General features: G+C 60.1%; 113 protein-coding genes and 1 riboswitch (2 of these 114 only partly in view). Of the genes, 29 read left to right on the top strand and 84 right to left on the bottom strand.

Annotation, left to right across the window (positions count from 1 at the left end; genetic code table 11):
- From cobU to cobO, 7 genes are all read right to left on the bottom strand, one after another.
- Positions 1 to 138, bottom strand: the start of a protein-coding gene (gene cobU / locus ND528_RS03990; protein ID WP_263469746.1) for a bifunctional adenosylcobinamide kinase/adenosylcobinamide-phosphate guanylyltransferase. Its footprint begins 384 nt before the window's first position; the window shows 138 of its 522 coding nt (coding positions 1-138); it begins with the start codon at positions 136 to 138; its stop codon lies beyond the left edge, outside the window.
- A gap of 121 nt (positions 139 to 259) precedes the next feature.
- On the bottom strand, positions 260 to 1711 hold the full coding sequence (locus ND528_RS03995; protein WP_263469747.1) for a cobyric acid synthase: 1452 nt from the start codon (positions 1709 to 1711) through the stop codon (positions 260 to 262).
- Positions 1708 to 2700, bottom strand: coding sequence for a threonine-phosphate decarboxylase CobD (cobD, locus tag ND528_RS04000; protein WP_263469748.1), 993 nt, complete (start codon positions 2698 to 2700; stop codon positions 1708 to 1710). The genes ND528_RS03995 and cobD overlap by 4 nt, the downstream gene beginning before the upstream one ends.
- Positions 2693 to 3601 carry an adenosylcobinamide-phosphate synthase CbiB gene (gene cbiB / locus ND528_RS04005; RefSeq protein ID WP_122505966.1) on the bottom strand — a complete coding sequence of 303 codons (909 nt, stop codon included), beginning with the start codon at positions 3599 to 3601 and terminating at the stop codon, positions 2693 to 2695. Before cbiB ends, cobD begins: the two co-directional genes overlap by 8 nt.
- The gene (bluB, locus tag ND528_RS04010) at positions 3598 to 4248 is read right to left on the bottom strand and encodes a 5,6-dimethylbenzimidazole synthase (RefSeq protein WP_130912555.1); all 651 of its coding nucleotides are present in this window, start codon (positions 4246 to 4248) and stop codon (positions 3598 to 3600) included. The genes cbiB and bluB overlap by 4 nt, the downstream gene beginning before the upstream one ends.
- Positions 4245 to 5627: a cobyrinate a,c-diamide synthase gene (locus ND528_RS04015; RefSeq protein ID WP_130912556.1), complete on the bottom strand. Its 1383-nt coding sequence runs from the start codon at positions 5625 to 5627 to the stop codon at positions 4245 to 4247. Before ND528_RS04015 ends, bluB begins: the two co-directional genes overlap by 4 nt.
- Positions 5624 to 6235 (bottom strand): cob(I)yrinic acid a,c-diamide adenosyltransferase, encoded by a 612-nt coding sequence (gene cobO, locus ND528_RS04020; RefSeq protein ID WP_016773703.1) that lies wholly within the window; start codon positions 6233 to 6235, stop codon positions 5624 to 5626. The genes ND528_RS04015 and cobO overlap by 4 nt, the downstream gene beginning before the upstream one ends.
- Before the next feature lie 82 nt (positions 6236 to 6317).
- A riboswitch (cobalamin riboswitch) is annotated at positions 6318 to 6547 on the bottom strand.
- Between the two features lie 162 nt (positions 6548 to 6709).
- Here cobO and ND528_RS04025 point away from each other — a divergent pair.
- On the top strand, positions 6710 to 7294 hold the full coding sequence (locus tag ND528_RS04025) for a hypothetical protein (RefSeq protein WP_263469749.1): 585 nt from the start codon (positions 6710 to 6712) through the stop codon (positions 7292 to 7294).
- A gap of 66 nt (positions 7295 to 7360) precedes the next feature.
- A complete protein-coding gene (locus ND528_RS04030; RefSeq protein WP_263469750.1) occupies positions 7361 to 8674 on the top strand; it encodes a PQQ-dependent sugar dehydrogenase in 1314 nt (437 codons plus the stop codon).
- Between the two features lie 128 nt (positions 8675 to 8802).
- Here ND528_RS04030 and ND528_RS04035 read toward each other — a convergent pair whose 3' ends face one another.
- From ND528_RS04035 to ND528_RS04055, 5 genes are all read right to left on the bottom strand, one after another.
- Positions 8803 to 9339 carry a C40 family peptidase gene (locus ND528_RS04035; RefSeq protein ID WP_041479547.1) on the bottom strand — a complete coding sequence of 179 codons (537 nt, stop codon included), beginning with the start codon at positions 9337 to 9339 and terminating at the stop codon, positions 8803 to 8805.
- Between the two features lie 215 nt (positions 9340 to 9554).
- Positions 9555 to 10172 (bottom strand): C40 family peptidase, encoded by a 618-nt coding sequence (locus ND528_RS04040; RefSeq protein ID WP_016773699.1) that lies wholly within the window; start codon positions 10170 to 10172, stop codon positions 9555 to 9557.
- A 191-nt stretch (positions 10173 to 10363) separates the two neighbouring features.
- A complete protein-coding gene (gene hda, locus ND528_RS04045) occupies positions 10364 to 11068 on the bottom strand; it encodes a DnaA regulatory inactivator Hda (RefSeq protein ID WP_007919828.1) in 705 nt (234 codons plus the stop codon).
- 206 nt (positions 11069 to 11274) lie between these two features.
- Positions 11275 to 12348, bottom strand: a complete 1074-nt coding sequence (locus tag ND528_RS04050; RefSeq protein ID WP_095180755.1) for an AI-2E family transporter — start codon at positions 12346 to 12348, stop codon at positions 11275 to 11277.
- 34 nt (positions 12349 to 12382) lie between these two features.
- Entirely contained in the window at positions 12383 to 13441 is a 1059-nt protein-coding gene (locus ND528_RS04055) for a DUF2066 domain-containing protein (protein WP_263469751.1), read from the bottom strand.
- Between the two features lie 373 nt (positions 13442 to 13814).
- On the opposite strand from ND528_RS04055, the gene purM reads away from it, so the two are divergent.
- Genes purM through ND528_RS04070 form a run of 3 tightly spaced genes read left to right on the top strand, consistent with a single transcriptional unit; the run spans position 13815 to position 16245 of the window.
- Positions 13815 to 14873, top strand: a complete 1059-nt coding sequence (purM, locus tag ND528_RS04060; RefSeq protein WP_016773695.1) for a phosphoribosylformylglycinamidine cyclo-ligase — start codon at positions 13815 to 13817, stop codon at positions 14871 to 14873.
- A complete protein-coding gene (purN, locus tag ND528_RS04065; protein ID WP_212615610.1) occupies positions 14873 to 15523 on the top strand; it encodes a phosphoribosylglycinamide formyltransferase in 651 nt (216 codons plus the stop codon). The genes purM and purN overlap by 1 nt, the downstream gene beginning before the upstream one ends.
- 8 nt (positions 15524 to 15531) lie before the next feature.
- Positions 15532 to 16245, top strand: coding sequence for a DUF3108 domain-containing protein (locus ND528_RS04070; protein WP_056783915.1), 714 nt, complete (start codon positions 15532 to 15534; stop codon positions 16243 to 16245).
- Between the two features lie 238 nt (positions 16246 to 16483).
- On the opposite strand, the gene ND528_RS04075 is transcribed toward ND528_RS04070, so the two are convergent.
- Both ND528_RS04075 and ND528_RS04080 read right to left on the bottom strand, forming a co-directional pair.
- Positions 16484 to 18109 carry a methyl-accepting chemotaxis protein gene (locus ND528_RS04075; protein ID WP_263469752.1) on the bottom strand — a complete coding sequence of 542 codons (1626 nt, stop codon included), beginning with the start codon at positions 18107 to 18109 and terminating at the stop codon, positions 16484 to 16486.
- A gap of 138 nt (positions 18110 to 18247) precedes the next feature.
- Complete coding sequence (locus tag ND528_RS04080) at positions 18248 to 19294, bottom strand: amidohydrolase family protein (RefSeq protein WP_269076911.1); 1047 nt, start codon at positions 19292 to 19294, stop codon at positions 18248 to 18250.
- A 129-nt stretch (positions 19295 to 19423) separates the two neighbouring features.
- Between ND528_RS04080 and ND528_RS04085 the strand changes: the two genes are divergently transcribed.
- Positions 19424 to 19840 carry an OsmC family protein gene (locus ND528_RS04085; RefSeq protein WP_016773690.1) on the top strand — a complete coding sequence of 139 codons (417 nt, stop codon included), beginning with the start codon at positions 19424 to 19426 and terminating at the stop codon, positions 19838 to 19840.
- A 61-nt stretch (positions 19841 to 19901) separates the two neighbouring features.
- Entirely contained in the window at positions 19902 to 20765 is an 864-nt protein-coding gene (locus ND528_RS04090) for a pirin family protein (protein WP_263469754.1), read from the top strand.
- A 137-nt stretch (positions 20766 to 20902) separates the two neighbouring features.
- On the opposite strand, the gene ND528_RS04095 is transcribed toward ND528_RS04090, so the two are convergent.
- From ND528_RS04095 to ND528_RS04110, 4 genes are all read right to left on the bottom strand, one after another.
- Entirely contained in the window at positions 20903 to 21631 is a 729-nt protein-coding gene (locus ND528_RS04095; protein WP_137215964.1) for a dienelactone hydrolase family protein, read from the bottom strand.
- A gap of 69 nt (positions 21632 to 21700) precedes the next feature.
- Positions 21701 to 23608, bottom strand: coding sequence for a molecular chaperone HtpG (gene htpG / locus ND528_RS04100; RefSeq protein WP_263469755.1), 1908 nt, complete (start codon positions 23606 to 23608; stop codon positions 21701 to 21703).
- An 81-nt stretch (positions 23609 to 23689) separates the two neighbouring features.
- Positions 23690 to 24142, bottom strand: a complete 453-nt coding sequence (locus tag ND528_RS04105) for a PaaI family thioesterase (RefSeq protein ID WP_130912566.1) — start codon at positions 24140 to 24142, stop codon at positions 23690 to 23692.
- Positions 24139 to 24615: a PaaI family thioesterase gene (locus ND528_RS04110; RefSeq protein WP_130912567.1), complete on the bottom strand. Its 477-nt coding sequence runs from the start codon at positions 24613 to 24615 to the stop codon at positions 24139 to 24141. The genes ND528_RS04105 and ND528_RS04110 overlap by 4 nt, the downstream gene beginning before the upstream one ends.
- 158 nt (positions 24616 to 24773) lie before the next feature.
- On the opposite strand from ND528_RS04110, the gene ND528_RS04115 reads away from it, so the two are divergent.
- A complete protein-coding gene (locus ND528_RS04115; RefSeq protein ID WP_007959016.1) occupies positions 24774 to 25010 on the top strand; it encodes a hypothetical protein in 237 nt (78 codons plus the stop codon).
- Between the two features lie 62 nt (positions 25011 to 25072).
- On the opposite strand, the gene ND528_RS04120 is transcribed toward ND528_RS04115, so the two are convergent.
- The 12 genes from ND528_RS04120 to sdhC all read right to left on the bottom strand — a co-directional run bounded on the left by ND528_RS04120 (position 25073) and on the right by sdhC (position 39514).
- A complete protein-coding gene (locus ND528_RS04120) occupies positions 25073 to 25474 on the bottom strand; it encodes an MAPEG family protein (protein ID WP_016773683.1) in 402 nt (133 codons plus the stop codon).
- The gene (locus tag ND528_RS04125; RefSeq protein ID WP_263469756.1) at positions 25474 to 26211 is read right to left on the bottom strand and encodes a DUF599 domain-containing protein; all 738 of its coding nucleotides are present in this window, start codon (positions 26209 to 26211) and stop codon (positions 25474 to 25476) included. Before ND528_RS04125 ends, ND528_RS04120 begins: the two co-directional genes overlap by 1 nt.
- A 267-nt stretch (positions 26212 to 26478) precedes the next feature.
- Positions 26479 to 27792 carry a branched-chain amino acid transport system II carrier protein gene (gene brnQ / locus ND528_RS04130; protein WP_016773681.1) on the bottom strand — a complete coding sequence of 438 codons (1314 nt, stop codon included), beginning with the start codon at positions 27790 to 27792 and terminating at the stop codon, positions 26479 to 26481.
- A 361-nt stretch (positions 27793 to 28153) separates the two neighbouring features.
- Positions 28154 to 29038, bottom strand: coding sequence for a succinate--CoA ligase subunit alpha (gene sucD / locus ND528_RS04135; RefSeq protein ID WP_016773680.1), 885 nt, complete (start codon positions 29036 to 29038; stop codon positions 28154 to 28156).
- Positions 29038 to 30204 carry an ADP-forming succinate--CoA ligase subunit beta gene (gene sucC, locus ND528_RS04140; protein ID WP_016773679.1) on the bottom strand — a complete coding sequence of 389 codons (1167 nt, stop codon included), beginning with the start codon at positions 30202 to 30204 and terminating at the stop codon, positions 29038 to 29040. The genes sucD and sucC overlap by 1 nt, the downstream gene beginning before the upstream one ends.
- A gap of 182 nt (positions 30205 to 30386) precedes the next feature.
- Positions 30387 to 31823, bottom strand: a complete 1437-nt coding sequence (gene lpdA, locus ND528_RS04145; protein WP_016773678.1) for a dihydrolipoyl dehydrogenase — start codon at positions 31821 to 31823, stop codon at positions 30387 to 30389.
- 108 nt (positions 31824 to 31931) lie between these two features.
- Positions 31932 to 33158 (bottom strand): 2-oxoglutarate dehydrogenase complex dihydrolipoyllysine-residue succinyltransferase, encoded by a 1227-nt coding sequence (gene odhB, locus ND528_RS04150; RefSeq protein WP_024012151.1) that lies wholly within the window; start codon positions 33156 to 33158, stop codon positions 31932 to 31934.
- A 44-nt stretch (positions 33159 to 33202) separates the two neighbouring features.
- Positions 33203 to 36034, bottom strand: coding sequence for a 2-oxoglutarate dehydrogenase E1 component (locus ND528_RS04155; protein WP_042607586.1), 2832 nt, complete (start codon positions 36032 to 36034; stop codon positions 33203 to 33205).
- A 251-nt stretch (positions 36035 to 36285) separates the two neighbouring features.
- Positions 36286 to 36990 (bottom strand): succinate dehydrogenase iron-sulfur subunit, encoded by a 705-nt coding sequence (locus ND528_RS04160; protein ID WP_016773675.1) that lies wholly within the window; start codon positions 36988 to 36990, stop codon positions 36286 to 36288.
- Between the two features lie 11 nt (positions 36991 to 37001).
- Positions 37002 to 38774 carry a succinate dehydrogenase flavoprotein subunit gene (gene sdhA / locus ND528_RS04165; RefSeq protein ID WP_024012149.1) on the bottom strand — a complete coding sequence of 591 codons (1773 nt, stop codon included), beginning with the start codon at positions 38772 to 38774 and terminating at the stop codon, positions 37002 to 37004.
- Between the two features lie 3 nt (positions 38775 to 38777).
- A complete protein-coding gene (sdhD, locus tag ND528_RS04170) occupies positions 38778 to 39146 on the bottom strand; it encodes a succinate dehydrogenase, hydrophobic membrane anchor protein (RefSeq protein ID WP_008049683.1) in 369 nt (122 codons plus the stop codon).
- Positions 39140 to 39514, bottom strand: coding sequence for a succinate dehydrogenase, cytochrome b556 subunit (gene sdhC, locus ND528_RS04175; protein WP_016773673.1), 375 nt, complete (start codon positions 39512 to 39514; stop codon positions 39140 to 39142). The genes sdhD and sdhC overlap by 7 nt, the downstream gene beginning before the upstream one ends.
- A 363-nt stretch (positions 39515 to 39877) precedes the next feature.
- On the opposite strand from sdhC, the gene gltA reads away from it, so the two are divergent.
- Positions 39878 to 41167: a citrate synthase gene (gene gltA, locus ND528_RS04180; protein WP_101158686.1), complete on the top strand. Its 1290-nt coding sequence runs from the start codon at positions 39878 to 39880 to the stop codon at positions 41165 to 41167.
- Positions 41168 to 42119: 952 nt separating this feature from the next.
- Here gltA and ND528_RS04185 read toward each other — a convergent pair.
- The 3 genes from ND528_RS04185 to ND528_RS04195 form a co-directional block, all read right to left on the bottom strand.
- Positions 42120 to 43778, bottom strand: a complete 1659-nt coding sequence (locus ND528_RS04185; protein ID WP_016771015.1) for a cation acetate symporter — start codon at positions 43776 to 43778, stop codon at positions 42120 to 42122.
- A complete protein-coding gene (locus ND528_RS04190) occupies positions 43775 to 44086 on the bottom strand; it encodes a DUF485 domain-containing protein (protein ID WP_016771016.1) in 312 nt (103 codons plus the stop codon). Before ND528_RS04190 ends, ND528_RS04185 begins: the two co-directional genes overlap by 4 nt.
- 240 nt (positions 44087 to 44326) lie before the next feature.
- Positions 44327 to 45178, bottom strand: a complete 852-nt coding sequence (locus ND528_RS04195; RefSeq protein ID WP_041479599.1) for a glycine betaine ABC transporter substrate-binding protein — start codon at positions 45176 to 45178, stop codon at positions 44327 to 44329.
- Positions 45179 to 45475: 297 nt separating this feature from the next.
- On the opposite strand from ND528_RS04195, the gene ND528_RS04200 reads away from it, so the two are divergent.
- Entirely contained in the window at positions 45476 to 47071 is a 1596-nt protein-coding gene (locus ND528_RS04200) for a glycoside hydrolase family 17 protein (RefSeq protein WP_263469757.1), read from the top strand.
- A 106-nt stretch (positions 47072 to 47177) separates the two neighbouring features.
- Here ND528_RS04200 and ND528_RS04205 read toward each other — a convergent pair whose 3' ends face one another.
- Positions 47178 to 47546 carry a hypothetical protein gene (locus ND528_RS04205; RefSeq protein ID WP_263469758.1) on the bottom strand — a complete coding sequence of 123 codons (369 nt, stop codon included), beginning with the start codon at positions 47544 to 47546 and terminating at the stop codon, positions 47178 to 47180.
- A 224-nt stretch (positions 47547 to 47770) separates the two neighbouring features.
- On the opposite strand from ND528_RS04205, the gene ND528_RS04210 reads away from it, so the two are divergent.
- Both ND528_RS04210 and ND528_RS04215 read left to right on the top strand, forming a co-directional pair.
- Positions 47771 to 49069, top strand: a complete 1299-nt coding sequence (locus tag ND528_RS04210) for a serine protein kinase PrkA (protein ID WP_016771020.1) — start codon at positions 47771 to 47773, stop codon at positions 49067 to 49069.
- Positions 49062 to 49850: an MlaA family lipoprotein gene (locus tag ND528_RS04215; RefSeq protein WP_024012144.1), complete on the top strand. Its 789-nt coding sequence runs from the start codon at positions 49062 to 49064 to the stop codon at positions 49848 to 49850. Before ND528_RS04210 ends, ND528_RS04215 begins: the two co-directional genes overlap by 8 nt.
- 127 nt (positions 49851 to 49977) lie before the next feature.
- Here the strand turns inward: ND528_RS04215 and ND528_RS04220 are convergent, their stop codons facing one another.
- Positions 49978 to 50892, bottom strand: a complete 915-nt coding sequence (locus tag ND528_RS04220) for a DUF808 domain-containing protein (protein ID WP_263469759.1) — start codon at positions 50890 to 50892, stop codon at positions 49978 to 49980.
- Positions 50893 to 51027: 135 nt separating this feature from the next.
- On the opposite strand from ND528_RS04220, the gene ND528_RS04225 reads away from it, so the two are divergent.
- Positions 51028 to 51636, top strand: a complete 609-nt coding sequence (locus tag ND528_RS04225; RefSeq protein ID WP_016771023.1) for a TetR/AcrR family transcriptional regulator — start codon at positions 51028 to 51030, stop codon at positions 51634 to 51636.
- Between the two features lie 102 nt (positions 51637 to 51738).
- Here the strand turns inward: ND528_RS04225 and ND528_RS04230 are convergent, their stop codons facing one another.
- Positions 51739 to 52197, bottom strand: a complete 459-nt coding sequence (locus ND528_RS04230) for an REP-associated tyrosine transposase (RefSeq protein ID WP_263469760.1) — start codon at positions 52195 to 52197, stop codon at positions 51739 to 51741.
- A 212-nt stretch (positions 52198 to 52409) separates the two neighbouring features.
- Positions 52410 to 52850, bottom strand: a complete 441-nt coding sequence (locus tag ND528_RS04235) for a GlcG/HbpS family heme-binding protein (RefSeq protein ID WP_137215978.1) — start codon at positions 52848 to 52850, stop codon at positions 52410 to 52412.
- A gap of 268 nt (positions 52851 to 53118) precedes the next feature.
- On the opposite strand from ND528_RS04235, the gene gcl reads away from it, so the two are divergent.
- The 9 genes from gcl (at position 53119) to ND528_RS04280 (ending at position 64392) form a co-directional block, all read left to right on the top strand.
- A complete protein-coding gene (gene gcl, locus ND528_RS04240; protein WP_130912775.1) occupies positions 53119 to 54894 on the top strand; it encodes a glyoxylate carboligase in 1776 nt (591 codons plus the stop codon).
- Positions 54895 to 55072: 178 nt separating this feature from the next.
- Positions 55073 to 55855, top strand: a complete 783-nt coding sequence (gene hyi, locus ND528_RS04245) for a hydroxypyruvate isomerase (RefSeq protein WP_056783872.1) — start codon at positions 55073 to 55075, stop codon at positions 55853 to 55855.
- A gap of 162 nt (positions 55856 to 56017) precedes the next feature.
- Positions 56018 to 56911 carry a 2-hydroxy-3-oxopropionate reductase gene (locus tag ND528_RS04250; RefSeq protein ID WP_016771028.1) on the top strand — a complete coding sequence of 298 codons (894 nt, stop codon included), beginning with the start codon at positions 56018 to 56020 and terminating at the stop codon, positions 56909 to 56911.
- 153 nt (positions 56912 to 57064) lie between these two features.
- A complete protein-coding gene (locus tag ND528_RS04255; RefSeq protein ID WP_263469761.1) occupies positions 57065 to 58339 on the top strand; it encodes a glycerate kinase type-2 family protein in 1275 nt (424 codons plus the stop codon).
- Complete coding sequence (gene pyk, locus ND528_RS04260) at positions 58336 to 59751, top strand: pyruvate kinase (protein WP_073472724.1); 1416 nt, start codon at positions 58336 to 58338, stop codon at positions 59749 to 59751. The genes ND528_RS04255 and pyk overlap by 4 nt, the downstream gene beginning before the upstream one ends.
- 147 nt (positions 59752 to 59898) lie before the next feature.
- Entirely contained in the window at positions 59899 to 60813 is a 915-nt protein-coding gene (locus ND528_RS04265; RefSeq protein WP_130911960.1) for an urea transporter, read from the top strand.
- Positions 60814 to 60834: 21 nt separating this feature from the next.
- On the top strand, positions 60835 to 61659 hold the full coding sequence (locus ND528_RS04270) for an ion transporter (protein ID WP_263469762.1): 825 nt from the start codon (positions 60835 to 60837) through the stop codon (positions 61657 to 61659).
- A gap of 103 nt (positions 61660 to 61762) precedes the next feature.
- Positions 61763 to 62761 carry a sulfate ABC transporter substrate-binding protein gene (locus ND528_RS04275; RefSeq protein WP_263469763.1) on the top strand — a complete coding sequence of 333 codons (999 nt, stop codon included), beginning with the start codon at positions 61763 to 61765 and terminating at the stop codon, positions 62759 to 62761.
- 443 nt (positions 62762 to 63204) lie between these two features.
- Positions 63205 to 64392: an MFS transporter gene (locus ND528_RS04280; protein WP_263469764.1), complete on the top strand. Its 1188-nt coding sequence runs from the start codon at positions 63205 to 63207 to the stop codon at positions 64390 to 64392.
- A 178-nt stretch (positions 64393 to 64570) separates the two neighbouring features.
- Here ND528_RS04280 and ND528_RS04285 read toward each other — a convergent pair whose 3' ends face one another.
- Both ND528_RS04285 and ND528_RS04290 read right to left on the bottom strand, forming a co-directional pair.
- Complete coding sequence (locus ND528_RS04285; RefSeq protein ID WP_263469765.1) at positions 64571 to 64975, bottom strand: type II toxin-antitoxin system HicB family antitoxin; 405 nt, start codon at positions 64973 to 64975, stop codon at positions 64571 to 64573.
- Positions 64975 to 65187 (bottom strand): type II toxin-antitoxin system HicA family toxin, encoded by a 213-nt coding sequence (locus ND528_RS04290; protein ID WP_076566640.1) that lies wholly within the window; start codon positions 65185 to 65187, stop codon positions 64975 to 64977. The genes ND528_RS04285 and ND528_RS04290 overlap by 1 nt, the downstream gene beginning before the upstream one ends.
- Before the next feature lie 183 nt (positions 65188 to 65370).
- On the opposite strand from ND528_RS04290, the gene ND528_RS04295 reads away from it, so the two are divergent.
- Positions 65371 to 65838, top strand: a complete 468-nt coding sequence (locus tag ND528_RS04295) for a helix-turn-helix domain-containing protein (RefSeq protein WP_130911976.1) — start codon at positions 65371 to 65373, stop codon at positions 65836 to 65838.
- Positions 65835 to 66410 carry a PIN domain-containing protein gene (locus ND528_RS04300; RefSeq protein ID WP_130911964.1) on the top strand — a complete coding sequence of 192 codons (576 nt, stop codon included), beginning with the start codon at positions 65835 to 65837 and terminating at the stop codon, positions 66408 to 66410. Before ND528_RS04295 ends, ND528_RS04300 begins: the two co-directional genes overlap by 4 nt.
- 45 nt (positions 66411 to 66455) lie before the next feature.
- Here ND528_RS04300 and ND528_RS04305 read toward each other — a convergent pair whose 3' ends face one another.
- The 10 genes from ND528_RS04305 to ccmA form a co-directional block, all read right to left on the bottom strand.
- Positions 66456 to 66860: a hypothetical protein gene (locus tag ND528_RS04305; RefSeq protein WP_073472737.1), complete on the bottom strand. Its 405-nt coding sequence runs from the start codon at positions 66858 to 66860 to the stop codon at positions 66456 to 66458.
- Between the two features lie 25 nt (positions 66861 to 66885).
- Positions 66886 to 68085 carry a c-type cytochrome biogenesis protein CcmI gene (gene ccmI, locus ND528_RS04310; protein ID WP_212615594.1) on the bottom strand — a complete coding sequence of 400 codons (1200 nt, stop codon included), beginning with the start codon at positions 68083 to 68085 and terminating at the stop codon, positions 66886 to 66888.
- Entirely contained in the window at positions 68082 to 68552 is a 471-nt protein-coding gene (locus tag ND528_RS04315) for a cytochrome c-type biogenesis protein (RefSeq protein ID WP_016771041.1), read from the bottom strand. Before ND528_RS04315 ends, ccmI begins: the two co-directional genes overlap by 4 nt.
- On the bottom strand, positions 68549 to 69085 hold the full coding sequence (locus ND528_RS04320; RefSeq protein WP_016771042.1) for a DsbE family thiol:disulfide interchange protein: 537 nt from the start codon (positions 69083 to 69085) through the stop codon (positions 68549 to 68551). The genes ND528_RS04315 and ND528_RS04320 overlap by 4 nt, the downstream gene beginning before the upstream one ends.
- Positions 69082 to 71070 (bottom strand): heme lyase CcmF/NrfE family subunit, encoded by a 1989-nt coding sequence (locus tag ND528_RS04325; RefSeq protein WP_263469766.1) that lies wholly within the window; start codon positions 71068 to 71070, stop codon positions 69082 to 69084. Before ND528_RS04325 ends, ND528_RS04320 begins: the two co-directional genes overlap by 4 nt.
- A 3-nt stretch (positions 71071 to 71073) precedes the next feature.
- Positions 71074 to 71529 carry a cytochrome c maturation protein CcmE gene (gene ccmE, locus ND528_RS04330; RefSeq protein WP_016771044.1) on the bottom strand — a complete coding sequence of 152 codons (456 nt, stop codon included), beginning with the start codon at positions 71527 to 71529 and terminating at the stop codon, positions 71074 to 71076.
- Positions 71526 to 71702 carry a heme exporter protein CcmD gene (gene ccmD / locus ND528_RS04335; protein WP_016771045.1) on the bottom strand — a complete coding sequence of 59 codons (177 nt, stop codon included), beginning with the start codon at positions 71700 to 71702 and terminating at the stop codon, positions 71526 to 71528. The genes ccmE and ccmD overlap by 4 nt, the downstream gene beginning before the upstream one ends.
- Complete coding sequence (locus ND528_RS04340) at positions 71699 to 72454, bottom strand: heme ABC transporter permease (protein WP_130911969.1); 756 nt, start codon at positions 72452 to 72454, stop codon at positions 71699 to 71701. The genes ccmD and ND528_RS04340 overlap by 4 nt, the downstream gene beginning before the upstream one ends.
- Positions 72455 to 72551: 97 nt before the next feature.
- Positions 72552 to 73220, bottom strand: coding sequence for a heme exporter protein CcmB (gene ccmB, locus ND528_RS04345; protein WP_263469767.1), 669 nt, complete (start codon positions 73218 to 73220; stop codon positions 72552 to 72554).
- Positions 73217 to 73852 (bottom strand): cytochrome c biogenesis heme-transporting ATPase CcmA, encoded by a 636-nt coding sequence (gene ccmA / locus ND528_RS04350; protein ID WP_073472746.1) that lies wholly within the window; start codon positions 73850 to 73852, stop codon positions 73217 to 73219. Before ccmA ends, ccmB begins: the two co-directional genes overlap by 4 nt.
- Positions 73853 to 74049: 197 nt before the next feature.
- Here ccmA and fliK point away from each other — a divergent pair, with 197 nt between their 5' ends.
- Entirely contained in the window at positions 74050 to 75624 is a 1575-nt protein-coding gene (gene fliK, locus ND528_RS04355) for a flagellar hook-length control protein FliK (protein WP_123442834.1), read from the top strand.
- A complete protein-coding gene (locus ND528_RS04360) occupies positions 75621 to 75950 on the top strand; it encodes an EscU/YscU/HrcU family type III secretion system export apparatus switch protein (RefSeq protein WP_041479625.1) in 330 nt (109 codons plus the stop codon). The genes fliK and ND528_RS04360 overlap by 4 nt, the downstream gene beginning before the upstream one ends.
- Before the next feature lie 170 nt (positions 75951 to 76120).
- On the opposite strand, the gene ND528_RS04365 is transcribed toward ND528_RS04360, so the two are convergent.
- The 14 genes from ND528_RS04365 to flhA form a co-directional block, all read right to left on the bottom strand.
- Positions 76121 to 76516, bottom strand: a complete 396-nt coding sequence (locus tag ND528_RS04365) for a DUF2802 domain-containing protein (RefSeq protein ID WP_263469768.1) — start codon at positions 76514 to 76516, stop codon at positions 76121 to 76123.
- Position 76517: 1 nt separating this feature from the next.
- Positions 76518 to 77003 carry a chemotaxis protein CheW gene (locus ND528_RS04370; RefSeq protein ID WP_016771050.1) on the bottom strand — a complete coding sequence of 162 codons (486 nt, stop codon included), beginning with the start codon at positions 77001 to 77003 and terminating at the stop codon, positions 76518 to 76520.
- Positions 77004 to 77095: 92 nt separating this feature from the next.
- The gene (locus tag ND528_RS04375; RefSeq protein ID WP_263469769.1) at positions 77096 to 78049 is read right to left on the bottom strand and encodes a CheW domain-containing protein; all 954 of its coding nucleotides are present in this window, start codon (positions 78047 to 78049) and stop codon (positions 77096 to 77098) included.
- 118 nt (positions 78050 to 78167) lie between these two features.
- Positions 78168 to 78956, bottom strand: coding sequence for a ParA family protein (locus tag ND528_RS04380; protein WP_039763606.1), 789 nt, complete (start codon positions 78954 to 78956; stop codon positions 78168 to 78170).
- Positions 78957 to 78999: 43 nt separating this feature from the next.
- Complete coding sequence (gene motD, locus ND528_RS04385) at positions 79000 to 79890, bottom strand: flagellar motor protein MotD (RefSeq protein ID WP_016771054.1); 891 nt, start codon at positions 79888 to 79890, stop codon at positions 79000 to 79002.
- A 12-nt stretch (positions 79891 to 79902) separates the two neighbouring features.
- On the bottom strand, positions 79903 to 80643 hold the full coding sequence (locus tag ND528_RS04390; RefSeq protein WP_016771055.1) for a flagellar motor protein: 741 nt from the start codon (positions 80641 to 80643) through the stop codon (positions 79903 to 79905).
- Positions 80643 to 81788 (bottom strand): protein-glutamate methylesterase/protein-glutamine glutaminase, encoded by a 1146-nt coding sequence (locus ND528_RS04395; protein ID WP_137216008.1) that lies wholly within the window; start codon positions 81786 to 81788, stop codon positions 80643 to 80645. Before ND528_RS04395 ends, ND528_RS04390 begins: the two co-directional genes overlap by 1 nt.
- 49 nt (positions 81789 to 81837) lie before the next feature.
- Positions 81838 to 84120, bottom strand: a complete 2283-nt coding sequence (locus ND528_RS04400; RefSeq protein ID WP_263469770.1) for a chemotaxis protein CheA — start codon at positions 84118 to 84120, stop codon at positions 81838 to 81840.
- 53 nt (positions 84121 to 84173) lie between these two features.
- A complete protein-coding gene (locus ND528_RS04405; protein WP_042607546.1) occupies positions 84174 to 84962 on the bottom strand; it encodes a protein phosphatase CheZ in 789 nt (262 codons plus the stop codon).
- 18 nt (positions 84963 to 84980) lie between these two features.
- Positions 84981 to 85352 carry a chemotaxis response regulator CheY gene (locus tag ND528_RS04410; protein WP_024012118.1) on the bottom strand — a complete coding sequence of 124 codons (372 nt, stop codon included), beginning with the start codon at positions 85350 to 85352 and terminating at the stop codon, positions 84981 to 84983.
- A 167-nt stretch (positions 85353 to 85519) separates the two neighbouring features.
- Positions 85520 to 86260, bottom strand: coding sequence for an RNA polymerase sigma factor FliA (gene fliA / locus ND528_RS04415; protein ID WP_016771059.1), 741 nt, complete (start codon positions 86258 to 86260; stop codon positions 85520 to 85522).
- The gene (gene fleN, locus ND528_RS04420) at positions 86257 to 87087 is read right to left on the bottom strand and encodes a flagellar synthesis regulator FleN (protein ID WP_016771060.1); all 831 of its coding nucleotides are present in this window, start codon (positions 87085 to 87087) and stop codon (positions 86257 to 86259) included. The genes fliA and fleN overlap by 4 nt, the downstream gene beginning before the upstream one ends.
- A 116-nt stretch (positions 87088 to 87203) precedes the next feature.
- Positions 87204 to 88544: a flagellar biosynthesis protein FlhF gene (flhF, locus tag ND528_RS04425; protein ID WP_217863999.1), complete on the bottom strand. Its 1341-nt coding sequence runs from the start codon at positions 88542 to 88544 to the stop codon at positions 87204 to 87206.
- 11 nt (positions 88545 to 88555) lie between these two features.
- The gene (gene flhA, locus ND528_RS04430) at positions 88556 to 90685 is read right to left on the bottom strand and encodes a flagellar biosynthesis protein FlhA (protein WP_016771062.1); all 2130 of its coding nucleotides are present in this window, start codon (positions 90683 to 90685) and stop codon (positions 88556 to 88558) included.
- A gap of 621 nt (positions 90686 to 91306) precedes the next feature.
- Between flhA and ND528_RS04435 the strand changes: the two genes are divergently transcribed.
- The 3 genes from ND528_RS04435 (at position 91307) to ND528_RS04445 (ending at position 94783) form a co-directional block, all read left to right on the top strand.
- Positions 91307 to 91666 carry a DUF6124 family protein gene (locus ND528_RS04435; protein ID WP_024012116.1) on the top strand — a complete coding sequence of 120 codons (360 nt, stop codon included), beginning with the start codon at positions 91307 to 91309 and terminating at the stop codon, positions 91664 to 91666.
- Positions 91667 to 91938: 272 nt separating this feature from the next.
- Positions 91939 to 94272: a hypothetical protein gene (locus tag ND528_RS04440; RefSeq protein ID WP_263469771.1), complete on the top strand. Its 2334-nt coding sequence runs from the start codon at positions 91939 to 91941 to the stop codon at positions 94270 to 94272.
- A 208-nt stretch (positions 94273 to 94480) separates the two neighbouring features.
- The gene (locus tag ND528_RS04445; RefSeq protein WP_408005027.1) at positions 94481 to 94783 is read left to right on the top strand and encodes a DUF6124 family protein; all 303 of its coding nucleotides are present in this window, start codon (positions 94481 to 94483) and stop codon (positions 94781 to 94783) included.
- 140 nt (positions 94784 to 94923) lie between these two features.
- On the opposite strand, the gene ND528_RS04450 is transcribed toward ND528_RS04445, so the two are convergent.
- The 21 genes from ND528_RS04450 to ND528_RS04550 all read right to left on the bottom strand — a co-directional run.
- The gene (locus ND528_RS04450; RefSeq protein ID WP_263469772.1) at positions 94924 to 95589 is read right to left on the bottom strand and encodes a hypothetical protein; all 666 of its coding nucleotides are present in this window, start codon (positions 95587 to 95589) and stop codon (positions 94924 to 94926) included.
- Positions 95590 to 95703: 114 nt separating this feature from the next.
- The gene (gene flhB, locus ND528_RS04455) at positions 95704 to 96843 is read right to left on the bottom strand and encodes a flagellar biosynthesis protein FlhB (protein ID WP_263469773.1); all 1140 of its coding nucleotides are present in this window, start codon (positions 96841 to 96843) and stop codon (positions 95704 to 95706) included.
- 3 nt (positions 96844 to 96846) lie between these two features.
- Complete coding sequence (gene fliR, locus ND528_RS04460; protein ID WP_039761194.1) at positions 96847 to 97632, bottom strand: flagellar biosynthetic protein FliR; 786 nt, start codon at positions 97630 to 97632, stop codon at positions 96847 to 96849.
- Between the two features lie 3 nt (positions 97633 to 97635).
- On the bottom strand, positions 97636 to 97905 hold the full coding sequence (gene fliQ / locus ND528_RS04465) for a flagellar biosynthesis protein FliQ (protein WP_016771067.1): 270 nt from the start codon (positions 97903 to 97905) through the stop codon (positions 97636 to 97638).
- A complete protein-coding gene (gene fliP, locus ND528_RS04470) occupies positions 97902 to 98660 on the bottom strand; it encodes a flagellar type III secretion system pore protein FliP (protein WP_016771068.1) in 759 nt (252 codons plus the stop codon). The genes fliQ and fliP overlap by 4 nt, the downstream gene beginning before the upstream one ends.
- Positions 98660 to 99112: a flagellar biosynthetic protein FliO gene (gene fliO / locus ND528_RS04475; protein WP_130912802.1), complete on the bottom strand. Its 453-nt coding sequence runs from the start codon at positions 99110 to 99112 to the stop codon at positions 98660 to 98662. The genes fliP and fliO overlap by 1 nt, the downstream gene beginning before the upstream one ends.
- A complete protein-coding gene (gene fliN / locus ND528_RS04480) occupies positions 99113 to 99571 on the bottom strand; it encodes a flagellar motor switch protein FliN (RefSeq protein WP_016771070.1) in 459 nt (152 codons plus the stop codon). It abuts the gene before it with no gap.
- Between the two features lie 55 nt (positions 99572 to 99626).
- On the bottom strand, positions 99627 to 100595 hold the full coding sequence (gene fliM, locus ND528_RS04485; RefSeq protein WP_003222890.1) for a flagellar motor switch protein FliM: 969 nt from the start codon (positions 100593 to 100595) through the stop codon (positions 99627 to 99629).
- A gap of 9 nt (positions 100596 to 100604) precedes the next feature.
- Positions 100605 to 101108: a flagellar basal body-associated protein FliL gene (fliL, locus tag ND528_RS04490; protein ID WP_016771071.1), complete on the bottom strand. Its 504-nt coding sequence runs from the start codon at positions 101106 to 101108 to the stop codon at positions 100605 to 100607.
- A 313-nt stretch (positions 101109 to 101421) separates the two neighbouring features.
- Complete coding sequence (locus ND528_RS04495) at positions 101422 to 102789, bottom strand: flagellar hook-length control protein FliK (RefSeq protein ID WP_212615584.1); 1368 nt, start codon at positions 102787 to 102789, stop codon at positions 101422 to 101424.
- A gap of 105 nt (positions 102790 to 102894) precedes the next feature.
- A complete protein-coding gene (locus ND528_RS04500) occupies positions 102895 to 103242 on the bottom strand; it encodes an Hpt domain-containing protein (RefSeq protein WP_016771073.1) in 348 nt (115 codons plus the stop codon).
- A 30-nt stretch (positions 103243 to 103272) separates the two neighbouring features.
- Positions 103273 to 104976 carry an ATP-binding SpoIIE family protein phosphatase gene (locus tag ND528_RS04505; RefSeq protein WP_263469774.1) on the bottom strand — a complete coding sequence of 568 codons (1704 nt, stop codon included), beginning with the start codon at positions 104974 to 104976 and terminating at the stop codon, positions 103273 to 103275.
- 5 nt (positions 104977 to 104981) lie between these two features.
- Positions 104982 to 105287 (bottom strand): STAS domain-containing protein, encoded by a 306-nt coding sequence (locus tag ND528_RS04510; RefSeq protein ID WP_137216031.1) that lies wholly within the window; start codon positions 105285 to 105287, stop codon positions 104982 to 104984.
- A 160-nt stretch (positions 105288 to 105447) separates the two neighbouring features.
- Positions 105448 to 105897, bottom strand: coding sequence for a flagellar export protein FliJ (fliJ, locus tag ND528_RS04515; RefSeq protein ID WP_016771076.1), 450 nt, complete (start codon positions 105895 to 105897; stop codon positions 105448 to 105450).
- A 6-nt stretch (positions 105898 to 105903) separates the two neighbouring features.
- The gene (fliI, locus tag ND528_RS04520) at positions 105904 to 107262 is read right to left on the bottom strand and encodes a flagellar protein export ATPase FliI (protein ID WP_016771077.1); all 1359 of its coding nucleotides are present in this window, start codon (positions 107260 to 107262) and stop codon (positions 105904 to 105906) included.
- On the bottom strand, positions 107252 to 108058 hold the full coding sequence (gene fliH, locus ND528_RS04525; protein ID WP_041479018.1) for a flagellar assembly protein FliH: 807 nt from the start codon (positions 108056 to 108058) through the stop codon (positions 107252 to 107254). The genes fliI and fliH overlap by 11 nt, the downstream gene beginning before the upstream one ends.
- Positions 108059 to 108062: 4 nt before the next feature.
- The gene (fliG, locus tag ND528_RS04530) at positions 108063 to 109082 is read right to left on the bottom strand and encodes a flagellar motor switch protein FliG (RefSeq protein WP_039761172.1); all 1020 of its coding nucleotides are present in this window, start codon (positions 109080 to 109082) and stop codon (positions 108063 to 108065) included.
- Positions 109075 to 110862, bottom strand: a complete 1788-nt coding sequence (fliF, locus tag ND528_RS04535) for a flagellar basal-body MS-ring/collar protein FliF (RefSeq protein WP_071171439.1) — start codon at positions 110860 to 110862, stop codon at positions 109075 to 109077. The genes fliG and fliF overlap by 8 nt, the downstream gene beginning before the upstream one ends.
- 14 nt (positions 110863 to 110876) lie before the next feature.
- The gene (gene fliE / locus ND528_RS04540; protein WP_263469775.1) at positions 110877 to 111206 is read right to left on the bottom strand and encodes a flagellar hook-basal body complex protein FliE; all 330 of its coding nucleotides are present in this window, start codon (positions 111204 to 111206) and stop codon (positions 110877 to 110879) included.
- A gap of 128 nt (positions 111207 to 111334) precedes the next feature.
- Positions 111335 to 112717, bottom strand: coding sequence for a sigma-54-dependent transcriptional regulator (locus tag ND528_RS04545; RefSeq protein WP_263469776.1), 1383 nt, complete (start codon positions 112715 to 112717; stop codon positions 111335 to 111337).
- Between the two features lie 5 nt (positions 112718 to 112722).
- Positions 112723 to 113833 carry the 3' portion of a sensor histidine kinase gene (locus tag ND528_RS04550; protein WP_263469777.1) on the bottom strand. 101 nt of this gene lie beyond the right edge of the window, so the window shows 1111 of its 1212 coding nt (coding positions 102-1212); its start codon lies beyond the right edge, outside the window; its stop codon occupies positions 112723 to 112725.

A 113833-nucleotide genomic window follows, 5' to 3' on the forward strand; every position in this document is an offset into this window, starting at 1 on the left:
GGCGACGCGCTGGTTCATTTCGCCGTCCAGCGGTTGGCTAGTGGCGACGTACGTCACCGCCAGATGGCTGTCGCTGGCGAGTTTTTCCGCCAGACGACTCTTGCCGGAGCGGGCGCCGCCGAGGATCAGTTGGAGCATGGGTTCATCCAAAAATGTGTGTTGAGGCAACCGGCCTTTTCGCGGGCAAGCCCGCTCCCACCGTTGATCGCATTTCCCTGTGGGGAGCGAGCCTGCTCGCGAAGAGGCCAGCCCGGACAACTCAAATCCCACAGAGCTGACGCAACAGCCCGGTATCCAGATGCTTCGCCACCAGATCCGCCAGCCGTTCGATGTCGCGTTCGCGCAAGCCGTGGTAATCGACTTCCTGAACATCACTCAACCCGGCCCAGCGCAGCAACGCCGCGCTCGCCTCGGGGGATTCGAACAAGCCATGCAGATAGGTGCCGAATACCTGACCATCGGCACTCTGCGCACCATCGCAGCGACCGTCGTCCAGATGCACCGCCGGGTTTTCCAATGCCGGCCCGGTGGTCACGCCAGCATGGATTTCATAACCGATGACTGCGGCGTTTTCCAGCGCCAGCCGCCCGCGCACGTTGCGCAGTTGCTTGTCGGCTTCGAGCTGCGTTTCGAACGCCAGCAGCCCCAGACCGGCGCTGGAGCCGGCAGCGCCCTCGAGCCCAAGCGGATCGTGCACCTGCTCGCCGAGCATCTGCAGACCGCCGCAAATCCCCAGCACCTTGCCGCCGTAGCGCAGATGCCGATTGATCGCCGCGTCCCAACCGTTGGCGCGCAGATAAGCCAGATCACTGCGCACGCTTTTCGAGCCCGGCAGGATGATCAGGTCGGCGGCGGGAATCGCCTGGCCCGGGCCGACAAATTGCAGATCCACCTGCGGATGCAGACGCAGCGGGTCGAAGTCGGTGTGATTGCTGATGCGCGGCAGCACCGGCACCACCACTTTCAACACCTGCTCGGCCTTGTCGGTCTGGCGTTGGTCGATACCGTCTTCGGCCTCGAGGTGCAGATCCATCACGTAGGGCAACACGCCGACCACCGGTTTGCCGGTGCGCTGTTCCAGCCAGTCGAGGCCCGGTTGCAGCAAGGCGATATCGCCGCGAAAGCGGTTGATGATGAAGCCTTTGACCCGCGCCTGTTCACTCGGTGAAAGCAATTCCAGGGTACCGACCAAATGCGCAAACACGCCGCCGCGATTGATGTCGGCGATCAGCAAAACCGGGCAATCCACCGCTTCGGCAAAGCCCATGTTGGCAATATCGCCGGCGCGCAGATTGATCTCCGCCGGCGAACCGGCGCCTTCGACCATTACCAGCGGATACGCAGCGCTGAGTCTCTCGTGCGAGGCGAGCACCGCTTGCATCGCGATGGCCTTGTAATCGTGATAGGCGACGGCGTTCATCGTCGTCACCGCGCGGCCATGAATGATCACTTGCGCGCCAGTGTCGCTGTTGGGTTTGAGCAGCACCGGGTTCATGTCGGTGTGCGGCTCGAGACCGGCCGCTTGCGCCTGCACTGCCTGCGCGCGGCCGATCTCGCCGCCGTCAGCGGTGACTGCGCTGTTGAGCGCCATGTTCTGCGGTTTGAACGGCACCACCGCCACGCCCTGGCGGGTGGCCCAGCGGCACAACGCCGTCACCAAAGTGCTTTTACCGGCATCGGACGTGGTGCCTTGCACCATCAGAGTGGTCATGGATTGTCCTTGGCGAAAGCTTGCAAAGCCTGTTCGAGACGCAGCGCTTGCGCGGCATCGGCCGGCAGGCCGAAACGTACACTGCTGTTGTGGCTGAACAGGCGCAGGAGGATGCCGCGCCGGGCGAGGAATTCGTGCAGCGCTTCGGCGTGCTCGGTGATCAGCCACTGAAACAGCGCGCAGCCACCCTGCGGTGCAAAACCGCAACGGGTCAGCAGCGCCGCCAACCGTTCGCTCGCTTTGTCGCTGCGAATCCGCTGACGGGTATGGCCCTCGGTGTCTTGCAGGCACGCCGTACCGAGCACTCGCGTCGGCCCGCTCACCGCCCACGGCCCGACCTGTTCGGCGAGCAGTTTGAGCAACTTGCGTTCGGCCAGAACGAAACCGAGGCGCACCCCGGCCAGACCGAAAAACTTACCGAACGAACGCAACACCACCAGCCCGACCTGATGCGCATAGGGCGCCAGGCTCAGTTGCGGCGTGTTGTCCATGAACGCTTCGTCGACCACCAGCCAGCCGCCGCGTTGCGCCAGCCGCGCATGCCAGTCGAGCAGGCGTGCCGGGGTCAGGCTGAGTCCGGTCGGATTGTTCGGATTGACCACCACCAGCACATCAAGACTGTCGAGAAAGAATTCGACTTCCTGCTCGAGCACTTCGCGGACGATGTAACCGCTGCGCCGCCAGGCTTCGGCATGCTCGGCATAGCACGGCGACAACACGCCGACTTTGCCGGCCCGGCGCAGACGCGGCAGCAACTGGATGGCCATTTGCGAGCCGGCTACCGGCAGCACCTGGGCGGTGCCGTAGTAATCGCAGGCGGCCTGTTCCAGACCGTCATCGGTTTCCGGCAAGCGCGCCCAGGCGCGTAGCGGGATCTCCGGGATCGGGAACGGCCACGGCGCGAGGCCGCTGGACAGGTCAAGCCAGTCGCCCTCGGCAATCCCGTAATCGAGTGCAGCCTTGCGCAGCCGGCCACCGTGCTCAAGCATAAAATTCCGCCCCCAGGCAAAGCATCAGCAGCCACAACCATACGCCGCGCTGGACCAATTGCCAGCCACGGTCGATGGAATCGGCATCGGCCGGCGCACCCTCGCCCAATTGCGGGCGCTCGTGCAGTTCGCCGTGATAGATCGCCGGGCCACCCAACTCGACGCCCAGCGCACCGGCACCAGCCGCCATCACCGGGCCGGCGTTGGGGCTGTCCCACTGCGGCGCCTGGGTGCGCCAGCATTTGAGCGCGAGTCGGGTTTTGCCGAGCAGCGCGTAGGTCAACGCCACCAGACGCGCAGGAATGTAGTTCAACACGTCGTCGATTTTCGCCGCCGCCCAGCCGAAACGCTCGAAGCGTTCGTTGCGATAACCCCACATCGCATCAAGGGTATTGCTCAAGCGATACAGGACCACGCCCGGAGCGCCGGCGACGACAAACCAGAACAGCGCAGCGAACACTGCATCGCTGCCGTTCTCCAGTACCGACTCGGTCGCGGCGCGGGCCACGGCGTTGCTGTCCAGTTCATTGGTCTGGCGGCTGACCAGATAACCGACGCGCTTGCGTGCTTCATCCAGATCATCGGCGCGCAACGCCGCCGCAACCGGCGCGACATGTTCGCCGAGGCTGCGCATGCCGAGGGCGCAATACAGCGCGAGAATCTCGACGATCCAGCCCACATAGGGCGCCCAGGAAAATGCTGTGGCAAGCAAGGTCAGCGGCAGTACCGCGATAACCCACGCGGTCACGCCATGGCTGCGCCAGCCACGACCGCCGGCGTTGAAGCGTTGCTCGATGCGCCCGGCAAAATTGCCGAACGCCACCAGCGGATGCCAGCGTTTCGGTTCGCCGAGCAGCGCATCCAGCGCTACTGCGGCGACACTCAGCAACGCGACACTCATTGACTCACTCCCCAATAATTTTCGTAAAGCAACTCGTTCAGCGGCCGCGCCTGCGCCCAGCCTTCGAGCACCAGCATCGGCGCCGGATAGAACTCCCTGACCGGGCCCAGACACAACACCGCCAGCGGTTTCGCACCGGCCGGCAACTTGAGCAAATCCGCCAAGGCTTGCGGTTCGAACAGCGAGACCCAGCCCATGCCCAGGCCTTCAGCGCGGGAGGCCAGCCACAGATTCTGGATCGCGCAGGACAACGAGGCCATGTCCATTTCCGGCAACGTGCGCCGACCGAAGATGTGCTTTTCGCGATCATCCATCAGCGCCGCGACCAGCACTTCTGCGCAATCGTTGATGCCTTCGACCTTGAGCTGCATGAACTCATCGCTGCGCTCGCCAAGGGCCTCGGCGGTGCGGATGCGCTCTTCTTCCACCAGATCGCGGATCTGCCCGCGCAAAGCGCGATCGCTGATACGAATGAAGCGCCAAGGCTGCATCAGGCCGACGCTCGGCGCTTGATGAGCGGCCTCGAGCAGACGACGCAGCAACTGCGGCTCGACGCTGCCACCGGTGAAGTGGCGCATGTCGCGGCGTTCGGCGATGGCCTTGTAGACCGCTGCGCGTTCGGCTTCGGAGAATGTGTTGTCGGTCATGGCCCTTTCGCGAGCAGGCTCGCTCCCACAGGGTTCAGGTCATCCATTGTGGGAGCGAGCCCGCTCGCGAAGGCGGCCTCACGATCTGGCGCAAACAATGCCGCAATCGCAGTCGGATTCGATGGGAAATAAAAGTGCACGTACGACGCCGTCATCCGTCCCTCGCGATAAACCGCCTCGGCCCCACGCCCGCCATTGGGACTCAGCCCACGGGCAATCGGCGTCAGCTCGGTGGTGGTCAGGGAATGATGATAGGTATGCCCACGCAACTCCCCTTCCGGCAGCTCAACTGCCTGCAACGCCAGCGCCGCCAGACGCTTCTGCATCACCGCATCGCCCTTGAGCAAACCGACCAGCTCAGCACGAGTACCTTCGACATCAGTCAGCGAATCCAGCAGATAAAGCATGCCGCCACATTCGGCGAGCAACGGCTTGCCCGCCGCGTGGTGCGCGCGGATTGCTGCAAGCATTGAGGCGTTTTGCGCCAGCGCGACGTGATGCAGCTCTGGATAGCCGCCCGGCAGATACAGGCTGTCCGCCTCGGGCAATTGCGTGTCGCGGATCGGCGAGAAAAATTGCAGCTCGGCGCCCATCGCCCGCAGCAGATCGAGACTGGCGCCATAGGTGAAGGCAAAGGCTTCATCGCGGGCAACAGCGATGCGCACACCTTTTAATAGAGGCTCGGCGGCAATGACGTCAGGCGCGGCGAATTCAACGGCCGGTGGCAGCGCGACTTGGCAACTGCTGGCCAGCGCATCGGCGGCCGCGTCGAGACGCAGATCCAGATCATTCAATTCGCTGGCCTGAACCAGGCCGAGGTGGCGGCTCGGCAATTCGATGCCGGTCTCGCGGGACAGCGCGCCGTACCAGCGCAGACCTTCAGTGAGGCTGCCTTCGAGCAATTGCGCATGGCGCAAGGTGCCGACGCGGTTGGCCAGCACGCCAGCGAACGGCAAGTCCGGCTGATACTTCGCCAGGCCCAGCGCCAAGGCGCCAAAAGTCTGCGCCATGGCGGTGCCATCGATCACGCCGAGCACCGGCACACCGAAGTGGCGCGCCAGATCAGCGCTGGATGGCGTGCCGTCGAACAGGCCCATTACCCCCTCGATCAGAATCAGGTCGGCTTCGGCGGCGGCTTCCCACAACAGCCGGCGACTTTCCTGCTCGCCGACCATCCACATGTCCAGTTGATACACCGGCGCACCGCTGGCGCGTTCGAGGATCATCGGGTCGAGAAAATCCGGCCCGCATTTGAACACGCGGACCTTGCGCCCCTGATTGCGATGCAAACGGGCGAGTGCGGCGGTGACGGTGGTCTTGCCCTGACCGGAGGCCGGCGCGGCGATCAATACCGCCGGGCAGTGACGTGGTTGCTTCAAAGTTCGACGCCTTTCTGCGCTTTGATCCCGGCCTGGAAGGCATGTTTGAGCATGCCCATCTCGGTGACCGTGTCGCCCATCTCGATCATTTCCGGCTTGGCGCCGCGACCGGTGACCACCACGTGCTGCATCGGCGGACGCGCCTGCAAATCGCTGAGCACCTGATCGAGATCGAGGTAGCCGTGCTTGAGGGCGATGTTCAATTCATCGAGCACCACCAGGCCGATCGAAGGGTCGCGCAACAATTCGCGGGAGACTTCCCAAGCGGCGGTCGCAGCGGCGATGTCGCGCTGACGATCCTGGGTTTCCCAGGTGAAGCCTTCGCCCATGACGTGGAAACGCACCTGCTCGGGAAAGCGACGGAAAAACAATTCTTCGCCCGTGCTGTTGCGGCCCTTGATGAACTGCACCACGCCGCACTGCATGCCGTGGCCCATGGCGCGGGCGAGCATGCCGAACGCCGAGCTGCTCTTGCCTTTGCCGTTGCCGGTCAGCACCAGCACCAGGCCACATTCGTCGGGCGAGTTGGCAATGCGTTCGTCGATCACGGCTTTCTTGCGCTGCATGCGCGCCAGATGGCGTTCGTCACGCTCGGGGGAATCAGTCATGGGGGAGCTCTCCGTTGAGGCTGGATAACGGCGGGCAGGCACAAGAATAGACGGCAAAAAGCCTGGCATCGCCCACCGTGATGCCGCTGAGATGGATCAGGCCGGTCTCCGGGCTCATGAGCGGCGTTTCGCCTGACTGCGCGCCTTCCCGCTTCTTTCGAAGCAGTGGCTCAAGGCGCAGTTTTCACTCATTTACCGTTGCGGGGGCAGCGCCGGGATCGTCGTGGCTTCGCTTGCGGACCACACTCACCGGCTTCCCTGTTTCACTCTGTCGACGCGGGGCCACAGAGCACCTGAAACAAGCGGCGAAGGTTAGAGGGTTGGGGGTGGAGCGTCAATTGAAGAGGCGCTTTGCGCGCGAATAACTGCCGCTGATCAAATGTGCAGCGGCAATCTTGTGCCAGACTGTGACAAGTGATATCAAAGAGCCATGCTTTTTCCAAAAAGCCCACTACAACAATAAGGATGACGACGATGCAAGGCATGATCATCAGCAACCCGCGCCTGGAATTCCTGCGCCCGGTGCTGGAACGCTGGTTTGACTGTATCGATCGCTACAACACCGTTCGCGGCGACAACGACACGCCATATTGGCACGACGAAAAAGCCAATCTCGGCCTGCTCGCGGCAGCGGCGTGGATGGCTGAAATGGTCACGCTGAACGACACGGCCACGCGCAAACAGAACGAAGAAGGCGAACGCAATGCGCGCGCCGATCTGTTGATTGCCGGCAGCGAAGACCGGGCATTCATTCAGGCCACGCAACGCTGGCCACGGGTCAACAACCTCAACCTGACCCAGGCCCTGCTCGACATCACCCATGATGCCAAGCGCATCAGCTACGCCAGCGATCTCAAGCTCGGCTGCCTGTTCGTTGCTCCGCAAAAAGCCCAGCACAGCGCCAGCCCTGAAGAACTGCAGGACATGGTCGACGACCTGCAAAAGGAACACACCTGCGCAGTCGCCTGGTATTTCCCCTACGCCTATCGCAAATTGCGCAGCGACGCGGGCAACTATCATCCGGGCATCGCCGTGCTGTTCAAGGAAGCCCGCGGTTGAGCAGTTGAACCATCGGGCCTGCGCCCTCCTCTATGTTTAGGAATGCATTCATAGGGAAGATCAGCAATGCGCAAGGCCCAACTCGCTCTTATCATCGCCGTCGCTGGCGGGCTCGCCGCCTGCGGTGAAACCTCCAGCCTGCAAGTCTCCGACGGCACCGGCCCGTCACCGAAACTGCCCGAACCGAACAAGACGCTGATCCCGACAGTGAACATCGCCCCGGCGGTGGGCTGGCCGGAAGGTGCGAAACCGACCGCTGCGGCCGGCACCCAGGTCGCCGCGTTTGCCGAAGGCCTCGATCACCCACGCTGGCTCTATGTGTTGCCCAACGGCGATGTGCTGGTGGCGGAAACCAATGCGCCGCCCAAGCCCGATGACAGCAAAGGCATTCGTGGCTGGGTGATGAAGAAAGTCATGGGCAAGGCCGGTGCCGGTGTACCCAGCCCGAACCGCATCACCCTGTTGCGTGATGCCGACCACGATGGCGTCGCAGAAACCCGCACGGTATTTCTGCAGAACCTCAACTCGCCGTTTGGCATGACGCTCGTCGGCAACGATTTGTACGTAGCCGACACCGACCGCCTGCTGCGCTTCAACTACGAGCCGGGCGCCACCGAGATCAAGACCCAACCGATCAAAGTCGTCGACTTGCCCGGCGGCACGCTGAATCACCACTGGACGAAAAACGTCATCGCCAGCAAGGACGGCAACAAGCTCTACGTCACCGTCGGCTCGAACAGTAACGTTGGCGAAAACGGCCTGGATCAGGAAGAAGGCCGCGCGGCGATCTGGGAAGTCGATCGCGCGACCGGCAATCACCGCATCTTCGCATCCGGCATTCGCAACCCCAACGGCCTCGCCTGGGAGCCTAGCAGCGGCGCATTGTGGACAGCGGTCAACGAGCGTGACGAAATCGGCAGCGATCTGGTGCCGGACTACATCACCTCGGTCAAGGACGGCGGCTTCTATGGCTGGCCGTTCAGCTACTACGGGCAACACGTCGATGTGCGGGTCAAACCGCAGAATCCTGATCTGGTGGCCAAGGCCATCGCTCCGGATTACGCGGTCGGTCCGCACACCGCTTCGCTGGGCCTGACCTTCGCCGAGGGCAACAGCCTGCCGGCGCAATTCAAGGAAGGCGCATTCATTGGCCAGCACGGCTCGTGGAACCGCAAACCGCACAGCGGCTACAAGGTGATTTTCGTGCCGTTTACTGGCGGCAAGCCGACCGGGCAGCCGGTGGATGTGCTGACCGGTTTCCTCGACAAGGACGAGAATGCGCTGGGCCGCCCGGTGGGCGTGGTGATCGATCAGCAAGGTGGCTTGCTGGTGGCGGATGATGTCGGGAACAAGGTGTGGCGCGTGTCGGCCAGCAAATAAGCTGAGCACGACGTAAAAAAATGTGGGAGCGAGCCTGCTCGCGAAAGAGGTTTATCAGTCAAATCATTGTCGACTGACACTCCGCCTTCGCGAGCAGGCTCGCTCCCACAGTTCGTTATGTATTCGAGCTAGGGGTTATGCGCCAACTGCCCCGGCTGCAACACCCGCTTGGCGCTCAAATACGCCTTCTGCCAATAGGCCTTCGATAGGCTATCGAGCTTGACCGTGCCGCCCGTGGCCGGTGCGTGCACGAAGCGCCCCTCACCGACGTAAATTCCCGCGTGACTGACCTGCGAGCCGCCATTGGTGGCGAAGAAAATCAGGTCGCCGGTCTGCAAGCCTTCCTTGCCGACATTCGGCGCCTGCATGACGATCATTTCGCGGGTCGAGCGTGGCAGCGAAATTCCCGCCGCGTCGCGGTAGACGAAACCGATCAGACCACTGCAATCGAAACCGGAATCTGGCGTGTTGCCGCCCCAGCGATACGGCGTGCCGACCAGGCCGAGGGCGCGGAACAGCACGTCTTCAGCAACGGGGGAAAAAGCCTGGGAAGGAGCGAACACGATTGGCGCGCGAACCACGGGGGCTGGCGGCGGTGTACGGCTGGCGCAGGCGCTGAGCAGCGCGGCGCAAAGGATCAAGGTGAGGCGGGCCGACATCGTCATAAGCAGAACATCCTGATCTGGCTGCGGCTTTCTCTGCCGAATGGACAGAAACAAAACCGCCTGCGTCATCACGCAGGCGGTTTGCCATCAATATAGATTCAGGATTCTAGCGGCTACGCGGCAAACTTCAAGTAAGACTTTAACTTCACCTTGTAAAGTTTACGTCTACTCCATTGCCGTGCCGTTGTGTCGCCGCGAACGCAGCGACATCGGGCTTACTTGCGAGCGGTGACCACGGTCGGCGCCATGGCGAGTGCACGCTTGGCTTCGATGAAAGTCTTGCTCCAGTAGCTGTCACCCAGGCTGTCGATGCGAACACCGCCGCTGCGACGACTGCTGGAGTGAATGAACTGGTTGTCACCCAGGTAGATACCGGCGTGACTGACACGACCGCGACGACCATTGGTGGCGAAGAACAGCAGATCACCCGGCTCAAGGTTGCTGCGCGAAACCAGCGGCGCATCAACGTTGATCATTTCGCGAGTGGAGCGCGGCAGGTTCATGCCCGCCTCTTCGCGGAACAGGTAACCGATGAAACCGCTGCAATCGAAGCCGGCTTCAGAGGTACCGCCGAAACGGTAACGGGTACCGATCAGGGACATGCCGCGTTCGAGGATGCTGTCAGCCAGTACAGGAAGCTGATAAGGCTTGCTGCCGTTGAACTGGTTGAGTTCTTTTTCGGTGTCCAGCTCTTCCTGGTAAATAACGGAAGACTGGGCGGTAGCAGAATTCTTGACCTGTTGCGGCGGCTCTTGAACCGGAGAATGAGCAGCACAACCGAATAACAGGGTAACGAGTGCGAGAGGCACGAGGGGTGCGAAGCGCTTTAGCATGGGCACGACCGTGGCTGATAGTTGTAAAGAAGCCGAGACTATGCCCGCTATCGTCCTCATTTGCAAATTCAATCGAACTTTATGTGACTTCCCGGTTTCGCGTTTACATCTAAGCGCGTAACTCGCCTGGCCCGTGGATCGCCGCAAATAAGCGGGTTTTCTGGCGCCTGAAAGCTGGCAAAAGCCCACTACTACCAGCCCAGGGTTTCCTTGAGAAAGGGGATAGTCAGCTTGCGTTGCGCCTGCAAAGAAGCCTGATCGAGCTGCTCGAGCAGATCGAATAGCGCGCTCATGCTGCGCGTGCCGCGAGTGAGAATGAAGTGCCCGACTTCATCGGTCAGGTGCAGGCCGCGACGCGAGGCGCGCAATTGCAGCGCACGCAATTTGTCTTCATCGGAGAGTGGGCGCATCTGGAAGATCAGCGCCAGGGTCAGACGGGATTTCAGGTCAGCCAGCTTCACAGGCAGTTCGCGCGGTGAAGTGGACGCGGCGATCAGCAGGCGCCGGCCGCTGTCACGCAGACGGTTGAACAGATGAAACATAGCCTCTTCCCAGTCGGCCTTGCCGGCAATCACCTGCAAGTCATCCAGGCAGACCAGTTCGTACTGCTCAAGGTTGTCGAGGATTTCCACGCCGCGATCCATCAACTCGGCCAGCGGCAGATACACCGCCGGTTCGCCCATCTGCTCGAAGCGCAGGCACGCGGCCTGCAATAGATGTGTGCGCCCGACGCCGTGTTTGCCCCACAGGTAGATCAGGCTCTCCGTCCACCCGGCGTCGGCTTCGCAGAGACGCTCGACATAGCCGAGTGCAGCGGCATTGGCGCCTGGGTAGTAGTTGATGAAGGTGGCGTCGTCACGCAGACGCACACCTAGGGGCAGCTGAATCGGTTTCATGCTGACTGAACAGTTCTCAAAGGAACCGTTAGTGGCCTCTGTGTAAAGTTGGCGAAGTTTATACCCGTGAGGCTGAGCGCACAATGCGACAGACTCCAAGCAAAATCAAAGGTTTGCGTTAACGCACTGCTTTTGTGACAGTTTCTCTGACGCCCTCGCCCGCAAGACACGCGGCAGCCCGGCCAAGCGCCGGGCCTCTCGCAACATTACAGCTCAGGTTCGTCGACGCCGCTGTAGATCCCGGAATCCTTGTACAAGTCGTGGACATGACGCACCAGCACCATGATCACCGCCGCCACCGGCAGCGCCAGCAACACCCCGGTAAAACCGAACAGCTCGCCGCCAGCCAGAATAGCGAAAATCACCGCCACCGGGTGCAGGCCGATGCGGTCCCCGACCAGTAGAGGCGTCAGCACCATGCCTTCCAGTGCCTGACCGACCATGAACACTGCGACGATCCCGACCATCGGGTACAGATCGCCACCGAACTGGAACAACCCGGCGATCAATGCCGCGCCGATGCCGATGACAAAACCCATGTACGGCACGATCGCCGCGAGACCGGCAATCAGGCCGATCAACAGCCCCAGCTCCAGACCGACGATCATCAGGCCAGCCGCGTAGATCACCCCCAACGCAACCATCACCAGCAACTGCCCGCGCACAAACGCGCCGAGCACTTCGTGGCACTCACCCGCCAGCGCAACCACGCGCTCTTCGCGATCACGGGGCAGCAGGCTGCGGATCTTGCCCATCATCACGTCCCAGTCGCGCAACAGATAGAAGCTCACCACCGGAATCAGCACCAGGTTTGCCAGCCAGCCGATCAGCGCCAGGCTCGAGGCCGTCGCCTGACTCAGCACCACGCCGACGATGTCGGTGGTCTGGCCCATGTGCTCGCTGATCGCAGCTTTGACCTTATCGAATTTCCAGAAGCCGTCCGACAGCCCCAGTTTCGCTTGCGCCCACGGCACAGCGGTGTGCTGCAACCAGTCGAGCATCTGCGGCGCCAGCTCGTACAGACGCAGCAACTGCTTGGCGAGCATCGGTACCAGCACCAGCATCAACGCCGTGACGATCAAGGTGAACAAGGCAAACACGGCAATCACGCCCCAGGTTCGCGACAGCCCGAGCCGCTCCAGACGATCAACCAGCGGATCGAACAGATAAGCCAGCAACAACGCGACCAGAAACGGCGTGAGGATCGGGTGCAGCAACCATACAAACGCGCAAAGCAGGACTACCCCACCGAGCCAGAACCAACGCCGCGTATCGGCCATTTACCACTCCTGATGCTTCTATATAAGGAAAGACTTACCAGCGAAACCGCAACGACGGTGTCGCCGCTGCCGGGGTCGGCGCTGCGACCGCAGGCGTACCATCCGCCGCTGGCTGGGCAGGCGCCACCGGGGCCGGCACTTCGGCCGGCAGTTCCTGCAACTTCGCCAGCGACAATTGCGCGCGCAATTGATCGACGCTGCCATTGACCCGGTAGACGATCCGATCACCCTGCACGCTTTGCAGACGCACGCCGAACGGTTCGAGTAACCGCAGCAGCGCCGCATAATGCTCCAGATTCATGCCCTGCACTTCCAGGGTCTGCTGACCCGATGCGCCGGGTTTGGCGACAAATCGCGGCGCCAGACGCTCGGCCACCGCCAGCATCACCGCATCGGCAACCGCAGCCTGATCGGCGCCCTGCACACTGCCAGCCTCTTTCTGATCACCGAGCCACAAGCGCCATTTTGCCTGCCACTGCCCGCCCTCTTCGCGGGCATGCACCGCCAGCAAGGCGTCAGCGCTGTAGCGTTCCGAAGCACTGCGCAGGGGCGCCGGATCAGCGCTTTCCAGCGCAGGTGCGGTGGCGACCAGTTGCTCGCTGAGATCAGCCAGTGGCAAACGCAGCGGCAAACCGCGATGTTGCGCGGCCGTGCGCAACGGTGAGGCTGCGGCCTGACCGTCACCGACCAGACTTGAACCTTCGGTTGAGTCGTTCAGCCACCAGCCGAGAATCGACGGCCGACTCGCGCCCCACACCGGCAAGCCGGCCCGGCGCAACGCCTGCTCGGTGGTTGCCGGATCGAAATCGACTTTCAGCACTTCCGGTGGCCCGGCGTCGAAACCGAACTGGCTGATGATCTGCTGCGGATCCTTGCGAATCGGCGCCAACCCCGGGTTCTGCGCGGCTTTCGGGTCGCCGGTCAGGCGCAGCACCAAGGTATCGAGCGCCGCCTGCGTGGCGCGATCGCGCTCTTCCGGCGCCTGGCCGTTGACCGGTTGACGCACCTGATACAGGCCTTTGAGGTTTTCGGCATGGCTCGCCAGGCTGACCAGCGTCAGGCAGCCTACAAACAATAATTTACAAAAACGCATGGAAAATTCCCGTCGACAGGAGCGGCTGGAACACGCCGCGTGAACCGTTTGAGCAAGGCTGTGACCCCCACCCCTGGCGAAACATTCACACGGTGGCGGTAAGTTTTTGCACAGTCCTAACGATAGACGGTTAATCGCCACACCTTATACAGGCAGTCATAGCCTGCGATTGCAAAAAATTTCCGCCGATATGGCCCTGCCCGTCGGTGCGAGGATGGCCGCTGCCCCTCAAGCCTGATAAAATCGCGCGCCTTCGCAGACCGGCAACAGCCGGGCCCCTCGAAACTCGCGTGAGGCGATCGCCCATCGAGTTCGATGTTCCCGCTGAACTCGGTCGTTACCCCCTGAATCCCCTCCCCTAAAGGCCTGGATCATGAGCAAGCAACCCTCCCTGAGCTACAAGGACGCCGGTGTAGACATCGACGCCGGTGAAGCATTGGTCGAACGCATCAAGAGCGTCGCCAAGCGCACTGCGCGCCCGGAAGTCATGGGCGGCCTGGGCGGTTTCGGCGCCCTCTGCGAAATCCCGGCCGGTTACAAGCAGCCGGTGCTGGTGTCCGGCACCGACGGCGTCGGCACCAAGCTGCGTCTGGCGCTGAACCTGAACAAGCACGACAGCATCGGCATCGACCTGGTCGCCATGTGCGTCAACGATCTGGTGGTGTGCGGCGCCGAGCCGCTGTTCTTCCTCGACTACTACGCCACCGGCAAACTGAATGTCGACACCGCTGCCCAAGTGGTTACCGGCATCGGCGCTGGCTGCGAACTGTCGGGTTGCTCGCTGGTTGGCGGCGAAACCGCTGAAATGCCAGGCATGTACGAAGGCGAAGACTACGACCTGGCCGGGTTCTGCGTCGGCGTCGTGGAAAAAGCGGAAATCATCGACGGCTCGAAAGTCGCCACCGGTGACGCCCTGATCGCCCTGCCATCGTCCGGCCCGCACTCCAACGGCTACTCGCTGATCCGCAAGATCATCGAAGTCTCCGGTGCCGACATCGAGAACACCCAGCTCGACGGCAAACCGCTGACCGACCTGCTGATGGCCCCGACCCGCATCTACGTCAAGCCACTGCTCAAGCTGATCAAGGACACTGGCGCGGTCAAGGCCATGGCCCACATCACCGGTGGCGGCCTGCTCGACAATATCCCGCGCGTGTTGCCAAAAGGCGCGCAAGCAGTGGTTGACGTGGCCAGCTGGACTCGCCCGGCCGTATTCGACTGGCTGCAGGAGAAAGGCAACGTTGATGAAACCGAGATGCACCGCGTGTTGAACTGCGGTGTCGGCATGGTCATCTGCGTGGCTCAGGAGCACGTCGAAGTGGCCCTGAACACTCTGCGTGACGCTGGCGAGCAGCCTTGGGTCATCGGTCAGATCGCCGTGGCCGCCGAGGGCGCTGCGCAGGTCGAGCTGAAGAACCTCAAGGCTCACTGATGCCAAAGCCCTGTGATGTCGTGGTGCTGTTGTCCGGCACCGGCAGTAACTTGCAGGCTCTGATCGACAGCACGCGGACCGGCGACAGCCCGGTCCGCGTCGCTGCGGTGATTTCCAACCGCGCCGACGCCTACGGCCTGCAACGCGCCCGCGACGCGGGTATCGCCACCCGCTCGCTGGATCACAAGGCATTCGAGGGCCGCGAGGCCTTCGATGCCGCGTTGATCGAACTGATCGACCAATTCAATCCCAAGCTCGTGGTACTGGCCGGCTTCATGCGCATTCTCAGCGCTGATTTCGTGCGTCACTACCAGGGTCGCCTGCTCAACATCCACCCGTCGCTGCTACCCAAATACAAAGGGTTACACACTCATCAGCGGGCGCTGGAGGCCGGCGACACGGAACATGGCTGCTCCGTGCACTTCGTCACCGAGGAACTCGATGGCGGACCACTGGTCGTACAAGCAGTATTACCGGTAGAGTTGCACGACACGCCGCAGAGTCTGGCGCAACGAGTCCACGCTCAGGAACACCTGATCTACCCGATGGCAGTACGCTGGTTTGCCGAAGGCAGGCTGACACTCGGTGACCAGGGTGCTTTACTCGACGGCCAATTACTCGCCGCCAGCGGCCACTTGATTCGAAACTAGGAGATATTATGCGTCGCGCCCTGCTCTTCGCTTGCGCTCTGCTCGCCCTGCCCTTCGCGCAGGCAGCGGACCTTCAACCGTTCTCCGCCAGCTACACCGCCGACTGGAAGCAGCTGCCCATGAGCGGCACCGCCGAACGCAGCCTGACCAAGGAAGCCGACGGTGTCTGGAAACTCAGTTTCAAGGCGTCGATGATGATCGCCAGCCTGACTGAAGAAAGCACACTGAAGCTGGACAAGGACACCCTGCTGCCACAGTCCTACCACTTTGAACGCGGTGGTCTGGGCAAAGCGAAAAAAGCGGATCTGGACTTCGACTGGGCCAACAAACTGGTGACCGGCACCGACCGTGGCGACGCAGTGAAGATCCCGCTGAACCGTGGCATGGTCGACAAGTCGACCTATCAACTGGCGCTGCAGCACGACGTTGCCGCCGGCAAGAAAAGCATGAGCTATCAGGTGGTTGATGATGGCGAAGTCGATACCTATGATTTCCGCGTGCTGGGTTCGGAAAAGGTCGACACCAAGGCCGGCCAGATCGACGCGATCAAGGTCGAACGCGTGCGCGATCCGACACAAAGCAAGCGCATCACCGTGCTGTGGTTCGCCAAGGACTGGGATTACCTGCTGGTGCGCCTGCAACAGGTCGAGACTGACGGCAAGGAGTACAACATCATGCTCCAGGACGGCACGGTTAACGGCAAAACCGTTAAAGGCAGCTGATCCATAGCAGAACAAAGGGCCCCGCGAACGCGGGGCTTTTGTTTATCTGTTCGATGATACTGCGCGGCGGCCTACCCCTCACCCCAGCCCTCTCCCGAGGGAGAGGGAGCCGACCGAGGTGTCTGCCGCTAACCATCGAGCTGAGAAACCGAGTCGAATATGGATTCCAAAGCATCGCAGGATTAGTCCCCTCTCCCTCCGGGAGAGGGTTAGGGTGAGGGGCTTTTGAAGGTCAAACTCACACCGAAAACCGCGCCACCATCCCGTTCAGATCCACCGCCAACTTCGACAACTCCTGACTCGCCGCACTGGTCTGATTGGCCCCTGCCGATGTCTGCATTGCCAGATCACGAATATTCATCAGGTTGCGATCCACCTCGCGCGCCACCGCCGCCTGCTGTTCCGAGGCGCTGGCGATGACCAGATTGCGCTCGTTGATCAAGGTAAACGCCGAGGCAATTTCCTCCAAAGCCGAGCCTGCGCTCTTCGCCAGCTCGAGGGTCGAACGCGCCCTTGAGTTGCTCTGCTGCATCGAACTGACCGCCGAATCGGTGCCCTGCTGAATCCCGCCGATCATCTGCTCGATTTCCTGGGTCGACTGCTGGGTGCGATGAGCCAGCGCCCGCACTTCATCAGCCACCACCGCAAAGCCACGCCCGGCATCGCCGGCGCGCGCCGCTTCGATCGCGGCGTTGAGGGCAAGCAGGTTGGTCTGTTCGGCAATCGAGCGAATCACGTCCAGCACTTTGCTGATGCCATGAACCTTTTGCGCCAGCGCCTCGACCTGCGCTGCGTTGTTGGTGACGTCGCCGGCAAGAAACTCGATCGACGTCACTGTCTGCTGCACTTGCTCGCGCCCTTGGCGGGCGATGCGGTCGGATTCGCGGGAAGCTTCAGACGTGGCCACGGCGTTGTTCGCCACCTCTTCCACCGCTGCTGTCATCTGGTTGACCGCAGTGGCGGCCTGTTCGATTTCCTGACTTTGCTGATGCAAGCCGCGAGTGGCGTCTTCAGTGACGCTGCTGAGTTCTTCGGCAGCCGAGGCCAATTGCGTGGACGACTCGGAGATTCGGCGGATTGTGTCGCGCAGATTGTGCTGCATGCTTTTCAGCGCTTGCAGCAGGCGCGCCGGCTCGTCTTTGCCAACGATGTGAATGTCGCCGGTCAAATCCCCACCGGCCACTACTTCGGCCACGCTGAGCGATTGCGACAACGGCACGACAATGCTGCGCGTCAGCAGCAATGCCAGGCCGACGGTAATCAGCGCGGCCATGGCGATCATTACTGCGACCCACAGCCGCGATTGCTTAAACACCAGCCGCGCGGCCTCAGTGGCCAGACCGGCATTCTGTTTATTCAACTCGACCAGCTCACGCAAAGTGGCGGCGATTTCATCGGCCAGCGGGCTCATCTGATCATTGAGAATAGTCGAAGCCTCAGCAACCCGATTCTGCGCCGACAGCTGTAGGACTTGTGCCTGGAGCTCAAGGTATTTGTGCTCGGTGCCCTTGAAGCGTTCGAACAATACGCGCTCTTCAGGCAGCACGATCAAAGAGTCATAACGCTGCTGCGCTTCGCTCAAGCCACTGCGCAGCTCGTCGAGCTTGGCGACATTCTGCTCCAGTGCCTTGGGGACACGGTTGAGCAACAGGCGCATGGTCAAGGCACGCAGGCGCAGCATGTCCTGGCTCATCTCACCCACCGCCATCACGCTTGGCAGCCAGTTGTTGTCGACTTCATCGGACTGCGCACGCATGTTCGACATTTGCAGCAAGGCGAACGCGCCGAGGGCAAACACCATCAAGGCGAGCAGGCCAAAACCGAGACCGGCACGCGGGGCAATATTGAGACTACGGATATTCATCACTCTGGCTCCTTCCAAAAGCGCTGCATCAGCCTGCAGCGGGTTGCTTTAGAAGGTATCGGCATTGCCCTGAAATTGCGTAAGACGAAAAAGCGATAGGCAGACGAGCGGCTAGTCCGAACCCATGGCTTTGACGTTTCAGCGCGGAGCAGCGGGTTTACCTGTATTGCGCGGCAAGATTGCCAGGAAGTTATCCCGCGCGACTTTGCGCGCCACCGCTTCCGGCAGCGCATCGAGAAATGGCTTGTAGCTGTGCATTTCCTGACCGAGCTTGTTGAACCGTCCTACCACGTCAGAGCCGAGCATGAAGCGCTCGGGATACTTTTCCACCAGCGCCAGCCATTCGGCGCGGGGCTTGCCCTGCTCGTCCAGCAGATACGGCGTGAGCATGCTCCACGACAGGTCGATAAACAGATTCGGATAAGCCTCCAGCATGCGCGTCAGGGTTGGCAGGAGAAACGGCAACTGGGTCTGATGCCGATGGATCTCGGCGCTGGTGCCGGCATGCGCCCAGATGAATCGCGTATGCGGATGATTGCGCAGCGGCTCTTCGACTTCTTTCAGGTACAACGGATTTTTCTCACGCTTGGAGGTGATGTTGGAATGCAGCATCACCGGCAGGTCGTTTTCCGCGGCGAGGTGATAGATCCTGGTCATCGCCTCGTTGTTGGCCCGGGGTGTGTCGCCGGAGGTCAGCGCGGTCAGGTCATCGTGCCGGGTGAACACCTCGCCGATGCCCTGCCACAAACCCGGATACAGGTCGAGCATGCGCTGAATGTGCGCGGCGGAATTCTTGTCATTGGGATTGAAGCCGGACAGGAACGGATGAAAGTACTGGCGCTGCTCCGGCGCAAGTTTTTCCACCGCGTCGGCAATGATCACATCGGTGGCGCTGTACCAATAGGCATCGGCGTCATCACCGGCGTAATAGCGCGGGCGCTTGGGTTCGTCTTCATGCCATTTCTTCGCCACGGGAATCCCGGAAATCATCACGTGCTCGATGGAATTGTCCTTCATGGCCGTGAGCAGTTTCTGCATGCCGGCGCTTTCCTGGAAAAAATCCACGTAATGCAGGTGCGCATCGCTGTAGGTGTATTCGCGGGCACTGGCGCTGCCAGCGAACAGCAGCAGACAGGCAAGACTCAGACGAGACAAGGACACAAGTAATCTCCGGCAGATGGGCATAGCCTAGACCGCGCCCGAACGACAAGGGTTCATCCCTGCGGAAAAGCGGAACGCCCACTGCCGGGAATGCTCTATAACTGCAAGGTCTGCTTTGATCGAACGATTTTTCCTGCCGCCTGTGAGGTTTCCATGACTGTTACCGTCAATACCGTCTCCGCCGAAGGTTTTCGTCACACCGTCCAGATCGACGACCACGAATTGTTTGCCGATGTACCGAAAACCGCCGGGGGTGAAGGCACCGCGCCAGAGCCACACGATTACTTCGACGCTGCGCTGGGCGCCTGCAAAGCGCTGACTGTGAAAATGTATGCGAAGAAAAAAGACATCCCGCTGACCGGCGTAGGAGTCGAGGTAAAGCGCGACAACAGCCAGGAACAGAAAGGCAAATACGCCCTGCATGTCACCCTGACGCTCAAAGGCGTGCTGACTGACGCCCAGCGCGAGGAACTGCTGCGTGTGGCCGATCGCTGCCCGATTCACAAATTGATGACCACCAGCGAAGTCAGCATCGAAACTCACGCACCACAAGGCTTCGACAGCCAATAATCCTCCTGATGCCAGCGGCGGGTTATGCTTCTGGCATCACCCGCTCAGCCTGGAATGCACCATGGACACGCCACTCCTGATCATCCGCCCGCGCGCCGAAGACGTCGAAGGCCAGCCGATTCTGCGCCCGCTGCCGTCAGCCAAATGCCGCAACGTCGGGCCTTTCGTGTTTTTCGACCACATGCTCGAAACGATTTATCCGACGGGCAAAGGTATGGACATCCGACAGCATCCGCACATTGGCCTGTCGACACTTACCTATCTGTTCGAAGGGCAATTGCAGCACAAGGACAGTCTGGGCTCCGATCAAGTGGTCGGTGCCGGCGATGTCAGCTGGATGACCGCTGGCAGCGCCATTGCCCACGTCGAGCGCACGCCTGCGCCACTGCTTGCCGAGACCTTCACCCTGCACGGCCTGCAAGTCTGGCTGGCCTCGCCCAAGGACCACGAACAAGGCCCGGGGCATTACAGTCATCACCCGGCAGCGACGTTGCCGGTCAGCGATAACCTTGGCGTGCAGATTCGCATGATTGCCGGGTCAGGCTTTTGCCTGGAATCGCCGGTGCCGGTGCTTTCTCCTACGTTGTATGCGGAAGTGAAGATGCAGACCGCGACCACACTGCTGATTCCCACCGAGCATGAAGAACGCGCGGTGTATGTGTTGAGCGGTGATGCGCAATTGAATGGCGAGGCGATCGAGCCGCATGCGCTGGTGGTGTTGCCAGCCGGAGAAGAGATGAGCCTGTTTGCCGAAAGCGATGTGCACGCGGTGGTGTTCGGCGGCGCGGCGCTGGACGGTCCGAGGCGGATCAACTGGAATTTTGTTGCAAGCGATCCGGCGGCGATTGATGAGGCACGGCGCAAATGGGCGGCCAAGGATTGGCCGACGGTGCCGGGGGAAGTCGAGCGGATCGAATTACCCTGAGATTTGTAGAGGGCCTCAGTCAGTCTTCGCGAGCAGGCTCGCTCCCACAGTGGTTAGTGATGCATTTTCTGTGGGAGCGAGCCTGCTCGCGAAGAGGCCAGATCAGACACCGATCAAGTCAGCGCCTGAAAACTGACTCAGCCGTTGAACACTTCATCCAGCAGATCATGCATCGACTTGAACGCGCGCTTGGCGGTCTTTTCGTCGTACATCATCTTGCCCGGCACATTGGCGTGCGGATCGGTAAACGAGTGCACCGCGCCGCCGTAGCTGAGCAGTTGCCAGTCGACCTTCGCTGCGTTCATTTCCTCTTCGAACGCCGGCAATTGCTCCTTCGGCACTAACGGATCGGACGCGCCGTGCAGCACCAGCACCGAGCCCTTGATGTTCTGCGCATCCGCCGGGTTTGGCGAATCCAGCGTGCCGTGGAACGACACCGCCGCTTTTACCGGCGCGCCAGTGCGGGCCAGGTCCAGCGCACAGCAACCACCGAAGCAGAAACCGAACACTGCCAGTTTCGACGTATCGACCGCTGCTTCGCCCTGGCTCTGCAATTGCTCGAAAGCCACTTGCAGACGTTTGCGCAACAGCGCGCGGTCGTCCTTGAGCGGCATCATTGCTGCCAGCGCCTCATCAGCGTTCTGCGGACGTACGCTCTGGCCGTAGACATCCGCGATCAGCACCACGTAACCCTTGGCCGCTACCGCTTTGGCGATGTCTTCGGCACCGGCGCTGACGCCCATCCAGTTCGGCGCCATCAGCAAACCCGGGCGCGCAGCCTTATGCTCGGCGTCGAACGCCAGGCGGCCTTCATAGGCTTGGTCGTCAATCTGATAGACCACGGAACGTACAGTGACTTGGCTCATTTCTGACTCCTGATTGTGTAAACACCAGAACGAAAAAACCCGCCGAAGCGGGTTTTTCCTACAACGTGATCAAACCGACAGTTCAACCAGCAGCTTGTTCAGACGGCGCACGTATGCGGCCGGATCCTTCAAGCTGTCGCCCGCCGCCAGAGCGGCCTGATCGAAGAGGATGTGCGACAGGTCGCCAAAACGCTCTTCGCTCTGCTCGCCATCGAGTTTCTCGATCAGCGGGTGGCTCGGGTTGAATTCGAAGATCGGCTTCGAATCCGGGACTTTCTGCCCGCTGGCTTCGAGGATCTGGCGCATTTGCAGGCCGAGGTCCTGTTCGCCGATGGCAAGAATGGCCGGCGAATCGGTCAGACGATGGGATACGCGGACTTCAGCCACGGAATCACCCAGCGCAGTTTTCAGACGCTCGACCAGGCCTTCTTTGGACTTGGCGACTTCTTCTGCGGCCTTCTTGTCCTCTTCCGAGTCCAGGTTGCCCAGATCGAGGTCACCGCGCGCCACGTCGACAAACGTCTTGCCGTCGAATTCGCTGAGGTAGCTCATCAGCCACTCGTCGATGCGATCGGTCAGCAGCAGCAGCACTTCGATGCCTTTCTTGCGGAAGACTTCCAGGTGCGGGCTGTTCTTGACCTGCGCGTAGGTTTCGCCGGTGAGGTAGTAGATCTTGTCCTGACCTTCCTTGGCGCGAGCCAGGTAGTCAGCCAGACCGACAACCTGCTCGCCGTCGTCGCCCTGGGTCGATGCGAAACGCAGCAGACCGGCAATTTTCTCTTTGTTGGCGAAGTCTTCTGCCGGGCCTTCTTTCATGACCTGACCAAAGTTCTTCCAGAAGCCCTTGTATTGCTCAGGCTCGTTCTTCGCCAGTTTTTCCAGCATGTCGAGCACACGCTTGGTCAGCGCGGTTTTCATCGAATCGATGATCGGATCTTTCTGCAGGATCTCACGCGACACGTTCAGCGACAGGTCGTTGGAATCGACCACGCCTTTGATGAAGCGCAGGTACAGCGGCAGGAACGACTCGGCCTGATCCATGACAAACACACGCTGCACGTACAGCTTAAGGCCTTTCGGCGCTTCACGCTGGTACAGGTCAAACGGCGCGCGGGCCGGCACGTACAGCAGCGAGCTGTACTCGAGCTTGCCCTCAACCTTGTTGTGGCTCCACGACAGCGGATTCTCGAAGTCGTGAGCGATGTGTTTGTAGAACTCCTGGTATTCCTCGTCTTTGACTTCAGTGCGCGGACGGGTCCACAGGGCGCTGGCGCGGTTGACGGTTTCCCATTCAACGGCGGGGGCCTCTTCGCCTTCGGCCGGAGTGACTTCCTTCGGCAGTTCGATCGGCAAAGCGATGTGGTCGGAGTACTTCTTGATGATGTTGCGCAGACGCCAGCCATCCGCGAATTCGTCTTCACCGGACTTCAGGTGCAGGACGATGCGGGTGCCGCGCTCTGGCTTGTCGATAGTGGCGACTTCGAACTCGCCCTCGCCTTTCGACGACCAGTGCACGCCTTCGCTGGCATCGGTGCCGGCGCGACGGCTGTAGACATCAACCTTGTCGGCAACGATGAAGGCCGAGTAGAAGCCGACACCGAACTGGCCGATCAGGTGCGAATCTTTCTTCTGATCGCCGGACAGGTTTTTCATGAAATCGGCGGTGCCGGATTTGGCGATGGTCCCCAGGTGGGTGATCACATCGTCACGGTTCATGCCGATACCGTTGTCTTCGAGGGTGACGGTCTTGGCGTCCTTGTCGAAGCTCACTCGGATTTTCAGCTCAGCGCCACCTTCGAGCAACTCCGGCTTGGCCAGGGCTTCGAAGCGCAGCTTGTCGACAGCGTCAGAGGCGTTCGAGATCAATTCGCGAAGGAAAATTTCCTTATTCGAATACAGCGAATGGATCATGAGGTGCAGCAGCTGCTTTACCTCGGTCTGGAAGCCCAGGGTTTCCTTTTGAGTTTCCACACTCATGGTCATCAAACTCCAATCAGATGGCATTGGCCGCGACCCGAATGGTCTGCGGCGGGTTGTCATCTGAGTTGGGGGCGCTGTTCAGGATTTCAAGGGCTCATCAATTTTGAAGTGCGCGCGGGCCGTGGCGATCGGTTCGGCCTCGGTACTCTGCCACGCAGTGACCGCAACGTTGGCGACGCGACGGCCCTGGCGGCACACCTGACACCTGGCCCAAGTGTCGCGAAACTGCCCGGCGCGCAGGTAATCGAGGGAAAAATCGATGATCTTCGGCACACCCGGCGTGCCGGTGAAAATCAGCAGATGCAGGGCTGCGGCCAGCTCCATGAACCCGGCAATCACCCCGCCATGGATCGCCGGCAATAAAGGGTTACCAATGTTGTCCTTGTTCGCCGGCAGCTTGAACAAGAGCTCATCGCCGACTCGCGAGCACTCGATACCGATCAGCCCGGCATAAGGAATCAATGCCAGCAGCGGCGCGTAATCGCCCAGCGCGTGAGCCTGTTGCAGCTGCTCCCTGAGATCGTTGCTCATTGGCCGGCTCCCTTGATCGCGCCCGCGAAACCTTTGCTGCCCTTCAGACCGATGCCCATGCGCATGAATGTGCCGACGACGTGGGCAATCGGTTGCTCGGGATCGTCCTGGTAGGCAAAACCACGGGCAAAGATCACGTCGGTGGTGACGCGATAGCACTGGGCAAAGCCGTACACGGCTTTGTTCGGTTCGGCGGCGTGCATGTAGTCGATGCGCAGATCGAGGGTCGGACAGACTTCGAACTCCGGCAGCACGCACAGGGTCGACATGCCGCATGCAGTGTCCATCAATGAAGTGATGGCACCGCCGTGGATGACTCCGGTTTCGGGATTGCCGACGATTTTTTCGCTGTACGGCAGGATCACCGTCAGCCCTTCGCTGGAAGCACTGTGCACTTGCAGACCCAAGACCTGACAGTGGCGCAATGCCGATAAAAAGCGCGTCGCGCGCTCAAAAACGGGGTTTTCGGCCATGTGATAATTACTCGCGTTTGGGCCTTGTGCCAGTATTGAGAAAAGCGGCAAAAGTTCCGTGATAAAACAAACTTATATATCTGAAACAATTGAGGAACTTAACCCGTAGCGCCGAGTTCTTAAGGCCAGTAGTTATTTTCCATAAGGAGATACACCCCATGCGTAAGACTTTAGCTATTGCCTTGATGTTGACCGCTTCCCTCGGTCTCGCTGCCTGCGATAAAAAATCCGAGGACAAAGCTCAAGATGCCAACCAACATGCTGAGCAAGCTCAGCAAGACATGAACAAAGCTCAGGATAAAGTGAACGACGCAGCAAAAGAAAACGCCGAAGCTGCCAAAGCTCAGGCTGAATCGAACGCCGCTGCTCAAGAAGAAGCCGCCAAAAAGCAATAAGCTTTGTGGTGTGAAAGGAAAACCCGCCAAGTGCGGGTTTTCTTTTGCCTGCGATTTACCGGTTAGAGCAACACGGTTCTAAAAGTCGGACTAATCATCAGCAACAACGAACAGATGAAGCCAACTAGCCACATCAGGCTGCGCAACTTCGCAAGATCGGCCAGATAGAACCACAGATAGAACACTCGCGAGATCACGAAGATGATCGCCAGCGCATCGATCAGCCAACCCGCAGTTTGCGTGGTGTGCGCCATCAGCACACCGACCGCGAACAGAATGAAGGCTTCGATGCTGTTCTGATGGGCCGCCAGCGCCCTCGCACCGAAGCCGGTCAACTGCGCCTGTTGCTGCCGCGGCAGGTGATTGTCATAGCCGCCCTGCTCTTTCATGGCCTTGGCCACCGGCATGCGCGCCACGTAGATCAATAAAGCACTGATAAACACACACCAGAACGGAATACTCATCAAACAGCCTCTTTGTTCGCCTCAGGGACGGGCGCCTCTGTAGGGGTATAGACCATGACATCGAGAACGTCGGAATGAAACTCGCGGCGATACAACACCACCACCACGCCCGCGCTCATGATCATGAACAGCCACGGGCTGACGAACCACGCCAGCATGCTCATGCCGAAGTAATAAGAGCGCAGGCCGAAGTTGAACTGGTTGGCCGCCATCGAAATCACCCGCGCCGCCCGCGAAGCGAAGGCCTTGCGTTCCTGCTCGGTCACTTGGCGCTCACCGATCATCGGCGCTGAACCGACCAGAATCGCAGCGAAGTTGTATTGGCGCATGCACCAACTGAAAGTAAAGAACGCATAGATGAACACCAGTGCCAGGCACAGCAACTTGATCTCCGACATGCCCTGCGACGCCTGCTGCACCATCGGAATATCCGCCAACAACGACACGGCTCGGTCGGACGCGCCGAGCACGGTGAGAATACCGGCGAGGATGATCAGCGTGCTGGAGGCGAAAAAAGAGGCGTTGCGCTCCAGATTGCCGATCACGCTGGCATCGGCGATGCGGTTGTCACGCAGCAGCATGCGGCGCATCCAGTCTTCGCGGTACAGGTGCAACACGCTGGCCAGACACGCTGTATCGCGAGCCTTCCAGGTGGCATAACGGGTATACCCGCCCCAGCAGATGACAAACCAGACGGCGGCAAGCAGGTGGATCAGATTGGCTTGGATGAACGACATGCAATTCCTTGTGAAATGTGATCACGGTATGAATGACCTGTGGGAGCGAGCCTGCTCGCGAAAGCGGCGTACCACGCAACACTCATGGCGGCTGACATAACGCATTCGCGAGCAGGCTCGCTCCCACATAACGATTTCGGCAACCCTTCGACGTTAGCTCAGCAAAAAAGACACTGCCTCCCGCGCATAAAAAATGCCCCGTATCGATTGATACGGGGCATTTCTGTTTAACCGTGCTCGACCCGCTTGTGGCGGGTCCAAACTACGTCAGGCAGTGACTTCGCTGCGTTTGCCCAGCAGGCGATCACAGACCACGGCGACTACCAGGGTCATCACGCACGGGACCAGCCACGCCAGACCCTGCTCGCTCAGCGGCAGATGGGTCAGCTGAGTTGGCATCCAATCGGCCAGACCAGCGCCTTTCAGGGCGTCGATGGTGCCGAAAACGAAGGAAACCAGCATCACCGGGCCGAGAATGCGCCCGTGCTCATGCCAGAAATCCTTGCAGAAGCTCAGCGCGACCAGAACGATGCACGGCGGGTAGATCGCGGTGAGTACCGGAATCGAGAAGGCGATCAGTTTGGTCAGACCGAGGTTGGAGACCAGCAGCGAGAACGCTGCGAGGATAATCACCAGCGTCTTGTAGGACAGTGGCAGCACACGGCTGAAGTATTCAGCACAGGCACAGGTCAGGCCGACCGCCGTGACCAGACACGCCAGCGAGATCAGCACCGCAAGGAAACCGCTGCCCAGCGAACCGAAGGTGTGCTGTACGTAAGCATGCAACACCGCCGCGCCGTTGGTCGCGCCGACGGCAACTTCATGGCTGCCGGACCCGAGGCGGAACAGGCTGACGTAGACCAGTGCCAGACCCACGCCGGCAATCAGCCCGGCGATGATCGCGTAACGGGTGATCAGCGCCGGCGACTCGACGCCACGAGAGCGAATCGCGTTGACGATAACGATGCCGAATACCAGTGCGCCGAGGGTATCCATGGTCAGGTAACCATTGATGAAGCCTTGGGAAAACGGTGCCGCCACATACTCTGGAGTGCCGTGACCGATGTCACCCGCCGGCAAGGCGAACGCGGCGATGCCCAGTACTGCCAGCGCAATGATTTTCAGCGGCGCGAGGAAGCGGCCCACGGTATCCAGCAAACGCCCAGGGTAGAGCGAAATGAAGAACACCAAGAGGAAGTACACCGAACTGTAAAGGAACAGCGCCAGCGGGCTCTCGCCGGTCAATGGCGCCAGACCCACTTCGAAGGATACGGTTGCGGTACGCGGAGTGGCGAACAGCGGTCCCACAGCCAGATAGCATGCCGCCGCGAGGATACCACCGGCGATCTTGCCGATCGGGCTGCTCAACGCATCCATCGCGCCGCCAACCTTGGCCAGCGCCACCACGGTAACCACCGGCAAACCTACGGCGGTGATCAGAAAGCCCAGCGCGGCCATCCAGACATGAGGCCCGGCCTGCAAGCCGACGATCGGCGGGAAGATGATGTTACCGGCCCCGACAAACAGGGCAAACGTCATAAAACCAAGTGCCAGGATGTCCTGACCTTTCAAAACTTTCATTAAGGTAATACCACACTACTGAAATCGGAATTTAGAGGGGGATTGCCCTGTTGGATTAGGGAAATGCTGTCGATCCGTATGGGACTGACCCTTAAAGCGCGTGGCTGCCTTGTGGGCGGCGGACGCAAAAATGGCTGCCAGCCTAACGAATTTGCCTGACAAACGCACTGTTGGAGGGCGAACTATCCGATACGCGACGTTTCCGTGTCGCGTTTACATAAGAAAAGCAGCTGCAAGCTACAAGTTTCAAGCTGCAAGCTTCTATCTTGCAGCTAGCCGCTTGAAGCTTGCCGCTGCTCTGAAACGACAAAGGCCACCCGAAGGTGGCCTTTGTTGCTGGAGCTAAAAAGTCAGCCCAAGCTTACTTCTTCACTTCCCAGCCAGTCAGCTCGGCCAGGGCCTTGCCGATGTCTGCCAGCGAACGCACGGTTTTAACGCCTGCGTCTTGCAGCGCAGCGAATTTCTCGTCTGCAGTGCCTTTGCCGCCAGAGATGATTGCGCCAGCATGGCCCATGCGCTTGCCCGGAGGAGCAGTCACACCAGCGATGTAGGAAACAACCGGCTTGGTCACGTTAGCCTTGATGTAGGCAGCCGCTTCTTCTTCAGCCGAACCGCCGATCTCGCCGATCATCACGATCGCCTCGGTCTTCGGGTCTTCCTGGAACAGCTTCAGGATGTCGATGAAGTTCGAACCCGGGATCGGGTCACCGCCGATGCCGACGCAAGTCGACTGACCGAAACCGGCGTCAGTGGTCTGCTTCACAGCTTCGTAGGTCAGGGTGCCGGAACGCGAAACGATACCGACCTTGCCTGGCAAGTGAATGTGACCTGGCATGATGCCGATCTTGCATTCGCCTGGGGTGATCACGCCTGGGCAGTTAGGGCCGATAAGGACTACGCCCAGCTCGTCGCACTTAACCTTGGCGTCCAGCATGTCCAGGGTAGGAATGCCTTCGGTGATGCAAACGATCAGCTTGATGCCGCCGAATGCCGCTTCCAGGATCGAGTCCTTGCAGAACGGAGCCGGAACGTAGATCACGCTGGCGGTAGCGCCGGTGGCAGCTACTGCGTCTTTGACAGTGTTGAACACTGGCAGACCCAGGTGCTCGGTGCCGCCCTTGCCCGGAGTTACGCCGCCAACCATCTTGGTGCCGTATTCGATGGCTTGCTGGGTGTGGAAACTACCTTGCGAACCGGTAATACCCTGGCAGATAACTTTGGTGTCTTTATTGATCAGGACGCTCATTATTTGCCCTCCGCAGCTTTGACAACTTGTTGAGCAGCGTCGGTCAGGCTGGTAGCAGCGATGATGTTCAAACCGCTTTCTGCCAGTACTTTAGCGCCCAGCTCAGCGTTGTTGCCTTCAAGGCGAACAACAACCGGGATTTTCACGCCGACTTCTTTCACAGCGCCGATGATGCCTTCGGCAATCATGTCGCAACGAACGATGCCGCCGAAGATGTTGACCAGTACTGCCGCGACGTTCTGGTCGGACAGGATGATCTTGAACGCTTCAGTAACGCGTTCCTTGGTAGCGCCACCACCTACGTCGAGGAAGTTGGCTGGCTTGCCGCCATGCAGGTTGACGATGTCCATGGTACCCATGGCCAGACCGGCACCGTTGACCATGCAGCCGATGTTGCCTTCCAGGGCTACGTAGTTCAGTTCGAACTTGGCAGCGTGCGCTTCGCGCGGATCGTCCTGCGACGGATCGTGGAAAGCCTTCAGCTTAGGCTGACGGTACATGGCGTTGGCGTCGATGTTGATCTTCGCGTCGAGGCAGTGCAGATCGCCGTCAGCCTTGATCACCAGCGGGTTCACTTCCAGCAGAGCCAGGTCGTGGTCTTTGAACAGCTTGGCCAGACCGACGAAGATCTTGGCGAACTGAGTGACCTGCTTGCCTTCCAGACCCAGCTGGAATGCCAGCTCGCGACCCTGGGATGGCTGAGCGCCAACCAGTGGATCGATAGTGGCCTTGAGAATTTTTTCTGGAGTGTCGTGAGCGATTTTCTCGATGTCCACGCCACCTTCGGTGGAAGCCATGAACACGATGCGACGGCTCGAACGGTCAACGACAGCGCCCAGGTACAGCTCTTTAGCGATATCAGTGCACGATTCAACCAGGATCTTGGTGACTGGCTGGCCATTGGCGTCAGTCTGGTAAGTCACCAGACGCTTGCCCAGCCACTGCTGTGCGAAGGCTTTGGCGTCTTCTTTGCTGCGAACCAGCTTTACGCCGCCCGCTTTACCGCGACCACCGGCGTGAACCTGGGCTTTGACGACCCACTCGTTGCCGCCGATCTTGTCGCAAGCTTCTGCTGCTGCTTCCGGGGTGTCTACTGCATAACCAGTGGAAACTGGCAGGCCGTATTCAGCGAACAGCTGCTTACCCTGATACTCGTGAAGATTCATGCTTTTTACCGTCTTCGTTAGGTACTGCGCATTCGGCGCTGCGCTCGTTTGAGTGCCGCGCCACCTGTGACTGCTGCTTGCGTAGCTGGGCTACGCAAGACTGCGTCCGGCGGACATTCCGCGGTGAGTCTTGCTCGCAAGGCTCACGACGGGCCGCTACCGCCGTGGTTTCTTATTATGTCTTAACGCTTCTTGCGGTTGGCAATGTGAATGGCGCCGCCATTCACTGCCAGAGCAGCTTCGTGCAAGGCTTCGGACAGGGTCGGATGAGAGAAAACCATCATGCCCAGGTCTTCAGCGCTGGTGCCGAATTCCATACCGATCGCGCCCTGCTGAACCAGTTCTGCAGCGCTCGGGCCAATCACGTGCACGCCCAATACGCGGTCGGTCTTGGCATCGGCGATGACCTTGACGAAACCACCTGTATCGTTGGCAGCCATGGCACGGCCGGAAGCGGCGAACGGGAAGGTGCCGACGTTGACTTCAACGCCTTCGGCCTTCAGCGCCTGCTCGGTTTTGCCAACCCACGCGATTTCCGGGTGAGTATAAATAACCGAAGGGATCAAATCATAGTTCATCTGAGCCTTGTGGCCCTTGATGCGCTCGACAACCATGATGCCTTCTTCGGACGCCTTGTGGGCCAGCATCATGCCGCGAACCACGTCACCGATGGCGAAGACGCCCGGTACAGCTGTGACGCAATGGTCATCGACCGCGATGAAACCGCGCTCGTCGATTTCCACGCCGCAGTCGGCAGACAGCAGATCAGTGGTCACCGGACGGCGACCAACGGCTACGATCAGCTTGTCGAAAGTGATGGTCTGTTCGCCGTTGGCATCGGTGTAGTTGACGACGACTTCTTCGCCGTTGACTTTCGAACCGGTAACGCGAGCGCCCAGCTTGATGTCCAGACCCTGTTTGGTCAGGGTTTTCAGCGCTTCCTTGGAAACAGCGGTGTCCGCTGCCATCAGGAAAGTGTCGAGTGCTTCGAGAACAGTCACTTCTGCACCCAGACGCGACCATACCGAACCCAGTTCCAGACCGATCACGCCAGCGCCGATCACGCCCAGACGCTTGGGTACGGACTGGAATTCCAGAGCGCCAGTCGAATCGACGATGACTTTCTGGTCAACCGGAGCCGGTGGAATGTCGATCGGACGCGAACCTGGCGCGAGGATGACGTTTTCCGCTTCGATGACTTCAACCGAACCGTCCGGCTTGGTGACTTCGACTTTCTTGCCGGCCAGCAGCTTGCCGTGGCCCTGGATCGAAGTAACGCCGTTGGCCTTGAACAGGGTGGCAACGCCGCCGGTCAGGTTCTTGACGATGCCAGCCTTGCGGCCAACCATCGCAGCGACGTCCATTTTGACTTCGCCGGTCGAGATACCGTGAACGTTGAAGCTCTCTTTGGCTTCCTTGTATTTCCACGAGCTGTCGAGCAGCGCCTTGGAAGGAATGCAACCCACGTTCAGGCAGGTACCGCCCAGGGCTTGCTTGCCCTCTGCGTCGGTGTACTTCTCGATGCAGGCAGTGGTCAGGCCCAACTGAGCAGCCTTGATGGCCGCTACATAGCCACCAGGGCCGGCACCGATCACTACTACGTCAAATTTCTGCGACATTCAAAAAATCCTCTTTAGCAATAAAGCTACAAGCCGCAAGCTTCAAGCTGCAAGCCCACCCGCTCGCCTTGAGCTTGAGGCTTGTAGCTGAAAGCTTGCAGCTGCTTTTTAGATATCCAGCAACAGACGAGCCGGATCTTCCAGCAGGTTCTTGATGGTCACCAGGAAGGTCACAGCTTCTTTGCCATCGATCAGACGGTGATCGTAGGACAGAGCCAGGTACATCATCGGACGGATCACGACCTGACCGTTGATGGCCATCGGACGCTGGATGATGTTGTGCATGCCCAGGATCGCTGCCTGCGGCGGGTTGACGATCGGCGTCGACATCATCGAACCGAAGGTACCACCGTTGGTGATGGTGAAGGTACCACCGGTCATCTCGTCCATCGACAGTTTGCCGTCACGGGCTTTCTTGCCAAATGTTGCGATGCCGCCTTCGATTTCAGCCAGGCTCATCAGCTCGGCGTTACGCAGAACCGGTACCACCAGGCCACGGTCGCTGGAAACGGCAACGCCGATGTCCGCATAGCCGTGGTAAACGATGTCGCCGCCGTCGATCGACGCGTTGACAGCCGGGAAGCGTTTCAGCGCTTCGGTGGCCGCTTTCACGAAGAACGACATGAAGCCCAGGCGTACGCCGTTGTGGGACTTCTCGAACAGGTCCTTGTACTTCGAACGCAGGGCCATGACTTCGGTCATGTCGACTTCGTTGAACGTGGTCAGCATCGCCATGTTCGACTGGGCTTCAACCAGACGCTTGGCCACAGTGGCACGTACGCGAGTCATCGGTACGCGCTTCTCGATGCGGTCGCCGGCAGCGAAAACAGGCGCAGCAGCCGAAGGAGCAGCAGCCTTGGCAGGCGCGGCAGCCGGAGCGGCTTTCTTCGCAGCAACAGCAGCAACCACGTCCTCCTTGGTCACACGACCGCCCTTGCCGGTGCCGGCAACGGAAGCGATGTTGATGCCGTTCTCTTCAGCCAGCTTGCGAGCGGCAGGAGCTGCGATCGGGTCATCTTCGCCATCGGCAGCAGCCGGTGCGGCAGCGGCAGTAGCAGCCGGAGCAGCAGCGGCGGCAGGAGCGGCAGCAGCAGCGCCGCCCTCTTCGATCGAGCCCAGGACCTGGTTCGACAGAACGGTAGCGCCCTCTTCGGCAACGATTGCGCCCAGCACGCCGTCTGCTTCAGCCAACACTTCGAGCACGACTTTGTCGGTTTCGATGTCGACGATCAGGTCGTCACGCTTGACGGCCTCACCTGGTTTCTTGTGCCAGGTGGCAACGGTGCCATCGGCAACCGATTCCGGGAATGACGGGGCTTTGATTTCGATAGCCATTATCTGTGGGTCCTTAAAATTCGGTTTCAGTCAGCGCGAAGGCGTTAAACAGTGAAAGCATCTTGCAGCAGTTTTTCCTGCTGCTCGGCGTGCATCGATGCGTAACCACAAGCTGGCGCAGCCGAAGCCTCACGGCCCGCGTACTCAAGTACGAGAGTCTTGTCGAGGTTGGCGATGCTGCGACGCAAGTGATGCTGGCTGCAGTACCAGGCACCCTGATTCATCGGCTCTTCCTGACACCAAACGGCGTGTTTGACGTTGGTGTATGGAGCCAGGACTTCTTTCAAGTCGTCCTCAGGGAACGGATACAGCTGCTCGATACGCACGATGGCGATATCTTCGCGGCCTTCGGCACGGCGTTTTTCCAGCAGGTCGTAGTAGACCTTGCCGCTGCACAGAACCACGCGCTCGACCTTTTTCGGGTCCAGTGCATCGATTTCCGGGATCACGGTCTGGAACGAACCTTCGGCCAGATCTTCCAGCGTCGAGATGGCCAGCTTGTGGCGCAGCAGCGACTTCGGCGTCAGCACGACCAGCGGCTTGCGCAGCGGACGGATCACCTGACGACGCAGCAAGTGGTAGATCTGTGCCGGCGTGGTCGGCATGCACACCTGAATGTTGTGCTCGGCGCACAGCTGCAGGTAACGCTCAAGACGAGCCGAGCTGTGCTCAGGGCCCTGACCTTCGTAACCGTGTGGCAGCAGCATGGTCAGACCGCAGAGACGGCCCCACTTGTGCTCGCCGCTGGTGATGAACTGGTCGATCACGACCTGAGCACCGTTGGCGAAGTCTCCGAACTGGGCTTCCCAGATCACCAGCGCGTTTGGCGTGGTGGTCGAGTAACCGTATTCGAATGCCAGTACCGCTTCTTCCGAGAGGAACGAGTCGTACAGGTCGAAACGTGGCTGACCGTCGTACAGGTTCTGCAGCGGAATGTAGGTGCCCGCGTCTTTCTGGTTGTGCAACACAGCGTGACGGTGCGAGAACGTACCGCGGCCGATGTCCTGACCAGTCATACGAATCGGGTGACCTTCGAACGCCAGGGTCGCGTACGCCATGGTTTCGGCGTAACCCCAGTTGATCGGCAGGCCGCCGGCTTGCATCTTCTGACGGTCTTCGTAGATCTTCGCGACCTGGCGCTGAACGACGAAGCCTTCCGGAATTTCCAGCAGCTTGGCGGACAGTTCTTGCAAGGTTTTAAGATCGAAACGCGTGTCGTGACGCGCAGTCCAGGCGTGGCCCAGGTACGGACGCCAGTCGACGAACAGCTCTTTGTTCGGCTCTTTGACCAGCGATTTCACTACGTGCAGACCGTTGTCCAGCGCGTTGCGGTATTCGTCGACCTTGGCCTGAACACGTTCAGCGTCGAGCACACCGGCCTGGGTCAGGCGTTCAGCGTACAGCTCGCGGGTGGTGCGCTGCTTGGTGATCTGCTGATACATCAGTGGCTGGGTGCCGCTTGGCTCGTCGGCCTCGTTGTGGCCGCGACGACGGTAGCAGACCAGATCGATGACCACGTCACGCTTGAATTGCATGCGGTAGTCGATGGCCAGCTGGGTCACGAACAGCACGGCTTCCGGATCATCACCATTCACATGGAGAATCGGCGCCTGGATCATCTTGGCAACGTCGGTGGCGTACTCGGTGGAACGCGAGTCCAGCGGGTTGCTGATGGTGAAACCGACCTGGTTGTTGATCACGATGTGCACGGTACCGCCGGTCTTGAAACCGCGGGTCTGAGACATCTGGAAGGTTTCCATGACCACGCCCTGACCGGCGAATGCCGCGTCACCGTGGATGGAGATCGGCAGAACTTTCTCACCGGTCAGGTCGTTGCGACGGTCCTGACGGGCGCGCACCGAACCTTCGACCACCGGGGAAACGATTTCCAGGTGGGACGGGTTGAACGCCATGGCCAGATGAACTTCGCCGCCGGTGGTCATCACGTTGGACGAGAAGCCCTGGTGGTATTTAACGTCACCGGAACCCAGCTCGACCTTCTTCTTGCCTTCGAACTCGTCGAACAGCTCGCGCGGGTTCTTGCCGAAGGTGTTGACCAGAACGTTCAGACGGCCACGGTGGGCCATGCCGATGACGACTTCCTTGGTGCCGTACGAGCCGGAACGCTGGATCAGTTCGTCGAGCATAGGAATCAGGCTTTCGCCACCTTCCAGACCGAAACGCTTGGTGCCCGGGTATTTGGTACCGAGGTATTTTTCCAGGCCTTCACCGGCAGTCACGCGCTCAAGCAGGTGGCTCTTGATGTCGGCGGAGTACGTCGGACGACCACGCACGCTTTCCAGACGCTGCTGGAACCACTGGCGCTGCTCGGAATCGGTGATGTGCGTGAATTCAGCGCCGATGGTGCGGCAATATGTCTGCTGCAACGCTTCGTGAATTTCGCGTAGGCTCGCTTCCTCTTTGCCGATGAACAGGTCGCCGGCACGGAAGGTCGTATCAAGATCGGCATTGGTCAAGCCGTAATGATTGATCGACAGGTCTGCAGGTGCAGGACGCTGCCACAGCCCCAGCGGGTCAAGCTGGGCTGCCTGGTGGCCACGCATACGGTAGGCCTGGATCAATCGCAGCACTTCAACTTGCTTCTTCTCGTGCTCACTGCTCACGCTGCCGGCGGAAACCGGTTGGGCGCGGCGCTGGTTCTTTGCCAGCAGCACGAAATGATCGCGAATCGTCGAGTGCGAAACATCAGTGGCAGAGTTGCCGTCGGCTGGCAACTTCTGAAAGTAGGTGCGCCACTCTTCTGGCACAGCGTTAGGGTCGTGCAGGTAGAGCTCATAAAGCTCTTCCACATAGGCAGCGTTTCCACCTGAAAGGTAGGCGCTGTTCCACATGCGCTGCATCACGCTTTCTTGCATGCTTGGTCACCCTCGGTTAGGGGAACACCATCGGTGTCGACACCGAGCAAACTTGCAGAAGTCCGAATGCAGCGACTAAAACAAGCCACCTAGGATCACACTGATAGTCCGGGTACCAGCCCGGATGCCCCTGCTTGTCTCATTTCTTCAAAAGAAGAGCTGCAGCTTATGGCTACTGCTCTGGTTATAGCCATGACGCGGGTTGAAGCCCGCGCCACAGCCTCTACGGTGCAACGGTTACAGCAGCTGAATCACACGCCGCTCGAAAGCAGCATGTTACGGATGTGACCGATGGCCTTAGTCGGGTTCAGGCCTTTCGGACATACGTTGACGCAGTTCATGATGCCCCGGCAGCGGAAAACGCTGAACGGGTCGTCAAGTGAAGCCAGACGTTCGCTGGTCTTGGTGTCACGGCTGTCTGCCAGGAAGCGGTAGGCTTGCAGCAGTGCAGCTGGACCCAGGAACTTGTCCGGGTTCCACCAGAAGGACGGGCAAGAGGTCGAGCAGCAGGCGCACAGGATGCACTCGTACAGACCGTCGAGCTTTTCGCGTTCTTCTGGCGACTGCAGACGCTCGATGGCCGGAGCCGGCGTGTCGTTCTGCAGGTAAGGCTTCACCTTCTCATATTGCTTGTAGAAGATGCTCATATCGACGACCAGGTCACGGATAACCGGCAAACCTGGCAGCGGACGAACGATCAGTTTGTTGCCTTTTACAACGGCAGACAGCGGCGTGATGCAGGCCAGACCGTTCTTGCCGTTGATGTTCATGCCGTCGGAGCCGCAGACGCCTTCACGGCAGGAGCGACGATAGGAGAAACCTTCGTCCTGCTCTTTGATCAGGGCCAGCACGTCCAGCACCATCAGGTCTTTACCACCGGTATCGACCTGGAAATCCTGCATGAACGGCGCAGCGTCCTGATCAGGGTTGTAGCGATAAACACTGACTTGCAACATGGCGGTCACCCTTAATAAGTCCGGACTTTAGGTTCGAAAGTCGGAACAGTCTTCGGCGAGAAGTTCACGGCACGCTTGGTGACGCGCTTGTCACCCGGGAAGTACAGGGTGTGGCACAGCCAGTTTTCGTCATCACGGTCTTCGAAGTCTTCACGGGCGTGAGCGCCGCGGGACTCTTTACGGACTTCGGCCGCGATGGCGGTAGCTTCAGCCACTTCCAGCAGGTTCTGCAGTTCCAGCGCTTCGATACGTGCAGTGTTGAACGCTTGCGACTTGTCGTTGATCTTCACGTTGGCGATACGCTTGCGCAGATCGGCCAGCTGAGCGATGCCCTTCTGCATGTATTCGCCGGTACGGAATACACCGAAGTAGTTCTGCATGCAGCTTTGCAGCTCGCGACGCAGGGTGGCAACGTCTTCACCGTCGGTACGGTTATTCAGCGCGTTCAGACGCGACAGTGCAGCTTCGATGTCGGACTCGGTAGCGTCGTCGTATTCGATGCCATCGGTCAACGCCTTTTCCAGGTGCAGGCCGGCAGCGCGACCGAAGACCACCAGGTCGAGCAGCGAGTTGCCGCCCAGACGGTTCGCACCGTGTACCGATACGCAAGCCACTTCGCCTACCGCGAACAGGCCAGGAATGATCTGGTCCTGACCTTCGGCGTTCTGGGTGATCGCCTGGCCATGAATGTTGGTGGCAACGCCGCCCATCATGTAGTGGCAGGTCGGCACAACCGGAACCGGAGCAACGACCGGGTCAACGTGGGCGAAAGTCTTCGACAGCTCGCAGATGCCTGGCAGACGGCTGTGCAGCACTTCCTCGCCCAGGTGGTCGAGTTTCAGCATCACGTGGTCGCCATTCGGACCGCAACCGTTGCCGGCGATGATTTCCTTGACCATCGAACGGGCAACCACATCACGACCTGCAAGGTCTTTCGCGTTCGGAGCATAACGCTCCATGAAACGCTCGCCGTGCTTGTTGATCAGGTAACCACCTTCACCACGGCAACCTTCGGTAACCAGTACACCGGCGCCGGCGATGCCGGTCGGGTGGAACTGCCACATTTCGATATCTTGTACCGGCACGCCAGCACGCAGAGCCATGCCGACGCCGTCACCGGTGTTGATCAGGGCGTTGGTGGTGGACGCGTAGATACGGCCTGCACCGCCAGTCGCCAGAACGGTGGCCTTGGCACGGATGTAGGAGGTTTCGCCGGTTTCGATGCAGATCGCGATCACACCAACAAATTCGCCTTCCTGGTTTTTCACCAGATCAACAGCGTAGTACTCGTTGAGGAACGTGGTGCCGGCTTTCAGGTTGCCCTGATAAAGCGTGTGCAGCAGCGCGTGACCGGTACGGTCGGATGCTGCGCAGGTACGTGCAGCCTGACCGCCCTTGCCGTAGTCCTTGGACTGGCCACCGAACGGACGCTGGTAGATGCGGCCTTGCTCGGTACGCGAGAACGGCAGACCCATGTGGTCCAGCTCGAAAACAGCGGCCGGGCCTTCCTGACACATGTATTCGATAGCGTCCTGGTCACCGATGTAGTCGGAACCCTTGACGGTATCGTACATATGCCAGCGCCAGTCATCGTTCGGGTCAGCGGAAGCGATGGCGCAAGTGATGCCGCCCTGTGCGGATACAGTGTGCGAACGGGTCGGGAAAACCTTGGTGATCACCGCAGTCTTGTGGCCGCCCTGTGCCAGCTGCAGCGCAGCGCGCATGCCGGCACCGCCACCACCAATAATGATGGCGTCGAAAGAAATCGTTGGAATGTTAGCCATGAATCAGATACCCCAGAGAATCTGCACACCCCAGACGAAGTAAGCGAACATCGCAACGCCGCATACTGCCTGGAAAAGGAAACGTATCGCCGTTGCGGACTTGCCGAACGCCATTGGCGTCAGGTAGTCGGTCGCGATGGTCCACATGCCGACCCAGGCGTGAGCGCCCAGAGCAACAAGGGCCAGCAGGCTGAAAATACGCATTCCGTTGTGAGCGAACAGTTCATGCCACTGGGCATACTCGAGGCCAGGGTTGGCGACGATGTATCCGATCAGAAAGATGAAGTAAGCCGCGAGAACGACCGCAGACACACGCTGTGCCATCCAGTCATAGAGGCCCGAACGCGACAGGTTAGTGACGTTAGTTACCATATCCAGACTCCTGCCAGAACGATTACCACCACGGAAACGGCGATAACGATTTTCGAGCCCAGTTTGCCGCCTTCCAGCGTCTCACCGATGCCCATGTCCATGATCAAGTGGCGCACACCGGCTACCAGGTGATACAGCAGAGCGGACAGGATGCCCCAAATCACTAGCTTGGCTAGCGGACTGGTCAGACACGCTTTCACCTGACCGAAGCCTTCCTCGGAGCTCAGCGACTTGTCCAATGCGTAAAGCATGATGGCAAGGCACACGAAGAGGATGACACCGGAGATACGGTGAAGAATGGACGTGTAAGCAGTGACTGGGAGTTTGATGGTCCTTAGGTCTAGGTTTACAGGTCGTTGGCTTTTCACGGCTTTTTTTTCACACTGAAGAGCCCCTAACAATCAGGGCAAAGTTGTTGGGGAGTGCACTGGTCAGGTAACCACCACCCAGGGATGCGACCCCCAATGAAAGCAAGCCCAAAAGCCCTTGGCGGTCGGTGGCCGAGTATAGACAGTTAGGCTACTAATGACAACGCGTTCACCTACCCCCAATAGCGGATTGCACAAGTTGCATAAAAGGCGTAAATGGCAGGCAATTTCGAGGAAAAAGTCGGCTTAAAGCCTTCTGGAGCAAGACTTTAGGCAAATTGACATTCGAATTTATCTCACTATAGTGGTGCGGGCCCTGCGTGGGGGGTCTGTCTGATGGTTCAAGCATAAATAGGAGGCCACATGGCTGACAAAAAAGCGCAGTTGATCATCGAGGGCGCAGCCCCCGTCGAGCTGCCCATTTTAACCGGCACCGTTGGTCCCGATGTAATCGATGTTCGGGGCCTGACGGCCACGGGCCGCTTCACTTTCGACCCGGGTTTCATGTCGACCGCCTCGTGCGAATCGAAAATCACCTATATCGACGGCGACAACGGCATTTTGTTGCACCGCGGTTATCCGATCGAACAGCTGGCTGAAAAGTCGGACTACCTGGAAACCTGCTACCTGCTGCTCAACGGCGAACTGCCGACCGCAGAACAGAAGGCCCAGTTCGTCAGCACCGTGAAAAACCACACCATGGTTCACGAGCAGCTGAAAACCTTCTTCAACGGTTTCCGTCGCGACGCCCACCCGATGGCCGTCATGTGCGGTGTAGTCGGCGCCCTCTCGGCCTTCTACCACGACTCCCTGGACATCAATAACCCGCAGCATCGCGAAATCTCCGCGATCCGTCTGGTTGCGAAGATGCCGACCCTGGCAGCGATGGTCTACAAGTACTCCATGGGCCAACCCATGATGTACCCGCGCAACGACCTGACGTACGCGGAAAACTTCCTGCACATGATGTTCAACACCCCGTGCGAGATCAAACCGATCAGCCCGGTACTCGCCAAGGCCATGGACCGGATCTTCATCCTCCACGCCGACCACGAGCAGAACGCTTCGACCTCCACTGTGCGTCTGGCCGGCTCTTCGGGTGCCAACCCGTTCGCCTGTATCGCCGCCGGTATCGCCGCACTGTGGGGCCCTGCCCATGGCGGTGCGAACGAAGCCGTGCTGACCATGCTCGACGAGATTGGCGATGTGTCGAACATCGACAAGTTCATCGCCAAGGCCAAGGACAAGAACGATCCGTTCAAGTTGATGGGCTTCGGTCACCGCGTCTACAAGAACCGCGACCCGCGCGCGACTGTCATGAAGCAGACCTGCGATGAAGTGTTGAAGGAACTGGGCATCAACAACGATCCGCAACTCGAACTGGCCATGCGCCTGGAAGAGATCGCGTTGACCGACCCGTACTTCATCGAGCGCTCGCTGTACCCGAACGTCGACTTCTACTCGGGGATCATCCTCAAGGCGATCGGCATTCCAACCAGCATGTTCACGGTGATTTTCGCCCTGGCACGTACTGTCGGCTGGATTTCGCACTGGAAGGAAATGCTCTCGAGCCCGTACAAGATTGGCCGTCCGCGCCAGCTGTACACCGGTTACGAGTCGCGTGACATTACTTCGCTGGAAGATCGCAAATAAGGTTTTTTCTTTTTGTGATGGTTTAGTGGTGTGTCAGGAACGGCCTCTTATATAGAGGCCGTTTTTGTTTGGTTTGCCCTCCAGAATTCTGAGCATATCCGTTGCTGCGGTAACGGCTTCTTATGGTTTCGCTCTTACAGCGAGTCACCTTTTCCAAACGCCGGAGTGCCGGCCCAGCGAAAAGGTAACCCAAAAGGCTTTGCCCCGGCGTACGGCCCGCTCGCTAAAGCTCGGGGTACCTTCGTTACGGGACCGATCCGGGCGCAGCCTGCCGAAGGGGCAAAAGATCAAAAGCCAGATCAAGAGCCAGATCAAAATCAAAAGCCAGAGCAAAATCAAAAGCCCCTCACCCTAGCCCTCTCCCGAAGGGAGAGGGGACTGACCGAGGTGTTTGGAGGCATACGCCGACATGCAATATCGAGTTGAACTCAGACTTTGAAATGCCCACAAATCGGCTCCCGCTCCCGCTCCCTCGGGAGAGGGCTGGGCGGGCGGCGTTCCGATGAGGGGCGAATCCACTACAAATCCCAAGCTAACCACCCGCTTCTAACCACTCAACAATGAGCGTTAGCTCGCGTGCTTTTGATCTTGACTCACCGGCGACGTCGGAAGGCTGAGTGGAGGGATTGATCCGGGGGTGGGAGCGCAGCGACCGTCTGGCGCAGCCAGACACAGCGGAAGGAGGTGCAGCGAAGCAAACCGGAGCCGCTGCGCCCGGATCAGTCCCGGAGCGAAGGAACCCGAGCCTGCGAGGGCCGAACGCAGGAGCAAGCCTTTTGGGTTACCTTTTTGGCGTCTGAAAAAGGTGACTCGCCGTAAGGGCGAAACCCTAAGCCGCCGTTACCGCAGCAACGGATATACACCCAAAACCACCCGATAACCACCCACAAAAAAACGCCCCAATCTCTCAACCAGGGCGTTTTCTTGAAGCTTGCAGCTTACATCTGATCTCTTAGTGCGAAACCGCCCCACTCGCCCCCAACCCGGTCTGCGAACGCACAAACTGCGGGAAGAACAGCGCCCGCTCATTGTCCGCAGCCGCCGACTTGTCAGTAATCGAGAAGAACCAGATCCCGATGAACGCAATCATCATCGAGAACAGCGCCGGATACTCGTAAGGGAAGATCGCCTTCTCGTGATGCAGAATCTGCACCCAGATGGTCGGACCGAGGATCATCAGGCCAACAGCACTGACCAGACCCAGCCAGCCACCAATCATCGCGCCACGAGTGGTCAGCTTCTTCCAGTACATCGAAAGCAGCAGTACCGGGAAGTTGCAGCTCGCCGCAATCGAGAACGCCAGGCCGACCATGAACGCAATGTTCTGGCTTTCGAACAGAATGCCCAGACCAATCGCCAGCACCGCCAGGGCGATAGTGGTGATCTTCGACACGCGAATCTCATCCTTCTCGTTGGCTTTGCCCTTCTTGATCACACTGGCGTACAGGTCGTGAGAAACCGCCGAAGCACCCGCCAGCGTCAGACCGGCTACCACAGCCAGAATGGTTGCGAACGCCACTGCCGAGATGAAGCCTAGGAAGATGCTGCCGCCCACCGCGTTGGCCAGGTGCACCGCCGCCATGTTGTTGCCGCCGAGCAAGGCGCCCGCTGCATCTTTGAAGGCCGGATTGGTGCTGACCAGCAGGATCGCGCCGAAGCCGATGATGAAGGTCAGGATGTAGAAGTAGCCAATGAAGCCGGTTGCGTACAGCACGCTCTTGCGAGCTTCTTTTGCGTCACTCACGGTGAAGAAGCGCATCAGAATGTGTGGCAGGCCAGCGGTGCCGAACATCAGCGCCAGACCCAGCGAGAATGCCGAGATCGGATCCTTGACCAGACCGCCAGGGCTCATGATCGCTTCGCCCTTGGCGTGAACCTTGATCGCTTCGGAGAACAGCGTGTTGAAGTCAAAGCCCACGTGCTTCATCACCATCAGCGCCATGAACGAGGCACCGGACAGCAGCAACACTGCTTTGATGATCTGCACCCAAGTGGTCGCGAGCATGCCGCCGAACAGCACGTACATGCACATCAGCACGCCCACCAGGATTACCGCAACGTGGTAATCGAGGCCGAACAGCAGCTGGATCAGCTTGCCGGCACCGACCATTTGCGCGATCAGGTAGAACGCCACCACCACCAGCGAACCGCAGGCGGACAGGGTGCGAATCTGGGTTTGCCCGAGGCGGTAGGACGCCACGTCGGCAAAGGTGTATTTACCCAGGTTGCGCAGGCGCTCGGCGATCAGGAACAGAATGATCGGCCAGCCCACGAGGAAGCCGATTGAGTAGATCAGGCCGTCGTAGCCGGAGGTGAACACCAGCGCGGAAATACCCAGGAAGGACGCCGCCGACATGTAGTCGCCAGCGATCGCCAGGCCGTTCTGGAAACCGGTGATCTTGCCGCCCGCCGCATAATAATCGGCGGCCGAATTATTTTTCTTCGAAGCCCAGTAGGTGATGTACAACGTCGCGCCGACGAAGGCCACGAACATCAGGATCGCCGGGATGTTCAGCGGCTGTTTGGCCACCTCCCCCGTCAACGCGTCAGCCGCCCAGACACTCGGCGCGAAAGCCGCAACACTCAATAGAGCCAGTAGACGCCGGATCATTGCTGAGCCTCCTTGAGAATCGCATTGTTCAGGTCGTCGAACTCGCCATTGGCGCGGCGCACGTAGATGCCGGTCAGGACGAAGGCTGAGATGATCAGGCCGACACCGATCGGGATGCCCCAGGTGATCGAGGATTCAGGACTGAGTTTCGCCCCGAGCACGTGCGGCCCGTATGCGATCAGCAGGATGAATGCGGAGTACAGCCCAAGCATGATTGCCGAGAGAATCCAGGCGAATCGTTCCCTTTTCTGAACCAGCTCCTTGAATCGGGGACTGTTTTGAATCGAGAGGTAAATGCTGTCGTTCATTGTTTTTATCCTCGCAGCACAGATTATTGTTGGAACGTAGCTAATGTATGCGGCTGCGAGAGAGGTTCCAGACGACCTTAGTAGTAGATGGCCATGATGTTTTGGCCATTTTCCGGTACTCAGAAAAAAACTGTGGGAGCGAGCCTGCTCGCGAAGGCGTCCTATCGGTCGATATCGCATCAACTGACAGATTGCATTCGCGAGCAGGCTCGCTCCCACGGGGGTGTGGCGGTGTTTAGATTATTTGGTCCAGTCAGCTACACGATCCGGGTGTTTGGCCACCCAGTCCTTGGCCGCTGCATCAGGCTTGGCACCGTCCTGAATCGCCAGCATGACTTCGCCGATTTCGTCTTTCGACGCCCACTGGAAGTTTTTCAGGAACTTGGCCACTTCCGGCGCCTTGGCGTCCAGGCCTTTGCTGCCGATGCTGTTCACGGTTTCAGCCTGGCCATACACACCTTTCGGGTCGTCGAGGAAGCGCAGCTTCCACTTGGCGAACATCCAGTGCGGCACCCAACCGGTGACAGCGATGGATTCGTTCTTCTTCTCGGCGCGGGTCAACTCGGCAATCATGCCGGCGCCGGAACTGGCCTTGAGGCTGTACTTGTCCAGACCGTAATCCTTGATCGCCTGATCGGTCTTGAGCATCACGCCTGAACCGGCGTCGATGCCGACAATGCGGTTTTTGAAAGTGTCGTCGGTTTTCAGGTCTTCGATCGATTTGGCTTTGACGTACTCCGGCACGATCAGGCCGATTTTCGCGTCCTTGAAGTTCGGGCCGTAATCGACGACCTGATCCTTGTTTTTCGTCCAGTAGTCACCGTGGGTCACGGGCAGCCAGGCCGAGAGCATCGCATCGAGTTTGCCGGTGGCCACGCCCTGCCACATGATCCCGGTGGCGACGGCCTGCAGCTTCACGTCATAACCGAGTTTCTGTTTGATCACTTCGGCCGCCACGTGAGTGGTCGCGACGCTGTCGGACCAGCCGTCAACGTAACCGATGTTCAGGGTCTGTTTTTCAGCGTTGGCGAAAGTGGAACTCATCGCAAGCGCCAGAGCGGCACCTGCGCCTAAAAGTCGTCGCATCTTCATCGTTTACTTCCCCGAAATGCTGCGCCCGACGGATGCCGGGCATCGTCAACGTATTGTTATGGTGCACAGCGCCCCCATCACGCCGGACCTCACACACCGAACATCAGCCGATTTTTCAAAAAGGGTACTGATGGCTTGATCATCAACCTCAAGCGGCAGGCGACCTGCTCTGTCAGCGACCTCAAGGCAGCGAGAAACGACATCAGAAAGCCATTAATCAAGCGAGATTAATTGACGCCAGACAATCCGCCCGAACTTTGCATGTACAACGCCTGCGAGCCACCTGCCCTTCTATAAATGCAGGTAACATGCGTCGCTTTGCAGCCACTCGGCCTGACCATGTCCGCAACGTCCCGATTTCCTTTTCTGCCTTATCTGTTCGCTTGCCTGCTCGGGCTCCTGGCCCTTGGCGGTTTCTGGTATGGCCTCGGCCAACCGGTGATCCTGCCGGACGCCGCGACGCCGACGCACAAGTTGCAATGCGCCTCCTACACACCGTTCGACAAAGACCAATCGCCGTTCGACGTGCCGTTCAAATTACGCCCCGAGCGCATGGACGCCGACCTTGCACTGCTGGCGACGCGCTTCGAGTGTATCCGCACCTACTCGATGACCGGCCTCGACGCCCTGCCCGATCTGGCGCGCAAGCACGGTCTGAAGTTGATGATCGGCGCCTGGGTCAATAGCAACCCGGTCGATACCGAGCAGGAAGTCGAGCTGCTGATCAAATCGGCCAATGCCAACCCCGACGTGGTCACAGCCGTAATTGTCGGCAACGAAGCGCTGCTGCGCAAAGAGGTCACTGGCGCGCAACTGGCGCGGCTGATCAACAAGGTCAAAAGCCAGGTCAAGCAACCGGTGACCTACGCCGACGTCTGGGAATTCTGGCTCAAGCATCCGGAAATCGCCCCGGCCGTGGACTTTCTGACCATTCACTTGCTGCCGTACTGGGAAGACGATCCGTCGAACATCGACGTGGCGCTGCGGCATGTGGCGGATGTGCGTCAGGTGTTCGGCCACAAATTTGCGCCCAAGGACGTGATGATCGGCGAAACCGGCTGGCCGAGCGAAGGCCGCCAGCGCGAAACCGCCGTGCCGAGCCGGGTCAACGAGGCGAAATTCATTCGTGGTTTCGTGGCGATGGCCGAGCAGGAAGGCTGGCGCTACAACCTGATCGAAGCCTTCGATCAACCGTGGAAACGCGGCAGCGAAGGCGCGGTCGGCGGCTATTGGGGGCTGTTCGATGCCGATCGGCAGGATAAGGGCGTACTCGCCGGGCCGGTGAGCAATGTGCCGTACTGGAAGGAGTGGCTGGCAGTCGGTGGCTTGATCTTCCTCGGCACGCTGATTCTTGGTGGACGCGTGCGCAGCACACGTTCGGCGCTTGTCCTGCCACTGCTGGGCGCCGTCGCTGCTTGCTCGATTGGCGCCTGGGCCGATCTGGCGCGGCTGACCACGCGCTTTGCCGGTGAATGGCTGTGGGTCGGTTTGCTCACCGGGTTGAATTTGCTGGTGCTCGCGCATGCCGCGCTGACGTTGAGTGCACGCAGCGGTTGGCGTTCGCGCGCGTTCGATTTCCTTGAGCGTCGCGCCGGCTGGCTGGTCGCAGCCGCCGGTTTTGCCGCAGCGGTGATGATGCTGGAGATGGTCTTCGATCCGCGTTATCGCAGTTTCGCCAGCATGGCGTTCGTGCTGCCGGCGTTGGTCTACCTGTGCCGCCCGGTAAGCGTGCCGCGCCGGGAGATTGCTCTGCTGACCTTTATCGTCGGTGCGGGGATTGCACCGCAGTTGTATCAGGAAGGGATGTTGAATCAGCAGGCCTGGGGCTGGGCGTTGGTGAGTGGATTGATGGTGGTGGCGTTGTGGCGCTGCCTGCGGGTTCGCAACCTCTGATCATCAGAGCGGTTCAGGCCTCTTCGCGAGCAGGCTCGCTCCCACATTGGATCTGTGGCGTTCACAAATCCCCTGTGGGAGCGGGCTTGCCCGCGATGACTGACTGTCAGGCGCTGCGGGACTCGCGGACCAGGCGCAACCCGGCTATCACCACCGCAAACACCGCCAACGTCGTGTTGTACAACGCCAGCGCCGGCAGGCCGAACATCAGCGCCAGCACCGCCAGCCACCACCCTGCCCGTCCCGGCACGACAAACGCCAATGCCGCCGTGCCCACCGCCGCCCAGCCCAACACCTTGAAATGAATCATCAGCCCCAGATTCGCACGCACCACACATTCCCAACGACTGGCCTCGTCGACACAGATGCCGACCCACTGCCCGTCTTCCATGAAGCCATAGCGCGCGGCATAGCTGGCGGCCAGCCACAGCGGCAACAAAACGAGCAGCGCAATCACGGGCAAGCGGCGGGACATGGAGCACTCCAATCTGCGGAAATCGGCGGCCAGCTTAATCTGCCGACCGGCATTCGCAAGCACTAACAACTGTTAACTGTTCAGCGAGCCCTTGCAACGTGTATCGTCCAGCTACTATTACCCCGAATTCCGCCTGTTTGGTGCCGCAGCATGGCACTTTGGCGCACGGCCGGTGGTCATAGCCTGCGAACTTCAATCGGCACCTTCCTCTAAGGGATCTAGTCATGCTCCGTTCCTTGCGCTTCGCCGCGCTGTTCAGCGGCCTTATCTTGAGTGCGTCCGCGCTGGCGGTGGATATCGACGCCGCCAGCTATGGCTACCCGCTGACCAACCCGTTCGAGGCGACGATCGCCACGACACCACCGGACCTGCGTCCGGAGCTGCCGCTGGACGACGACATCAATCAAACGGACCGCAGCCTCACCCTGCGCCCGGAGCGTGAATTCCAGCTGCCGGACAATTTCTGGGCAGTGAAGAAGCTCACTTACCGCATCGCCACGCAGGACAAACCGGCGCCGCTGATCTTCCTGATCGCCGGCACCGGTGCGCGCTTTGACAGCACGCTCAACGAATACCTGAAAAAGCTTTACTACAAGGCCGGCTACCATGTCGTGCAACTGTCGTCGCCGACCAGCTTCGACTTCATCAGCGCCGCCTCGCGTTTCGCCACCCCGGGCGTGACCAAGGAAGATGCCGAAGACATGTATCGGGTGATGCAGGCCGTGCGGGCGCAAAACCCGAAACTGCCGGTCACCGAGTACTACCTGACCGGTTACAGCCTCGGCGCCCTTGATGCCGCGTTCGTCGCGCATCTGGACGAGACCCGCCGCAGTTTCAATTTCAAGAAAGTCCTGTTGCTGAACCCGCCGGTGAACCTCTATACCTCGGTGACCAACCTCGACAAGCTGGTACAAACCGAAGTCAAGGGCATCAACAACAGCACCACCTTCTATGAACTGGTACTGAGCAAGCTGACCCGCTACTTCCAGCAGAAAGGCTACATCGACCTCAACGATGCGCTGCTGTATGACTTCCAGCAGTCCAAGCAGCACCTGACCAACGAACAGATGGCCATGCTGATTGGCACGTCGTTCCGCTTCTCGGCAGCGGACATTGCCTACACCTCGGACCTGGTCAACCGTCGCGGTCTGATTACCCCGCCGAAATTCCCGATCACCGAAGGCACCAGCCTCACGCCGTTCCTCAAGCGTGCGCTGCAATGCGATTTCGACTGCTACATCACCGAGCAGGTTATTCCGATGTGGCGCGCGCGCACTGATGGCGGCAGCCTGCTGCAACTGATCGATCAGGTCAGCCTGTATGCGCTCAAGGATTACCTGCACGACAGCCCGAAAATCGCCGTCATGCACAACGCCGACGACGTCATCCTCGGCCCTGGCGACCTGGGCTTCCTGCGTAAAACCTTCGGTGATCGCCTGACCGTTTATCCACTGGGTGGCCACTGCGGCAACCTTAACTACCGCGTCAACAGCGACGCCATGCTGGAGTTCTTCCGTGGCTAAATATCTCCTGCTGATTGCAGCGTTCCTCTGTGCAGGCGTGGCCCAGGCCGACAACAGTAAAGCCGATGCCCCGGTAGTGGTCGACAGCGACGGCTTCAAGGAACCGCTGACCAAACTCAAGTTCAACCCGGGCCTGGACCAGCGCGAGTTCGAACGTTCGACGCTCAACGCGTTGAACGTCTATGACCCGCTGGAATCGTGGAACCGCCGGGTCTACCACTTCAACTATCGCTTCGACCAGTGGGTGTTCCTGCCGGTAGTCGATGGCTATCGCTACATCACCCCAAGCTTCGTGCGTACCGGGGTGAGCAACTTCTTCAACAACATTGGTGACGTGCCGAACCTGGTCAACAGCCTGTTGCAGTTCAAGGGCCAGCGCTCGATGGAAACCACCGCGCGCCTGCTGCTCAACACCACCATCGGCATCGCCGGCCTGTGGGACCCGGCCACCGCCATGGGCCTGCCACGCCAGAACGAAGACTTCGGTCAGACTCTGGGCTTCTACGGCGTACCGGGCGGCGCCTACTTCGTACTGCCGATCTTCGGCCCGTCGAACATCCGCGACACCGCAGGCCTGGCCGTGGATTACACCGCCGACACTGCGATCAACTTCCTCAACGTCGCCGAAGTCAGCTCCAACCACCCGGAAGTCTGGGCTTTGCGTGCGATCGACAAGCGCTACCAGACCAGCTTCCGCTATGGTCAGATGAACTCGCCGTTCGAGTACGAGAAAGTGCGGTACGTGTATACCGAAGCGCGCAAGTTGCAGATCGCCGAGTAAATCGGCTGCCGGAAAACACTGTGGGAGCGAGCCTGCTCGCGAACGCGGAGTACCAGTCTCTATCAATATTGACTGGGCTACCGCATTCGCGAGCAGGCTCGCTCCCACATTTGTTATGTGTTGCTGATTAACCCTTCAGCGCTTTCCAGAGCTTGCCTACGACCGAAACCACCGCCAACACCGCTGCGCCGGCAATAATCCCCGCGACACCATTGAGCAGCATCGGCACGGCGAACCCGGCGCTCCCTGCCGCTGCGCCGACGCCTTCAATCCAGTGATGCAGCACCGGCACGCCATGGGTCAGGATGCCGCCGCCGACCAGGAACATCGCCGCCGTGCCGACCACCGACAGGGTTTTCATCATGTACGGCGCGGCGCTGAGAATGCCGCCGCCGATCCTTTTCGCCATCTGCCCGGGCTTCTGTGTCAGCCACAGCCCCAGATCGTCGAGCTTGACGATGCCCGCCACCAAACCGTAAACGCCCACGGTCATGACAATGGCTATGCCGGACATGACCACCACTTGCTGAGTCAGCGAGGCATCTGCCACGGTGCCGAGGGTGATCGCAATGATTTCTGCCGAGAGAATGAAGTCAGTGCGGATTGCGCCTTTGATCTTGTCCTTCTCGAACGCCACCAGATCGGTCGCCGGATCGGCCACTGCTTCGGTCAACTGTGCGTGTTCTGCCTCGTCTTCCTCTTTGCTGTGCAGAAATTTGTGCGCGAGCTTCTCGAAACCCTCGAAGCACAGGTACGCGCCGCCGACCATCAACAGTGGTGTCACCAGCCACGGTACGAAAGCGCTGATCGCCAATGCCGACGGCACAAGGATCAGTTTGTTGACGAACGAGCCCTTGGCCACCGCCCAGACCACGGGAATTTCCCGCTCGGCGCGCACGCCCGAAACCTGCTGGGCATTGAGCGCCAGATCATCACCGAGCACCCCGGCGGTCTTCTTCGCGGCCATCTTGGTCATCAATGCAACGTCATCCAGAACGGTGGCGATGTCATCGATCAGCACCAGCAAACTGCTTCCTGCCATGAATCCTGTTTCCTTCTGTGTATGAATGTTGCCAAGCATAACGCGACCGCCGGCCACAGGCTGCATTGTTGAGCGCCGCTCAAGGCCGGTGCTACCATGCGCCACCGCCAGAACAGGCAAGGAACCACCGGGTTTATGAGCACAATCCGCGAGCGTAACAAAGAACTGATCCTGCGCGCCGCCAGCGAAGAGTTTGCCGACAAGGGCTTCGCGGCGACCAAAACCAGCGACATCGCCGCCAAGGCGGGATTGCCCAAGCCCAACGTCTACTACTACTTCAAATCCAAGGAAAACCTCTATCGCGAGGTGCTGGAAAGCATCATCGAGCCGATTCTGCAGGCCTCGACCCCGTTCAACCCGGACGGCGTGCCGAGCGAGGTGCTGAGCGGCTACATCCGCTCGAAGATCCGCATCTCCCGCGACCTGCCCCACGCCTCCAAGGTGTTCGCCAGCGAAATCATGCACGGCGCCCCGCACCTGAGCGCCGACCTGGTCGAGCAGCTCAACGCCCAGGCCAAGCACAACATCGCCTGCATCCAGAGCTGGATCGACCGCGGCCAGATCGCCCCGATCGACCCCAACCACCTGATGTTCAGCATCTGGGCCGCGACCCAGACCTACGCCGACTTCGACTGGCAGATTTCCGCAGTGACCGGGAAGGACAAGCTGGATGAGGCCGATTATGAAGCGGCGGCGCAGACGATTATCCGGTTGGTGTTGAAGGGGTGTGAGCCGGATCAGTGAGATCGGGGGAACCGCTTCGCGAGCAGGCTCGCTCCCACATTTGGAATGCATTCTCCTGTGGGAGCGAGCCTGCTCGCGAATAGCCGCACCGCACACCTCAACTCATAACCAGATCGAATCCCACAACGGATAGTCGCCAAGGCTTTTGACCAGCCCTGCCCGCAATGGGTTGGCAATGACATACCGCGCCATCTTCACCAGATTCTCCTCTTTACGCAGTGCACGGTCATGGAAGCCAGGTTGCCAAAGGCTGGTCTTTCGGCCGGTCGAAAGCTTTACCGCTTTGGTGCTGAGGGATTTGGTTCGCTGCATCAATTCGCCGAGCGAGCCACTCTTCAATTCAATCAGCCAGTGAAAATGATCTGGCATTACGACCCAAGCCAGAGAATTGGCCAATCCCGTTTCCTCAGCTGCCCGGAATTGGCTTACAAGCATTCTGCCAAGGAAGAAATCGCTGAATACGGGTTCTCTCCCGGCGGTATTGGCGGTCAGAAGGTAAATGCGGTTGTGTTCTGAATAGCGTCCGATGCGCAAGCGATGTGAAGCAGATAAATCCGGCATTCCGTTGCCTTCTCACAGGTTGATCATGAGAAGGCTAGCCGTGGCGATGGCAAGGGGAGCGTCAGACTTTTAGCAAGATGTGTAGCGCAGATCCTATTCGCGAGCAGGCTCGCTCCCACAGGGGCTTTCGAACACTCGAACATTTTGTGTCCAACCCAAACTCAATGTGGGAGCGAGCCTGCTCGCGAAAGCGGTTATTCAGACACTGACATTCAAACAGTCACCCCGCCATCCGCCCTCAAATCCAGCGCCTCTACCGCTTTAATTGCCACCTGCTCGTCGACATCCGACAAATCCCCACTGATCCCGATCGCGCCGAGCACTTCACCGGCCTGGTTGCGAATCAGCACGCCACCAGGTGCCGGGACGACGCTGCCCTGCCCCATGCTGTTCAACGAAGAAAAAAACGCCGGGCGTTGTTGGGCGTCCTGGGCGAGCAGGCGTGAGCCTTTGCCCAAGGCGATGGCGCCCCAGGCTTTGCCGATGGCGATGTTCGGGCGCAGCAGGCTGGCGCCGTCTTCGCGTTGCAGGGCGATCAGGTGGCCGCCGGTGTCGAGCACCGCGATGGTCAGCGGCGCGGCGTTGATGCCGCGTCCTGCGTTGATGGCTTCGCTGACCAGGTTGACTGCGACTTTCAAGGTTAAAGCGCTCATGGTGCCGTCCTCATTTTGTTATTGGGAAAGTCGTGGGACTGCGCGTTTGCGCCGCAGTCCGATGACACAAATAGAACACAATGAATTATCTTTTTGTATACAATAATTCTCGAAAAGCGCCACATGCGACGAAAAGCCACAGCACAGCGGGCTTCCGACGAATGAAACAGGCGCTTGAGAAAATGGATTGACCTGCGCCGTCCGCCGTGAATACACTCTGCGCAAAGCCACTTGTATACAATTACAAAACGTAAAGAGGCACAAAACCATGAGCAAAATGAGAGCAATCGAAGCCGCCGTTCTGGTGATGCGCCGCGAAGGGGTTGATACCGCTTTTGGCATCCCGGGCGCAGCGATCAACCCGCTGTACTCCGCCTTGCAGAAGGTCGGTGGCATCGATCACGTCCTTGCTCGCCACGTTGAAGGCGCCTCGCACATGGCCGAGGGCTACACCCGCACCAAGGCCGGCAACATCGGCGTGTGCATCGGCACGTCCGGCCCGGCCGGCACCGACATGGTCACCGGGCTCTACAGCGCCTCGGCCGACTCGATTCCAATCCTCTGCATTACCGGCCAGGCACCCCGCGCCCGGATGCACAAGGAAGATTTCCAGGCTGTCGACATCACCAGCATCGTCAAGCCAGTCACCAAGTGGGCAACCACCGTTCTCGAACCGGGCCAGGTGCCTTACGCGTTCCAGAAAGCCTTTTATGAAATGCGCTCCGGCCGTCCAGGCCCGGTGCTGATCGATCTGCCGTTCGACGTGCAGATGGCCGAGATCGAATTCGACATCGATGCTTACCAACCGCTGCCACTGGCCAAACCGACCGCGACCCGCGTGCAGGTCGAGAAGGCTCTGGCTCTGCTGGACCAGGCCGAGCGTCCATTGCTGGTAGCCGGTGGCGGCATCATCAATGCCGACGCCAGCGACCTGCTAGTCGAGTTCGCCGAGCTGACCGGCATCCCGGTCATCCCGACCCTGATGGGCTGGGGCACCATCCCTGACGACCACCCGCTGATGGTCGGCATGGTTGGTCTGCAGACCTCGCACCGTTACGGCAACGCGACGATGCTCAAATCCGACGTGGTGCTGGGCATCGGTAACCGTTGGGCCAACCGCCACACCGGTTCGGTGGATGTCTACACCGAAGGCCGCAAGTTCATTCACGTCGACATCGAAGGCACGCAGATCGGCCGTGTGTTCACCCCGGATCTGGGCATCGTTTCCGACGCCGCCGCAGCGCTGACCGTGTTCATCGAAGTCGCCCGTGAATGGCAAGCCGCCGGCAAGCTGAAGAACCGCAGCGCCTGGCTGCAGGATTGCCAGCAGCGCAAGGCCAGCCTGCATCGCAAGACCCACTTCGACAACGTGCCGGTCAAACCGCAGCGCGTTTACGAAGAAATGAACCAGGTGTTCGGCAAGGACACCTGCTACGTCAGCACCATCGGTCTGTCGCAGATTGCCGGCGCGCAGTTCCTGCACGTCTACAAGCCGCGTCACTGGATCAACTGCGGCCAGGCCGGCCCGTTGGGCTGGACGATTCCGGCGGCGCTGGGCGTGGTGAAGGCCGATCCGAACCGCAAAGTCGTGGCCCTGTCGGGGGACTATGATTTCCAGTTCATGATCGAAGAACTGGCGGTCGGCGCTCAGTTCAAACTGCCGTACATCCACGTCGTGGTGAACAACTCGTACCTGGGCCTGATCCGTCAGGCGCAGCGCGGGTTCGAAATGGACTACTGCGTGCAGCTGTCCTTCGATAACCTGAATGCGCCGGAACTCAACGGTTACGGGGTTGACCACATCGCAGTCGCCGAAGGCCTCGGCTGCAAGGCGCTGCGTGTGTTCGAACCGTCGGAAATCGCCCCTGCCCTGCGCAGGGCCGAACAGATGATCGAAGAGTTCAAGGTGCCGGTGATCGTCGAGATCATTCTGGAGCGTGTGACCAACATCTCCATGGGCACCGAGATCAACGCGGTCAACGAGTTCGAAGACCTGGCACTGGTCGGCAATGACGCGCCGACGGCGATTTCGTTGCTCGATTGATTGCTTTTAGCTCCCTCTCCCTCTGGGAGAGGGCTGGGGTGAGGGAAAGGTTTTGCGGTGTTCGCACAATCGGGATCAGACTCAGGATTCCCCCTCACCCTAACCCTCTCCCCAAGGAGAGGGGACTGATCGCGTTCAGTCTGACCTACCGTGCCTCATCAGTTTTTAGGAGACCACCATGCCGCGTTTCGCAGCCAACCTGTCCATGCTGTTCACCGAACAGGATTTCCTTGCCCGTTTCGACGCCGCCGCCAAGGCCGGTTTCAGTGGAGTGGAATACCTGTTCCCGTACGACTTCAGCTCGGCTGAAATCAAGGCAAAACTCGAGGCCAACGGGCTGACCCAAGTGCTGTTCAACCTGCCGGCCGGTGACTGGGCCAAGGGCGAGCGCGGTATTGCCTGCCTGCCGGATCGGGTCGAAGAATTCCGCGCCGGGGTTGATCTGGCGATCGCCTACGCACAAGTGCTGGGCAACACTCAGGTCAACTGCCTGGCCGGTATCCGCCCGCAAGGCGTTGACGATGCCACCGTGGAAAAGACCTTCGTCGCCAACCTCAAATACGCCGCCGACAAGCTGCAAGCGGTGGGCATCAAACTGGTGATGGAAGCGATCAACACCCGCGACATCCCGGGCTTCTACCTGAACAACACGGCGCAAGCCCTGTCGATTCGCGAACAGGTCGGCAGCGCCAATCTGTTCCTGCAATACGACATCTATCACATGCAAATCATGGAAGGCGATCTGGCCCGCACCCTGCAATCGCACCTGGGCGAGATCAACCACGTGCAACTCGCGGACAACCCGGGGCGCAACGAGCCGGGCACCGGTGAAATCAACTACCGCTTCCTGTTCGAACACCTTGATCGCATCGGCTATCAGGGTTGGGTCGGTTGCGAGTACAAACCGCTGACCACCACCGAAGCGGGCCTGGGTTGGTTGAAATCGCACAACGCAATCTAAGAAACACAGCAAATCCCCTGTGGGAGCGAGCCTGCTCGCGAATGCGGTGGTTCAGTCAACACGGATATTGAATGTTCCACCGCATTCGCGAGCAGGCTCGCTCCCACATGAAAAGCACCTCCCCTATTTGCTTGAGCACGACAAAAACAAGAGGATTTTCTCATGGCTAAAATCGGATTCATCGGCACCGGCATCATGGGCCACCCAATGGCGGCGAACCTGCAGAAAGCCGGTCACAGCCTGTTCCTGTCGCAACACCACGACGCGGCCCCGGCCGATCTGGTCGCCGCTGGCGCCGTTGCCCTAGCCAATCCGCGCGAAGTGGCGCAGGAAGCCGAATTCATCATCGTCATGGTTCCGGATACCCCGCAGGTCGATGACGTGCTGTTCCGCGCCGACGGTGTTGCCGCCGGTATCGGCAAAGGCAAAGTAGTCATCGACATGAGTTCGATTTCGCCGACCGCCACCAAAGCCTTTGCGGCGAAGATCAACGAAAAAGGCGCGCAGTACCTCGACGCGCCAGTGTCCGGCGGTGAAGTCGGCGCCAAGGCCGCGACCCTGAGCATCATGGTCGGTGGCGACGCCGATGCCTTCGAACGCGCCCTGCCGCTGTTCCAGGCCATGGGCAAGAACATCACCCTGGTCGGCGGCAATGGCGACGGCCAGACCGCCAAAGTGGCGAACCAGATCATCGTCGCGCTGAACATTCAGGCTGTCGCTGAAGCCCTGCTGTTCGCTTCGAAAAACGGTGCCGACCCGGCCAAGGTGCGTGAAGCGCTGATGGGCGGTTTCGCTTCTTCGAAGATTCTCGAAGTGCACGGCGAGCGCATGATCAAAGGCACCTTCGACCCGGGCTTCCGTATCAGCCTGCACCAGAAGGACCTGAACCTGGCCCTGCAAGGCGCCAAGGAGCTGAACATCAACCTGCCCAACACCGCCAATGCCCAGCAGGTATTCAGCACCTGCGCGGCCATCGGCGGCAGCAACTGGGACCACTCGGCGCTGATCAAGGGCCTTGAGCACATGGCCAATTTCTCGATTCGCGATAACAAATAAAGCCTGCACAAAACCCTGTGGGAGCGAGCCTGCTCGCGAAAGCGGCTTCACATTCAACATCCATGTTGGCTGACATACCGCGTTCGCGAGCAGGCTCGCTACCACAAGGGTTCCGAGTTGCCCTTCGAATAACAAGAATTCCGGGAGCCCGCCATGTCGGTCGATCCGCAACAACTGCTGCGCGAGCTGTTTGCCACAGCCATCGACGCGGCCCATCCGAACCAAGTCCTCGAAGCCCATTTGCCTGCCGATCGCACGGGTCGGGTGATCGTCATCGGCGCCGGCAAAGCCGCTGCCGCCATGCCGCAAGTGGTCGAGCGCTGCTGGGAGGGTGAAGTCACCGGCCTGGTGGTGACCCGCTACGGTCACGGCGCTCCGTGCGAAAAAATCGAAGTGGTCGAAGCCGCACACCCGGTGCCGGATGCGGCCGGTCTGGCCGTGGCCAAACGCGTGCTGGAGCTGGTCAGCAACCTGACTGAAGACGACCGCGTGATCTTCCTGCTCTCCGGCGGCGGCTCTGCCCTGCTCGCCCTGCCAGCCGAAGGCATCACCCTTGCCGATAAGCAGGCGATCAACAAAGCCCTGCTCAAATCCGGCGCGACCATCGGCGAGATGAACTGCGTGCGCAAGCATCTGTCGGCGATCAAGGGTGGGCGTTTGGGCAAGGCCTGCTGGCCGGCGACGGTTTATACCTACGCGATTTCCGATGTGCCGGGCGACCTCGCCACCGTCATTGCCTCCGGCCCGACCGTGGCCGACCCGAGCACCTCAGCCGAAGCACTGGCGATCATCAAGCGCTACGGCATCGACATTCCCGCCTCCGTGCGCACCTGGCTGCAAAGTCCGGAATCGGAAACGGTCAAACCCGGCGACCCGAGCCTGGCGCGCAGTCATTTCCAGTTGATCGCCCGCCCGCAGCAATCGCTGGACGCGGCTGCGGTGAAATGCCGTCAGGCCGGTTTCAGCACCTTGATTCTCGGCGACCTCGAAGGCGAATCCCGTGAAGTGGCGAAAGTCCACGCCGGCATCGCCCGACAGATCATCAACCACGGCCAGCCCTTGGCAGCGCCGTGCGTGATTCTCTCCGGCGGTGAAACCACGGTGACCGTGCGCGGCAATGGCCGTGGCGGACGCAATGCCGAATTCCTCCTCAGCCTGACCGACAGCCTCAAGGGCCAGCCCGGCGTCTACGCGCTGGCCGGCGACACCGATGGCATCGACGGCTCGGAAGACAACGCCGGCGCAATCATGACCCCGGACAGCTACGCCCGCGCCGCCGCCCTCGGTCTGAGCGCCAGCGACGAGCTGGATAACAACAACGGCTACGGCTACTTCCAGGCGCTCGATGCGCTGATCGTCACCGAGCCGACCCGCACCAACGTCAACGACTTCCGCGCCATTCTGATCCTTGAGAACTGCAAATCATGACGCCTGATAAAAAGGTCAAAATCCTCGCCACCCTCGGCCCGGCGGTCGATGGTATCGACGACATCCGCGAACTGGTCGAGGCCGGGGTCAACATCTTCCGCCTGAATTTCAGCCATGGCGATCACGCCGACCACGCCAAGCGCTATCAATGGATCCGCGAAGTCGAGCGCCAGCTCAACTACCCGCTGGGCATTCTCATGGATCTGCAAGGACCGAAACTGCGTGTCGGCAAATTCGCTGATGGTAAGGTGCAGCTGCATCGCGGTCAGGCGTTCCGCCTCGATCTCGATACGACAGCGGGCGATGAGCGCCGGGTCAACCTGCCGCATCCGGAGATCATTGCCGCGCTGGAAGCGGGCATGGATCTGCTGCTCGACGACGGCAAGCTGCGCCTGCGCGTGGTCACCAAGTACGCCGATGCAATCGACACCACTGTGCTCAACGGCGGCGAACTGTCTGATCGCAAAGGTGTGAACGTGCCGCAAGCGGTGCTCGACCTCAGCCCGCTGACCGCCAAGGATCGCCGCGATTTGAGCTTCGGTCTGGAACTGGGGGTGGATTGGGTCGCGCTGTCGTTCGTGCAGCGCCCGCAGGACATTGTCGAAGCCCGCGCATTGATCGGCGACAAAGCCTTTCTGATGGCGAAAATCGAAAAGCCTTCGGCGGTCGAGCAATTGCGTGAGATTGCTGAGTTGAGCGACGCGATCATGGTCGCGCGCGGTGATCTTGGTGTGGAAGTGCCGGCGGAAAGCGTGCCGCAGATTCAGAAAAACATCATCACCACCTGCCGTGCGCTGGGCAAACCGGTGGTGGTGGCGACGCAGATGCTCGAGTCGATGCGCTTCTCCCCTGCCCCTACCCGCGCCGAAGTCACCGACGTCGCCAACGCCGTGGCCGAAGGCGCCGATGCAGTGATGCTCTCGGCGGAAACCGCATCCGGCGAATACCCGCTGGAAGCCGTGCAGATGATGAGCAAGATCATCCGTCAGGTTGAGAACGGCCCGGATTACCAGACTCAGCTCGACGTCAGCCGTCCGAAAGCCGAGGCGACGGTTTCCGATGCGATCAGTTGCGCGATCCGCCGGATCAGCAACGTGCTGCCGGTGGCGGTGCTGGTCAATTACAGCGAGTCCGGCGCCTCGACGCTGCGCGCATCCCGGGAACGGCCGAAAGCACCGATCCTCAATCTGACGCCGAACCTGCAAACCGCGCGGCGCTTGAGCGTGGCGTGGGGCATTCATTCGGTGGTCAACGATCGCCTGCGTCAGGTCGACGAAGTCTGCTCGACCGCGTTGGAAATCGCCCAGGCGCAAGGCATGGCCGAGCGTGGCGACACGCTGCTGATTACCGCCGGCGTGCCGTTCGGGCAGCCGGGGTCGACCAATTCGCTGCGCATTGAGACGTTGATTTAGCGCCTGTACCGGCCTCTTCGCGAGCAGGCTCGCTCCCACAGTTGATTTGTGTGCACCACAAACTCAATGACTGAACAAAGATTCAATGTGGGAGCGAGCCTGCTCGCGAAGCAGGCGCCTCGGTTTTCCCTGACCTTCAGAACTGCCATGCCTGCCAATCACTTCAACACCCACTGCCCCGACTGGGCCGAGGCTTTGCTCAACGGTTTCAGTCAGATTTTCTTCCAGCGCCATCCGCTGTGCGGGCTGCTGTGCCTGTTGGCGATTCTGCTGACCGCGCCGGTACTGTTCGCCGGGGCGCTGCTCGGTGGCGTTGCCGGTCTGCTCACCGCGCAGCGGCGCAACTACGCCAAGGCCGATCGCCAGGCCGGGTTGTTCAGCTACAACGGCGTGCTGCTCGGCCTGCTGCTGAGCCTGTATTTCCCGTGGTCGCCGCTGCTGCCGCCGTTGATTCTTGCGGCTGGCGGCTTGAGCGCGATGCTCACTCAGCAATGGCTCAAACATGTGTACCGCAGTCGCGCCATACCGGCGTATACCTCGCCGTTCGTGGCGCTCAGCTGGGTGCTGCTGATGTTCGCCGAACCGTCCGCGCCGGTGGCATCGGTCGACCTGAACACGACAAATCTGCTGGCCGCTGAACTGCGCGGATTCGGCCAGGTTATGTTCCTCGACCATCCTTTGGCCGGGGCGTTGATTGCCAGCGGTCTGCTGATTGCCGATCGCCGTGCGTTCTGCTGGGCGCTGCTGGCGTCGGCGATCGGCCTCGGTTCCAGCCTGCTGCACCACGAAACGTCCGCCGCACTGCTCGGGCTCGGTGGCTACAACGCTGTACTCGCCGCCCTCGCCTTCAGCGCTCAGCGACAAAATCCGTGGCTGCCGCTGCTCGCCATTGTCCTGGCCCTGCTGGTGACGCCGCTGTTTGCCGCCCTCGGGCTGGCCACCCTGACCGCGCCGTTCATCCTCGCCTGCTGGTTGATTCGTGCCGGCATTCAAATGCTTGGCAAAGCGTCGCTTGCGCATGAGTCTTGCGCTCACGAGGAGAATCACCCTAGGCTGCGCTGATCTTCGATTCAGGCGTTATCCATGGACAGCAGCAACAATTGGCGCGAACGGCTCTACGTCATGATTTTCCAGAGCGACACCCCGGCCGGGCGTCGCTTCGACGGCATCCTGCTGGTGATCATCCTCGCCAGCCTGGTGATCGTGATGCTCGACAGTATCGACAGCATTCACCGTAATTACGCCGACGTCCTGGCCTATATCGAGTGGGGCTTCACGGCGATCTTCCTCGGCGAGTACATCCTGCGTCTGTACTGCTCGCCCAAGCCACTGCGCTATGCCTTCAGCTTTTATGGCCTGGTGGACCTGCTGGCGATCGTGCCGGGCATCCTCGCGCTGTATTACAGCGATGCGCAGTATCTACTGATCATCCGCATCATTCGGATGCTGCGGATTTTCCGCGTGCTCAAGCTCAGCCCGTATCTCAAGCAAGCCAACTATCTGATGTCGGCGCTGCGCGGCAGCAAGCAGAAAATCGTCGTGTTTCTGGTCAGCGTGTGCACGCTGGTGACGGTGTTCGGCACGCTGATGTACGTGATCGAAGGCCCGGAGCATGGCTTCACCAGTATTCCCAAGGGCATCTATTGGGCGATCGTAACCTTGACCACTGTGGGCTTCGGCGACATCGTGCCGAAGACGCCGCTGGGCCAGGTGATTTCCTCGCTGGTGATGATCACCGGTTACTCGATCATCGCCGTGCCCACAGGGATTTTTACTGCAGAACTGGCCAATGCGATGCGCGGCGAGCAGCTGCAAACTGACTGCCCGGGCTGTCAGAAAAAGACCCACGAGCAGAGCGCGGCGTTCTGTTCGCGCTGCGGTAGTCAGCTGTTCAAGAAACTGGAATAAGCACAGAGCTTTTTAATCTTTAAGCGACTATGCGAGGCCCGCTATAGTCGCTGGCAAATCGCCTCATTTTTGACACGACACCCCATAGAACAAGGAATGCGCAGTGAAAAAACTCTTTGGCGCCTCACTTCTCGCCGCCGGCCTGGCCTTGGCCAACATCGTCCAGGCAGCACCGACGCTGCTCAACGTCTCCTACGACGTGATGCGCGATTTCTACAAGGACTACAACACTGCGTTCCAGAAGCACTGGCAAGCCGAGCACAAGGAGAACATCACCGTGCAGATGTCCTTCGGCGGCTCGAGCAAGCAGGCGCGTTCGGTGATCGACGGCCTGCCGGCTGACGTCATCACCATGAACATGGCCACCGACATCAATGCCCTCGCCGACAACGGCAAACTGGTCCCGGACAATTGGGTCACGCGCCTGCCGAACAACAGCGCACCGTTCACCTCGGCCACGGTATTCATCGTCCGCAAGGGCAACCCGAAAGCGCTGAAAGACTGGCCGGACCTGCTCAAGGACGGCGTGCAGGTGATTGTGCCCAACCCGAAAACTTCGGGTAATGGTCGCTACACCTACCTGTCGGCCTGGGGTTATGTGCTGAAGAATGGCGGTGACGAGAACAAGGCCAAGGACTTCGTTGGCAAGCTGTTCAAGCAGGCGCCGGTGCTCGACACCGGGGGCCGCGCCGCCACCACCACGTTCATGACCAACCAGATCGGCGACGTGCTGGTGACCTTTGAAAACGAAGCGGAAATGATCGCTCGCGAGTTCGGTCGCGATCAGTTCGAAGTTATCTACCCAAGCGTCTCCGCAGAAGCCGAGCCACCGGTTTCGGTGGTCGACAAAGTCGTCGACAAGAAAGGCTCGCGCGCTGCGGCTGACGAGTATCTGAAGTACCTGTGGTCGCCTGAAGGCCAGGAAATTGCGGCGGCCAACTACCTGCGCCCGCGTGACCCGGCAGTGCTGGCAAAGTACACCGACCGTTTCCCGAAAGTGGATTTCTTGTCAGTGGAGAAGACCTTTGGTGACTGGCGCACGGTGCAGAAAACCCACTTCAATGATGGTGGGGTGTTTGATCAGATTTATAGCGGGCAGTAAGGCTTGATCTGAAAAAATCAAAAGGCGACCCGCTGGGGTCGCCTTTTTTGTTGAGCCAGAAGCCCCTCACCCCAGCCCTCTCCCATTGGGAGAGGGGGCCGACCGAGGTGACTTAAGTCAGACATCGACCTGCAGGACCGAGTCGATTATGGATCGAGAGAGATAATTTTTGGATTCGACCGTTGTGGATTCAGCGAATAACCATCAGGTCGGCGTACCTCCCAAGCATCCCCCGATCGGTTCCCTCTCCCTCTGGGAGAGGGTTAGGGTGAGGGGCTTTTATGGGTGTACCAGGAAATACAAGACCCTACCCGCCCCCTTGACCCAGATTTCAAGACCCGTCATTACACAACGTAATAACAGTTATCATCCAAAAACGTCTTCTGCTAACCCGCGCTGTCCATTAGCCTCATCGCTTTCCTGTGCCCGACCCGAGATCCCCTATGACCGCCACCCCTCACGCAATGACCCGAGGCCTGGTCCTGCTGTTCGCGTTCTGCTGCGGCGCCATTGTTGCCAACATCTACTACGCACAACCGATCATCGGCCTGATCGCGCCGGACATCGGCCTCTCCGACACCATGGCCAGTTTCATCGTCTCGCTGACGCAGATCGGCTATGCGTTGGGCCTGTTCTTTCTGGTGCCGTTGGGAGATCTGCTGGAAAACCGGCGGCTGATGATCATCACCACGCTGGTGGCAATCGCCAGTCTGCTTGGCGCAGCGTTTACCGAGCAGCCGAACGTGTTCCTGCTGATCTCACTGCTGGTCGGCTTCAGCTCGGTGTCGGTGCAGATCCTGATTCCGCTGGCCGCGCATCTGGCGCCGGAAGAGTCCCGTGGCCGCGTGGTGGGCGGGATCATGGGCGGTTTGCTGCTGGGTATTCTTTTGGCGCGACCGGTGTCAAGCGTGGTCGCCGATCACCTCGGCTGGCGCGCCATGTTCATGATCGCCGCAGCGCTGATGGCAGCGATCAGCATGGTGCTGGCGCTGACCGTGCCCAAGCGCCAGCCAGATCACAGCGCAACTTATGGCCAATTGATCGGCTCGCTGTGGACGCTGCTGCGCCAGCAACCGGTGCTGCGTCAGCGGGCGTTTTACCAGGGCTGCATGTTTGCCACGTTCAGCCTGTTCTGGACCGCCGTGCCACTGGAACTTGCACGCAACCATGGCCTGTCGCAAAGCGAAATCGCCATCTTCGCCCTGGTCGGCGCCATCGGTGCCATCGCCGCGCCAATCAGCGGCCGCCTCGCCGATGCCGGCCACACACGCATCGCCTCGCTGCTGGCCATGCTCTTCGCCAGCCTGAGCTTCCTGCCCGCCTTCATTCACCCGGCCTACAGCGTCATCGGCCTGGCCGTGACCGGCGTGGTACTCGACTTCTGCGTGCAGATGAACATGGTCCTCGGCCAACGCGCGGTGTACTCGCTGGACGCGAAAAGTCGTGGCCGTTTGAACGCGCTGTACATGACCAGCATCTTTATCGGCGGCGCTTTCGGCTCCTCGGTGGCCAGCGCGGTGTACGAGCATGGCGGCTGGTTGTGGATCGTGATTGTCGGCAGCGTGTTTCCGTTGCTGGCGTTGTTGCGGTTTTTGAGCACTTCACGACGCGCTTCATTGGCCACGGCTTGAGGGCGTCAAAAGCTTCGCGAGCAAGCTCGCTCCTACAGGTTTTGGGTGACCTGCGAATCACTGCAATACACAAAACCAGTGTGGGAGCGAGCCTGCTCGCGAACGCGGTGTGTCAGCCAGATGAGTGCCTGACCTGACGCCTTCGCGAGCAGGCTCGCTCCCACAATTGGACAAGCCTTCAATACCGAACCAGTTTCTCCATCGCCGCATCCGCCAGAAACGACGAGCGGCTTTTCACGTTGTGCTCGCGTACATAGCGATCAATACGCTGAATCACATAGCCGGGCAGCGTAACGTTGACCTTTTCGGTCTTGCCCAGGTACGGCGAGATATCCAGCTCCAGCATGCCCCAGCCCATCTCGGCAAAATCCGGATGATTGCGATGCGCCGCTGCCGAGTTCGGCATCGGAACCGCCTGCCCGGCCGCCGCGATTTCCTGCAGCATCAGGTGCGCGACTTCCACGGCCGCGTTGTAAGCCTCCTCAAAGCTGTCCCCGGCCGTGACTGCGCCGGGAATATCGGGGATCTGAATGCCGATGGCAGTGTTCTCGTCACCCCACTCGATGCAGATGGGATATTGCATTACGGATCTCCTTCATGACGGGTTGGCGGGCTGAATAACCCCGCGCGCCGCCGAATGCTTTTGACTGTCCCCAGCGGTAAATCTTTTTTCGGGTGCGGGACGGCAATCGTGTTCGGGTTGTAACGATGAGTGAAGATGTGATGACTGCCCGCAACCCGATCCAGCGTCCAGCCCGCCTCCTCCAGCTCCTTCATCAATAGCCTGCTCTGCACCAACCGCCTCCTTGGCTTGGCCCATTAAAAGTAACTCTAGAGTTATTTTTACTCAAGCACAGAAAGGGACGGGGTGATGGTTGGTTGTTTTACAAAGTATTCCTTAACCAGTTTCGTTTATTGCGAATTTCGTTTGATTCGAATAACGTCCGCGGATCTTCCTTACAATGCTGGAACTGTCTTATGACCACCGCTACTCCATCCGCCATCAATCTGCCCGTCGAACGTGAGGTCAAAGCCGCGATTGCAGGCCAGCGCGCCCTGACCGCATTTCTCGCAAGCGGTTTTGAAACTCAGCGAATCCAGATTTTTGATGAACAGAACGAAGCCCACAGCGTCGAGCTGCCAACATCGGCGTTGCGCTTGCTGAGCGATATCCTCGCGGCGCTGGCGCAGGGCAACGCTGTGAAGGTGGTACCGATCCACGCGGAGCTGACCACGCAGGAAGCTGCCGATCTGCTCAACGTCTCACGTCCGCACATGATCAAACTGCTGGAGCGCGGTGAGATTTCCTACCACAAAACAGGCAAGCACCGACGTGTGCGTTTTGCCGATCTGATGGAATATAAAACCCGGCGAGACACCGCCAGCGAGCAGGCAATGATGCTTCTCGCGGAGCAGGCACAGGCGCTAAGGACAGGATACGAGTGAGGCATTCCTCTTTCACTGCTGTATACGATGCATGCGTTTTATATCCGGCCCCTCTAAGAGATTTCCTGATGTGGCTCGCGTTGTCAGGGCTGTATCGGGCTCGCTGGACTCAGGAAATACACCACGAATGGAAGCGTAACTTATTGAAGAACAGGTCCGACCTGACTCTCGAACAACTCGATCGCACATCGCAATTGATGGACCTGGCCATTCCAGACGCGTGTATCGATGGCTATGAAGACTTGGTGTCAGGCCTGACACTGCCTGATGAGAACGATCGCCATGTTCTAGCGGCCGCAATCCGATGCGGTGCCGATGTAATAGTGACGTTCAACCTGAAAGATTTCCCCACCCGTCACCTCGCGCCATACGGCATTGAAGCTCAGCACCCGGATGAGTTTGTGGAAAACCTTTTCCATCTTGATTCGGCTGCCGTCGTCGCTGCGGCTCAAAGCCAGCGACGGCAATTGAAAACGCCCAATGTGGAGGTGGACAAATATCTTGGCTTTCTCCAACGGCAAGGACTAGTCGAGTCGGTAAAGGTGTTAGCCAACTATCGTGCGATTCTCTGAAAATCAGACGCAAAAAAAACGGCGATCCCAGGATCGCCGTTTCTCTTACTGCCCGAACTTCTTGCCCAACCCCGGCGGGACGCCGTGGATGTTGGTGTCTTCCCACGGGCCGTTGGGGCTGACCGAGCGGCTCCAGCCGTTGTTCCAGCGGTAGTAGGTGCGCTGGCGGTAGAAGGTGTTGGTCTGGTCGTCGAGGACGTAGACGCCGAGTTTCTGGTCCCAGTGGCTATTGCCGCCCGGTGGCGGGGCGAAGCTGGCCGAGGTGCGTGGCACGGGCTTGGCGGGTTTGGCCGGGATGCTCTTGCCGGGAGTCGGCGAGGTCGACGGAGTTGGACTTGGCTGAGACGGCGGGATCGGCGGCAGGCTGGTGGTCGGTTCCGGGCGTTGTACCGCACATGCACTCAAGCCCAGGGCCAGTGTGAGGACTGTGATGCGGGCGATGGTGTGCATGGCGGTACTTTCCTGTTGGGTCCGGTTACTTGTCCGGGCTGTCGATAGTCAGTTTTTGTAGCGCGGTGGTGCTGCTGGCCAGTGGGCCGCTGCGACCGATCCACTCACCGGCAGTCGGTTGACCGGCCCGTGAGATGCGCGCAACCAGTTGGACTTCAGGGAAGTTGGACAGTTTCAACTGCGGCATCATTGCGTCGGCATCGCCCAGTTCGACGGTCACCGGCAGGTCGGCGACGGTCAGGCGTTTGGCCGCCAGCGGCGCCGGTGGGCCAGAAGTGGCGCGGGCGAAGATGAACACGCTGTCGCCCGGTTGCACCTTGCCTTTGAGTTCGCTGGCCAGATCAACGCTGACTGTGAGCAACGCAGCTTTCGGCGCCGCTGCCTCGGCAACCTTGCCACCGCTTGCCTTCAGGCGCTCGGCGGCACGCTCGATGCCGCCTTGCAGCGCAGCGCGAGAGTTGTCATCCGGCGGCAGTTGCGCGAGCAGGCGATTCCAGTAGTCGATGGCCTCCTGATAACGCTCGCCTTCGAACGCGGCGATGCCGAGCAGGCCGAGGCTGGTGACTTCTTTCGGATCGGCCTTCAGCGCTTCGTCGGTCAGTTTCTGAATCTGCTCCGACCACTTTTTACCGTCAGCAAAATACTGCGCCTGCGCCCACTGGCCGAGCAGCTCCGGCTGTCGACCGGCGAGGTTGGCGGCGCGCTCGAACATCTTCGCCGCGTCTGCCGGGCGGTCCTGAGCCATGTAGGTACGGCCGAGGAAATACAGACCTTCAGCGGAATCCGGTTGTGCGGCCACCGCACGTTCCAGACGCTGGGTCATCTCTTCCATCGACTGCGGTGCCTGAGCGAATTCGCGGGTCAGTTCGACCTTGTCGGCGGCGCCGAAATGCAGGTACAGACCGAGGCCCAGCACCGGTACCAGCACGGCGGCCAGCAGCGGCAACGGCTTGCCCAGACGCGAGACACGCGGTGCGGCAACGCCTTCGGTATCAGCGAGCAGCTCCCGTGCAGCTTCCGCGCGGCCGCTGTCCAGTTGCGCGGCGTCGAGCACGCCCTCGGCCTGCTGCGCTTGCAGCTCGGCCACCCGTTCCTGATACAGCGCGACGTTCAACGCGGTGCGATCTTCTTCCCGCTGGGCACGGCGTTCGCGCAGCACCGGGATCAGCAGAAAACTCAGGGCGACCAGAAGCAACAGCCCTGCGGCAAGCCAGAAATCAATCATTCTTGGTTTTTATCCAACAGTTGGTCGAGGCGCTGACGTTCTTCGGCAGACAGCGATGACGGCGTTTCGGCACGTTGCCCGCGACGCCTGCGCACGATCAGCGCGATCACCACGAAACCACCGAGCAGCAGACCGGCCGGGCCGAACCACAGCAGCGCAGTCTTGGCATTGAGCGCCGGTTTGTAGCGGACGAAATCACCATAGCGATCGACCATGAAGTCGATGATCTGCTGATTGTCCTTGCCCTCACCGAGCATGCGGAAAATCTCCTTGCGCAGGTCGGCGGCGATCGGCGCGTTGGAATCGGCAATGTCCTGGTTCTGGCACTTGGGGCAGCGCAGTTCCTTGGTCAGTTCGCGGAAACGCTCGCGGTCGCCCTCTTTGGCAAATTCGTAGGTGTCGATGGCCGCATGGGCGACACCGGCCAGGCTCAAACCCAGCACCACCGCTGCGAGAAAACGCTTCATGGCTTGGCCTCATCGACCAGCGCCTGATACTTGGCTGCGAGTTTTTCGCGCCAGACCTGCTCGTCGATCACCCCGACGAACTTGTCGCGGATGATGCCTTTGGCATCGATGAAGAAGGTTTCCGGCGCGCCGTAGACACCAAGATTCAAGCCCAGCGAACCCTCGTCGTCACGAATATCCAGCGCATACGGATTGTGAAACTCGGCCAGCCACTTCAAGGCGTCGGCATTGGTGTCCTTGTAGTTGATGCCGTAGATCACCACGCCGCGCTCGGCGAGTTTGTTCAGTACCGGGTGCTCGACCCGGCAGGAGATGCACCAGGTGCCCCAGACATTGACCAGCGCCGGTTTGCCGAGAATGTCGGCCTTGGTCAGCGTCTTGTCGCCCTGCACGCTCGGCAGGGAAAACTCCGGGAACGGCTTGTTGATCATCGCCGACGGCAGTTCCGCCGGATCCAGGTACAAGCCACGATAGAGAAATACCGCAACCAGCAGAAAAATCGCCAACGGCAACAACATCAACCAACGCCTCATGCCGCCGCTCCCGTCATGCCCAGTGCCTCGCGCACTTTGCTTTTCACCTTGACCCGATAACGCCGATCCAGCGCCGCCAGCAATCCACCCAATCCGGTGAGCAAGCCGCCGAACCAGATCCAGCGCACGAACGGTTTGACATGTACGCGCACGGCCCAGGCGCCGTTATCCAGCGGCTCGCCGAGGGCAACGTAGAGATCGCGAGTGAAACCGGCGTCGATCCCGGCTTCGGTCATCACCGAGTTCTGCACGGTGTACAGACGTTTTTCCGGGTGCAGCACGCTGATTTCCTTGCCATCGCGAATGACGCGGATGGTGCCTTTGTCCGAGGTAAAATTCGGCCCCTCGAAATGCTTGGCGCCTTCGAAGACGAACTGATAGCCGGCCAGATCCATCGACTCGCCCGGCGCCAGACGCAGGTCGCGCTCGGCACTGTTCTGGCTCGACAACACCACACCCAGCGCGCACACGGCGATGCCGAGGTGGGCGATCTGCATGCCCCAATAACTGCGGGTCAGCGTCGGCAAACCTTTGATCAGGCCTTTGTGGCGAGTCTTGTCGAACAGGTCGCGCACACCGGCGAGCAACACCCAAGCGGCGAGCAGGAAAGTCGCAATTACCGCCCAGTTGAAATCGCCGTAGGCCACGCTGGCCACAACGGCCAATGCGACGCTGCCGAGCAGCACCGGAGTGAGCATGCTCGCCAGCCATTTCACTGGCGTGTCCTTCCAGCGCACGATCACACCGATCGCCATGACCAGCATCAGCAATGCCATCAACGGTATGAACAACGCATTGAAGTACGGCGGGCCGACCGACAGTTTGGCGCCACTGATGGCATCAAGAATCAGCGGATACAAGGTCCCAAGCAGGATCATCGATGCAGCGACGACCAGCACCAGGTTGTTGCCCAGTAGCAAGGTTTCCCGCGACCACAGATTGAAGCCAACCTGACTTTTCACCACCGGCGCACGCAGCGCAAACAGCGTCAGCGAACCGCCGACCACAAACAGCAGGAAAATCAGGATGAACACGCCGCGCTCCGGATCCGAGGCAAACGCGTGCACCGACGTCAGCACGCCCGAGCGAACCAGGAAGGTGCCGAGCAGGCTCAATGAAAACGCGGCAATCGCCAGCAACACCGTCCAGCTCTTGAACACACCGCGTTTCTCGGTGACCGCCAGCGAGTGAATCAGCGCTGTGCCGACCAGCCAAGGCATGAACGAGGCGTTTTCCACCGGATCCCAGAACCACCAGCCGCCCCAGCCGAGTTCGTAATACGCCCACCACGAACCGAGGGTGATGCCAATGCCGAGGAACGCCCAGGCGACGATCGTCCATGGCCGCGACCAGCGCGCCCACGCCGCATCGAGGCGACCGCCCATCAACGCTGCGATGGCGAATGCGAATGCCACCGAAAAGCCGACGTAGCCCATGTACAACATCGGCGGGTGAACGATCAGGCCAATGTCTTGCAACAGTGGATTGAGGTCAGCGCCATTGCTCGGCATCTGCGGCAGGATGCGTTTGAACGGGTTGGACGTGAGGATCAGGAACAGCAGGAAACCGGTGCTGATCATACCCATCACCGCCAGTACCCGGGCGAGCATGACTTGCGGCAACTGCCGGGAGAACACCGACACGGCGAAGGTCCAGCCGCCGAGGATCAACGCCCACAGCAGCAGTGAACCTTCGTGGGCGCCCCACACCGCGCTAAATTTGTAGTACCACGGCAAAGCGGTGTTGGAGTTGTTTGCCACGTAGGCGACAGAGAAATCATCGGTCATGAATGCGTAGGTCAAAATGCCGAACGCAAACAACAAAAAGGCAAACTGCCCCCATGCGGCGGGCTGGGCCAGACTCATCCAGAAACGGTCACCGCGCCAGGCACCGACCAATGGCACCACCGCTTGCACGAGGGCAAAGCACAGGGCAAGGATCATCGCCAGATGGCCCAACTCAGGAATAAAAATCGCCGAGGTCATCGATCAACCCTCCTTCACAGGCGTCGGTGCGGATTGACCGCTGTCCTTCAGCGCTTTGGTCACTTCCGGCGGCATGTATTTCTCGTCGTGCTTGGCGAGCACTTCATCGGCGACCACTACACCATCAGCGTTGAGCTTGCCGAGGGCGACGATGCCCTGCCCTTCGCGGAACAGATCCGGGAGGATGCCGCGATAGGCGATGGTCACGGATTTGTTGAAGTCGGTGACGACGAATTTGACGTCCAGCGAATCCTTGGAGCGTTGCAGCGAACCGGCCTCGACCATGCCGCCGGCGCGGATGCGCGTGTCCTGCGGTGCTTCGCCGTTGGCGATCTGCGTCGGCGTGTAAAACAGATTGATGTTTTCCTGCAGCGCGCTCAGGGCCAGGCCAACAGCAGCGCCCACTCCGACCAGAATCGCCAGAATGATGATCAGACGTTTTTTGCGCAGCGCATTCACTTGCCGTTCTCCCGGCGCAGACGACGCGCCTCTTGTTGCAGATAACGCTTGCGCGCCGCAATCGGCGCCACCACGTTGAGGGCCAGCACCGCCAGACAGATGCCGTAGGCCGACCAGACATACAGGCCGTGATGGCCCATGGCGAGAAAATCGCCGAATGAAGCAAAACTCATCGCACCGCCTCCAGACTCTGCTGCACTTCAGCCTTCACCCAACTGGCGCGGGCTTCGCGCTTGAGCACTTCAAGACGCATGCGCAGCAACAGCGCAGCGCCGAAGAAGCAGTAGAACCCCAGCACCGTCAGCAGCAGCGGCAGCCACATTTCCGCTGGCATCGCCGGTTTTTCCGTAAGAGTGAAAGTCGCGCCCTGGTGCAGGGTGTTCCACCACTCCACCGAGTATTTGATGATCGGAATGTTGATCACGCCAACAATCGCCAGCACCGCGCAGGCCTTGGCGGCGCTGTCACGATTGCTGATGGCGTTGCCCAGCGCGATCACGCCGAAATACAGAAACAGCAGAATCAACATCGAGGTCAGGCGCGCGTCCCACACCCACCACGAGCCCCAGGTCGGCTTGCCCCAGATCGCCCCGGTGACCAGCGCCACGGCGGTCATCCACGCGCCGATCGGAGCAGCGCATTGCAGGGCGACATCGGCCAGCTTCATTTTCCACACCAGCCCGACCACGCCGCACACCGCGAGCATCACGTAGATCGACTGGGCGAGCATCGCTGCAGGTACGTGGATATAGATGATGCGAAAGCTGTTGCCTTGCTGGTAATCCGGCGGCGCGAAGGCCAGGCCCCAGACCACGCCAACGCCGATCAGCAGCAACGCTGCGATGCTCAACCACGGCAGAAATTTGCCGCTGATGCCGTAGAACCACTTGGGCGAGCCGAGCTTGTGAAACCAGGTCCAGTTCATACTGTTTCCATCACGGTTGCCGCTCATCATCGCGAGCTGGCAGAGGGTCATGCCTTTCTTCTGGAAGAAGTGGTCAATTTTTGACCAGGCCTCATTATTATTCGCCGACGCTGATCTTCAGGCCAGCGGCTATTGCAAAGGGTGTCAGGGTAATCGCCAGCGCTGTGAGGCTGGCCAACCACAACAGGTATCCGGTCGCCGGCATGCCTTGTAGCACCGCTTGCAACGCGCCACTGCCAAGGATCAACACCGGGATGTACAGCGGCAGAATCAGCAGCGCCAGCAACAGACCGCCGCGCTTCAGGCCAACCGTCAGCGCCGCCCCGACTGCACCGAGCAGGCTCAACACCGGCGTACCGAGCAGCAACGACAGCAGCAACACCGGCAGGCACGCGGCTGGCAAACCGAGCATCAGCGCCAGCAACGGCGACAGCAGCACCAGTGCCAGACCGGAGAACAGCCAGTGTGCCAGCACCTTGGCCAGGACCAGAAGCGGCAGCGGGTGCGACGAAAGGACCCACTGTTCCAGCGAGCCGTCTTCGAAGTCACTGCGAAACAATCCGTCCAGCGAAAGCAGGACCGACAACAACGCCGCCACCCAGACTAACCCCGGGGACAGGTTTTGCAAGACTTGAGTTTCCGGGCCGACGGCCAGCGGGAAAAGGGCAATGACGATGGCAAAGAAAATCAGCGGATTGGCCAGCTCCGCCGGGCGGCGGAACAGCAGTCGCGATTCGCGGGCAAGCAGCAGGCCGAAGACACTCATACCGCCCATTTCCCCAGATCGATGTCGCGATAACCGGCCGGCATGCGGCTCAGGGTGTGGTGGGTGGTCAGCACCACCAGGCCGCCGCGTTCGCAGTGGCCGGCCAGATGCTCTTCCAGTTGCGCAACGCCCTGCTTGTCCAGCGCGGTGAAAGGTTCGTCGAGAATCCACAACGGCGGGCTGTCCAGATACAACCGCGCCAGCGCCACACGGCGCTGCTGGCCGGCGGAAAGGCTGTGGCAGGGAACGTCTTCGAAACCGCGCAATCCTACCGCTGCCAGTGCCTGCCAGATCGCCTCGCGTTCGGCGGGATGGTGCAAGGCGCACAGCCATGACAGGTTTTCTTCGGGAGTGAGCAGATCCTTGATCCCGGCGGCGTGGCCGATCCACAGCAGGTTGCGTGCGAGTTCGCTGCGCTGTTCGGTCAGCGGTTGACCATTGAGCAGCACCTGGCCATCGGTGGGTTGCATCAAACCGGCGAGCAGACGTAAAAGACTGGTCTTGCCGCTGCCGTTGGGGCCGCTGATCTGCACCATGTCGCCACTGGCCAGGCGCAATTCGAGGTTTTCGAACAGCAGCCGCAGATCGCGTTCACACGCCAGGGCAACGGTTTGCAGGACAGGACTGGTCAAGGGATCACGGGCCTTATACGGTTCAAGTCGGCTCTGGAGCGGCCGTTAAAGAGATGCAGCATAGATGCTTTGATCGCTCGATCTGGCGAGCTGGATCAAACAATTGCCAGGTTTTTTGAACGAAGCGCACGACGCGCGGCATTATACATGCCGTGCCTTACTCTCAAGAGCGCAATTTCCTCAGGTTGTGTCCGCGTATGACAGGCGAAATGAACATCCTCCCGCTGCCACCCACCGTGCCGGCGAGCGCTCGCCCGCAGATGGGTGAACTGCTCAAGCTGCTGACGCCGGTGGAGGGCTTAATCGGCGCCGGGCAAAGCGCCAAGGCCGAGGTGTTATCGCTCAAGCAGGCCGACCAGACCTTTGAATTGCTGCTCAAAGTGACCCTCGACAGCGGTCGCCAGACCACCGTGCAGGCCAGCAGCAATCTGCCGTTGCCACAGGGCACCAACCTGGCGATCACTCAGCCGTCGGCCGGCAATCTGGCGATCACCGTGCAGCAAGCGATCGCCAGCAGCGTCGCCACCCTCACCCGCATCGATACCGCGCAATTGCCCGCCGGCACCCTGCTGCAAGGCAAAGTCGTGACCTCGCAAGCCCTGCCGCAAACGCCGGGACAAGCGGCGGTATTTCGCTCGATGGTCACCCTGCTCAACACCGCGTTGAGCGGCAGCACCTTGACCGTCGACAGCCCGCAACCACTGCGCATCGGCACCTTGTTGTCGGCGCAGGTGCAGGACGCGCAGACCCTTAAATTCGTGCCGCTGAGCAGCCGTCAGGAACAATTGGCGGTCAGTCAGCAATTGCTCGGCCAGCAAAGCCGCCAGGGCTCGCTCGATGGCCTGCTGAAGATGTTGCAAAATCTGCCGCCGGCGACTGACCAGACCTCGGCCGATCTGCGCGCGGTGGTCGACAAGCTGCTCGCCAGCCTGCCGGACGTGCAGCAAATGAGCACCGCCAAAGGCGTGGCGCTGGCCTTGGCCAACAGCGGCGCGTTCCTCGAAGCGAAATTGCTCGGCGGACAAAATCCCACGCTCGCCCCGGACATGAAGGCCGACCTGCTCAAACTGATCGCGCAACTGACCCCGGGCCTGCCGAGCAACACCAATTTCAATGCGATCATCGCCGCCAACACCTTGGCGCAAGCGCTGCCGAGTTTCGTCCGGAACGCCCTCGGCACCCTCGGCCAGGTCAGCGCCAAACCGGTGCCCAGCAGCTTCCCGTTGCCCGAACGACTGCTGGCGAAACTCGAAGGCGAAGGTGATCTCGAACAACTGCTGCGCCTCGCCGCCGCTGCGGTGTCGCGTCTGCAGAGCCATCAGCTGTCGAGCCTGGAGCAGACCGGCGTCACCGACGATGGCCGCCTGCTCAGCACCTGGCAGCTGGAAATCCCCATGCGTAATCTGCAAGACATCGTGCCGCTGCAGGTCAAATTCCAGCGCGAAGAAGCGCCGGAGCGCGAACCGCAGCCGCATGAACGCCGCGACGAGCGCGAAGCCAAACAGCAACTGTGGCGCGTTGATCTGGCCTTCGATCTGGAACCGCTCGGGCCGATGCAGATTCAGGCGCAACTGATCGCCGGCAGCCTGTCCAGTCAGCTGTGGGCCGAGCGGCCGTACACCGCCGACCTGATCGAAAACAATCTGTTTGCCTTGCGCCAGCGCTTGCTCGATTCCGGGCTCAACGTCGGCGACCTCGACTGCCACCACGGCACACCGCCGCAAGGCAACCAAACCCGCCTCGAACACCGCTGGGTTGACGAAACCGCATGAACGATTCCACTGCCCCACGCCAGGCCATCGCCCTCAAATACGACGGCAACCACGCCCCGACCCTTACCGCCAAGGGCGACGAGGAACTGGCCGAAGAAATCCTGCGCATCGCCCGCGATTACGAAGTGCCGATCTACGAGAACGCCGAACTTGTGCGCCTGCTGGCGAGGATGGAACTGGGCGACAGCATCCCCGAAGAGCTCTACCGCACCATCGCCGAGATCATCGCGTTTGCCTGGAACCTGAAGGGTAAATTCCCCGAGGGACAGGACCCGAACGCGCCGATGGTCGAGAAGGACATCACCGCACGCGGGGATGATTATTGAGGTTTCAAAGACGCCTTCGCGAGCAGGCTCGCTCCCACATTCGACCGTGACCAAATGTGGGAGCGAGCCTGCTCGCGAATCGGCGGAACGCGGAGCGTCCCAGGATGCATGCCTTTGCTGCGCGTGGGAACGATCTTTTGATCTTGCTTGCTGCTCGAAGCTCGAAGCTCCTAGCTGTTTTTATGAAGCTTGCGCATCAACTCCGCCTCAGCCTGGGTCAAGCCGCACGACTGAGTCAGTTCATCGACGCTGGCGCCCATGCCCACCAGTTTCGCCGCCTGGGCGAATGACAGGCTCGACGGGTCGCGTTGTTCCAGGGCAACGATCTTGTCCGGCAACGGGCTTACCACCGCGCGCAACTCGTGCAGGGCTTCGCCCATGCGCACGTTGCCGTTCTGGTAGTCGTCGACGCGTTTGGCCAGTTCCTTGATGCGCTGATCACGCAGCGCATCGCCCTGGGCCTGCTGCGCAGCGATCACTCGCTGCGCCTTGATGTACGAGACGAACATCGCCAGCGTACCGGCCCAGAACAGGAACAGAACAATTACCGCAACCTCGAGAATCAAATCAGATGCTCTCCAGTTCCGACCATTCTTCTTCGCTCATCATCTTGTCCAGCTCGACCAGAATCAGCAGCTCGTTGTTCTTGTTGCACACGCCCTGGATGAACTTGGCCGATTCTTCGTTACCGACGTTCGGTGCGGTTTCGATTTCCGACTGACGCAGGTAAACCACTTCGGCCACGCTGTCGACCATGATGCCGACGACTTGCTTGTCGGCTTCGATGATGACGATACGGGTGTTGTCACTGATCTCGCCGCTGTGCAGGCCGAAGCGCTGACGGGTGTCGATCACGGTGACCACGTTACCGCGCAGGTTGATGATGCCCAGCACGTAGCTCGGTGCACCCGGTACCGGCGCGATTTCGGTGTAGCGCAGCACTTCCTGCACGCGCATCACGTTGATGCCGTAGGTTTCGTTATCCAGTTTGAAGGTCACCCATTGCAGGATCGGATCTTCAGAACCTTTTGCATTCGACGCCTGACTACTCATACCCTGACCCCTCGAAAAAACCGCCCCGGGCGGTGTGTGTTCTGTGTGGTGGCATTGAAAAAAATGCCATCGCCTGATTGTTATGTCGGCTGCTATGTCGGTTTATGTAGCGGCTTGTTGCCGCTCAAGTGCTTTGCCCCGCCGCTGGCGATCAACTCGGCCAGTGCGGATACGTCAAGCAATGCACACATGTGCTCGATCACGGTGCCGGCGAGCCATGGCCGCTGACCCCGGTGACTTCTCCATTTGATTTCATTCGGGTCCAGGCGCAACGAGCGGCTGACCTGATGCACCGCCAGCCCCCACTCGTAACCTTGTACCGAAATCACGTATTGCAGGCCCTGCCGGAAGTCATCGCGGTAGCGATCCGGCATGACCCAGCGCGCAGTGTCCAAGACTTTCAAATTACCGGCCTGGCTCGGCAGAATCCCGAGGAACCACTCCGGCTGACCAAACAGCGGCGTCAGCTCGTGGCCGGCCAGCGAATAGATCGAGCCGAGGCACACCAGCGGCACCGCCAGGGTCAACCCGGCAACATCGAACAGCAAGCATTCGAAGGCTTCGGCAGCCCAGGCCGGACGGCCATCGGGCTCGACCGGTGGCGGCGGGTTGTTTGGCGGCAGGTGCACTTCCACCAGCGGCGGGACCAGCACCTGCGGCTCAGCAATCTGCGGCGCGGGTTCTGGCTCCGGTTCGGGTTCCGGCACGGTCAATAATTGTGTTTGCAGCAGCGGCGCCAGTGTCGACAGTGGCGCACGCGGTTCGTCGATCAGCGCCACCGGTGCTTTGGCCACGGGGGCAGCAGCAGGCGCGGCAATCGGAGCGACGGATTTCCGCGCGTCGCGGGCCTGTTCTTCCAGCACCGCGGCCTGGAACTCGTCCATGGCCTCGGTGCTTTCCACCACTTCAGGCTGCGCCTGTTCGACGACTGGCGGCAGTGCTTCGACCGGCGCAGGCAAGTCCTCGGGCAGGTCGAGGAGCAGGTCTTCCAGATAGGACTGCAGGGCCTGTTGCGGACGTGAAGTCAGCTTTACCGGCCGGCTCATGCGCGACTCCCTGTAGGAGCTGCCGAAGGCTGCGATCTTTTGATCTTTTCAGGAGCACTGACAGGCCAGATCGAAAGATCGCAGCCTGCGGCAGCTCCTACACGAATAAAGATCATGCTCAGGCCACCTGCGGAACAAGTTGCTGCGCGAGCAGGTGCTTGAGCAGCGCGCGGTAGGCCAGCACGCCGCGGCTCTTGCCGTCGAATTGCGAAGGCGTGACACCGGCGCGGCTGGCGTCGCGCAGCCGGGTATCGACCGGGATGTAGCCGTGCCAGATATCCTCGGGGAATTTGTCGCGCAGCACGCGCAGGGTGCCCATCGACGCCTGCGTGCGGCGGTCGAACAGGGTCGGCACGATGCTGAACGGCAGCGGTTGTTTGCGCGAGCGATTGATCATCGCCAGGGTGTTGACCATGCGCTCCAGACCTTTCACGGCGAGGTGCTCGGTCTGCACCGGGATCACCAGTTGCTGGCTCGCCGCTAGCGCATTGACCATCAGCACGCCGAGCAACGGCGGGCTGTCGATGATCGCGTAATCGAAGTCCTGCCACAGTTGCGCCAGACTCTTGGCGATCACCAGGCCCAGGCCGCTCTGCCCCGGCGACTGCCGCTCAAGAGTGGCCAGTGCGGTGCTCGATGGCAACAGGGAAATGCGTTCGTCGCTGGTCGACAGCAGCAACTGCCCCGGCAGGCCTTGCGGCACGCTGCCCTTGTGCAGAAACAGGTCGTAGTTGCTGTGTTCCAGACTGTCGGGGTCGTAACCGAAATAGCTGGTCATCGAGCCGTGCGGGTCGAGATCGACCACAACCACGCGCTTGCCCGCCTCGGCCAGCAATCCGGCTAAAGCGATGGAGGATGTGGTTTTACCGACACCACCCTTTTGATTGGCGACTGCCCAGACTCTCATTCAGTTCGTTCCTCCCGGCCAGATTGGCTGGCCGAGACATGCTTCAGCGTGTTAATGCGGGCGACGGAGAATTGACGGCACTCTCGCGTCCCGGCGTCTTGACCGGGGTCGGTGCAGTTTGTGTGCCAGCGCGCTTCAACGCCGCATCCGGTTGCGCATTGGCGGTTCCGGTGCCGGTGAGGCTGCGGCGCACATCGAGATTGCGCGACACCACCAGTACCACTCGACGGTTCTTCGCCCGGCCTTCGACCGTGGCGTTGTTGGCCACTGGCTGGAATTCGCCGTAGCCCACCGACGCCAGTCGCCCAGGGTTCACGCCCTGCATGGCGAGCATGCGCACAATGCTCGCCGAGCGCGCCGAGGACAGTTCCCAGTTGGTCGGGTACTGCGCGGTGCGGATCGGTTGATCGTCGGTGAAGCCTTCGACGTGGATCGGGTTGTCGAACGGTTTGAGGATGGCCGCAACCTTGTCGATGATGTTGAACGCGATGTCGCTCGGCATGGCGTCGCCGCTGCCGAACAACAGGCTGGAGTTGAGTTCGATCTCGACCCACAACTCGTTGCCGCGCACGGTCATCTGGTTGGAGCTGATCAAATCACCGAACGCGGCGCTGATGTCATCGGCGATGCTTTTCAGCGGATCGCTGGCCCCGGAAATACCGGCGTCGACCTGCTCGGCATCCTTGACCAGCGGCTTGGCCGGGGTCACGGTTTTCGGTCGTTCGTCGCCGATCGGAATCGGTTTGAGCGAGCGATCGGAGTCGGTAAATACGCCGATCAGCGCTTCGGAAATGACTTTGTATTTGCCTTCGTTGATCGACGAGATCGAGTACATCACCACGAAAAACGCGAACAGCAAAGTGATGAAATCCGCGTAGGACACGAGCCAGCGCTCGTGATTGACGTGTTCTTCCTGGTGGCGACGACGAGCCATGAGGTTATTCCCTTAGTCCATGAAGCCTTGCAGCTTCAACTCAATGGAACGAGGGTTTTCACCTTCGGCGATCGACAGAATTCCTTCCAGCAACATTTCGCGATAACGCGACTGCCGCAGCGCGATGGACTTGAGCTTGGCCGCGACCGGCAAGAGAATCAGGTTGGCACTGGCCACGCCATAGATGGTCGCGACAAACGCCACGGCAATGCCGTTACCCAGTTGCGACGGATCGGCGAGGTTGCCCATCACGTGAATCAGGCCCATCACCGCACCGATGATGCCGATGGTCGGCGCGTAGCCGCCCATGCTTTCGAACACCTTGGCCGCTTCGATATCGCGGGATTCCTGGGTGTAGAAATCCACCTCGAGAATGCTCCGAATGGCTTCCGGCTCGGCGCCGTCGACCAGCAGTTGCAGGCCCTTGCGCGAATAGCTGTCAGGTTCGGCGTCGGCCACGCCTTCGAGGCCGAGCAGGCCTTCCTTGCGCGCCGTCAGGCTCCAATTGACCACGCGGTCGATGCCGCCGGCCAGGTCGACACGCGGCGGAAAGAAGATCCAGCCGAGAATCTGCATGGCGCGCTTGAACGCGCTCATCGGTGATTGCAGCAGCGCGGCGCCGACCGTGCCGCCCAGCACGATCAGCGCCGCCGGGCCGTTGGCCAGCGCGCCGAGGTGGCCGCCTTCAAGGTAGTTGCCGCCGATGATGGCGACGAACGCCATGATGAGGCCGATAAGGCTGAGAACATCCATCAGATACACGCCTCGACGATGTGCTTGCCGATGTCGTCCAGACCGTACACCGCGTCAGCCAGATCGGCTTTGACGATGGCCATCGGCATGCCGTAGATCACGCAGCTTGCTTCGTCCTGCGCCCATACCGAACTGCCACCCTGCTTGAGCAGACGCGCGCCTTCGCGGCCGTCGGCGCCCATGCCGGTCAGCACCACTGCCAGAACTTTGTCGCCGTAGGACTTGGCTGCAGAACCGAACGTGATGTCCACGCACGGCTTGTAATTCAGACGTTCGTCACCCGGCAGAATCTTCACCGCGCCACGGCCGTCGATCATCATCTGCTTGCCACCCGGTGCCAGCAGCGCCAGGCCCGGACGCAGGATGTCGCCATCCTCGGCTTCCTTGACGCTGATGCGGCAGAGCTTGTCGAGGCGCTCGGCAAACGCTTTGGTGAACGCCGCCGGCATGTGCTGGATCAGCACGATCGGCGCAGGGAAGTTCGCCGGCAACTGCGTAAGCACGCGTTGCAGTGCGACCGGGCCGCCCGTCGAAGTGCCGATGGCAACCAGTTTGTAGGCTTTGCGTTTCGGCGCCGACGACGAAGCACTGGCAGCGGATGCGCGAGCAGGCGCTGGCGCAGGCGCCGGACGTGCCGGGACAGGGCTGCTGTGGCTCGTGTGGCTGCCGTAGCTCGACGCTGCCGGCGCAGGCGTCGGCGCTGGCGCAGCGGCGGGAGCCGGCGCGCTGTAGGCACTGAAACGACGATTGCTGCGCGAGATGCTGTGGACTTTCTCGCACAGCAGTTGCTTGACCTTCTCGGGATTGCGCGAGATGTCTTCGAAATTCTTCGGCAGGAAATCCACCGCGCCGGCGTCCAGCGCATCGAGGGTTACCCGCGCGCCTTCGTGGGTCAGCGAGGAGAACATCAACACCGGGGTCGGGCAGCGCTGCATGATGTGCCGCACTGCCGTGATGCCGTCCATCATTGGCATCTCGTAGTCCATGGTGATCACGTCAGGCTTGAGCGCCATGGCCTGATCGATCGCCTCTTTACCGTTGGTGGCCGTACCGACCACCTGGATGCTCGGATCCGCCGAAAGAATTTCCGAGACGCGGCGGCGGAAAAAACCCGAATCGTCCACCACCAGGACTTTGACTGCCATAAACACTCCATTAGGTGCAGCGGCGCGTCATCGCGCCGCCGCCCCGGATTCAAATACGCTTTGTGGCGTAACGCTTGAGCATGCTTGGAACATCGAGAATCAGCGCAATGCGGCCGTCACCGGTGATGGTGGCGCCGGACATGCCCGGAGTTCCCTGGAGCATTTTGCCCAATGGCTTGATGACCACTTCTTCCTGGCCGACCAGTTGATCGACGACAAAGCCGATCCGCTGTGTGCCCACCGAAAGAATCACCACATGGCCTTCGCGCTGCTCTTCGTGAGCGGCGGAGCTGACCAGCCAGCGCTTGAGGTAGAACAATGGCAGCGCCTTGTCGCGCACGATCACCACTTCCTGACCGTCGACGACATTGGTAGTCGACAGATCGAGGTGGAAGATTTCGTTGACGTTGACCAGCGGGAACGCGAACGCCTGATTGCCGAGCATGACCATCAGCGTCGGCATGATCGCCAGGGTCAGCGGCACCTTGATGACGATCTTCGAACCCTGGCCCTTGGTCGAGTAGATGTTGATCGAACCGTTGAGCTGGGAAATCTTGGTCTTCACCACGTCCATGCCGACACCACGGCCGGACACGTCGGAGATCTCGGTCTTGGTCGAGAAACCCGGGGCGAAAATCAGGTTGTAGCACTCGGTATCGCTCAGGCGATCGGCCGCGTCCTTGTCCATCACACCGCGTTTTACCGCGATCGAACGCAGGACGTTCGGGTCCATGCCTTTGCCGTCGTCAGAGATCGACAGCAGGATATGGTCGCCTTCCTGCTCGGCCGCCAGCACCACGCGACCGCCACGGGCCTTGCCCGATGCTTCGCGCTCTTCTGGCGACTCGATGCCGTGGTCGACAGCGTTGCGCACCAAGTGGACCAGCGGGTCGGCCAGGGCCTCGACAAGGTTTTTGTCGAGGTCGGTTTCTTCACCCACCAGTTCCAGGTTGATCTCTTTCTTGAGCTGCCGTGCGAGGTCACGAACCAGACGCGGGAAGCGCCCGAAGACCTTCTTGATCGGCTGCATCCGCGTCTTCATCACGGCGGTCTGCAGGTCAGCGGTGACCACGTCGAGGTTCGACACGGCCTTGGACATGGCTTCGTCGCCGCTGTTGAGGCCCAGGCGCACCAGACGGTTACGCACCAGCACCAGCTCGCCGACCATGTTCATGATCTCGTCGAGCCGCGCGGTATCGACGCGCACGGTGGTTTCTGCTTCGCTGGCCGGTTTTTCTGCCGGGGCAGCGGCTGGCGCACGGGCCGGTGCCGGTGCCGGTGCAGCCGCGGCGGCCGGTTTCGGCGCTTCGGCTTTCGGCTCAGGCTTGGCCGCAGGTTTCGGCGCAGCGGCTGCAGCAGGTGCCTTGGCGGCAGGCGTGGCGACGCTTGATGCGGAGCCAGCAGTCGCAGCGCTGGCGTCAAACTTGCCTTTGCCGTGCAATTCGTCGAGCAGCGATTCGAATTCGTGATCGCTGATCAGGTCGCTGCCGGCCGCAGCGGCGGCCGGTGCAGCAGGTGCTGCCGGCGCCGAAGCGATGGCCGATTCCAGCGCGTCAACGGCGAAGTTGCCCTTGCCGTGCAACTGATCGAGCAAGGCTTCGAATTCGTCGTCGGTGATGTCCGAGCTGTCGCCCTTGGCAGGCGCTGCCGGAGCTGCTGGCGCCGCTGGAGCGACCGCATCGACAGCGAACTGGCCTTTGCCGTGCAGTTGATCGAGCAGCGATTCAAATTCGGCGTCGGTGATTTCATCGCTGGCCGCCGTGTCGGCAACCTGCGCGGGCGCCACAGCAGCGGCCGGGGCCTCGGCCTGGGCCTGGGCCTTGACGGCATTCAGCGAGTCCAGCAGTTGTTCGAATTCGTTATCGGTGATGTCGTCCGATGCGCTTTCGGCGACCGGTTCTTCCACCACTTCCACTGGCGCGGCAACGGCTTCATCCGCCGATTGCGGCTCGGCCAGACGCGCCAGCGCGGCCAGCAGTTCCGGCGTGGCAGCGGTGATCGGTGCACGTTCACGGACTTCGCTGAACATGCTGTTCACCGCGTCCAGTGCTTCGAGCACCACGTCCATCAGTTCTGCATCAACGCGACGCTCACCCTTGCGCAGGATGTCGAACACGTTTTCGGCGATGTGACAGCACTCCACCAGCTCATTGAGCTGAAGGAAGCCGGCGCCCCCTTTTACAGTGTGGAAACCGCGAAAAATTGCATTGAGCAGATCTGCATCATCCGGGCGGCTTTCCAGCTCGACCAGTTGTTCGGACAGTTGCTCAAGAATCTCGCCGGCCTCAACCAGGAAATCCTGAAGGATCTCTTCATCGGCGCCGAAGCTCATTAATGGGGTGCTCCTACAGGTCTAAAAACCCAAAAAACCCGAATTCCGAAACTCTAGAATCCAAGGCTGGATAACAAATCGTCCACATCGTCCTGACCGGACACAACGTCTTCTCGTTTATCGGCATGAATCTGCGGACCTTCACCCTGCGAGAGATGTTTTTGTGGATCTTTTTCAGCAAGCATTGCGGCGCGGTCATGTTCGATGCCCGCAAAGCGGTCGACCTGACTGGCCATGAGCACGAGTTTGAGCAGATTGCTTTCGACTTCGGTGACCAGTTGGGTCACACGCTTGATCACTTGACCTGTGAGGTCCTGGTAATCCTGAGCCAGCAGGATGTCGTTGAGGTTGCTCGACACCGCACGGTTGTCCGTGCTGCTGCGTGACAGAAAACCGTCGACCCGGCGCGCCAGTTCGCGGAACTCTTCAGCCCCGACCTCGCGACGCATGAAGCGGCCCCAATCGGCGCTCAACGTCTGCGCTTCATCAGCGAGACTGTTGACCACCGGCGTGGCGCTTTCCACCAGATCCATGGTGCGGTTGGCCGCGGCTTCCGTCAGCTTGACCACATAGCCCAGGCGTTCGGTGGCGTCGGTGATTTGCGACACTTCCTCAGCCTGCGGCATGTGCGGATCGATCTGGAAATTGACGATCGCACTGTGCAGTTCACGTGTGAGCTTGCCCACTTCCTGATACAGGCCGCGGTCACGGGTCTGATTGAGCTCATGGATCAGTTGCACCGCGTCGCCGAACCTGCCTTTTTCAAGGCTCTCGACCAGTTCGACCGCGTGTTTTTTCAGGGTCGATTCGAAATCGCCCTGTGATGATTCGTTATGCTCCATAGCTCCCCCGCGCATTCATCAGCCGATGCGTTCGAAAATCTTCTCGATTTTGTCTTTCAACGCTTGAGCCGTGAAAGGTTTGACCACGTAACCGTTCACACCGGCCTGGGCGGCCTCGATGATCTGCTCGCGCTTGGCTTCAGCAGTCACCATCAACACCGGGAGGTGCTTGAGTTTTTCATCGGCGCGCACGTGACGCAGCAGGTCGATACCGGTCATGCCCGGCATGTTCCAGTCCGTTACCAGAAAGTCGATGCTGCCGCTGTTGAGCACCGGAATGGCAGTGGTGCCATCGTCGGCCTCGACGGTGTTGGTGAACCCAAGATCGCGCAGCAGGTTCTTGATGATCCGCCGCATCGTTGAGAAGTCATCAACGATGAGGATTTTCATGTCTTTGTTCAATTCGACCTCCAAGCAGTCTTAAACGCGCCCAGCACCTGGACGCGCCACTTCAATCAATCGGCGCAGCACTTAAAGTTTGTCTGGAGCACAACGGATCGAGACCGGCGCCGTTCATCACCGCACCAGCCTCGTTTCGCAGTGTCCCCACACTGCCTTCAGCGCGCTCGCCACTCCCCCAAACGCCCCCGCAGACGGGCCGCGCACTGGCTGTGTAACTGGCTGACCCGCGATTCACTGACGCCAAGGACTTCACCGATTTCCTTGAGGTTCAGCTCTTCGTCGTAGTACAGCGCCAACACCAGTCGCTCACGCTCCGGCAAATTGGCAATCGCGTCCGCCAGCGCCGCCTGGAAGCGTTCATCTTCCAGATCGCGTGACGGCTCCATATGAGCACTGGCGCCATCCTCGTGCAGCCCTTCGTGTTCGCCGTCCTGCAAGAGGTCGTCGAAACTGAACAGGCGACTGCCCAAGGTGTCATTCAGAATCCCGTAGTAATCGTCGAGACTCAATTGGAGTTCGGCCGCAACCTCGTGATCTTTAGCGTCACGGCCGGTTTTAGCTTCAATCGAGCGAATCGCGTCGCTGACCATCCTGGTATTACGGTGAACCGAGCGTGGTGCCCAATCCCCTTTGCGCACTTCATCGAGCATCGCGCCGCGGATTCGAATGCCCGCGTACGTTTCGAAACTGGCGCCTTTGCTGGCGTCGTATTTGGTCGAGACTTCGAGCAAACCGATCATCCCGGCCTGGATCAGGTCTTCGACCTGCACGCTGGCCGGCAGGCGCGCCAGCAAGTGATAGGCAATGCGCTTGACCAGTGGCGCGTAGCGCTCGATCAATTCGTATTGCGCGTCACGCGCCGACTTTTTGTAAAGATTCATGCCACTGGCGGTCATATCACAGGCCCTGCGGTTTGCTGCACGAGACGCTCGACGAAAAATTCCAGATGCCCGCGCGGGTTGGCGGGCAGCGGCCAGGTGTCGACCTTCTGGGCGATGGCCTTGAAGGCCAGCGCGCACTTGGAACGGGGAAAGGCTTCGTAGACGGCGCGCTGCTTCTGCACCGCCTTGCGCACGCTTTCGTCGTACGGCACGGCGCCGACGTATTGTAGGGCGACGTCGAGGAAGCGATCCGTGACCTTGGTCAACTTGGCGAACAAGTTGCGCCCTTCCTGCGGGCTCTGCGCCATGTTGGCCAGCACGCGGAAGCGGTTCATGCCGTAGTCGCGGTTGAGCAACTTGATCAGCGCGTAAGCGTCGGTGATCGAAGTCGGCTCGTCGCAGACCACCAGCAACACTTCCTGGGCGGCACGAACGAAACTGACTACCGAGTCACCAATACCCGCAGCGGTGTCGATCACCAGCACGTCGAGATTGTCGCCGATGTCGCTGAACGCCTGGATCAGGCCGGCGTGTTGCGCCGGGCTCAGGTGCACCATGCTCTGCGTGCCGGAGGCCGCCGGCACGATGCGAATCCCGCCCGGGCCCTGCAACAGCACGTCGCGCAGTTCGCAACGGCCTTCGATAACGTCGGCCAAAGTGCGCTTGGGTGTCAGCCCCAGCAGAACGTCGACGTTCGCCAGGCCCAGGTCGGCGTCCAGCAGCATGACCCGACGGCCAAGCTCTGCCAGCGCCAGCGACAAGTTCACTGACACGTTAGTCTTGCCGACGCCACCTTTGCCGCCGGTCACCGCGATCACCTGTACGGGATGCATGCTGCCCATGTTATTTCTTTACCTTGTCTTGCATAGACGGAGGCCACATTACTGGCTGCGCGTTCCTGATCGGAACAATGCGTGGCAGACCATCGATGTAGGTACAAAAACTGTTCATGATTACCTCAGCCAACCTGCTTGGTCGGGCTGTGATAGATGTCAGCGAACATGTCAGCCATGGCTTCTTCGCTGGGTTCTTCCTGCATTTGCACGCTGACGGCGCGGCTGACCAGTTGATGACGGCGCGGCAGATGCAAATCATCCGGAATCCGTGGGCCATCGGTCAGGTACGCGACCGGCAATTCATGACTGATCGCCAGGCTCAACACTTCGCCGAGACTGGCCGTTTCATCCAGTTTAGTCAGGATGCAGCCGGCCAGCCCGCAACGCTTGTAACTGTGATAAGCGGCGGTTAGAACCTGTTTCTGGCTGGTGGTTGCCAGGACCAGATAATTTTTTGAGCGAATGCCACGCCCGGCCAGGCTCTCAAGCTGCATGCGCAACGCCGGATCACTGGCTTGCAGGCCGGCAGTATCGATCAAAACCACGCGTTTGCGTAGCAGTGGATCCAATGCTTGCACCAGCGACTGGCCCGGATCGACGTGCGTTACCGGCACGTTGAGGATGCGCCCAAGGGTTTTCAGTTGTTCCTGCGCGCCGATGCGGAAGCTGTCCATACTGACCAGCGCGACATTCTGCGCGCCGTACTTGAGCACGTAACGCGCGGCGAGCTTGGCCAGCGTGGTGGTCTTGCCCATGCCGGCAGGGCCGACCATGGCAATCACACCGCCCTCTTCCAGCGGCTCGACTTCCGGTACGGCAATCATCCGCGCCAAATGCGCCAGCAGCATGCGCCAGGCCTGACGCGGCTCTTCGATATCGGTAATCATCGCCAACAGATCGCGCGACAGCGGGCCGGACAGGCCGATTCGCTGCAGACGGCGATACAGATTGGCCTGGGCCGGACGGCTGCCTTGCAGCTGATTCCAGGCCAGGGTGCCGAGCTGCACTTCCATCAGCTCGCGCAGGCTGTTCAATTCAAAACGCATCGACTCCAGCGCACGCGGATCGACACCCGCCGAGGCCTGCGCAGGTGCTGCGGCCGGGCGCGTCGGTGCGGCGTAGGTCGGCTCGCTCAGCGGCTCGGCAGCAGTCAGCGGCAGGCCTGCGGTCAACGGCAGCCCGGCGAACAACTGCTGATTGGTGTTGCCGTCGGCTTCGCCACGCAGGCTCAGCTCGGCCTGGGCGGTGACGATGCGCGACTGGGTCTTGCGCAGCTCGTCTTCGAGTTCCATGTTCGGAACCCGTGGCGCCAGCGCCGACAATTTGTAATCCAGAGCCGCCGTCAACTCGACGCCGCCGGCAATGCGGCGGTTGCCGATGATGGCGGCATCAGCGCCCAGCTCATCGCGAACCAGCTTCATGGCCTGACGCATATCGGCGGCGAAAAAACGCTTAACTTGCATAAACCACTACCTCAGCCGTTGGGCCCTACTGTCGCAACGATGGTCACTTGCTTGTTGTCCGGTACTTCCTGGTAGGCCAGTACATGCAGGCCTGGCACTGCGAGGCGACCGAAGCGCGAGAGCATCGCGCGAATCGGGCCTGCTACCAGCAGGATCACCGGTTGGCCTTGCATTTCCTGACGCTGGGCCGCTTCGATCAACGAACGCTGCAGCTTCTCGGCCATGCTCGGCTCCAGCAGAACGCCCTCTTCCGAGCCTTGTCCTGCCTTCTGCAGACTATTGAGCAATATCTGTTCCAACCTTGGTTCCAATGTGATTACAGGCAGCTCGGACTCAGTGCCTACAATGCTTTGGACGATTGCACGGGATACGCCGACCCGCACAGCGGCGACCAGCGCGGCGGTATCTTGACTCTTGGCAGCGTTGTTCGCGATCGCTTCGGCGATGCTGCGGATGTCGCGCACCGGCACGTGTTCGGCGAGCAGCGCTTGCAGGACCTTGAGCAACTGCGACAACGAAACCACGCCCGGCACCAGTTCTTCCGCCAGTTTCGGCGAACTCTTGGCCAGCAATTGCATGAGTTGCTGCACTTCTTCGTGGCCGATCAGCTCACTGGAGTGCTTGTAGAGAATCTGGTTCAAGTGCGTGGCGACCACGGTACTGGCGTCGACCACGGTGTAGCCGAGCGATTGCGCCTGGGCGCGCTGGCTGATTTCGATCCACACCGCCTCGAGGCCGAAAGCCGGATCTTTGGCGTTGATACCGTTGAGCGAGCCGTAGACCTGGCCGGGGTTGATCGCCAGTTCGCGATCCGGGTAGATCTCGGCCTCGGCGAGGATCACGCCCATCAGCGTCAGGCGGTAAGCGCTCGGCGCCAGATCGAGGTTGTCGCGGATGTGCACGGTCGGCATCAAAAAGCCCAGATCCTGCGAGAGCTTCTTGCGCACGCCCTTGATCCGCGCGAGCAATTGCCCACCCTGATTGCGGTCCACCAGCGGAATCAGGCGATAGCCGACTTCCAGGCCGATCATGTCGATCGGCGTCACGTCGTCCCAGCCCAGCTCTTTGGTTTCCATGGCGCGGGCCGGCGACGGCAGCAGTTCCTGCTGACGCTTGACCTCTTCCAGCGCCACGACCTTGGCGACGTTCTGCTTCTTCCAGAACAGGTACGCGCCGCCCGCAGCCAGCGCCGCCATGCTCAGGAAAGAGAAGTGCGGCATGCCGGGCACCAGGCCCATCACCGCCATCAAACCAGCGGCCACGGCCAGCGCTTTCGGCGAGGCGAACATCTGGCGGTTGATCTGCTTGCCCATGTCTTCCGAGCCGGAAGCACGGGTCACCATGATCGCCGCTGCTGTAGATAACAACAGTGATGGCAATTGCGCCACTAAACCGTCACCGATGGTCAGCAAGGCGTAAACCTTGCCCGCATCGCCGAAGCTCATGCCGTGCTGGAAGATACCCACGGCCATGCCGCCGATAAGGTTGATGAACAGAATCAGCAGGCCGGCGATCGCGTCACCGCGGACGAACTTGCTGGCACCGTCCATCGAACCGTAGAACTCCGCTTCCTGGGCGACTTCCTGACGGCGCGACTTGGCTTGATTCTGGTCGATCAGGCCGGCGTTGAGGTCGGCGTCGATCGCCATTTGTTTGCCGGGCATCGCGTCGAGAGTGAAACGCGCGCTCACCTCGGAAATCCGCCCGGCACCCTTGGTCACCACGACGAAGTTGATGATCATGAGGATCGCGAAGACCACGATACCGACCACGTAGTTACCGCCGATCACCACCTCACCGAAGGCCTGAATCACCTTACCGGCGGCGGCGTGGCCGTCCTGACCGTGGAGCATCACCACTCGCGTCGAGGCCACGTTCAACGCCAGGCGCAGCAGCGTCGCCACCAACAGAATGGTCGGGAACACGGCGAAATCCAGCGGCCGCAGCGCATACACGCAGACCAGCAGGACGACGATGGACAGGGCAATGTTGAAGGTAAAGAACACGTCGAGCAGGAACGGCGGTACCGGCAACATCATCATCGCCAGCATGACCAGCAGCAACAACGGCACGCCCAGATTGCCTCGACTGAGGTCGGCAACGTTGGTACGTGCTGTATTGAATAACTGAGTGCGATCCACCGGTTTTCCCCGTTCCTTTAAAGCAAACTTTTGACGCCCCGAACGGACGCAGGGCGGCTATTGCAAGAAGCTTTCCAACTTTTGCCGGGGAATGAAATAGAGCGGTTTTACTTGGGATTATCGGCTGATTGGGTTGACCCCTTCGCGAGCAGGCTCGCTCCCACAGTTTGAAATGCATTCCCAATCGGACATTTGGAATACGGCCCCTGTGGGAGCGAGCCTGCTCGCGAAGAGGCCATCGAATGCCGCGCATTTTTTCGATTTAAACGAAGCTGTTTAAAAGACACCTTCAGACACGGTCTCAAGGCTACAAATCCTTGCGCCATTGCCTACAGCCAAGCCAGAATCCGCCGGCTTGTGCACCTGGGGGTCGAGTTTTATTGTGGTCCGGTCGCTGACGAATCAGCGATCGGGTTTAGCGACCCGGACCAACTCAGTGCATCAGCGATCGTGGCTTCGTTGCGGGATTTTTCGCCCGCAATAACGTTATGGCGGCTGTATGCGGGAGACCTTCGGGTCTACCGGGGTGCCTGAGACCGGTTCGCTAACCTGCGTACAGCTGCCACCTTCACTTGTTTAGCGACAGGGGGAAAGTGGCTCCATAACCTCAGGAGCTTCACCATGATCAAACCAACACCCAACCCGCCCGAATCCGACCCCACCTCCCCCTACGAATCCCTCGACTCAAAAAAACTCCACCAAGCCGCCGACCGCGCCCTCGACCACTACCTCTGCCCACCCGGCTCCACCCCACCGCCCTTCAGCCCCCGCGCCATGTACGCCGTCACCGCCGACACCAAAAACGAAGACCTGCTGGCCAACGCCTGCGAAACCCTCGCCTCCGCCAAAACCATCGCCCAGGAATTCGCCGGACTGGTGAAACCATCGCAGCGCCGAACGCTGATGGGGATTGCGCAGCTGATCATGCTCGGAGAATTGGCGGTGAATCGGGTGCTGGATAATCTGGAATTGCCGCAGTAGCTCGGCCCCATGATCGTTCCCACGCTCCGGCGTGGGAATGCAGCCCGGGACGCTCCGCGTCCCATCCGGTGCCGAACGTTTGGTGTCCAATCGAGGCATCCGTTGCTGCCCGGACATAATCAAATGTAGGAGCTTTCGAACGCTGCGATCTTTTGTTTTTGTCGTTTCCGGAAGTGACCATTCGTCGCGACTGTCAGATCTTACAGGTGTGCGATTTTCAATTTAACGCTCTCATCAACCCTGCAGATATCAACCGCGCAGGAGCATCACCGATGAGCCAATCCACCCAACCGGACAACACCGTTCTGGCGCTAGCGCCCCCAATCGTCAACGGTCGCACCGTGCCAGTAGAAGGCGCAATGATTGGCCTTTCCATAGTGGCCTACGATCTGGTCACCGACGGCGAAGGCGCCATTGTATTTGCGGATCCGCCCTTGTCAGGCACCATGGATCCTAATGACGTAATGGAGCTATGGCTCGAGGCGGAATCGGCGGTACTGGACAGTGAAACCATTGTCGATCCTGATAAGCGCACCACCTTGCGCATCCCGAGGGGTCGATTGCATCCGGACCGGATAAACGAGCTGTACTACACCGTCAGACGCGGCAGCGACAATATCGGCACCTCCACAACACTGACGATCCACTACAACCGCATTCGTCCCGGCCTGAAGGATCGATACGACGCACCCGGCGGCCACTCAGAACTCGAATTGCTGCTACCCGACGTGATCAAGAACGGGGTCGGCCCAGACTTCGTCAGCGCCGAGGTGTGCGTCGAGTACCCGTATTGCCGGGCGCACGACGTCATCACGCTGAAGTGCAACGGTGACTTTCTCGAACCAAAACCCAGAGTCCTTCCGACCCAGGCGCCCCTATTCCCCGGCTCCGAGGCTCCCATCAAAATCTGTTTCACCGTCACCCGCGCGTTTCTCGACAAGGCGAAACGGCAAGACAAGAAACTGCATTTTTCTTACACCGTCACCGACCAGATCGGCAACGGCCCAGACACCGATGCGCCCTGGTCACCGGTGCAGACGGTGAATGAGGATTTGGACGGCACCCTTCTGCCGAAGCTGATCCTGCTGGAACGGGAAGAGGACTATCCGGGTGACGTTGCCGAGATCATCGATCTGGAGAAGCTGGGGAATAACAACTTGCTGATGGTTGTGCTGACCAAAGATCCGCGCATTGAAGTGGGTGACGAAATCGTAGCGACTTACACCGCGACTGATACCGGACAACCCACGGATGTGGTGGAGGTCGTCAGGGGTAACGTTGAGGAGAAACCGTTCATAGGGAAACTGCCCTGCTTCCTTGAGGTGGCCAGAAACAAGGTATTCGCTGGCAGTAAAGTGACGGCGACCTATGAAGTGCACCGGCCCGGCGTTGGGTTGGTAGGTACCTCCAATACGGCCGCCGCTGTCGTGATTGGTACTGCCCCAATCGAACTGCCACCGCCAACCTTGATTCCAGCAACGGTGCCTATTGAAGTCTTGGCTAATCCGGCAGGAGTGAAGCTGCAGGTAACAGGTTTCACACCACAGACAGATGATAAAGCCCAATTCGTCCAAGTAAACGCGCCGGCCGGTGCGCCGCCGTTTCCGGTGGTGGATTTTGTTGGTGGGATTGCAGAGATTTTATTGAGCGCTGCGTTTCTGGCGGCTTGGCATGGGATGGCGATTGAATTTCGGTGGGATTTGATTCGAGGTGGGCAATTGGCCGAAAAATCAGCGACGGCCACGTTTGATGTTATGAAAATCGCCGACGAAGATCCGCGACTCCCAACTCCGAAAGTACCCCAAGCTACGGATGAAGATATTTTAAATCTATATGACTTCCCGGGCGACGCCCAAGTTAAAGTAGCTCCATGGACAGGTATGCAGATAGGTCAAAAGGCCGAGTTGATGGGATACGGATTCGAGGACGACGATTCATCCCATACTATTCCTCTGATTTCCAACCACACCATCAGCGAGGAAAATTTAACTTACGGATTAGGTGCTTCCCTACCAAGAAATCAACTTTCCAAAATAAAACATGACAGCATTCTAACATTAGTATTTACAGCTGACTTTGCACCTAACAATAATCTAATAAACAAAACAACCTTCCCGAAACTCCCCTTGACGATTCAGAAATTAAAAATGACTTCGGGACTTGAAACCTGGGAACAAAGATCACAGCAAGTATTTAGACAAAATATTCCCGTTAAGCTCAATAACAGTTTCACCGTACACGTCATTAGAGATAGCCCTAATTCAAAGTATTATGTGCAAATATATCGCACGGAGGCCTTTCCAGTCGGCTTCGGCTTTGCAACGTTGCTTGCGGATCACTCGTCCCTATTCAGGTTAGAACTCGATGGGGTAGCAAAAAAAATGAGCGTCGAGTTCAGTGCAGTGCATACATACGGCACAAGCATAAAATTTTGCGGCCCAACAGGAGAAATACTATATAACGATCAAATCCCAGTGATTATTAACCCGCAATCCTATGTATCTTCGTATGTAGCGGCGACTGGAAAATTTATCGCTTATGTAGAGATACTGGTAGGCCCTGAAGCCGACGGTGGAGTCTGGATTGACAACATTTTCTGGGAATAAAATGCTTCGATTTTAAATAGTGAAAAATGCGTGAAAAAGGCGATGCATTCATTTATCACAAGAAATATGAAACCAAACATGGGAAGGGAGTGCATTCTAAAATGTGGGAGCGAGCTTGCTCGCGAAGGGGCCATTAGCTCCGGTGCAGTTTTTGATTTTAAACGAAGCTGTTTAAAAGACACCTGCAGACACGGTCTCAAGGCTACAAATCCTTGCTCCATTGCCTACAGCCAAGCCAGAATCCGCCCTCGACCACTACCTCTGCCCACCCGGCTCCACCCCACCGCCCTTCAGCCCCCGCGCCATGTACGCCGTCACCGCGGACACCAAAAACGAAGACCTGTTGGCCAACGCCTGCGAAACCCTCGCCTCGGCTAAAACCATCGCCCAGGAATTCGCCGGACTGGTGAAGCCATCGCAGCGGCGGACGCTGATGGGGATCGCGCAGTTGATCATGCTTGGGGAATTGGCGGTGAATCGGGTGCTGGATAATCTGGAATTGCCGCAGTAGCACGGCGCAATGATCGTTCCCACGCTCCCGCGTGTGAATGCCTCAACGGACGCTCTGCGTTCGGCTTTGGAAGCGAAGCGGAGCTTACCGGGCTGCATTCCTTTGTTGCGCCGTGGGAAAGATCATCAGTGGGCGAGCTACTAAGCAGTCAGTATCTGCTTGGCCGTGATTTCGCCGAAAGCCAGCTGATTGCGATCGACATACTTCACGCCTCGAAATACCGATTGGCCTTCAACCTCGACGAAATCCTCGTGCATGTACATGAGCACGACTTTGGTCGTTGGCGCTGTGATTTTCGGAATGGCCAAGTCAGCCTGCAACAGGTTCAGCGCCCAATGAAATTGCATTAAGGGTAAATCATCGATCGTGATCAGGCGGCTGTTGTGCAGCAATCGGAAGTCCCGGCTTGCAGTGATACGCAACTTTTGCCCGACGATCTGAAACGCAGGCTTGCTATAGCGCACCTCCAGATCAGCATTCGAGGCCCATTGATCCATGTAATAACGTGGCGATGTGAACAGCGCGAACAAGGCCATTTTGTGTCCGACATTGCCCGCGCTATCGAACAGATAGTTGTAGGAGTAGTGGTAAGCCAATCCGTCCAGTTCAGGCCTGATGGCATTGACCGGGTTGTTCAGATAATCGGGGATATAAACGTTGGCCATCTGCACGAAGTGGGTGAAGTCGAGATCGAGGTCAAAGCTCACCGTGTACCGTATGGATCGTTCTTTGGGGTTTTGCTCCAGCTGTCCTGAAACGTAGTCCAGTGTCATTCCTTCGAGTTTTTTATAGATTCGCTCTGCCATGATCTCTATCTCTGCGCTCAGGGATTATTCCCAAGTGCATAGCAACGCGGTTGGATAGCGGCGTCTACTGTCAGAGTTGACAGGTTGAGAGACTTTCCAGACGAGCGGTAACCATCAGGAATCCCGACGCAAATCCGGCGGGATCGGCAAATCATCTTTCAACGGATCCGGCCGCTTGCCCTTGCCCGCCTGGTGTTGGCGGATCTGGTAGACGTAGGCCAACACCTGCGCCACCGCCAGATACAGCCCGCCAGGAATTTCCTGCTCAAGCTCAGTTGAGTAATAGATCGAGCGCGCCAGCGCCGGCGATTCAAGCAGCATGACGTTGTTGGCCACGGCGATTTCGCGGATTTTCAAGGCGATGAAGTCGCTGCCCTTGGCCAGCAGTACCGGGGCGCCGCCCTTTTCCGAGTCGTACTTGAGCGCGACGGCGTAATGGGTCGGGTTGGTGATGACCACGTCGGCTTCGGGGATGGCGGCCATCATCCGGCGCTGGGACATTTCGCGCTGGGTCTGGCGGATGCGTTGCTTGACCTCGGGGCGGCCTTCCTGGTCCTTGTGTTCGTCGCGCACTTCCTGCTTGGTCATCAGCAGTTTCTTGTGCGCTTCCCAGAGTTGTACCGGCACGTCGACGGCGGCGATGATGATCAGGCCGCAGGCCAGCCACAGCGTGCTCCAGCCCACCAGCAAAACGCTGTGGATGATTGCCATGTCCAGCGGCTCGTGGGCGATGCGCAAAAAGTCATCGACGTCGGCAGACAACACCACCAGGGCCACGCCCAGGGTAATCAGAAACTTCGCCAGTGCCTTGAGCAGTTCGACCACAGCCTTGAACGAGAACATGCGCTTGAGGCCGGCGGCCGGGTTCATTCGGCTGAACTTGGGTGCCAGGGAGCTTGCGGCGAACAGCCAGCCACCGAGGGAGATCGGCCCGATCACGGCGGCGAGCAACAGGGTGATCATCACTGGCTGAATCGCCAGCAAGGCAATCAGGCCCGACTCCAGCAAGAACCGGCCCATGGCGCCCTGGTCCATGACCACTTCGCGCGACAGGGTGAAGTTCAAGCGCATCACGTCCATCAGTTCTTGCGCGAGCATGCCGCCGAAAATCAGCAGCGCAGAGGCACCGGCCATCATCACGGCGAGGGTGTTGAGTTCTTTGGAGCGGGCAATCTCACCCTTTTCACGGGAATCCTTTTTGCGTTTCTCCGTGGGGTCTTCTGTTTTGTCCTGACCGCTCTCGCTCTCTGCCATGACTCAGCGCGCCCGTGCCAGTTCGCGTAGCAACTGCAGGGCCTCGCTGGCCAGCGGTTGATACTGGTTGAGAATGTCCGCCAGCCCCACCCAGACGATGAACAGGCCGAGCACCAGGGTCAGCGGAAAACCGATCGAGAAGATGTTCAGTTGCGGCGCGGCGCGGGTCATCACGCCAAAGGCGATGTTGACCACCAGCAGTGCGGTGACGGCCGGCAACACCAGCAACAGCGCGGCGCCGAGCACCCAACCGAGTTTGCCGGCCAGTTCCCAGTAATGCTCGACCATCAAACCGCCGCCGACCGGCAAAGTGGTGAAGCTTTCAGTGAGGACTTCGAACACTACCAGGTGGCCGTTCATCGACAGGAACAGCAGCGTCACCAGCATGGTGAAGAACTGCCCGATCACCGCCACCGAAACGCCGTTGGTTGGGTCGATCATTGAGGCGAAGCCCATGCCCATCTGCACCGCGACAATCTGCCCGGCGACGGCGAAGGCCTGGAAGAACAGTTGCAGGGAAAAGCCCAGTACGGCGCCGACCAGAATCTGCTCGCCGATCAGCAGCAGGCCGCTGAGGTCGAGCGGGCTGACGGCGGGCATCGGCGGCAGCGCCGGGGTGATGACCACGGTGATCGCCACGGCGAAATACAGACGCACGCGACGCGGAATCAGAGTGGTGCCGAACACCGGCATGACCATCAGCATCGACGCCACGCGAAACAGCGGCAACATGAACGACGCCACCCAAGTGCTGATCTGGGTGTCGGTCAGCTGAAGCAGCGATTGCATGGCTTAGCCGATGACCATCGGAATGTTTTTGTACAGCTGGATGATGTACTCCATGAACGTCTGCACGATCCACGGACCGCCAATGATCAGGGTCACCAGCATCACCAGCAGACGCGGCAGGAAGCTCAGGGTCTGTTCGTTGATCTGCGTGGCGGCCTGGAACATCGACACCAGCAGGCCGACCAGCAGGCTCGGCACCACCAGGATGGCGACCATCATGGTGGTCAGCCACAGGGCTTCACGAAAGATATCGACCGCGACTTCCGGCGTCATGGCGAAACACCTCCAAAACTGCTGGCCAGAGTACCGATGATCAGCGCCCAGCCATCGACCAGCACGAACAGCATGATCTTGAACGGCAGCGAGATGATCAGCGGCGAGAGCATCATCATACCCATGGCCATCAGCACGCTCGCGACAACGAGGTCGATGATCAGGAACGGGATGAAGATCATGAAGCCGATCTGGAAGGCGGTTTTCAGCTCGGAGGTCACGAACGCCGGCACCAGAATGGTCAGCGGCGCCTGATCCGGGCTGGCGATGTCGGTGCGCTTGGACAGGCGCATGAACAGCTCCAGATCGCTGGTGCGGGTCTGCGCGAGCATGAAGTCCTTGATCGGCACCTGGGCCTTTTCCACCGCTTGCTGGGCGGTGAGGGTTTCCGCCAGATACGGTTGCAGCGCGTCGTTGTTCACCCGGTCGAACACCGGCGCCATGATGAACAGCGTCAGGAACAGCGCCATGCCGGTGAGGATCTGGTTCGACGGCGTCTGTTGCAGGCCGAGGGCCTGACGAAGGATCGAGAAGACGATGATGATCCGCGTGAAACTGGTCATCAGAATGACCGCCGCTGGAATAAAACTCAGCGCGGTCATGATCAGCAGGATCTGCAGACTGACCGAATATTCCTGCGCGCCGTCGGCATTGGTGCCCAGCGTGATCGCCGGGATCGACAATGGATCGGCGGCGAACGCCAGCGGCGCGGCCAGCAACAGGACCAGCGTCAAGACGATGCGGAGCGCACCCATTACTTCGTATCCTTTTGGTCCTTGCCGAGAATTTTCAGCAGATGCTGAGCAAATTCCGGCGTCGCTTTTTCACTGGCGCTGGGGACTTCGACCGGTTCTTTGAGCACATGCAGCGCGGTGATCGTGCCGGGGCTGAGGCCGAGCAGAATCTGCTCGTTACCGACCTGCACCAGCATCAAGCGGTCACGCGGGCCGAGCGCGCGTGAGCCGATCAATTCGATCACCTGGCCCTTGCCCGCCGGCCCCGCCTGTTGCACGCGGCGCAGCAGCCAGGCGAGGAAGAAGATCAAGCCCAGCACCAGCAGCAAACCGAACACCAGTTGCGTCAACTGACCGGCCACGCCGCTGTTGACCATTGGCGCGGTGGCGGCAGGCGCAGCAGTGGTTGCGCCCGGCTCGACGGCCAGTACGCTCAACGGCAATGCCAGCAGAGTCCAGAGTAACCTTTTCACTCAGCGCAGCTTCTTGATGCGTTCGCTTGGGCTGATCACGTCGGTCAGGCGGATGCCGAACTTCTCGTTGACCACCACTACTTCGCCGTGGGCGATCAGGGTGCCGTTGACCAGCACGTCGAGCGGCTCACCGGCCAGACGATCGAGCTCGATTACCGAACCCTGGTTGAGCTGCAGCAGGTTGCGGATGTTGATGTCGGTGCTGCCGACTTCCATCGAGATCGACACCGGAATATCGAGGATCACGTCCAGGTTCGGACCGTCGAGGGTCACCGGATCGTTGTTCTTCGGCACGCTGCCGAACTCTTCCATCGGCAGACGGTTGGAGCTGGAAGTGCCGGCGTCGGCGGCCAGCAGCGCATCGATGTCAGCCTGGCCGGCATCACCGGTTTCTTCCAGGGCAGCAGCCCATTCATCGGCCAGTGCCTGGTCGTCTTGCGCGTTCATATCGTCGTTCATCATGTGTCCTCGGCGGGCAACAATTCAGTTAAATACGGGGGTGAAAAGCGCCGTCTCAGCGACGCTCGATCGGCTCGATCACCTGCAACGCGAGGTTGCCTTTGTGCGAGCCCATCTTGACCTTGAAGGCCGGCACGCCGTTGGCGCGCATGATCATGTCTTCCGGCATCTCGACCGGGATCACATCGCCCGGTTGCATGTGCAGGATGTCGCGCAGCTTCAACTGGCGGCGGGCCACGGTGGCACCGATCGGCACGTCGACATCGAGCACGTCCTGGCGCAAGGCGTTGACCCAGCGCTCGTCCTGATCGTCGAGGTCGGACTGGAAACCGGCGTCGAGCATTTCGCGCACCGGCTCGATCATCGAGTACGGCATGGTCACGTGCAGATCGCCGCCACCGCCATCGAGTTCGATGTGGAAAGTGGAAACCACAATCGCTTCGCTCGGGCCGACGATGTTGGCCATGGCCGGGTTCACTTCCGAGTTGATGTACTCGAAATTGACTTCCATGATCGCCTGCCAGGCTTCTTTCAGATCGACGAAAGCCTGCTCGAGCACCATGCGCACTACGCGCAGTTCGGTCGGGGTGAATTCACGCCCTTCGATCTTGGCGTGACGGCCGTCGCCGCCGAAGAAGTTGTCCACCAGTTTGAACACCAGTTTGGCGTCGAGGATGAACAGCGCGGTGCCGCGCAGCGGTTTGATCTTGACCAGGTTGAGGCTGGTCGGCACGTACAGCGAGTGCACGTATTCGCCGAACTTCATCACCTGCACGCCACCGACAGCCACGTCCGCCGAGCGGCGCAGCATGTTGAACATGCTGATGCGGGTGTAGCGGGCGAAACGCTCGTTGATCATTTCCAGCGTCGGCATGCGTCCACGAACGATGCGATCCTGGCTGGTCAGGTCGTAGCTTTTGACACTGCCGGGTTCGGCAGCATTATCGGTCTGTACCAGACCATCATCGACGCCATGCAAGAGCGCATCGATTTCATCCTGGGACAGCAGATCCTGCACGGCCATGTCGTGTTCCTACTGCAGTACGAAATTAGTGAAAAGCAACTGTTCGATGACCACTTTGCCCAGTTCTTTCTGCGCCACTTCCTGGACGCTGGCGGTGGCCTTCTGGCGCAACATCTCTTGCCCGACCGGGGTTGCCAGTGTGGCGAAATCCTGACCGGAGAAGAGCATCACCAGGTTGTTGCGGATAACCGGCATGTGCACTTTGAGCGCGTCCAGATCGGCCTGATTGCGCGCCAGCATGGTGATGCTCACCTGCATGTAGCGCTGACGACCGTTCTGGTTGTAGTTGGCAACGAAGGCCGGCGCCATCGGCTCGAAAATCGCCGCCTGCTTACCGACCGGCGCTGCTTCAGCGGCCTCGGCAGGCTTGCTCTGCGCGCCGTGCATGAAGAACCAGGTCGCCCCGACGGATGCACCAATGGCCACCAGCAACGCCAGCACGATCACGATGATCAGCTTGAGTTTGCCTTTGGTTGCGGGGTCTTTTACTGCTGCAGCTTCGCTCTTCGCCATGCCAATAATCCGTCACTAATCGGGGGTTTCACAGTCGCACGGCAAGGCAAGAGCAAGTGTTATGCCAGAAGTGTCGGAGGTCGAGAACGACGCTAAAGTCAAAGGCACCCTCACCCCAGCCCTCTCCCGGAGGGAGAGGGGGCCGACCGAGATGTAATGGGGCTGGACATCGACCTGCACAACCGAGGTGATTGCAAGTTCAGGGCGGGACGGATTCAGCGATGCTCGTTCAGGTCGGCGTAGTTCTTCAAGATTCCCCAATCGGTCCCCTCTCCCTCTGGGAGAGGGCTAGGGTGAGGGGCTCTTGATTTGCTCAGGCGTAATAGTCGACCGCGCTGCTGCCAATTACGCTGGTGGTCTGCGCCGCCACTTCAGCGACAGTAGCCGGTGCCAATTCCTCATCCGCCGAATCCAGGCGGCCACCAGCAGCGCTGGTCCGGCCACTGTGGCCCTGCTGCGCCTGTTCCTGGCCTTGCTGCCCCTGCCAGCCACGGTTCTGGTCGGCAACGTTGACGTCGACCTGGCCCATGCCCTGCTGGTTGAACATGTCGCGCAGGCGGTGCATCTGGCTGTCGAGCGCTTCACGCACGCTCGGGTGCGCGCTCATGAAGGTGACCTGGGTCTGCTGATCGGGAACCATGTTCACGCGGATATCCAGGCGCCCCAGCTCCGCCGGCTGCAACTGAATGTCGGCGGCCTTCAGATTGACGCTGGAGAGGTACATGACGCGGTTGACCACTTCTTCGGTCCAGCCGCTCTGGTGCATGGCGATCGGCTGATTCACCGGCAGCGCATTGGCGGTTTTCGGCGTAGCGGCCTGGGTCAGGGCCGCCAGACGGTTGGCGAAGTCGTCGACGCGGGTGTCGCTGGTCGCGGTTTTGAGATCTTTGAGTCCATCATCGATCAAACCACTGAAGGCTTTTTCGCCGCCTTGGCTGGTGCTGTCCTTATCGGCCTGCACGTCGAGCATGCTGGCCATACCGGCGGCGAAGTTCTGGGCGGCGGTCAATTCGCCGTCAGCCTGAGCTTGAGCAGGCGTGGCTTTCGGCTGTGCTTGGCTGGACGCGGAAATATGCCCGCCCTGCTCCATCGCCATGCGCACGGCCGGCAGGGAATCGAGCGGGTCGGCTGTCGGATCAAATTCGCTGTCGGTGGCCGCCGGATCTTTGACCATCCCCGACACGACCGCCAATGCAGGCGTTTCGGTTTCCGGCTGGGCTGGCGTGGCGACTGCCGGGGCCTGCACCACAGGCGCTGGCACCAGTGGCTGGACGACTTGCGCCAAGGCCGGATCAAGCGCCGGGTCTACAGGCGCGGCATCGGCCACAGGGGTTTGTACGGTTTCAGCGGTGTCATCGGCAGTCGCTGTCGCGTCGTCGCTCGCAGGCGCTTTGTCAGCAGGCAACGCTTTGCCGCTATCGGCAATTGCTGGCTCGGGCGCGGCAGACTGATCTTTGCCGATATCCTTTTTGCCGCTGCTGTCCGCGACCTTGTCGCGTGCCGGTTTGACTGAGTTATCGGCAGTCACGACAGGCTTGGCCGGCGCCTGATCGGCGAACACTTTAGCGAAGCTGGAAGCCTTGTCCCCGGCGTCTGCGGCCATTGCCGACGATTTGGCAGAGGCGGCTTGCGCCTTGGCCTGGGCGGCGGTCTGAAGAAGAATGTTGGGGGTCGCAGGCATGACACGGTCTCCGCTGCACTGGGATCGTAGGTACAGTTGAGCAAGATGACTGCAAGTGCCGGGCCAGTTTGGCCAGACACTTGCGAAAAGCGCCGGATGGCAGCTTCAGTGGATGTGGGCGTGGTGCTTTTCGCTTTCGTACACCGGGCGTACTTCGGCAAATTCGGAATGGATATCGGCCACCAGTTGAGCAAGCGCTTCCGGACTTTTGTCCTTGGCATTCGACTCAAGGTCCTGGCACAACTCGGCCAGTCGAACCGCGCCCATATTGCTGGCGCTGCCCTTGAAGCTATGGGCTACATCGGAAAGCGCTTTGGCGCTGGTGCTGTCCTGCAACTCGTGCAGGCGGCTTTGCGAATCTGCCAGAAAAGTCTCCAGCAATTCCGTATAGCCGTCCTCCATCACCTCGCGCAAAGTATCGAGGACTTCGCGATCTACATGTGGGTCTGTCACTTGCTCACTCCTTGATCAAGAATGGGCGGATTATGCCTCAATCTCCCAGAAAAACTCCACGCTGGCACTGCGACCCTGGTCTGACCAACTGGCGTTGCGCCCCAGTTGCCGGACCAGCCCGATGCCGCGTCCCGACAAGCGGACGTTATCCACGGGCCGTTCCATGACCCGCGCTACATCAAACCCATTGCCGCTGTCCTCGACGCGAATGACCAGTCGCCCGCCCTCGCCTTGCGGCTGGACCTGCAAATGCACGCGCACGAAACCGTCTTGCAGCGCCTCCAGCCGCGCCGCGCGCATTTCATAGTAGCGGGCGAAACCTGCCGCATCGCGTTTGAGGCTCGAGTCCAGCCCAAGCACGCCATGCTCCAGCGCATTGGAATACAACTCGGCGAGCACGCTGTACAGCGCCCCGCTTTGCGCGCGCAAGCCATGCACCTCAAGCAGCAACTGCAAGAGGAACGGCAACGGATTGAAACGCCTGAGCGTGGTGCCGCGAAACTCGAAACTGGCCGACCAGTTCAGCGGGCACGACTGGCCGCTGTCGGAATAAACCGGTGCCGCGCCGTGGGTCTGCGCCGACTCAAGCAGACTGACCTCGACCATGCTCACATCATCACGGGCCTGTCCGCGAAAATCGCGCAGGGCCTGTTCGATATCCTCGAACAGCCGATCCGGCTCGCGGTTCGCCGCAAACACCTGCTGCAAGCGTTCGACGCCGAACAACTGGTCATTGGCATCGCAGGTATCGATCACCCCGTCCGATAACAGAAACACCCGATCATCGACGGCCATCGGATACACATCCGTACGGTCATCGAAGGCTTGCGCGCTGAGAATCCCCAGGGGCAAATGCCGCGCCGGCAACGGCACGCGTTCGCCACTGGCCATGCGGTGCAAGTAACCGTCGGGCATGCCGCCGTTCCACACCTCCACCGAACGGCTCTGGAAACTCAGACTGAGCAGCGTGGCGCAGCAGAACATGTCCACCGGCAGGATGCGCTTGAGCTTGGCGTTCATCTCGCGCAGGGTTTCGGCCAGGCCGTAGCCCTTGGCGGTCATCCCGTAAAACACTTCGGCCAACGGCATCGCCCCGACCGCCGCCGGCAAACCATGCCCGGTGAAATCGCCGAGCATGATGTGCATGTCACCGGCCGGCGTGTACGCCGCCAGCAACAAGTCACCGTTGAACAGCGCGTAAGGCGATTGCAGGTATCGGATGTTCGGCGCACTCAGGCAACCGGAATGCGCGACCTTGTCGAACACCGCTTTGGCCACTCGTTGTTCGTTGAGCAGATAGTCATGATGTTTTGCGATCAGATCGCGCTGCTGCAGGACAGTCGCCTGAAGGCGGCGCAAGCGATCCATCGCCTTGATTTTGGCGGCGAGTATCACTTGGTTGTACGGCTTCGCCAGAAAGTCGTCGCCGCCAGCCTCAAGACACCGAGCCAGCGCTTCACTCTCGGTCAGCGAGGTGAGGAAGATGATCGGCACCAGCGCTTCCCCCGCCAGTGCCTTGATCTGCCGCGCCGCTTCGAAGCCGTCCAACACCGGCATCAGCGCGTCCATCAACACCAGATCCGGTTGCTGCCGTACAAAGGTTGCAACCGCTTCGGCACCGTTGGCCGCTGTCAGCACCTGATGACCCTGACGGCGGACGATGGTCGACAGCAGCAGCCGGTCGGCGGCGCTGTCTTCGGCTATAAGAATGATCAGCGGCTCTTGCGCCTGCATGGGCGTCAACTGATATCGAAGAGTTTGTCGAAGTTGGAAATCGCGAGGATTTTCTTCACATCGGAACTGCTGTTGACGACGCGGATATCCGACTCGTCGCCGCCGGCGTGATCACGCAGCAGAAGCAGCATGCCCAGCGCGGAGCTGTCGAGATAAGTGGCCTTCTTCAGATCCACCACTATGGATTCAGGCTTCTCGTTGAGTCGCTCATAGGACTCGCGAAATTCCTGATGCCGACCGAAATCGAATCGACCCTCGATCGAAATCGTCAGTTTTTTCCCATCTTGAGAGACTTCTGTAACGACTGACATTGACTGGCTTCCTTGTCATTGACGAACCTGTACAAGGTTTAGCACCTGTCTGACCTTGGGGCAAGAAACAAGCAAAATCAAAAGATCGCGGCCTTCGGCAGCTTCTACATTTGAAATGCATTCCCCGTAGGAGCTGCCGAAGGCTGCGATCTTTTGATCTTTAAAAAGCATCACGCCGTGGCAAGCGCTGCGACAGTTCATCCAGCAGCTTCTGCTCGCGCTTGTCTTCAAGGCGTTGCGCTTCATCACGATAGCGCTGCACCAGTTTGCGCAGACCCTCGACGCGGGCAAACGCCTGTTGCCATTCCTCACGCGCCTTGTCGAGCTTGTTCTGGTGCCAGACCAGACTCTGCCGTTGCTGGTCGACGGCGGTGTCGAGTTGCGCGAGAAAACCCTGAAAACCCAGCAGCCATTGCCCGGTCACGCCGGTGCTGCCGCGCACGATCCACTGCTGCGAGTAATCCAGACGAAAGGCATTGAGGTCGGCCAGTTTGCTTTCGGCAACTTTGACCTGGCCCTGAAAGTAGGCGAGGCGCTGCACGGCGGCTTTCTCGGCCTTTTCGGCCATGTCCACCACCGGTGCCAGGCGCGCGGCGCGGCTGACGGCCATGGCCGGTTACCCGCCCGCCGCAGGGGCGAACAGGGTTTCCAGATAGGCCTGGCTTTCACCCAGATTGATTTTGTCGTTGAGGCCCTGGCGCTGATACCTGACCAGTTGCGGTTGCAGGGAAATCGCCAGATCGGTCTCGCGATCGCCGCCGGCCACGTAGGCGCCGACGCTGATCAGATCGCGACTCTGCTGATAGCGCGACCACAACTGCTTGAAGTACTGCGCACGCTGCATGTGATCCGGCGAAACCACCGCCGGCATGACCCGGCTGATCGAGGCTTCGATGTCGATCGCCGGATAGTGGCCTTCCTCGGCCAGGCGTCGTGACAGCACGATGTGGCCGTCGAGCACGCCACGCGCCGAGTCGGCAATCGGGTCCTGCTGGTCATCGCCTTCGGAAAGCACGGTGTAGAACGCCGTGATCGAACCACCGCCCTTCTCCGCATTACCGGCGCGCTCCACCAGTTTCGGCAGTTTGGCGAACACCGAGGGCGGATAACCCTTGGTTGCTGGCGGCTCACCGATGGCCAGAGCGATTTCCCGCTGGGCCTGGGCGAAGCGGGTCAGCGAGTCCATCAGCAGCAGAACGTTCTTGCCCTTGTCGCGGAAATACTCGGCGATGCGCGTGCAATACATCGCCGCGCGCATACGCATCAGTGGCGCGTCGTCCGCTGGCGAGGCGACTACCACCGAACGCTTGAGGCCTTCTTCACCGAGGATGTGTTCGATGAACTCTTTAACTTCGCGACCACGCTCACCAATCAGGCCGACGACGATAATGTCGGCCTCGGTGAAGCGGGTCATCATGCCCAGCAGCACCGATTTACCGACACCGGTACCGGCGAACAGACCCAGACGCTGGCCACGGCCGACCGTCAGCAAACCGTTGATGCAACGGATGCCGACGTCGAGCGGTACGCTGATCGGGTCACGGTTGAGCGGGTTGATTGTCGGGCCATCCATCGGTACCCAGTCTTCGGCCTTCATGCCGCCCTTGCCGTCCAGCGCGCGGCCGGCGCCGTCAAGAACCCGACCGAGCATGCTCATGCCCATCGGCAAACGACCGGTATCGGCCAGCGGCACCACGCGGGCGCCCGGGGCGATGCCGGCGACGCTGCCGACCGGCATCAGAAAGACTTTGCTGCCGGAAAAACCCATGACTTCCGCTTCCACTTGGGACGGGTGGTAGCTGTCGTCATTGATCACCATGCAACGGGTGCCCATGGCCGCGCGCAAGCCTTCGGCTTCGAGGGTCAGGCCGACCATGCGCAGCAGCCGACCTTCAAGGATCGGCGCGCCGGCAATCTCGGTGGCCTCGGCGTAGGTGCTCAGGCGCTTGGCGAAGCTGGTGCGTTCAAGGCGCATCGCTGGCGTCCGCGCGCGGCTCGTCAGAGTCGACAGCCGCTGGGGTGTCTTCGGGAATGTCCAGACTCAAGTCAGGCGCCGCCGGATGCAAGGCCTGCTCGTGCAACTGATCGAACAGCTTGGCCATGACCTGGGTCACCCGCGATTCGACGCTGGCGTCGATGCGGCTGTGCTCGGTTTCAACCCGGCAACCGCCCGGCAACAGCGACTCGTCTTCGACGATGCGCCAGGTTTCTTCGTGGCGTTCGCGCAGGGCTTTGACCTGGGCGAAATCCTGCGGATTGACGTACAGGCGCACGTTTTCCACGCCCAGCGGCAACAGCTTGAGGGCATCGCGCATGACGTGTTCGATCTGCGTCGAATCGATGGCCAGTTCGCGCTTGATCACCTGTTTGGTGATGTGTTGCACGAGATCGACCAGCGACTTTTCAATCTGAGTGTCTTGCTCGGCGATCGGTTCGAACAGGTTGGCCATCAACAGCTCAAGGCTGGCGATTTTCGCCGCCAGCGCCGTTTCGGCTTCCTGACGCACCTTCAGCGTGGTGCTGTGAAAACCTTCCTTTTCGCCAATGGCAAAGCCCTCGTTGTAAGCCTCCTGACGGATGCTTTCGAGTTCTTCCAGGGTCAGTGGCTGGACTTCTTCCAGCGGCACTTCTTCCATTTCCGGCGGTTCGGGCTCCGGCTCAGGCTCGGGTTCCGGTTTCGGCGGATCGAAGCTGGGCAGCGCCCAGGATTCGAAACCACGAACATCGCGGGCGCGGATCAGATCCGTCACAGACTCGTCAGGCTTATCCATGGGCTTAGATCATTTCCTCGCCGCCCTTGCCACCGAGCACAATCTCGCCGGCCTCGGCCATACGACGGGCAATAGTGAGGATTTCCTTCTGCGCGGTTTCGACGTCGCTGACGCGCACCGGGCCTTTGGCCTCGAGGTCGTCGCGCAATAGTTCGGCGGCACGCTTGGACATGTTCTTGAAGATCTTTTCCTTGACGCCTTCGTCCGAACCCTTGAGGGCCAGTACCAGCACATCGGAAGAGACTTCGCGCAACAGCGCCTGGATGCCACGGTCGTCGACGTCGGCGAGGTTGTTGAAGACGAACATGAGGTCTTCGATCTGACCGGACAGGTCTTCGTCGACTTCGCGGATCGAGTCCATGAGCTGGCCTTCGATCGAGCTGTCGAGGAAGTTCATGATGTCGGCCGCTCGCTTGATGCCACCCAGGGTGGTGCGCGAGGCGTTCGAGTTGCCGGAGAACTGCTTCTCGAGAATCTGGTTGAGTTCTTTCAAGGCGGCCGGTTGCACGGTATTCAACGACGAAACGCGCAGAATGATGTCCAGACGCACTTTGTGGTCGAAGTTGCCGAGCACTTCACCGGCCTGATCCGGGTCGAGGTACGCGACCACGATTGCCTGGATCTGCGGGTGTTCGTAACGGATGACGTCGGCGACTGCGCGCGGCTCCATCCATTTCAGGCTGTCGAGGCCGCTGGTGTTGCCACCGAGCAGGATGCGGTCGATCAGGCCGTTGGCCTTGTCTTCGCCCAGGGCCTGGGTGAGCATCTTGCGCACGTAGTCGTCGGAACCGACGCCGAGGCTGGTCTGATCGCCGACGATGTCGACGAACTCGCTCATCACCTGCTCGACCTGCTCGCGATGGACGTTGCCCATCTGCGCCATGGCCACGCCGACGCGCTGAACCTCTTTGGGGCCCATGTGGCGCAGCACTTGCGCAGCATCGGTCGAACCCAGGGACAGCAGCAGAATCGCGGCTTTGTCGACCTTGGTCAGTTTGACGGCGGCGGCTCGGTTATCACTCATCTGCGTTAATCCACTCTTTTACGACCTGAGCCACGCGCCCCGGGTCTTCAGCTACCAGACTCTTGATTGCATTCAGCTGCGCGTCATAACCCTCGCTCGGGCTCGGCAACAGAATGCTCTGCGGACCACCGAGGCTCACGCGGTCGTTGGCCAGTTCGCCGTCCAGGCCGCCCATGCCACCGAGTTCCACGTCGCTGCCCAGACCGGCCAGCTCCTTGCCTTTTCCACCGCCGGTGATGTTGTTGAGCACCGGACGCAGCACACCAAACACCAGTACGAGGATGAACAGCACACCCAGCACTTGTTTGACGATGTCCCAGAACCATGGCTGGGAGTAGAACGGAATATCGGCAATCACTTCGCCGCGCTCGGCGGAGAACGGCATGTTGATCACGCTGACGCTGTCGCCACGGCTGGCGTCGAAACCGACGGCGTCCTGCACCAGACGGGTGAAGCGCGCCAATTCGTCGGCGCTCCACGGCGCACGGCTGGTTTCACCGTTGGCCGGGTTGATCTTGACCTGATCATCGACCACCACCGACACCGACAGGCGATTGAGACGGCCCTGCTGCTGCTTGGTGTGGCTGATCGAACGGTCGAGCTCGAAGTTCTTGGTCGATTGTTGACGCTTGTCCGCCGGGTACGGCGCGAGCATCGGCTGGCCGGTGGCCGGATCCATGATCTGCTGACCGTTGGCGTCAACCAGTGGCTGACCCGGCTGGATCATCCCGGCCGGTGCGGCGGTGCCACCGGTGGTCTGCGGCGCCGAGGCAGGCGCCGGTGGCTGGTTGCTCAGGGCACCCGGCACACCTTGCGGACCATTACTGGCGGTGCGTTGTTCGTTGACCGACTGCTCGCTGCGCAACGCCGGTTGGTCCGGGTTGAACTGCTCGGCGGTCGATTCGACGGCACTGAAATCGACGTCGGCCGAAACTTCAGCCTTGTAGCGATCGTTGCCCAGTACCGGTTGCAGAATGTTGTGCACGCGCTGGGTGAGCATGCTTTCCATGCGGCGGCTGTAATCGAACTGCTTGCCGGCCATGGTCATTTCGGAGTTCTCCGCCTGATCGGAGAGCAGGTTGCCCTTCTGATCGACGACGGTGATCTGCGATTTGCTCAACTCGGGCACGGAAGTCGCCACCAGGTTGATGATCGCCACCACCTGACCCGGCTCCAGCGAACGCCCGCTGTACAGCTCGACCAGTACCGAAGCGCTCGGCTTGCGCTCGTCACGAACGAACACCGAACTCTTCGGAATCGCCAGGTGCACGCGGGCACCCTTGACGTTGTTCAGGCTGGAGATGGTCCGCGCCAGTTCGCCTTCGAGGCCGCGACGATAACGGGTCGCTTCCATGAATTGGCTGGTGCCCAGACCCTGTTCCTTGTCGAGGATTTCGAAACCGATGTTGCCGTCGCTGGGAGTGACACCAGCGGCAGCGAGTTTCATCCGCGCACGGGACAGATCATCAGCCTTGACCAGCAAGGCACCGGAATTGGGTTCTACGTTGTAAGGGATGTCAGCGGCGGCCAGGGTTTCCATGACCTGCTTGGCGTCCATGCCGGCAAGGCTGCCGTACAGCGGACGGTAATCCGGCTGCTGCGACCACAGCACCACGGCAAAGCCAATCGCCACGCTCGCAGCCAGACCGACCAACAGGCCGACCTGACGCAGCACGGTCATCTGGGAAAGGTTTTCCAGAAAGGACAGGCCGAACAGCGGCGGTTTGCCGTCGATCGGGGTGGCCTTGGCCGGAACGTTATCAGCGACTGCTTCTGCCATGACTTATTTCGCCCTTAAACCGGCATCTGCATGATGTCTTGGTAAGCCTGGACCAGCTTGTTGCGCACCTGGGTCAGAGCCTGGAACGACACGCTGGCTTTTTGCGACGCGACCATCACGTCGGTCAGGTCAACACCGCTCTTGCCGATCTCGAAAGCATTGGCCAGTTGAGTCGACGCCTGCTGGGTATCGCTGACTTTATTGATCGCCATACCGAGCATGTCGGAAAAGCTGCTGCCCGCGATTTCAGGGACAGCGGCAGTCGATTTACGCGCAGACATGGCATCCACTTTCATGGCCTGCATGTCCATCATCAACCGATTAAATTCAATACCTTGGCTCATGGTCTACTCTCTTGGGCGGCCCGCAATTTTTTGACACTCACTCGGCGGGTACACAGGTATTAGCAACAAGGGTGCCAGCTCATGGGCACCCTTCTGAGAAAAGCATCTGGACTGTTTTGCAGCATCGATCAGGTGGCGAACAGATAGCCTTCGACGTCCATCCCGGCGTCGCGCATTTGCGCCAGTTTGTAGCGCAGAGTCCGCGGGCTGATGCCGAGCTTTTCGGCAGCTTCCTTGCGCCGGCCACGCTCGGCGCGCAGGGTGTCGATGATCATCTGAAACTCCCGGCGGCGCAGGTCATCGCCCAGCGCGCCAGAAGAATCCGCCTCGATTTCCACCTCGCGGATTGCTGGCGCAGCGACCGCCAATGGCGCAAAAGTCACCGCACCGTTCAGACAAAAATCCTGCGGCTGGATCAAGCCGCCCTGCTGCAGAATCAACGCACGCTGAATGGCGTTGTCCAGTTCACGCACATTGCCCGGCCACGGGTACGCGGTCAGGCAGGCTTGCGCTTCGGGTGATAGCTTCGCTGCGGCGTGCTTCATTTTATTGACGTGTTTGGCCAACAACTTTTCCGCCAGCGGCAGGATATCGGCAGTGCGTTCGCGAAGTGGACGCCAGGCCAGAGGGAAAACCGACAAGCGGTAAAACAGATCTTCGCGAAAACGCCCCGCCGCCACTTCGCCGGCCAGATCACGGTTGGTCGTGGCGACCACGCGAATGTCCAGGCTGATCGGCTTGCGCGCACCTACTCGCTCCACTTCACGTTCTTGCAAAACGCGCAGGAGCTTGGCTTGCAGGCCCAAGGGCATTTCGGAAATTTCGTCGAGCAGAATGGTGCCACCGTCCGCCTGCTCGAACTTGCCGGCCTGTGAGGCGATAGCGCCGGTGAACGAACCCTTCTCATGACCGAACAGCGTCGCTTCGAGCATGTTGTCAGGGATCGCCGCGCAGTTGATTGCGATAAACGGCTGGCTCGCCCGCCGCGATTGCTGGTGGATATAGCGCGCCAGCACTTCTTTACCGGTGCCGGACTCGCCGGAGATCAACACAGTCGAGTCACTGCGTGCGACCCGTGCGGCCAACTCAAGCAACTGCGCACTGGCCGGTTCAACAGCGACCGGACCGTCCGCTTCGCCAGCGTCAATGCTGCCCAGCGCATGTCGCGCCACCAGATCGAGCAGCGCTTTGGGTTCGAACGGCTTGACCAGATAATCCGCCGCACCTTGGCGCATCGCATCGACCGCACGCTCGACGGCGCCGTGGGCGGTCATCAGCAGCACCGGCAATTGCGGCTGGCGCGCGCGCAGCAATGCGAGCAATTGGTGGCCGTCCATGCCTGGCATATTGACGTCGCTGACCACCAGGCTGAAGGCTTGCTGCGCGACCGCCGTCAGTGCTTCTTCGGCGCTGCCGACGGCGTGATAGTCGTGGCCGGCGAGCAGCAGCGTATCGGCCAGCGCTTCGCGCAACGAACGGTCATCCTCGACCAGCAACACCTTGATGCCCATGACGTTTATTCAACTCCCTGTGCAGCGGAAAACAGTGGCAGGCTGACCTGCGCGCAGGTGCCGCGCCCGACTCGCGAACGCAGGGTCAATTCTCCCTGATGCGCACGGGCTACCGCTTTGACCACGGTCAGGCCGAGGCCGGTACCGGTGACTTTGGTAGTAAAAAAAGGCTCGCCGAGGCGCGCCAAAACTGTCGGCTCAATGCCGCTGCCGCTGTCGCTGACACACAGATGCAGGGTGTTGCCTCTGGTGTAGCAATGCACTTTCAGGCGCGCTTCGCCGGCGCTGGCCTGAATGGCGTTTTCAATCAGATTCAGTAATGCCCCGACCAGTGTGTCGCGGTTGCACAGCAGCTCACCGGCATGGCTGTCGCACTGCCAGCGGATTGGCAAGTCCTGCACGTGGGTCAGCGCCGCTGCCTGCAGCGATTGCATCAAGGCACTGGGCGTGAGGCGGTCGGTCAGCGGCAGCTCGCCACGGGCGAACACCAGCATGTCGCGGACTTGATGTTCCAGTTCGTGCAGACGCTCTTTCAGGCGTCCGGCAAAACGCTGCTGGGTTTCCACTGGCAGTTGCTGTTCAGTCAAATGACTGGCGTAAAGCAAAGCGGCGGACAACGGCGTGCGAATCTGATGCGCCAGCGACGCGACCATGCGCCCCAGCGAAGACAAGCGCTCGTGCCGTGCCAGTTGATCTTGCAGATGACGGGTTTCCGTCAAGTCGTTGAGCAGCACCAACTGCCCCGGCTCGGCATCCAGCGAGCGGGTGGAAATCGACAGGCGTCGACCGTTTTTCAAGGAGATTTCGTGACCGTCGTCTTCACGGGGAGCGAAGCAGCGTGCGATCACATGGCGCCAGAGCTCGCCCTCTAGAGGCGAGCCGAGCAAGTCGATGGCGGCCGGATTGGCTTCGCGTACCAGGCCGTGACCGTCAATGACGATGACGCCGCCGGGCAACAAGTCGAGGAGGTTTTGCAGGCGATTGGCCAGGCGTTCTTTTTCCGCCAGTTCCTGCATGCGCTGGGCGCTGACAACCGCCAGTTCACCCTTGAGTTCGGTGACCCGCGCTTCGAGCAGGCTGTAGGAGTCGGTCAGCTGGCTCGACATCTGGTTGAAC

Origin of the sequence: Pseudomonas mercuritolerans (genome assembly GCF_025706525.1) — a bacterium.
Lineage (GTDB): Bacteria > Pseudomonadota > Gammaproteobacteria > Pseudomonadales > Pseudomonadaceae > Aquipseudomonas > Aquipseudomonas mercuritolerans.

Bases quoted from the DNA above. Each gene is read 5' to 3' on its own strand.
- ND528_RS04070 (WP_056783915.1), top strand. From the start codon at position 15,532: ATGCGTCGCGCCCTGCTCTTCGCTTGCGCTCTGCTCGCCCTGCCCTTC.
- fliE (WP_263469775.1), bottom strand. From the start codon at position 111,206: ATGAGCCAAGGTATTGAATTTAATCGGTTGATGATGGACATGCAGGCC.
- motD (WP_016771054.1), bottom strand. From the start codon at position 79,890: ATGGCTCGTCGTCGCCACCAGGAAGAACACGTCAATCACGAGCGCTGG.
- ND528_RS04280 (WP_263469764.1), top strand. From the start codon at position 63,205: ATGACCGCCACCCCTCACGCAATGACCCGAGGCCTGGTCCTGCTGTTC.
- ND528_RS04360 (WP_041479625.1), top strand. From the start codon at position 75,621: ATGAACGATTCCACTGCCCCACGCCAGGCCATCGCCCTCAAATACGAC.
- ND528_RS04200 (WP_263469757.1), top strand. From the start codon at position 45,476: ATGCAGGTAACATGCGTCGCTTTGCAGCCACTCGGCCTGACCATGTCC.
- fliM (WP_003222890.1), bottom strand. From the start codon at position 100,595: ATGGCCGTGCAGGATCTGCTGTCCCAGGATGAAATCGATGCGCTCTTG.
- fliR (WP_039761194.1), bottom strand. From the start codon at position 97,632: ATGCAATCGCTGCTTCAGCTGACCGACACCCAGATCAGCACTTGGGTG.
- ND528_RS04435 (WP_024012116.1), top strand. From the start codon at position 91,307: ATGATCAAACCAACACCCAACCCGCCCGAATCCGACCCCACCTCCCCC.
- cbiB (WP_122505966.1), bottom strand. From the start codon at position 3,601: ATGAGTGTCGCGTTGCTGAGTGTCGCCGCAGTAGCGCTGGATGCGCTG.
- ND528_RS04370 (WP_016771050.1), bottom strand. From the start codon at position 77,003: ATGAGTAGTCAGGCGTCGAATGCAAAAGGTTCTGAAGATCCGATCCTG.
- ND528_RS04375 (WP_263469769.1), bottom strand. From the start codon at position 78,049: ATGAGCCGGCCGGTAAAGCTGACTTCACGTCCGCAACAGGCCCTGCAG.
- ND528_RS04050 (WP_095180755.1), bottom strand. From the start codon at position 12,348: ATGGCCGATACGCGGCGTTGGTTCTGGCTCGGTGGGGTAGTCCTGCTT.
- ND528_RS04400 (WP_263469770.1), bottom strand. From the start codon at position 84,120: ATGAGCTTCGGCGCCGATGAAGAGATCCTTCAGGATTTCCTGGTTGAG.
- purN (WP_212615610.1), top strand. From the start codon at position 14,873: ATGCCAAAGCCCTGTGATGTCGTGGTGCTGTTGTCCGGCACCGGCAGT.
- cobO (WP_016773703.1), bottom strand. From the start codon at position 6,235: ATGACTGATTCCCCCGAGCGTGACGAACGCCATCTGGCGCGCATGCAG.
- ND528_RS04230 (WP_263469760.1), bottom strand. From the start codon at position 52,197: ATGCCGGATTTATCTGCTTCACATCGCTTGCGCATCGGACGCTATTCA.
- fliK (WP_123442834.1), top strand. From the start codon at position 74,050: ATGACAGGCGAAATGAACATCCTCCCGCTGCCACCCACCGTGCCGGCG.
- ND528_RS04405 (WP_042607546.1), bottom strand. From the start codon at position 84,962: ATGGAGCATAACGAATCATCACAGGGCGATTTCGAATCGACCCTGAAA.
- pyk (WP_073472724.1), top strand. From the start codon at position 58,336: ATGACGCCTGATAAAAAGGTCAAAATCCTCGCCACCCTCGGCCCGGCG.
- ND528_RS04115 (WP_007959016.1), top strand. From the start codon at position 24,774: ATGCGTAAGACTTTAGCTATTGCCTTGATGTTGACCGCTTCCCTCGGT.
- gltA (WP_101158686.1), top strand. From the start codon at position 39,878: ATGGCTGACAAAAAAGCGCAGTTGATCATCGAGGGCGCAGCCCCCGTC.
- ND528_RS04495 (WP_212615584.1), bottom strand. From the start codon at position 102,789: ATGCCTGCGACCCCCAACATTCTTCTTCAGACCGCCGCCCAGGCCAAG.
- flhF (WP_217863999.1), bottom strand. From the start codon at position 88,544: ATGCAAGTTAAGCGTTTTTTCGCCGCCGATATGCGTCAGGCCATGAAG.
- ccmB (WP_263469767.1), bottom strand. From the start codon at position 73,220: ATGAGTGTCTTCGGCCTGCTGCTTGCCCGCGAATCGCGACTGCTGTTC.
- ND528_RS04410 (WP_024012118.1), bottom strand. From the start codon at position 85,352: ATGAAAATCCTCATCGTTGATGACTTCTCAACGATGCGGCGGATCATC.
- cobD (WP_263469748.1), bottom strand. From the start codon at position 2,700: ATGCTTGAGCACGGTGGCCGGCTGCGCAAGGCTGCACTCGATTACGGG.
- odhB (WP_024012151.1), bottom strand. From the start codon at position 33,158: ATGGCTATCGAAATCAAAGCCCCGTCATTCCCGGAATCGGTTGCCGAT.
- ND528_RS04035 (WP_041479547.1), bottom strand. From the start codon at position 9,339: ATGACGATGTCGGCCCGCCTCACCTTGATCCTTTGCGCCGCGCTGCTC.
- bluB (WP_130912555.1), bottom strand. From the start codon at position 4,248: ATGACCGACAACACATTCTCCGAAGCCGAACGCGCAGCGGTCTACAAG.
- purM (WP_016773695.1), top strand. From the start codon at position 13,815: ATGAGCAAGCAACCCTCCCTGAGCTACAAGGACGCCGGTGTAGACATC.
- sucD (WP_016773680.1), bottom strand. From the start codon at position 29,038: ATGAGCGTCCTGATCAATAAAGACACCAAAGTTATCTGCCAGGGTATT.
- fliF (WP_071171439.1), bottom strand. From the start codon at position 110,862: ATGGCAGAAGCAGTCGCTGATAACGTTCCGGCCAAGGCCACCCCGATC.
- ND528_RS04320 (WP_016771042.1), bottom strand. From the start codon at position 69,085: ATGAGGCGTTGGTTGATGTTGTTGCCGTTGGCGATTTTTCTGCTGGTT.
- ND528_RS04025 (WP_263469749.1), top strand. From the start codon at position 6,710: ATGCAAGGCATGATCATCAGCAACCCGCGCCTGGAATTCCTGCGCCCG.
- ND528_RS04340 (WP_130911969.1), bottom strand. From the start codon at position 72,454: ATGAACTGGACCTGGTTTCACAAGCTCGGCTCGCCCAAGTGGTTCTAC.
- ND528_RS04250 (WP_016771028.1), top strand. From the start codon at position 56,018: ATGGCTAAAATCGGATTCATCGGCACCGGCATCATGGGCCACCCAATG.
- sdhD (WP_008049683.1), bottom strand. From the start codon at position 39,146: ATGGTAACTAACGTCACTAACCTGTCGCGTTCGGGCCTCTATGACTGG.
- ND528_RS04390 (WP_016771055.1), bottom strand. From the start codon at position 80,643: ATGGATGTTCTCAGCCTTATCGGCCTCATCATGGCGTTCGTCGCCATC.
- brnQ (WP_016773681.1), bottom strand. From the start codon at position 27,792: ATGAAAGTTTTGAAAGGTCAGGACATCCTGGCACTTGGTTTTATGACG.
- fliQ (WP_016771067.1), bottom strand. From the start codon at position 97,905: ATGACGCCGGAAGTCGCGGTCGATATCTTTCGTGAAGCCCTGTGGCTG.
- hyi (WP_056783872.1), top strand. From the start codon at position 55,073: ATGCCGCGTTTCGCAGCCAACCTGTCCATGCTGTTCACCGAACAGGAT.
- ND528_RS04265 (WP_130911960.1), top strand. From the start codon at position 59,899: ATGCCTGCCAATCACTTCAACACCCACTGCCCCGACTGGGCCGAGGCT.
- fliI (WP_016771077.1), bottom strand. From the start codon at position 107,262: ATGCGCCTTGAACGCACCAGCTTCGCCAAGCGCCTGAGCACCTACGCC.
- ND528_RS04545 (WP_263469776.1), bottom strand. From the start codon at position 112,717: ATGGGCATCAAGGTGTTGCTGGTCGAGGATGACCGTTCGTTGCGCGAA.
- ND528_RS04125 (WP_263469756.1), bottom strand. From the start codon at position 26,211: ATGTCGTTCATCCAAGCCAATCTGATCCACCTGCTTGCCGCCGTCTGG.
- ND528_RS04185 (WP_016771015.1), bottom strand. From the start codon at position 43,778: ATGATCCGGCGTCTACTGGCTCTATTGAGTGTTGCGGCTTTCGCGCCG.
- ND528_RS04085 (WP_016773690.1), top strand. From the start codon at position 19,424: ATGACTGTTACCGTCAATACCGTCTCCGCCGAAGGTTTTCGTCACACC.
- sucC (WP_016773679.1), bottom strand. From the start codon at position 30,204: ATGAATCTTCACGAGTATCAGGGTAAGCAGCTGTTCGCTGAATACGGC.
- ND528_RS04155 (WP_042607586.1), bottom strand. From the start codon at position 36,034: ATGCAAGAAAGCGTGATGCAGCGCATGTGGAACAGCGCCTACCTTTCA.
- ND528_RS04380 (WP_039763606.1), bottom strand. From the start codon at position 78,956: ATGAGAGTCTGGGCAGTCGCCAATCAAAAGGGTGGTGTCGGTAAAACC.
- ND528_RS04195 (WP_041479599.1), bottom strand. From the start codon at position 45,178: ATGAAGATGCGACGACTTTTAGGCGCAGGTGCCGCTCTGGCGCTTGCG.
- ND528_RS04315 (WP_016771041.1), bottom strand. From the start codon at position 68,552: ATGAAGCGTTTTCTCGCAGCGGTGGTGCTGGGTTTGAGCCTGGCCGGT.
- ND528_RS04295 (WP_130911976.1), top strand. From the start codon at position 65,371: ATGACCACCGCTACTCCATCCGCCATCAATCTGCCCGTCGAACGTGAG.
- ND528_RS04040 (WP_016773699.1), bottom strand. From the start codon at position 10,172: ATGCTAAAGCGCTTCGCACCCCTCGTGCCTCTCGCACTCGTTACCCTG.
- ccmI (WP_212615594.1), bottom strand. From the start codon at position 68,085: ATGATTGATTTCTGGCTTGCCGCAGGGCTGTTGCTTCTGGTCGCCCTG.
- ND528_RS04510 (WP_137216031.1), bottom strand. From the start codon at position 105,287: ATGTCAGTCGTTACAGAAGTCTCTCAAGATGGGAAAAAACTGACGATT.
- ND528_RS04285 (WP_263469765.1), bottom strand. From the start codon at position 64,975: ATGCAATATCCCATCTGCATCGAGTGGGGTGACGAGAACACTGCCATC.
- ND528_RS04080 (WP_269076911.1), bottom strand. From the start codon at position 19,294: ATGCCCATCTGCCGGAGATTACTTGTGTCCTTGTCTCGTCTGAGTCTT.
- fliH (WP_041479018.1), bottom strand. From the start codon at position 108,058: ATGGATAAGCCTGACGAGTCTGTGACGGATCTGATCCGCGCCCGCGAT.
- ND528_RS04090 (WP_263469754.1), top strand. From the start codon at position 19,902: ATGGACACGCCACTCCTGATCATCCGCCCGCGCGCCGAAGACGTCGAA.
- ND528_RS04205 (WP_263469758.1), bottom strand. From the start codon at position 47,546: ATGTCCCGCCGCTTGCCCGTGATTGCGCTGCTCGTTTTGTTGCCGCTG.
- ND528_RS04255 (WP_263469761.1), top strand. From the start codon at position 57,065: ATGTCGGTCGATCCGCAACAACTGCTGCGCGAGCTGTTTGCCACAGCC.
- fliJ (WP_016771076.1), bottom strand. From the start codon at position 105,897: ATGGCCGTCAGCCGCGCCGCGCGCCTGGCACCGGTGGTGGACATGGCC.
- fliL (WP_016771071.1), bottom strand. From the start codon at position 101,108: ATGGCGAAGAGCGAAGCTGCAGCAGTAAAAGACCCCGCAACCAAAGGC.
- hda (WP_007919828.1), bottom strand. From the start codon at position 11,068: ATGAAACCGATTCAGCTGCCCCTAGGTGTGCGTCTGCGTGACGACGCC.
- ND528_RS04055 (WP_263469751.1), bottom strand. From the start codon at position 13,441: ATGCGTTTTTGTAAATTATTGTTTGTAGGCTGCCTGACGCTGGTCAGC.
- flhB (WP_263469773.1), bottom strand. From the start codon at position 96,843: ATGGCAGAGAGCGAGAGCGGTCAGGACAAAACAGAAGACCCCACGGAG.
- sdhA (WP_024012149.1), bottom strand. From the start codon at position 38,774: ATGGCTAACATTCCAACGATTTCTTTCGACGCCATCATTATTGGTGGT.
- ND528_RS04030 (WP_263469750.1), top strand. From the start codon at position 7,361: ATGCGCAAGGCCCAACTCGCTCTTATCATCGCCGTCGCTGGCGGGCTC.
- ccmD (WP_016771045.1), bottom strand. From the start codon at position 71,702: ATGAGTTTTGCTTCATTCGGCGATTTTCTCGCCATGGGCCATCACGGC.
- htpG (WP_263469755.1), bottom strand. From the start codon at position 23,608: ATGAGTGTGGAAACTCAAAAGGAAACCCTGGGCTTCCAGACCGAGGTA.
- ND528_RS04505 (WP_263469774.1), bottom strand. From the start codon at position 104,976: ATGCAGGCGCAAGAGCCGCTGATCATTCTTATAGCCGAAGACAGCGCC.
- ND528_RS04095 (WP_137215964.1), bottom strand. From the start codon at position 21,631: ATGAGCCAAGTCACTGTACGTTCCGTGGTCTATCAGATTGACGACCAA.
- ND528_RS04110 (WP_130912567.1), bottom strand. From the start codon at position 24,615: ATGGCCGAAAACCCCGTTTTTGAGCGCGCGACGCGCTTTTTATCGGCA.
- lpdA (WP_016773678.1), bottom strand. From the start codon at position 31,823: ATGTCGCAGAAATTTGACGTAGTAGTGATCGGTGCCGGCCCTGGTGGC.
- ND528_RS03995 (WP_263469747.1), bottom strand. From the start codon at position 1,711: ATGACCACTCTGATGGTGCAAGGCACCACGTCCGATGCCGGTAAAAGC.
- ND528_RS04225 (WP_016771023.1), top strand. From the start codon at position 51,028: ATGAGCACAATCCGCGAGCGTAACAAAGAACTGATCCTGCGCGCCGCC.
- ND528_RS04075 (WP_263469752.1), bottom strand. From the start codon at position 18,109: ATGAATATCCGTAGTCTCAATATTGCCCCGCGTGCCGGTCTCGGTTTT.
- ND528_RS04440 (WP_263469771.1), top strand. From the start codon at position 91,939: ATGAGCCAATCCACCCAACCGGACAACACCGTTCTGGCGCTAGCGCCC.
- ND528_RS04270 (WP_263469762.1), top strand. From the start codon at position 60,835: ATGGACAGCAGCAACAATTGGCGCGAACGGCTCTACGTCATGATTTTC.
- ND528_RS04325 (WP_263469766.1), bottom strand. From the start codon at position 71,070: ATGACCTCGGCGATTTTTATTCCTGAGTTGGGCCATCTGGCGATGATC.
- fliA (WP_016771059.1), bottom strand. From the start codon at position 86,260: ATGACCGCCAGTGGCATGAATCTTTACAAAAAGTCGGCGCGTGACGCG.
- ND528_RS04235 (WP_137215978.1), bottom strand. From the start codon at position 52,850: ATGAGCGCTTTAACCTTGAAAGTCGCAGTCAACCTGGTCAGCGAAGCC.
- fleN (WP_016771060.1), bottom strand. From the start codon at position 87,087: ATGGGCAGCATGCATCCCGTACAGGTGATCGCGGTGACCGGCGGCAAA.
- ND528_RS04190 (WP_016771016.1), bottom strand. From the start codon at position 44,086: ATGAACGACAGCATTTACCTCTCGATTCAAAACAGTCCCCGATTCAAG.
- fliP (WP_016771068.1), bottom strand. From the start codon at position 98,660: ATGGGTGCGCTCCGCATCGTCTTGACGCTGGTCCTGTTGCTGGCCGCG.
- ND528_RS04160 (WP_016773675.1), bottom strand. From the start codon at position 36,990: ATGTTGCAAGTCAGTGTTTATCGCTACAACCCTGATCAGGACGCTGCG.
- ND528_RS04305 (WP_073472737.1), bottom strand. From the start codon at position 66,860: ATGCACACCATCGCCCGCATCACAGTCCTCACACTGGCCCTGGGCTTG.
- fliG (WP_039761172.1), bottom strand. From the start codon at position 109,082: ATGAGTGATAACCGAGCCGCCGCCGTCAAACTGACCAAGGTCGACAAA.
- ND528_RS04120 (WP_016773683.1), bottom strand. From the start codon at position 25,474: ATGAGTATTCCGTTCTGGTGTGTGTTTATCAGTGCTTTATTGATCTAC.
- ND528_RS04220 (WP_263469759.1), bottom strand. From the start codon at position 50,892: ATGGCAGGAAGCAGTTTGCTGGTGCTGATCGATGACATCGCCACCGTT.
- ND528_RS04210 (WP_016771020.1), top strand. From the start codon at position 47,771: ATGCTCCGTTCCTTGCGCTTCGCCGCGCTGTTCAGCGGCCTTATCTTG.
- fliN (WP_016771070.1), bottom strand. From the start codon at position 99,571: ATGAACGACGATATGAACGCGCAAGACGACCAGGCACTGGCCGATGAA.
- ND528_RS04450 (WP_263469772.1), bottom strand. From the start codon at position 95,589: ATGGCAGAGCGAATCTATAAAAAACTCGAAGGAATGACACTGGACTAC.
- ND528_RS04395 (WP_137216008.1), bottom strand. From the start codon at position 81,788: ATGGCAGTCAAAGTCCTGGTGGTGGACGATTCGGGTTTTTTCCGCCGC.
- gcl (WP_130912775.1), top strand. From the start codon at position 53,119: ATGAGCAAAATGAGAGCAATCGAAGCCGCCGTTCTGGTGATGCGCCGC.
- ND528_RS04105 (WP_130912566.1), bottom strand. From the start codon at position 24,142: ATGAGCAACGATCTCAGGGAGCAGCTGCAACAGGCTCACGCGCTGGGC.